General features: G+C 62.6%; 100 protein-coding genes, 1 tRNA gene and 1 pseudogene (1 of these 102 cut by a window edge). 56 read left to right on the top strand and 46 right to left on the bottom strand.

Translation table 11 applies throughout. The features are described from left to right. The 5 genes from ACTHLA_RS05200 to ACTHLA_RS05180 form a co-directional block, all read right to left on the bottom strand. Nucleotides 1-140, bottom strand: a 140-nt coding sequence (locus tag ACTHLA_RS05200) for a GTP-binding protein (protein ID WP_440186027.1), incomplete at its 3' end; no start/stop codon positions are given. Nucleotides 141-240: 100 nt separating this feature from the next. After that, entirely contained in the window at nucleotides 241-2,319 is a 2,079-nt protein-coding gene (gene fusA, locus ACTHLA_RS05195; RefSeq protein WP_440186022.1) for an elongation factor G, read from the bottom strand. A gap of 139 nt (nucleotides 2,320-2,458) precedes the next feature. Continuing rightward, nucleotides 2,459-2,932 carry a 30S ribosomal protein S7 gene (gene rpsG / locus ACTHLA_RS05190; protein ID WP_440186021.1) on the bottom strand — a complete coding sequence of 158 codons (474 nt, stop codon included), beginning with the start codon at nucleotides 2,930-2,932 and terminating at the stop codon, nucleotides 2,459-2,461. A 44-nt stretch (nucleotides 2,933-2,976) separates the two neighbouring features. Further along, the gene (rpsL, locus tag ACTHLA_RS05185; RefSeq protein ID WP_440186020.1) at nucleotides 2,977-3,348 is read right to left on the bottom strand and encodes a 30S ribosomal protein S12; all 372 of its coding nucleotides are present in this window, start codon (nucleotides 3,346-3,348) and stop codon (nucleotides 2,977-2,979) included. A 291-nt stretch (nucleotides 3,349-3,639) separates the two neighbouring features. After that, complete coding sequence (locus tag ACTHLA_RS05180) at nucleotides 3,640-3,987, bottom strand: hypothetical protein (RefSeq protein WP_440186019.1); 348 nt, start codon at nucleotides 3,985-3,987, stop codon at nucleotides 3,640-3,642. Nucleotides 3,988-4,192: 205 nt separating this feature from the next. Between ACTHLA_RS05180 and ACTHLA_RS05175 the strand changes: the two genes are divergently transcribed. Then, nucleotides 4,193-5,620, top strand: coding sequence for a sugar porter family MFS transporter (locus ACTHLA_RS05175; RefSeq protein WP_440186018.1), 1,428 nt, complete (start codon nucleotides 4,193-4,195; stop codon nucleotides 5,618-5,620). Here ACTHLA_RS05175 and ACTHLA_RS05170 read toward each other — a convergent pair. Genes ACTHLA_RS05170 through ACTHLA_RS05160 form a run of 3 tightly spaced genes read right to left on the bottom strand, consistent with a single transcriptional unit; the run spans nucleotide 5,617 to nucleotide 7,614 of the window. Continuing rightward, nucleotides 5,617-6,360: an SDR family NAD(P)-dependent oxidoreductase gene (locus ACTHLA_RS05170; RefSeq protein ID WP_440186017.1), complete on the bottom strand. Its 744-nt coding sequence runs from the start codon at nucleotides 6,358-6,360 to the stop codon at nucleotides 5,617-5,619. The genes ACTHLA_RS05175 and ACTHLA_RS05170 overlap by 4 nt on opposite strands. Continuing rightward, a complete protein-coding gene (locus ACTHLA_RS05165) occupies nucleotides 6,357-7,253 on the bottom strand; it encodes an alpha/beta hydrolase (protein WP_440186016.1) in 897 nt (298 codons plus the stop codon). The genes ACTHLA_RS05170 and ACTHLA_RS05165 overlap by 4 nt, the downstream gene beginning before the upstream one ends. Before the next feature lie 10 nt (nucleotides 7,254-7,263). Further along, complete coding sequence (locus tag ACTHLA_RS05160) at nucleotides 7,264-7,614, bottom strand: DUF3147 family protein (RefSeq protein WP_440186015.1); 351 nt, start codon at nucleotides 7,612-7,614, stop codon at nucleotides 7,264-7,266. A gap of 61 nt (nucleotides 7,615-7,675) precedes the next feature. On the opposite strand from ACTHLA_RS05160, the gene ACTHLA_RS05155 reads away from it, so the two are divergent. The 3 genes from ACTHLA_RS05155 to ACTHLA_RS05145 are packed head-to-tail and all read left to right on the top strand — an operon-like array spanning nucleotide 7,676 to nucleotide 9,024. Next, nucleotides 7,676-7,894, top strand: coding sequence for a hypothetical protein (locus tag ACTHLA_RS05155; RefSeq protein WP_440186014.1), 219 nt, complete (start codon nucleotides 7,676-7,678; stop codon nucleotides 7,892-7,894). A gap of 49 nt (nucleotides 7,895-7,943) precedes the next feature. Further along, on the top strand, nucleotides 7,944-8,462 hold the full coding sequence (locus ACTHLA_RS05150; protein ID WP_440186013.1) for a lipocalin family protein: 519 nt from the start codon (nucleotides 7,944-7,946) through the stop codon (nucleotides 8,460-8,462). Nucleotides 8,463-8,502: 40 nt separating this feature from the next. After that, nucleotides 8,503-9,024, top strand: coding sequence for a GNAT family N-acetyltransferase (locus tag ACTHLA_RS05145; protein WP_440186012.1), 522 nt, complete (start codon nucleotides 8,503-8,505; stop codon nucleotides 9,022-9,024). On the opposite strand, the gene ACTHLA_RS05140 is transcribed toward ACTHLA_RS05145, so the two are convergent. Genes ACTHLA_RS05140 through ACTHLA_RS05130 form a run of 3 tightly spaced genes read right to left on the bottom strand, consistent with a single transcriptional unit; the run spans nucleotide 9,021 to nucleotide 10,622 of the window. Continuing rightward, nucleotides 9,021-9,479, bottom strand: a complete 459-nt coding sequence (locus ACTHLA_RS05140) for a YaiI/YqxD family protein (protein WP_440186011.1) — start codon at nucleotides 9,477-9,479, stop codon at nucleotides 9,021-9,023. The genes ACTHLA_RS05145 and ACTHLA_RS05140 overlap by 4 nt on opposite strands. Nucleotide 9,480: 1 nt before the next feature. Continuing rightward, entirely contained in the window at nucleotides 9,481-10,287 is an 807-nt protein-coding gene (locus tag ACTHLA_RS05135) for an RNA methyltransferase (protein ID WP_440186010.1), read from the bottom strand. Between the two features lie 44 nt (nucleotides 10,288-10,331). Beyond that, nucleotides 10,332-10,622 carry a hypothetical protein gene (locus ACTHLA_RS05130; protein ID WP_440186009.1) on the bottom strand — a complete coding sequence of 97 codons (291 nt, stop codon included), beginning with the start codon at nucleotides 10,620-10,622 and terminating at the stop codon, nucleotides 10,332-10,334. Nucleotides 10,623-10,752: 130 nt separating this feature from the next. Here ACTHLA_RS05130 and ACTHLA_RS05125 point away from each other — a divergent pair, with 130 nt between their 5' ends. Then, complete coding sequence (locus ACTHLA_RS05125; protein WP_440186008.1) at nucleotides 10,753-11,223, top strand: SRPBCC domain-containing protein; 471 nt, start codon at nucleotides 10,753-10,755, stop codon at nucleotides 11,221-11,223. Beyond that, a complete protein-coding gene (locus ACTHLA_RS05120; RefSeq protein ID WP_440186007.1) occupies nucleotides 11,213-11,527 on the top strand; it encodes an ArsR/SmtB family transcription factor in 315 nt (104 codons plus the stop codon). Before ACTHLA_RS05125 ends, ACTHLA_RS05120 begins: the two co-directional genes overlap by 11 nt. Here ACTHLA_RS05120 and ACTHLA_RS05115 read toward each other — a convergent pair. After that, complete coding sequence (locus tag ACTHLA_RS05115; protein ID WP_440186006.1) at nucleotides 11,524-12,114, bottom strand: hypothetical protein; 591 nt, start codon at nucleotides 12,112-12,114, stop codon at nucleotides 11,524-11,526. The two genes, ACTHLA_RS05120 and ACTHLA_RS05115, sit on opposite strands and share 4 nt — an antisense overlap. A gap of 164 nt (nucleotides 12,115-12,278) precedes the next feature. On the opposite strand from ACTHLA_RS05115, the gene ACTHLA_RS05110 reads away from it, so the two are divergent. From ACTHLA_RS05110 to ACTHLA_RS05100, 3 genes are all read left to right on the top strand, one after another. Then, nucleotides 12,279-13,490, top strand: a complete 1,212-nt coding sequence (locus tag ACTHLA_RS05110) for an NADP-dependent isocitrate dehydrogenase (protein WP_440186005.1) — start codon at nucleotides 12,279-12,281, stop codon at nucleotides 13,488-13,490. 158 nt (nucleotides 13,491-13,648) lie between these two features. Beyond that, nucleotides 13,649-14,692, top strand: a complete 1,044-nt coding sequence (locus ACTHLA_RS05105) for a GDSL-type esterase/lipase family protein (protein WP_440186004.1) — start codon at nucleotides 13,649-13,651, stop codon at nucleotides 14,690-14,692. Nucleotides 14,693-14,701: 9 nt separating this feature from the next. Further along, on the top strand, nucleotides 14,702-15,745 hold the full coding sequence (locus tag ACTHLA_RS05100; RefSeq protein WP_440186003.1) for a zinc-binding metallopeptidase family protein: 1,044 nt from the start codon (nucleotides 14,702-14,704) through the stop codon (nucleotides 15,743-15,745). Nucleotides 15,746-15,748: 3 nt separating this feature from the next. Here ACTHLA_RS05100 and putA read toward each other — a convergent pair whose 3' ends face one another. Next, the gene (gene putA, locus ACTHLA_RS05095; RefSeq protein WP_440186002.1) at nucleotides 15,749-18,880 is read right to left on the bottom strand and encodes a bifunctional proline dehydrogenase/L-glutamate gamma-semialdehyde dehydrogenase PutA; all 3,132 of its coding nucleotides are present in this window, start codon (nucleotides 18,878-18,880) and stop codon (nucleotides 15,749-15,751) included. 113 nt (nucleotides 18,881-18,993) lie between these two features. Continuing rightward, the gene (locus ACTHLA_RS05090) at nucleotides 18,994-19,824 is read right to left on the bottom strand and encodes a LytR/AlgR family response regulator transcription factor (RefSeq protein WP_440186001.1); all 831 of its coding nucleotides are present in this window, start codon (nucleotides 19,822-19,824) and stop codon (nucleotides 18,994-18,996) included. Between the two features lie 114 nt (nucleotides 19,825-19,938). Here ACTHLA_RS05090 and ACTHLA_RS05085 point away from each other — a divergent pair, with 114 nt between their 5' ends. The 3 genes from ACTHLA_RS05085 to ACTHLA_RS05075 all read left to right on the top strand — a co-directional run bounded on the left by ACTHLA_RS05085 (nucleotide 19,939) and on the right by ACTHLA_RS05075 (nucleotide 24,360). Next, complete coding sequence (locus ACTHLA_RS05085; protein WP_440186000.1) at nucleotides 19,939-21,468, top strand: ArnT family glycosyltransferase; 1,530 nt, start codon at nucleotides 19,939-19,941, stop codon at nucleotides 21,466-21,468. 76 nt (nucleotides 21,469-21,544) lie between these two features. Then, the gene (locus ACTHLA_RS05080; RefSeq protein ID WP_440185999.1) at nucleotides 21,545-22,579 is read left to right on the top strand and encodes a cupin-like domain-containing protein; all 1,035 of its coding nucleotides are present in this window, start codon (nucleotides 21,545-21,547) and stop codon (nucleotides 22,577-22,579) included. A gap of 77 nt (nucleotides 22,580-22,656) precedes the next feature. Further along, nucleotides 22,657-24,360 carry a tetratricopeptide repeat-containing sulfotransferase family protein gene (locus ACTHLA_RS05075; protein WP_440185998.1) on the top strand — a complete coding sequence of 568 codons (1,704 nt, stop codon included), beginning with the start codon at nucleotides 22,657-22,659 and terminating at the stop codon, nucleotides 24,358-24,360. Nucleotides 24,361-24,602: 242 nt separating this feature from the next. Here ACTHLA_RS05075 and ACTHLA_RS05070 read toward each other — a convergent pair whose 3' ends face one another. Continuing rightward, the gene (locus tag ACTHLA_RS05070) at nucleotides 24,603-27,314 is read right to left on the bottom strand and encodes a TonB-dependent receptor (protein WP_440185997.1); all 2,712 of its coding nucleotides are present in this window, start codon (nucleotides 27,312-27,314) and stop codon (nucleotides 24,603-24,605) included. A gap of 390 nt (nucleotides 27,315-27,704) precedes the next feature. Between ACTHLA_RS05070 and ACTHLA_RS05065 the strand changes: the two genes are divergently transcribed. The 6 genes from ACTHLA_RS05065 to nagA are packed head-to-tail and all read left to right on the top strand — an operon-like array spanning nucleotide 27,705 to nucleotide 33,668. Further along, nucleotides 27,705-29,003, top strand: a complete 1,299-nt coding sequence (locus ACTHLA_RS05065) for a sugar MFS transporter (protein ID WP_440185996.1) — start codon at nucleotides 27,705-27,707, stop codon at nucleotides 29,001-29,003. 36 nt (nucleotides 29,004-29,039) lie between these two features. Then, nucleotides 29,040-29,948: a BadF/BadG/BcrA/BcrD ATPase family protein gene (locus ACTHLA_RS05060; RefSeq protein ID WP_440185995.1), complete on the top strand. Its 909-nt coding sequence runs from the start codon at nucleotides 29,040-29,042 to the stop codon at nucleotides 29,946-29,948. Next, nucleotides 29,945-30,685 carry a copper homeostasis protein CutC gene (locus ACTHLA_RS05055; protein WP_440185994.1) on the top strand — a complete coding sequence of 247 codons (741 nt, stop codon included), beginning with the start codon at nucleotides 29,945-29,947 and terminating at the stop codon, nucleotides 30,683-30,685. Before ACTHLA_RS05060 ends, ACTHLA_RS05055 begins: the two co-directional genes overlap by 4 nt. Then, complete coding sequence (locus ACTHLA_RS05050; protein ID WP_440185993.1) at nucleotides 30,682-31,449, top strand: GntR family transcriptional regulator; 768 nt, start codon at nucleotides 30,682-30,684, stop codon at nucleotides 31,447-31,449. Before ACTHLA_RS05055 ends, ACTHLA_RS05050 begins: the two co-directional genes overlap by 4 nt. A gap of 21 nt (nucleotides 31,450-31,470) precedes the next feature. Further along, nucleotides 31,471-32,529 carry an SIS domain-containing protein gene (locus ACTHLA_RS05045; RefSeq protein WP_440186026.1) on the top strand — a complete coding sequence of 353 codons (1,059 nt, stop codon included), beginning with the start codon at nucleotides 31,471-31,473 and terminating at the stop codon, nucleotides 32,527-32,529. Then, nucleotides 32,526-33,668, top strand: coding sequence for an N-acetylglucosamine-6-phosphate deacetylase (gene nagA, locus ACTHLA_RS05040; protein WP_440185992.1), 1,143 nt, complete (start codon nucleotides 32,526-32,528; stop codon nucleotides 33,666-33,668). Before ACTHLA_RS05045 ends, nagA begins: the two co-directional genes overlap by 4 nt. A 138-nt stretch (nucleotides 33,669-33,806) precedes the next feature. Here nagA and ACTHLA_RS05035 read toward each other — a convergent pair whose 3' ends face one another. From ACTHLA_RS05035 to ACTHLA_RS05025, 3 genes are all read right to left on the bottom strand, one after another. Further along, nucleotides 33,807-34,199 carry a YdcH family protein gene (locus tag ACTHLA_RS05035; protein WP_440185991.1) on the bottom strand — a complete coding sequence of 131 codons (393 nt, stop codon included), beginning with the start codon at nucleotides 34,197-34,199 and terminating at the stop codon, nucleotides 33,807-33,809. Between the two features lie 61 nt (nucleotides 34,200-34,260). Then, nucleotides 34,261-34,731 (bottom strand): TIGR02444 family protein, encoded by a 471-nt coding sequence (locus ACTHLA_RS05030; RefSeq protein WP_440185990.1) that lies wholly within the window; start codon nucleotides 34,729-34,731, stop codon nucleotides 34,261-34,263. Continuing rightward, nucleotides 34,721-35,305 carry a UbiX family flavin prenyltransferase gene (locus ACTHLA_RS05025; RefSeq protein WP_440185989.1) on the bottom strand — a complete coding sequence of 195 codons (585 nt, stop codon included), beginning with the start codon at nucleotides 35,303-35,305 and terminating at the stop codon, nucleotides 34,721-34,723. Before ACTHLA_RS05025 ends, ACTHLA_RS05030 begins: the two co-directional genes overlap by 11 nt. A gap of 156 nt (nucleotides 35,306-35,461) precedes the next feature. Between ACTHLA_RS05025 and ACTHLA_RS05020 the strand changes: the two genes are divergently transcribed. Beyond that, complete coding sequence (locus ACTHLA_RS05020; RefSeq protein WP_440185988.1) at nucleotides 35,462-35,662, top strand: DUF465 domain-containing protein; 201 nt, start codon at nucleotides 35,462-35,464, stop codon at nucleotides 35,660-35,662. A gap of 193 nt (nucleotides 35,663-35,855) precedes the next feature. Here ACTHLA_RS05020 and ACTHLA_RS05015 read toward each other — a convergent pair whose 3' ends face one another. After that, entirely contained in the window at nucleotides 35,856-37,346 is a 1,491-nt protein-coding gene (locus tag ACTHLA_RS05015; RefSeq protein ID WP_440185987.1) for a methyl-accepting chemotaxis protein, read from the bottom strand. Between the two features lie 127 nt (nucleotides 37,347-37,473). After that, complete coding sequence (locus ACTHLA_RS05010) at nucleotides 37,474-37,938, bottom strand: Lrp/AsnC family transcriptional regulator (RefSeq protein WP_440185986.1); 465 nt, start codon at nucleotides 37,936-37,938, stop codon at nucleotides 37,474-37,476. A gap of 117 nt (nucleotides 37,939-38,055) precedes the next feature. Here ACTHLA_RS05010 and ald point away from each other — a divergent pair. The 4 genes and pseudogenes from ald to ACTHLA_RS04990 all read left to right on the top strand — a co-directional run bounded on the left by ald (nucleotide 38,056) and on the right by ACTHLA_RS04990 (nucleotide 42,679). Then, nucleotides 38,056-39,153: pseudogene (gene ald / locus ACTHLA_RS05005) on the top strand (alanine dehydrogenase). A gap of 286 nt (nucleotides 39,154-39,439) precedes the next feature. Further along, nucleotides 39,440-41,344, top strand: a complete 1,905-nt coding sequence (locus ACTHLA_RS05000) for an alkaline phosphatase family protein (RefSeq protein ID WP_440185985.1) — start codon at nucleotides 39,440-39,442, stop codon at nucleotides 41,342-41,344. 99 nt (nucleotides 41,345-41,443) lie between these two features. Further along, nucleotides 41,444-41,929 carry a GNAT family N-acetyltransferase gene (locus ACTHLA_RS04995; RefSeq protein WP_440185984.1) on the top strand — a complete coding sequence of 162 codons (486 nt, stop codon included), beginning with the start codon at nucleotides 41,444-41,446 and terminating at the stop codon, nucleotides 41,927-41,929. A gap of 255 nt (nucleotides 41,930-42,184) precedes the next feature. Continuing rightward, nucleotides 42,185-42,679 (top strand): GNAT family N-acetyltransferase, encoded by a 495-nt coding sequence (locus ACTHLA_RS04990; RefSeq protein WP_440185983.1) that lies wholly within the window; start codon nucleotides 42,185-42,187, stop codon nucleotides 42,677-42,679. On the opposite strand, the gene ACTHLA_RS04985 is transcribed toward ACTHLA_RS04990, so the two are convergent. After that, nucleotides 42,676-43,689 (bottom strand): hypothetical protein, encoded by a 1,014-nt coding sequence (locus ACTHLA_RS04985; RefSeq protein WP_440185982.1) that lies wholly within the window; start codon nucleotides 43,687-43,689, stop codon nucleotides 42,676-42,678. The genes ACTHLA_RS04990 and ACTHLA_RS04985 overlap by 4 nt on opposite strands. 46 nt (nucleotides 43,690-43,735) lie before the next feature. Between ACTHLA_RS04985 and ACTHLA_RS04980 the strand changes: the two genes are divergently transcribed. The 6 genes from ACTHLA_RS04980 (at nucleotide 43,736) to ACTHLA_RS04955 (ending at nucleotide 48,408) form a co-directional block, all read left to right on the top strand. Then, the gene (locus tag ACTHLA_RS04980; protein ID WP_440185981.1) at nucleotides 43,736-44,209 is read left to right on the top strand and encodes a MarR family winged helix-turn-helix transcriptional regulator; all 474 of its coding nucleotides are present in this window, start codon (nucleotides 43,736-43,738) and stop codon (nucleotides 44,207-44,209) included. A gap of 118 nt (nucleotides 44,210-44,327) precedes the next feature. Further along, nucleotides 44,328-44,942 (top strand): LemA family protein, encoded by a 615-nt coding sequence (locus tag ACTHLA_RS04975; RefSeq protein WP_440185980.1) that lies wholly within the window; start codon nucleotides 44,328-44,330, stop codon nucleotides 44,940-44,942. A 9-nt stretch (nucleotides 44,943-44,951) separates the two neighbouring features. Further along, on the top strand, nucleotides 44,952-45,767 hold the full coding sequence (locus ACTHLA_RS04970; RefSeq protein ID WP_440185979.1) for a TPM domain-containing protein: 816 nt from the start codon (nucleotides 44,952-44,954) through the stop codon (nucleotides 45,765-45,767). Continuing rightward, the gene (locus tag ACTHLA_RS04965; protein WP_440185978.1) at nucleotides 45,768-46,469 is read left to right on the top strand and encodes a TPM domain-containing protein; all 702 of its coding nucleotides are present in this window, start codon (nucleotides 45,768-45,770) and stop codon (nucleotides 46,467-46,469) included. A 310-nt stretch (nucleotides 46,470-46,779) separates the two neighbouring features. After that, a complete protein-coding gene (locus ACTHLA_RS04960; protein WP_440185977.1) occupies nucleotides 46,780-47,097 on the top strand; it encodes a hypothetical protein in 318 nt (105 codons plus the stop codon). Between the two features lie 60 nt (nucleotides 47,098-47,157). Further along, entirely contained in the window at nucleotides 47,158-48,408 is a 1,251-nt protein-coding gene (locus ACTHLA_RS04955) for an Hsp70 family protein (RefSeq protein WP_440186025.1), read from the top strand. Nucleotides 48,409-48,494: 86 nt separating this feature from the next. On the opposite strand, the gene cckA is transcribed toward ACTHLA_RS04955, so the two are convergent. The 5 genes from cckA to ACTHLA_RS04930 form a co-directional block, all read right to left on the bottom strand. After that, the gene (gene cckA / locus ACTHLA_RS04950) at nucleotides 48,495-50,633 is read right to left on the bottom strand and encodes a cell cycle histidine kinase CckA (RefSeq protein ID WP_440185976.1); all 2,139 of its coding nucleotides are present in this window, start codon (nucleotides 50,631-50,633) and stop codon (nucleotides 48,495-48,497) included. Nucleotides 50,634-50,744: 111 nt separating this feature from the next. After that, nucleotides 50,745-51,833, bottom strand: a complete 1,089-nt coding sequence (gene flhB, locus ACTHLA_RS04945; protein WP_440185975.1) for a flagellar biosynthesis protein FlhB — start codon at nucleotides 51,831-51,833, stop codon at nucleotides 50,745-50,747. Beyond that, nucleotides 51,826-52,638: a flagellar biosynthetic protein FliR gene (fliR, locus tag ACTHLA_RS04940; protein WP_440185974.1), complete on the bottom strand. Its 813-nt coding sequence runs from the start codon at nucleotides 52,636-52,638 to the stop codon at nucleotides 51,826-51,828. The genes flhB and fliR overlap by 8 nt, the downstream gene beginning before the upstream one ends. Nucleotides 52,639-52,676: 38 nt before the next feature. Then, nucleotides 52,677-52,940, bottom strand: a complete 264-nt coding sequence (fliQ, locus tag ACTHLA_RS04935; RefSeq protein ID WP_440185973.1) for a flagellar biosynthesis protein FliQ — start codon at nucleotides 52,938-52,940, stop codon at nucleotides 52,677-52,679. 117 nt (nucleotides 52,941-53,057) lie between these two features. Next, nucleotides 53,058-55,085: a TonB-dependent receptor gene (locus tag ACTHLA_RS04930; protein ID WP_440185972.1), complete on the bottom strand. Its 2,028-nt coding sequence runs from the start codon at nucleotides 55,083-55,085 to the stop codon at nucleotides 53,058-53,060. An 83-nt stretch (nucleotides 55,086-55,168) separates the two neighbouring features. Between ACTHLA_RS04930 and ACTHLA_RS04925 the strand changes: the two genes are divergently transcribed. Continuing rightward, entirely contained in the window at nucleotides 55,169-56,164 is a 996-nt protein-coding gene (locus tag ACTHLA_RS04925) for a LacI family DNA-binding transcriptional regulator (RefSeq protein WP_440185971.1), read from the top strand. Nucleotides 56,165-56,201: 37 nt separating this feature from the next. Here the strand turns inward: ACTHLA_RS04925 and adh are convergent, their stop codons facing one another. After that, nucleotides 56,202-57,719 (bottom strand): aldehyde dehydrogenase, encoded by a 1,518-nt coding sequence (adh, locus tag ACTHLA_RS04920; RefSeq protein WP_440185970.1) that lies wholly within the window; start codon nucleotides 57,717-57,719, stop codon nucleotides 56,202-56,204. 309 nt (nucleotides 57,720-58,028) lie between these two features. Here adh and ACTHLA_RS04915 point away from each other — a divergent pair, with 309 nt between their 5' ends. After that, nucleotides 58,029-59,114, top strand: coding sequence for a GAF domain-containing protein (locus tag ACTHLA_RS04915; RefSeq protein WP_440185969.1), 1,086 nt, complete (start codon nucleotides 58,029-58,031; stop codon nucleotides 59,112-59,114). A gap of 7 nt (nucleotides 59,115-59,121) precedes the next feature. After that, nucleotides 59,122-60,672, top strand: coding sequence for a tryptophan halogenase family protein (locus tag ACTHLA_RS04910; RefSeq protein WP_440185968.1), 1,551 nt, complete (start codon nucleotides 59,122-59,124; stop codon nucleotides 60,670-60,672). Between the two features lie 45 nt (nucleotides 60,673-60,717). On the opposite strand, the gene ACTHLA_RS04905 is transcribed toward ACTHLA_RS04910, so the two are convergent. After that, nucleotides 60,718-61,995 (bottom strand): cation:proton antiporter, encoded by a 1,278-nt coding sequence (locus tag ACTHLA_RS04905; RefSeq protein ID WP_440185967.1) that lies wholly within the window; start codon nucleotides 61,993-61,995, stop codon nucleotides 60,718-60,720. Nucleotides 61,996-62,179: 184 nt separating this feature from the next. Between ACTHLA_RS04905 and ACTHLA_RS04900 the strand changes: the two genes are divergently transcribed. The 6 genes from ACTHLA_RS04900 (at nucleotide 62,180) to ACTHLA_RS04875 (ending at nucleotide 68,047) form a co-directional block, all read left to right on the top strand. Continuing rightward, nucleotides 62,180-62,431, top strand: a complete 252-nt coding sequence (locus ACTHLA_RS04900; protein ID WP_440185966.1) for a type II toxin-antitoxin system prevent-host-death family antitoxin — start codon at nucleotides 62,180-62,182, stop codon at nucleotides 62,429-62,431. Continuing rightward, nucleotides 62,431-62,931 carry a PIN domain-containing protein gene (locus ACTHLA_RS04895; protein WP_440185965.1) on the top strand — a complete coding sequence of 167 codons (501 nt, stop codon included), beginning with the start codon at nucleotides 62,431-62,433 and terminating at the stop codon, nucleotides 62,929-62,931. Before ACTHLA_RS04900 ends, ACTHLA_RS04895 begins: the two co-directional genes overlap by 1 nt. A gap of 167 nt (nucleotides 62,932-63,098) precedes the next feature. Next, a complete protein-coding gene (locus ACTHLA_RS04890; protein ID WP_440185964.1) occupies nucleotides 63,099-65,246 on the top strand; it encodes an AAA family ATPase in 2,148 nt (715 codons plus the stop codon). 323 nt (nucleotides 65,247-65,569) lie between these two features. Then, nucleotides 65,570-66,058 (top strand): hypothetical protein, encoded by a 489-nt coding sequence (locus ACTHLA_RS04885; protein WP_440185963.1) that lies wholly within the window; start codon nucleotides 65,570-65,572, stop codon nucleotides 66,056-66,058. After that, nucleotides 66,051-67,838: a phage terminase large subunit family protein gene (locus tag ACTHLA_RS04880; protein ID WP_440185962.1), complete on the top strand. Its 1,788-nt coding sequence runs from the start codon at nucleotides 66,051-66,053 to the stop codon at nucleotides 67,836-67,838. Before ACTHLA_RS04885 ends, ACTHLA_RS04880 begins: the two co-directional genes overlap by 8 nt. Nucleotides 67,839-67,840: 2 nt before the next feature. Next, nucleotides 67,841-68,047 carry a hypothetical protein gene (locus ACTHLA_RS04875; protein WP_440185961.1) on the top strand — a complete coding sequence of 69 codons (207 nt, stop codon included), beginning with the start codon at nucleotides 67,841-67,843 and terminating at the stop codon, nucleotides 68,045-68,047. Here ACTHLA_RS04875 and ACTHLA_RS04870 read toward each other — a convergent pair. From ACTHLA_RS04870 to ACTHLA_RS04860, 3 genes are all read right to left on the bottom strand, one after another. Continuing rightward, nucleotides 68,040-68,390 carry a hypothetical protein gene (locus ACTHLA_RS04870; RefSeq protein WP_440185960.1) on the bottom strand — a complete coding sequence of 117 codons (351 nt, stop codon included), beginning with the start codon at nucleotides 68,388-68,390 and terminating at the stop codon, nucleotides 68,040-68,042. The genes ACTHLA_RS04875 and ACTHLA_RS04870 overlap by 8 nt on opposite strands. A gap of 14 nt (nucleotides 68,391-68,404) precedes the next feature. Further along, the gene (locus ACTHLA_RS04865; protein ID WP_440185959.1) at nucleotides 68,405-68,641 is read right to left on the bottom strand and encodes a hypothetical protein; all 237 of its coding nucleotides are present in this window, start codon (nucleotides 68,639-68,641) and stop codon (nucleotides 68,405-68,407) included. Between the two features lie 104 nt (nucleotides 68,642-68,745). Beyond that, entirely contained in the window at nucleotides 68,746-68,958 is a 213-nt protein-coding gene (locus ACTHLA_RS04860; protein WP_440185958.1) for a hypothetical protein, read from the bottom strand. Nucleotides 68,959-69,229: 271 nt separating this feature from the next. Between ACTHLA_RS04860 and ACTHLA_RS04855 the strand changes: the two genes are divergently transcribed. From ACTHLA_RS04855 to ACTHLA_RS04825, 7 genes are read left to right on the top strand one after another with little or no spacing between them, the layout of a single operon-like run. Further along, nucleotides 69,230-69,769, top strand: a complete 540-nt coding sequence (locus ACTHLA_RS04855) for a hypothetical protein (RefSeq protein WP_440185957.1) — start codon at nucleotides 69,230-69,232, stop codon at nucleotides 69,767-69,769. A gap of 3 nt (nucleotides 69,770-69,772) precedes the next feature. Further along, entirely contained in the window at nucleotides 69,773-71,188 is a 1,416-nt protein-coding gene (locus ACTHLA_RS04850; protein ID WP_440185956.1) for a phage portal protein, read from the top strand. Further along, on the top strand, nucleotides 71,157-72,920 hold the full coding sequence (locus ACTHLA_RS04845; RefSeq protein ID WP_440185955.1) for a prohead protease/major capsid protein fusion protein: 1,764 nt from the start codon (nucleotides 71,157-71,159) through the stop codon (nucleotides 72,918-72,920). The genes ACTHLA_RS04850 and ACTHLA_RS04845 overlap by 32 nt, the downstream gene beginning before the upstream one ends. Beyond that, complete coding sequence (locus ACTHLA_RS04840; protein WP_440185954.1) at nucleotides 72,833-73,129, top strand: phage head-tail joining protein; 297 nt, start codon at nucleotides 72,833-72,835, stop codon at nucleotides 73,127-73,129. Before ACTHLA_RS04845 ends, ACTHLA_RS04840 begins: the two co-directional genes overlap by 88 nt. A 2-nt stretch (nucleotides 73,130-73,131) precedes the next feature. Continuing rightward, nucleotides 73,132-73,461 carry a DUF2190 family protein gene (locus ACTHLA_RS04835; RefSeq protein WP_440185953.1) on the top strand — a complete coding sequence of 110 codons (330 nt, stop codon included), beginning with the start codon at nucleotides 73,132-73,134 and terminating at the stop codon, nucleotides 73,459-73,461. Between the two features lie 4 nt (nucleotides 73,462-73,465). After that, complete coding sequence (locus ACTHLA_RS04830) at nucleotides 73,466-73,804, top strand: helix-turn-helix domain-containing protein (protein WP_440185952.1); 339 nt, start codon at nucleotides 73,466-73,468, stop codon at nucleotides 73,802-73,804. A 56-nt stretch (nucleotides 73,805-73,860) separates the two neighbouring features. Next, nucleotides 73,861-74,868: a tyrosine-type recombinase/integrase gene (locus tag ACTHLA_RS04825; RefSeq protein ID WP_440186024.1), complete on the top strand. Its 1,008-nt coding sequence runs from the start codon at nucleotides 73,861-73,863 to the stop codon at nucleotides 74,866-74,868. Here the strand turns inward: ACTHLA_RS04825 and ACTHLA_RS04820 are convergent. The 5 genes from ACTHLA_RS04820 to ACTHLA_RS04800 form a co-directional block, all read right to left on the bottom strand. Then, nucleotides 74,819-74,893: transfer RNA gene (locus ACTHLA_RS04820), tRNA-Val, on the bottom strand. The two genes, ACTHLA_RS04825 and ACTHLA_RS04820, sit on opposite strands and share 50 nt — an antisense overlap. A 113-nt stretch (nucleotides 74,894-75,006) precedes the next feature. Beyond that, a complete protein-coding gene (locus tag ACTHLA_RS04815; RefSeq protein WP_440185951.1) occupies nucleotides 75,007-75,930 on the bottom strand; it encodes a tetratricopeptide repeat protein in 924 nt (307 codons plus the stop codon). A gap of 146 nt (nucleotides 75,931-76,076) precedes the next feature. After that, nucleotides 76,077-77,249, bottom strand: a complete 1,173-nt coding sequence (locus tag ACTHLA_RS04810; protein WP_440185950.1) for a patatin-like phospholipase family protein — start codon at nucleotides 77,247-77,249, stop codon at nucleotides 76,077-76,079. 120 nt (nucleotides 77,250-77,369) lie between these two features. Further along, the gene (locus ACTHLA_RS04805) at nucleotides 77,370-78,236 is read right to left on the bottom strand and encodes an SIMPL domain-containing protein (RefSeq protein ID WP_440185949.1); all 867 of its coding nucleotides are present in this window, start codon (nucleotides 78,234-78,236) and stop codon (nucleotides 77,370-77,372) included. Nucleotides 78,237-78,313: 77 nt separating this feature from the next. Beyond that, nucleotides 78,314-81,601: a DUF2126 domain-containing protein gene (locus ACTHLA_RS04800; protein WP_440185948.1), complete on the bottom strand. Its 3,288-nt coding sequence runs from the start codon at nucleotides 81,599-81,601 to the stop codon at nucleotides 78,314-78,316. A 175-nt stretch (nucleotides 81,602-81,776) separates the two neighbouring features. Between ACTHLA_RS04800 and ACTHLA_RS04795 the strand changes: the two genes are divergently transcribed. The 4 genes from ACTHLA_RS04795 (at nucleotide 81,777) to ACTHLA_RS04780 (ending at nucleotide 87,674) form a co-directional block, all read left to right on the top strand. Continuing rightward, nucleotides 81,777-83,672, top strand: coding sequence for a class II glutamine amidotransferase (locus ACTHLA_RS04795; protein WP_440185947.1), 1,896 nt, complete (start codon nucleotides 81,777-81,779; stop codon nucleotides 83,670-83,672). Nucleotides 83,673-83,724: 52 nt separating this feature from the next. After that, on the top strand, nucleotides 83,725-85,203 hold the full coding sequence (locus tag ACTHLA_RS04790) for a circularly permuted type 2 ATP-grasp protein (protein WP_440185946.1): 1,479 nt from the start codon (nucleotides 83,725-83,727) through the stop codon (nucleotides 85,201-85,203). Then, entirely contained in the window at nucleotides 85,197-86,126 is a 930-nt protein-coding gene (locus ACTHLA_RS04785) for an alpha-E domain-containing protein (protein ID WP_440185945.1), read from the top strand. Before ACTHLA_RS04790 ends, ACTHLA_RS04785 begins: the two co-directional genes overlap by 7 nt. Nucleotides 86,127-86,432: 306 nt before the next feature. Continuing rightward, nucleotides 86,433-87,674, top strand: a complete 1,242-nt coding sequence (locus tag ACTHLA_RS04780) for an ROK family transcriptional regulator (protein ID WP_440185944.1) — start codon at nucleotides 86,433-86,435, stop codon at nucleotides 87,672-87,674. Between the two features lie 3 nt (nucleotides 87,675-87,677). On the opposite strand, the gene ACTHLA_RS04775 is transcribed toward ACTHLA_RS04780, so the two are convergent. The 5 genes from ACTHLA_RS04775 to ruvC form a co-directional block, all read right to left on the bottom strand. Continuing rightward, nucleotides 87,678-88,331, bottom strand: a complete 654-nt coding sequence (locus tag ACTHLA_RS04775) for an NrsF family protein (protein ID WP_440185943.1) — start codon at nucleotides 88,329-88,331, stop codon at nucleotides 87,678-87,680. Continuing rightward, entirely contained in the window at nucleotides 88,324-88,881 is a 558-nt protein-coding gene (locus tag ACTHLA_RS04770) for a sigma-70 family RNA polymerase sigma factor (RefSeq protein WP_440185942.1), read from the bottom strand. The genes ACTHLA_RS04775 and ACTHLA_RS04770 overlap by 8 nt, the downstream gene beginning before the upstream one ends. Before the next feature lie 16 nt (nucleotides 88,882-88,897). Then, nucleotides 88,898-89,932: a Holliday junction branch migration DNA helicase RuvB gene (gene ruvB, locus ACTHLA_RS04765; RefSeq protein ID WP_440185941.1), complete on the bottom strand. Its 1,035-nt coding sequence runs from the start codon at nucleotides 89,930-89,932 to the stop codon at nucleotides 88,898-88,900. A 112-nt stretch (nucleotides 89,933-90,044) separates the two neighbouring features. Continuing rightward, complete coding sequence (gene ruvA / locus ACTHLA_RS04760; RefSeq protein WP_440185940.1) at nucleotides 90,045-90,653, bottom strand: Holliday junction branch migration protein RuvA; 609 nt, start codon at nucleotides 90,651-90,653, stop codon at nucleotides 90,045-90,047. Next, nucleotides 90,650-91,174 carry a crossover junction endodeoxyribonuclease RuvC gene (ruvC, locus tag ACTHLA_RS04755; protein WP_440185939.1) on the bottom strand — a complete coding sequence of 175 codons (525 nt, stop codon included), beginning with the start codon at nucleotides 91,172-91,174 and terminating at the stop codon, nucleotides 90,650-90,652. The genes ruvA and ruvC overlap by 4 nt, the downstream gene beginning before the upstream one ends. A 144-nt stretch (nucleotides 91,175-91,318) precedes the next feature. Between ruvC and ACTHLA_RS04750 the strand changes: the two genes are divergently transcribed. The 5 genes from ACTHLA_RS04750 to ACTHLA_RS04730 all read left to right on the top strand — a co-directional run bounded on the left by ACTHLA_RS04750 (nucleotide 91,319) and on the right by ACTHLA_RS04730 (nucleotide 95,839). After that, nucleotides 91,319-93,103 (top strand): hypothetical protein, encoded by a 1,785-nt coding sequence (locus ACTHLA_RS04750; protein WP_440185938.1) that lies wholly within the window; start codon nucleotides 91,319-91,321, stop codon nucleotides 93,101-93,103. Between the two features lie 169 nt (nucleotides 93,104-93,272). After that, nucleotides 93,273-93,617, top strand: coding sequence for a PadR family transcriptional regulator (locus tag ACTHLA_RS04745; protein WP_440185937.1), 345 nt, complete (start codon nucleotides 93,273-93,275; stop codon nucleotides 93,615-93,617). A gap of 2 nt (nucleotides 93,618-93,619) precedes the next feature. After that, complete coding sequence (locus ACTHLA_RS04740) at nucleotides 93,620-94,180, top strand: DUF1700 domain-containing protein (RefSeq protein WP_440185936.1); 561 nt, start codon at nucleotides 93,620-93,622, stop codon at nucleotides 94,178-94,180. Nucleotides 94,181-94,195: 15 nt separating this feature from the next. After that, nucleotides 94,196-94,984, top strand: coding sequence for a GIN domain-containing protein (locus ACTHLA_RS04735; RefSeq protein ID WP_440185935.1), 789 nt, complete (start codon nucleotides 94,196-94,198; stop codon nucleotides 94,982-94,984). A 204-nt stretch (nucleotides 94,985-95,188) separates the two neighbouring features. Then, entirely contained in the window at nucleotides 95,189-95,839 is a 651-nt protein-coding gene (locus ACTHLA_RS04730; RefSeq protein WP_440185934.1) for a hypothetical protein, read from the top strand. Nucleotides 95,840-95,887: 48 nt separating this feature from the next. Here ACTHLA_RS04730 and ACTHLA_RS04725 read toward each other — a convergent pair whose 3' ends face one another. The 3 genes from ACTHLA_RS04725 to ACTHLA_RS04715 form a co-directional block, all read right to left on the bottom strand. Next, nucleotides 95,888-97,162: a methyl-accepting chemotaxis protein gene (locus tag ACTHLA_RS04725; RefSeq protein WP_440185933.1), complete on the bottom strand. Its 1,275-nt coding sequence runs from the start codon at nucleotides 97,160-97,162 to the stop codon at nucleotides 95,888-95,890. Between the two features lie 165 nt (nucleotides 97,163-97,327). Continuing rightward, nucleotides 97,328-98,995 carry an energy-dependent translational throttle protein EttA gene (gene ettA, locus ACTHLA_RS04720; RefSeq protein ID WP_440185932.1) on the bottom strand — a complete coding sequence of 556 codons (1,668 nt, stop codon included), beginning with the start codon at nucleotides 98,993-98,995 and terminating at the stop codon, nucleotides 97,328-97,330. A gap of 86 nt (nucleotides 98,996-99,081) precedes the next feature. Continuing rightward, entirely contained in the window at nucleotides 99,082-99,561 is a 480-nt protein-coding gene (locus ACTHLA_RS04715; RefSeq protein ID WP_440185931.1) for a GAF domain-containing protein, read from the bottom strand. Nucleotides 99,562-99,999: 438 nt separating this feature from the next. Here ACTHLA_RS04715 and ACTHLA_RS04710 point away from each other — a divergent pair, with 438 nt between their 5' ends. Next, nucleotides 100,000-101,481 carry a tetratricopeptide repeat protein gene (locus ACTHLA_RS04710; RefSeq protein ID WP_440185930.1) on the top strand — a complete coding sequence of 494 codons (1,482 nt, stop codon included), beginning with the start codon at nucleotides 100,000-100,002 and terminating at the stop codon, nucleotides 101,479-101,481. A gap of 18 nt (nucleotides 101,482-101,499) precedes the next feature. Further along, nucleotides 101,500-102,867, top strand: a complete 1,368-nt coding sequence (locus ACTHLA_RS04705) for a hypothetical protein (RefSeq protein WP_440185929.1) — start codon at nucleotides 101,500-101,502, stop codon at nucleotides 102,865-102,867. A 57-nt stretch (nucleotides 102,868-102,924) separates the two neighbouring features. Here ACTHLA_RS04705 and ACTHLA_RS04700 read toward each other — a convergent pair whose 3' ends face one another. Then, nucleotides 102,925-103,311, bottom strand: a complete 387-nt coding sequence (locus ACTHLA_RS04700; RefSeq protein ID WP_440185928.1) for a hypothetical protein — start codon at nucleotides 103,309-103,311, stop codon at nucleotides 102,925-102,927. A 146-nt stretch (nucleotides 103,312-103,457) separates the two neighbouring features. Next, nucleotides 103,458-103,928 carry the 3' portion of a YebC/PmpR family DNA-binding transcriptional regulator gene (locus ACTHLA_RS04695; RefSeq protein WP_440185927.1) on the bottom strand. Its footprint extends 288 nt past the window's final position, so 471 of the gene's 759 nt are visible here — the last part of the coding sequence; its start codon lies off the right edge, out of view — the gene reads right to left on this strand; its stop codon occupies nucleotides 103,458-103,460.

Raw genomic sequence — 103,928 nt, 5'->3', positions numbered from 1 at the left:
TAGTTCTTCGCGGTCGCGCCGCCCGTCTTCGCCAGCGTGATCGTGATCGCCGCCGTCAGCGTCGTCTTACCGTGGTCAACGTGACCAATCGTGCCGATGTTGCAGTGCGGCTTCGTGCGGTTGAATTTTTCCTTGGCCATATCTCGTCCCCGCGTGTTGCGGGCCTCAGTCGGTTAGGGGTTAATCTCAAAGGTGGAGGCCCGTAGCACACAAAGCGCCACGGGCCAAGAGGGGTTTATCTTAGGCGTACTTCTTGATCACTTCGTCGGCGACGTGTTGCGGCACCGCATCGTAGTGATCATAGACCATGGTGAACTGGGCGCGGCCTTGCGACATGCCGCGCAGGGTGTTCACATAGCCGAACATGTTGGCCAGAGGCACGAAGGCGTCCACGACGATGGCGTTGCCGCGCATGTCCTGACCCTGGATCATGCCGCGACGACCATTGAGGTCGCCGATGACCGAACCCAGATATTCTTCCGGCGTCACGACCTCGACCTTCATGATCGGTTCGAGCAGCTTCGGCCCGCCCTTTTCACGCAGTTCCTTGAAGGCCGCGCGCGAGGCGATTTCGAAGGCCAGCACCGAGGAGTCAACGTCGTGGAAGGCGCCGTCGATCAGGGTCGCCTTGAAGTCGATCAGCGGGAAGCCGGCCAGCAGGCCGTTTTCCTTGGCCGATTCCAGGCCCTTCACGACGCCGGGGACATATTCCTTCGGCACCGCGCCGCCGACAATGGCCGATTCGAACACGAAGCCCGTGCCGGGCTCGCCCGGTTCGAACACCAGCTTGACACGGGCGAACTGGCCCGTACCGCCGGTCTGCTTCTTGTGCGTGTAGTCGATTTCCGCCTTGCGGGTGATGGACTCACGATAGGCGACCTGCGGCGCGCCGATATTGGCTTCGACCTTATAGGTGCGCTTCAGGATGTCGATCTTGATATCGAGGTGCAGTTCGCCCATGCCCTTCAGGATGGTCTGACCCGACTCGTGGTCGGTCGAGACGGTGAAGGACGGATCTTCGGCGGCCAGCTTCGACAGGGCGACGCCCAGCTTTTCCTGGTCGGCCTTCGACTTGGGCTCAACGGCGATTTCGATAACCGGGGCCGGGAACTCCATACGCTCCAGAATGACCGGCGACTTCAAAGGATCGCACAGCGTATCGCCGGTGCGGGTGTCCTTCAGGCCTGCCAGGGCGACGATGTCGCCGGCATAGGCTTCCTTGATGTCTTCGCGGTTGTTGGAGTGCATGAGCAGCATGCGGCCGACGCGCTCGCGCTTATCGCGCGTCGAGTTCAAGAGGCCCATGCCGGTTTCCAGCTTGCCCGAATAAATGCGGCAGAAGGTGAGCGAACCCACGAACGGGTCGTCCATGATCTTGAACGCCAGCACCGACAGGGGCTCGTCGTCCGAGGCCTTGCGGGTGACTTCTTCTTCGGTCTTGTAGTCGATGCCCTTGGTGGCGGGGATGTCCACCGGCGACGGCAGGTAATCGACGACGGCGTCGAGCAGGGTCTGCACGCCCTTGTTCTTGAAGGCCGAACCGCACAGGATCGGGAAGAAGGCCGAGGTCAGAACGGCCTTGCGGATGCACTTCTTCAGCACCTCTTCCGAAGGCTCGGTGCCTTCCAGATAAGCTTCCATCGCCTCGTCGTCGAGTTCAACGGCGTTGTCGATCAGGTACTGGCGTGCTTCATTGGCCTTTTCGACCAGATCGGCGGGGATTTCTTCGTCGCGATAGTTCGCGCCCAGGGCGTCATTGTCCCAGACGACGGCCTTCATGCGGACGATGTCCACGAGGCCCGTCAGCGAGGATTCCGAACCGATCGGGAACTGGATAGGCACGGCTTTGGCGCCGAGACGGTCGCGGATCGACTGGACCGACTTGTCGAAATCGGCGCCCAGCTTGTCCATCTTGTTGACGAACACGATGCGCGGCACGCGATACTTGTCGGCCTGACGCCAGACGGTTTCGGTCTGCGGTTCAACGCCGGCGTTGCCGTCCAGAACGGCGACCGCGCCGTCCAGAACGCGAAGCGAGCGCTCGACTTCGATGGTGAAGTCAACGTGGCCCGGCGTGTCGATGATGTTCAGACGCTTGCCGGCCCAGAAGGCGGTCGTGGCGGCCGAGGTGATGGTGATGCCGCGTTCCTGCTCCTGCTCCATCCAGTCCATGGTGGCGGCGCCGTCGTGGACTTCGCCGATCTTATGGCTCTTGCCCGTATAGTACAGGATGCGCTCGGTCGTGGTGGTCTTGCCGGCATCGATGTGGGCCATGATGCCGAAGTTGCGGTAGTCTTCAATCTTGTGACTGCGGGGCATGGGAGAGCCTCAAACTTTCGGTCAGATCTTCAAAGAAATTTCATTTGCAAACAGCGCGGGCGGTTTAAACCAAACCGCCCGCGCCTGAAAGCCACATTTTTGCGACAGGCTGAAAACCCGCCGCCAGCCCTCGCCTCGCTTACCAGCGATAGTGCGAGAAGGCGCGGTTGGCTTCGGCCATCTTGTGCGTGTCTTCACGCTTCTTGACGGCGGTGCCGCGGTTGTTGGCGGCGTCGAGCAGCTCAGCGGCCAGCTTTTCCGTCATGGTGTTTTCGCCACGCTTGCGCGCGGCGTTGACCAGCCAGCGGATGGCCAGGGCGCGGCGGCGGTCCGGGCGGACTTCGACCGGCACCTGATAGGTGGCGCCGCCGACGCGACGCGACCGGACTTCGATGCTGGGCGAGACATTGTCGAGCGCCGAGTGGAAGGTTTCGAGCGCGCTCGCATCCTTCTTCTTGGCCTCTAAGCTGTCGAAGGCGCCGTAGATGATGTTTTCAGCAACGGCCTTCTTACCTTCGTACATGACATAGTTCATGAACTTGGTGACGACCAGATCGCCGAACTTGGGGTCGGGCAGAACTTCGCGCTTCTCTGCGCGGTGACGACGGGACATATGAAATTCCTTTTTGTGCTAACGCTTACGCTGCTTGAGCACGATTACTTCGGACGCTTGGCGCCGTAGTGCGAACGGCGCTGCTTACGGTTCTTGACGCCTTGCGTGTCGAGCACGCCGCGCAGGATGTGATAGCGGACGCCCGGAAGGTCCTTGACGCGGCCGCCGCGGATCAGCACCACCGAGTGCTCTTGCAGGTTATGGCCTTCGCCGGGGATGTAGCACACGGCTTCGATCTGCGAGGTCAGACGCACCTTGGCCACCTTACGCAGAGCCGAGTTCGGCTTCTTCGGCGTGGTGGTGTAAACGCGGGTGCAGACGCCGCGGCGCTGCGGGCAGCCCTTCAGGGCCGGAACCTTGTTGCGAACCGGCTTGGGATGACGCGGCTTGCGAAGCAGTTGGTTGATTGTGGGCATAGATGCTCAACTCTTCATAGGGGAAGCCTGTGCCGTTTGGCCGGAGGGCTTCGGTTGGGGTTGTGTCTTTCTTTGACACCTCATGTTTTTCCGAAAAGTGGCGACCACTTTTCGGCATGAGGTTATTTAAGAGACCCTCCCCGGACAAACACAAAAGCCGCAACCCGCGCTCTGGGGGTTACGGCGGGGACGCAGCCCCTTATGCATATCCGGATCGAATGGCCCCGCGAAGGACCGCCTCGAAAATGATGTGCGGCCTATATAGGACGACTCCGCCGGGGTCAAGCGAATCTAATTTCGCACGCACGTTCCGAGAGGCTTATGGATATCACACCCCCAGAGACGCAATTTTTCCATGTTATATTTTGTGCCGTAATCAATACTTCTCGAAGTAGGACTTTTTAATAGCTGAACCCCAAATTTCTGCACAACCTTGTCCGTGTATATAACGTCACCCTTAACACCCGGAATTTCGAGTCTGACGCCGTTTACAGCTAATAGCTCTTCGTGGCCGTGACTGAAATCACTTCTGGCGTCGGCAATGGGATCACCCGTCTCGCCTTCCCATCCGCGCGTTGCGCAATCCGCACAAACTAAACCGATGACTAAAATGACAAGTCCATGACGTATATAGTTCATAGCCAACCCCCTCACGATCGAGATGTTATATCAAAAGATATAAAAAAACACCACTCTTTACACATAAACGTGAAATGGCAACTTAAACGCGATACGACTAACGAGCAAAGTCGATCATTTCGACCAATAATGCGCATTTAAATATGATCTATTGACATCCATTTGTGATCAAATTTAATTGGTTTCGTACTGGGAAAGACCGGCAATGCTTATCGACGTCTCCTCACCTAAGCATGCTGCGACGGGTGCTCACCGCTTTAATCTCGCTTATATCTGGGCGATCTCGGCGACGGCGGCGCTGGGCGGACTTCTGTTCGGCTATGACTGGGTGGTGATCGGCGGGGCCAAGCCGTTTTACGAGCCTTATTTTCATCTGACATCGGAGGCGCAGATCGGCTGGGCGAACAGTTGCGCCCTGCTCGGCTGCCTGATCGGCTCGGTGCTGTCAGGGGCGCTCAGCGACCGGCTGGGGCGCAAGAAGCTGCTGATCGTGGCCGCCTTCCTGTTTGGCGCCTCGTCCCTGCTGACCGGCTGGGCGCACGGTTTCAACGCCTTTGTGCTGTGGCGCATTGCCGGCGGGGTCGCCATCGGCATCGCTTCGAATGTGTCGCCGACCTATATCGCCGAGGTCGCTCCGGCGGCGTGGCGCGGGCGGCTGGTGACGCTGAACCAGCTCACCATTGTCGTCGGCATTCTGGCGGCGCAGATCGTCAACCTCCTGATCGCCGGTCATATCGCCGATCACGCCACGCCGGAAATGATCCGCGCCTCGTGGCAGGGCCAGCTCGGCTGGCGCTGGATGTTCACCGCCGTGGCCGTGCCGTCGCTGGTCTTCTTCGTCTGCGCCTTTCTGGTGCCGGAAAGCCCGCGTTGGCTGATCAAGAGCGGGGCGCTGGATCGCGCGCGACGCATCCTGACGCGCATCGGCGGCGAGTCTTACGCCGAGCAGGAACTGAGCGAGGTCGCCGAGGGCTTGAAGCGCGAATCGTCCGAGCAAGGCTCGTGGGGCGAGCTTTTGCGGCCCGCCGTGCTGGGGCTGGTGCTGATAGGGATCGGCCTTGCCGTGCTGCAACAGTGGAGCGGCACCAATGTCATCTTCAACTATGCCGAGGACATCTATCGCGGCGCGGGCTACGACCTGAGCGGGGTGATGATGAACATCGTCATCACCGGCGCGATCAATCTGATCTTCACCCTGGTCGCCACGGGGCTGGTGGACCGGATCGGGCGGCGGACCCTGATGCTGTGGGGATCGGGCGGCATAGCGGTCCTGCACGTCGCCCTGGGCCTCGCCTTCTTTTTCGGTTTCAAGGGGCCGCTGGTGCTGGCCCTGACGCTGGGCGTGATCGCGGTCTATGCGATGTCGCTGGCGCCGGTGACCTGGGTGCTGCTGTCGGAGATTTTTCCCAATCGCATCCGCGGACTGGCCATGTCGGTGGCGGTGTCGGCCCTGTGGATCGCCTGTTTTGCGGTGACCTTCACCTTCCCGATCCTGAACCAGGGACTTGGCGCGGCGGGAACCTTCTGGTGCTACGGCGTCTTCTGCGCGCTCGGCTTCCTGTTCATCCTGCGGCGCGTGCCGGAAACCAAGGGTAAGTCGCTGGAGGATATCGAGCGGGAATTAGCCGGTTAAAGTTTCGCCAGCCGCCCGCCATCGACAGTGAGGCTGGCGCCGGTGACGAAGCTGGCCTGAGGGCTGGCCAGATACAGCACCGCGTCGGCGATCTCGGACGGCTGGCCGACATCGCCGGGCTCCAGCGTCTCCGCGCCCGATTTCAGGTTCGGGCTGGCCCACAGCATCGGGGTATCGACCGCGCCGGGCAGGACAGCGTTGACGCGGATGCCCTTGGGCTTGCCCTCGATCGAGGCGGTGCGCGTCAGCGAGCCCAGCGCCGCCTTGGCCGCCGCATAGGGTGCAACCAGCGGCGAGGTCTGGTGCGTGTGGATGCTCGACACATTGACGATGGCGCTGCCCGGTTGCATGACGCGGAAGGCTTCGCGCGTGAACATGGCCGCGCCGAAAAAGTTGACGCCCATCAGCCGCGTCCAGTCGTCGAGGCTCAGTTCGTCGATCGGCTTATAGATCATCATGCCCGCGACATTGACCAGCACATCAAGGCCGCCGAACACGTCCTTGGCGACGCGGCAGACGCGGACGACATCGGCTTCGCGGGACACGTCGCAAGCTTCGACGCGCACCTCAGATGCGCCGAGCGCCATCAGCTCGGTGATCGCCGCCGCCGCACTCTCAATGCGCAGATCGGCCAGCACCAGTTTCGCCCCCTCGCGGGCAAAGCCTTCGGCGCAGGCCCTGCCGATGCCGCCGAGGCCGCCGGTGATGAGGACGGATTTCGTTTCAAAGCGGCGGCTCATGCGATGATTCCTTGCTGGCGCAGGCAGTTGATATAAAGATCGGGCCAGATGCGATGCGGCAGGTCCGACGGCGTCAGGCCAAAGCCATGCCCGCCCTGGGCGAACAGGTGCGTCTCATCTGCGACGCCGTGCGCCTTCAGGGCCGCGCGGAAAGCAAGGGTGTTGGCGACCGGGACGACCGGATCGTCTTCGGCCTGAACCAGAAAGCACTGTGGGGTCTTAGCGCTGACGCGACGGTCAGGGGAGTAATGGGCGATCTGCTCGGGCGTGATCGGGCCGCCGAAAAGAGACGGAATCGCGCCGGAATAGGCGATGGCCGGATCAAGCGAGGCCACCGGATACATCAGTCCCGCCGCATCGGGGCGCGCGCTCAAGGCGTCCGCCGCGTCCTGCGCCGGATAGAGCGCCTCATCGAAGCGCGTCGCCAGCGAGGCCGACAGAAAGCCGCCCGCGCTGAAGCCGATAGCGGCGACGCGCTGCGGGTCGATGCTGAGTTTTGCAGCGTGCTGGCGGATCACGCGCATCGCCCGCATCGCGTCGATATTGCCAATATCGACGCGGTCGGCCCAGCCGTCATTGGCCAGCCGATAAAACAGAACGAAGGCCGTCACCCCCGCCGCGTTCAGCCGCTGCGCCAGCAGATAGCCTTCGACATCAAAGGAATTCCAGGTGAAGCCGCCGCCGGGGATGATCAGCACGGTGCCGCGATTGGGCTTTGCGGCGTGAAAGACCTCGATGCGCGGGCGGACAGTCCCCTGCGCGCGGCGGTGATGGAAGTCCGGGTCTTTCGAGGCGTCCGTCACCGTTTCGTGCAGATCAGAACGCGGCGGGACCGGCGGCGTCGGCCACAGGTCGATGCTGAAAGCCGGTTTCGGCCAGGCGCGTCCATCCATTTGAAAAACCTTACAGTTTCAGGCCCAGCCTCGGGCCGAGCGCCATCATGGCCAGATAAAGCGCCACGGTCAAACCGCAACCGGCGAGCAAAGACGGATAAAAGCCGACGCCCTTGCGCAGCAGGAGCGGAATCAGCAGAAACATCGGCAAAGACGGCAAGACATACCAGAAGGTCGCCTCGGCGTGGGCCGCCATATTGGCCGCGTCGGGACGGTCGCGCCACAGCCATAACATGCCCATGACCGAAATCAGCGGCAGCGAAGCGACCAGAGCGCCAAAGGCGGGCAGGCGCCGCGCCAGCTCCGACACGATCGCGATGATCACCCCCGATACGCCCGCCTTGATCAGCAGATACAGCATGACTTCCCTCGCCTGACGAAAAGACTTGTCCGACTCGCGCCTTGTCGTTAACAAAAGGTTAATGACGCGCGACAAGCTCAAAACCTATGCGAAATACGCCGCCTACGCCAGCCTCGGTCCGATCACCGGCCCATGCGTGGCGGGCATTGTGCGGCATCGCGAAAAGGATCCGATTCTGGCGGGCATGTATGGCGTTCTGCTGGTGTTGATCTGGGTGCAATTACCCGCCTGGACCGCGCACGCCATTGAGGCCTTGCAGCATATGCAGGCCCTGCGCTGATCCGCATAGCAGCCTGAGGCGTACCCTCCTTTAGACACGGAGGTTCCCTATGCGCCGGCTCGCCCCCCTCGCCGCCGCCCTCTTTTTGACCGGTTGCGCCACCGTCCCGGTCGGGGCCGCTAGCCACCCCCCAAGCATCGACATGACGCATTACAGCGGCACATGGCTGGAAATCGGTCGGCGTCCGATGTGGATCACCAAGGACTGCGTGGCGGGCTATACGACCTATAGGCCCGGCTCAAAGCCCTCCGAAATCGCGGTTGAGGATGGCTGCCACGACAAGACGCCGGACGGTAAGCTGAAAGTCATTCACGGGCGCGGCGAATTGCTGGATGCGGGCGCTGGTAATGCGAAACTGCGCGTGCATTATCCGTTCTTCATCACCTTCAACTACTGGGTGCTGTACGAAGCGCCCGATCATAGCTGGTTCATCAGCGCCGATCCTAAGATGCACAATCTGTGGGTCTACAGCCGCGCGGTTCCCGACGCCGCAGCGCGCGCGGTGATGGTGCAGAAGGCCAAAGACCTTGGCTATGATGTCAGCCAGCTTGAGTTTCCGGCGCAATAGGCCTCTTGACGAAAACTCCGGCTTCGCGTTTCAGGAGGGCATGAGCCTTACCCTCGCCACGCCCGCCGACCTGCCCGCCGTCGTCGCCCTCGTCAATTCCGCCTATCGCGGCGACAGCGCCAAACAGGGCTGGACGCACGAAGCGGACCTGCTGGGCGGCCAGCGCATTGATATTGAGGGATTAAGCCTCGATCTGGAAAAACCCGGCGCGCGGCTGGGCGTATGGCGCGATAGCCCCGACGGCGACATTCTGGCCTGTGTCTGGCTGGAGCCGGCGGGCGCGGCGAAACTGTATCTGGGTATGTTGACGGTGCGCCCCGACCTGCAAGGCCGCCAGCTGGGCCGCCACATGATCGCCGCCGCCGAAGACCTGGCCCGCGCCGAAGGCATGAAAACCATGCGCATGACGGTGATTGCGGCGCGCGCTGAACTGATCGCATGGTACGAACGGCGCGGCTATGCGCGCACCGGCGAAACCCAGCCCTTCCCCTATGACGACGAACGCTTCGGCCTGCCGCAGCGCGACGACCTCAGCTTTGTTGTGCTGGAAAAACCGCTTTAGCGCTGGCTGCGCAGGGCGCGGGTGATCGTCTGGTCGAGGGTTTGCAGGAATTGCGAGCGGCTGGCGGCGGAGAAAGGCGGCGGGCCGCCAGTGATCTCGCCGGTCGAGCGGATATGCTCCATCAACGCCCTTTGCGCCAAAGCCGCGCCGATGCTGTCGGAGGTAAAGGGTTTGCCGTTCGGGGCGACGGCGTGTGCGCCCTTCGCCAGCACGCGGCCCGCCAGCGGAATATCGTTGGTGACGACCACATCGGCGGGCTCGACCTGATCGGCGATCCAGTCGTCGGCGACGTCCGGCCCGGCATCGACGATCATGCGCTTTATGACCTCGGATTTCGGGATCTGGATAAAGCTGTTCGAGACGACCCAGGTGACCAGCCCGTAGCGCGCCGCGACCTTATAGGTTTCGTCCTTCACCGGGCAGGCGTCGGCGTCGATATAGACGATCACCGCCACGTCAGACTTCGTCTTTTTTCTGTTGAGCGAGCTTGGCCAGCACGCGCCCGCGCCCACGGGTGAGCGCCGTCACCACGCCGCGCCAGGTGCGCACCTCCTGCTCGGTCATCTGGGCGCGGTTAAGCGTGACGCGCAGGTTGCGCACCATCGACTCCTTCTTTTCCGGCGGATAGAAGAAACCGGCCTTTTCCAGCTCGTCCTCCAGATGGCCGTACAGGCCGTGCATATGTTCGAGCGCGGCGGGGACGTCCATATTCTGCGTAAAGGCGGGCTTGGGCGCGTCCATGACCTGCAAGCGCCATTCGTACAGCACGATATTGACCGCCTGCGCCAGGTTGAGGCTGTGGAAATGCGGATCGACCGGGATGGTGACGATGGCGTGGGACAGCGCGATGTCGGAGGTTTCCAGCCCCGCGCGCTCGGCCCCGAACAGCAGGCCGGTCTTTAAGTGCTGGTGCGCCTGCCCCCAGGCCTGCGACGCTGCTTCGCGCGGCGTGATGACCGGCAGTTGCGTCTCGCGCGGGCGCGCCGTGGTGGCATAGACATAGGTCAGGTCCGCCACCGCATCGGCCACCGTATCATAGATTTTCGCGCCTTCCAGCGGCCAGAAGGCGCCCGACGACATCGCCCAGGCCCGCTCCTGCGGCCAGCCATCGCGCGGATTGACCAGCCGTAATTCCTGCAGGCCGAAATTGGCCATGACGCGCGCGACCGAGCCGATATTATCGGCCAGTTGCGGCTTGTCGAGAATGACGCACGGCAGGGTCAGGCTGGGGTCGAGCGGCGGCGCAGGGCGGGAGTCTTTCATAGGGGCGGCTTATAAACGCAACCTGCGCCAGATGGAAACGGCCTTTATCGGCTAGCCTGCCAGACAAGCACGATTATGGCCGCCATGCACAAAAGAGCGGTCAAGTTCGCAAACCACATTTGGTGCGGCTTTTTTGTTTCAGGATGTCGCGCACGATATGCGCGAGTGACGCGAAACACACCAGAAGGCGGCCAGCGCCAGCGATAATGATCACCTTCAATATCCATACGCATTTCGGTCAGCAGACCATTCGTGATCGCCATGCTGATGATAAAGCCAAACCATAGCACCAGACCGATTCCAACCTCGGCAGCCACCTTTACATTCAGATGCATGTCGCCTCCCCCCCAAAAAATACCTGCAACCTACATCTTTGGAGACGCCCCCTCAATACTGAAGTTTGCACTTGACTATTGCGCAATCCGTGAAATACTGAAGCTACAACTTCACCATGGAGAATCCGCCGTGACCGAACCCGTTGTCCACGCCACCTTTGTTATCGAAAAGACCTATCCGCATCCGCTTGATAAGGTGTTCGCTGCCTTTTCCGACCCGGCTTTCAAAAGCCGCTGGTATGCGCGTGCGCCCGGCGCGGCGGGCGGAGACTTCGACATGGATTTCCGCACCGGCGGGCATGAGCGCATGCGCTATGTCATGGCCGATGACACACCGTTTCCGGGCGCAATTCTCGCGACCGAGGGCCTCTATCTCGACATCGTCCCGGAGGCGCGCATCGTCACCGGCTCGAACATGGCGATGAACGGGCGGGTGTTCTCCTCGTCGCTGCTGACCTTCGAGTTCGCCGCTGAGGGCGAAGCCACGCGCGTCACCGCCACGCATCAGGGCGCTTTCTTTGAACACGCCGACGGCCCGGCCATGCGCGAGGACGGCTGGCGCAAGCTGCTTGAGCGCCTGGGAGAAAGCCTTGACGCCTGAGGTCGCCAAGGTCTTTTACGCGCTCGGCGATCCGACGCGGCGGGCGCTGATCGAAGCCGTGACCGACGCGCCGCTGTCGGTGTCGAAGCTGGCCGAACGGCTTAACGTCACCCTGACCGCCGTCGGCCAGCACTTGCAGGTGCTGGAGGCGGCCGGACTGGTGCGGACCGAAAAGCTGGGCCGCACCCGCACCTGCCGGTTGGCCCGGCCCGGTCTTGACGCGCTTGAAAGCTGGATCAAGGCGCGTAAATCGCCGCTGGAGCAGGCGCTCGACCGGCTGGGCGATGTGCTGGATGAAACCTAGTTAGCGAATAGAAGCTCGCCCTTGTCTTCAGAGCCGATCAGAAGCGGACCTTCCGGTTTATAGGGCAGCTTACGGCTTTCCTGTTCGCCGGTTTTCGACTGCCGGGCGGTGTCCAGCACGTAGCCGTTTAACGGCTCGCCCCCAACATAGGTTGAACCATTAAAACGCCAGCGAAAATCATAATTGTCCCATGCACTGACGTGCACACTAATGGCCAGATCGCGGTGAGCGTGGCTCGAAGCCACAAGCAGGTGGATCGGTTCATGGCCGTGCATTTCGCCAATTATCTTAAAACCTGCCTTAGCTTGTTCGACCACGAGAATGGTGCAGTTGCCGGTCGCGCCGCACCAACCGCCACCCGTTACGAAGACCAGATAGTTGTGTCTTTTCGCGACGTCCGGCAATTGCGCTACTGTCAGGCGCGACACCCTGACGTCTGTGGCGTCCCCCATGCGATAGCGCAACTGACCCGCCACATAGGCTTTCACGGCCTTGGGCGCATGCGCCATCGCGAGCGATTTCGCCGACGCCCCCGGCGCGCCTCCGGACAGGATCAGCCCCAGGACCAGCGCAACCCATATCTTCATGACAGCCCCTCCATTGTCTTTAAGAAGCGCACAGGCGCACATCCTCCGCAACCGCCAATTTACCGTTTTGACGGCTTCCGCTTTTCGTTTATACGGCTTGGCGTTAGCGGCCCCTCGCGACCCTGTGCGTCCCTGGGGCAGGCTCCGTTGGAAAGGACATTCTCATGGCTAAAATCAAGGTCGCCAATCCGGTCGTCGATATTGACGGCGACGAAATGACCCGCATCATCTGGCAGCTTATCAAGGACAAGCTGATCCACCCGTACCTCGACATCGATCTGAAGTACTATGATCTGGGCATGGAAAACCGCGACGCGACCGACGATCAGGTGACCGTCGATGCGGCCAATGCGATCAAGCAGTACGGCGTCGGCGTCAAGTGCGCGACCATCACGCCCGACGAAGCCCGCGTGAAGGAATTCAACCTCAAGAAGATGTGGAAATCGCCCAACGGCACGATCCGCAACATCTTAGGCGGCGTCGTGTTCCGCGAGCCGATCATCTGCAAGAACGTGCCGCGTCTGGTGCCCGGCTGGACCCAGCCGATCATCATCGGCCGCCACGCCTTCGGCGACCAGTATCGCGCCACCGACTTCCTGGTCCCCGGCGCCGGCAAGCTGACCATGAAGTTCGAAGGCGACGACGGCACGGTCAAGGAATACGAAGTCTTCAAATTCCCGTCGGCGGGCGTCGCCATGGGCATGTACAATCTGGACGACTCGATCCGCGACTTCGCGCGCGCCTCGTTCGAATACGGTCTGGGCCGCAACTATCCGGTCTATCTCTCGACCAAGAACACCATCCTCAAGGCCTATGACGGCCGCTTCAAGGATCTGTTCCAGGAGGTTTTCGACGCCGAATATGCCGACAGGTTCAAGGCTGCGGGCCTGACCTACGAGCACCGCCTGATCGACGACATGGTCGCCTCGGCCCTGAAATGGTCGGGCGGCTTTGTCTGGGCCTGCAAGAATTACGACGGCGATGTCCAGTCCGACACGGTGGCGCAAGGCTATGGCTCGCTGGGCCTGATGACCTCGGCCCTGGTCACGCCCGACGGCAAGATCATGGAGGCCGAAGCCGCGCACGGCACGGTCACGCGCCACTTCCGCCAGCACCAGAAGGGCGAATCGACCTCGACCAACTCGATCGCCTCGATCTTCGCCTGGACGCAAGGCCTGGCGCACCGCGCCAAGCTGGATGGCAATGATGAACTCATGAAATTCGCCAAGACGCTGGAAAAGGTCTGCGTCGATACGGTCGAGGCCGGGTTCATGACCAAGGACCTGGCCCTGCTGGTCGGCCCGCAACAGGGCTGGCTGACCACCGAAGGCTTCCTTGACAAGATCAGCGAGAACCTGACCAAGGCGATGGCGTAATCTTCGTGGGGGAAACAATCTTTCCCCCACGTACCCCCTTTGAAAAGCCGCTCCTTTCGGGGCGGCTTTTTTGTTGCCCGCTGTGTGGCAAGCTGAAATAGTCCGCCGCAATGACAACAGGAGTTGAGACGATGCGAATTTGGACGGGAATGGCCTTGATGGCTTTGACGGCGATCATGGTGGCTGGCGCGGCGCAAGCGGAGGTCGCGCTGCCTCTGACGACAGGCGGGCGCGTTGCTCAGGACGACCACGGCTACAGCTTTCAATGGCCGGGCGCCTATTTCGAGGGCCGCTTCAAAGGCGCCTCAGCGACGGTCCATTTCGCGCCGAGCCATGACATTTTCAACATCTATCTCGACGGATTGAAGACTCAGACCGTATTGGCCTCGGCGACGCCCGAAGTGGTCATCAGCGCGGCGGACGGCGACCACAGCTTGCGCATAGAGCGCGCCACCGAGGACCAGAGTCAGATCGCTCACTTCAGCGGCGTCACCGTGCCTGACGCCAGCGATGTTCTGTCCGCGCCCGCGCCGGAAGCCCGCCAGATCGAGTTCATCGGCGATTCCTACACGGTCGGTTACGGCAATATATCGCCCGTCCAGCAATGCACGCGCGAAGAGGTCTGGGCGACCACCAACACCTCACAGGCTTTCGGACCTGTCACGGCGAAGCACTATGACGCCGATTATCAGATCAACGCCATTTCCGGCCGCGGCAGTGTGCGCAACTATAATGGCTCGCCCGGAGATCACTTGCCCGTCGCATGGCCTTATCAGACTTACGCCAAACAGGCGCTTTACGACAATCCCGACTGGAAGCCCCAAATCATCGTCATCGGTCTTGGCACCAACGACTTCACCACCCCGTTGAATGACGGCGAAAAGTGGAAGACCCGCGACGACCTGCATAAGGATTACGAAGCGACCTACGTCAAATTCGTGCAGACTTTGCGAGCCAGAAATCCGCAGGTCTTCTTCATCCTGATGGCGACCGATCAGGTGGATGGCGAAATCCAGTCCGAGGTGCAGAAGGTTATGGCCGCCTTACAAAGCGCAGGCGAGACCCGCATCGCCTTCCTGCCCATGAACCACCTATCTTTCGGCGGCTGCGATTACCATCCGACCATCGCCGACGATAAGAAGGTTGCGGATGAGCTGATCGCCTTTATCGACGGGCGCCCGGATATATGGCAGGGCAAGTAAGGGACCAAGATGCGTCTGTTCCGCTGCGACAATTGCGGCAATCCGATCCATTTTGACAACCGCGTCTGTCTCAATTGCGGCTTCCGGCTCGGGTTTGCGCCCGAAGCGCTGGGCATGTACGCCCTGACGCCGCATGAGAGCGACCCGAACCTGTGGCGGCGCGTCGATACTCCGGCGCGCGCCTATCGCTTCTGCGCCAATGCCGAACACGATATCTGCAACTGGCTGGTTCCTGAAAGCGACGCGGAGCCGTGGTGTCAGGCCTGCCGCCATAACGGTCTGGTGCCGGACCCGAACACCGAGGAGGGGCTGAAACGCTGGCGGCGCATCAATGAGGCGCAGCGCAACCTGTTTTACGCCTTTCTGCGCTGGGATCTGCCGCATCCGACGCGCAAGGAAGACCCGCAGGGCGGTCTTCTGTTCGACCTCAAGAACGACGAAATCCTGCCCGACGGGTCGTGCAAGCCCGCCCTGATCGGCCATGACGAAGGCCATATCGTCATCCGCGCCGCCGAGGCCGACGACCTGACGCGCGAGCAGCAGCGCGAGCTGATGAACGAGCCGTACCGCACCCTGCTCGGCCATTTCCGCCATGAGACCGGGCATTTCATCTGGAACAAGCTGGTGCGCGACGCCAATAAGCTGGACGGCTTTCGCGCTGTATTCGGCGACGAGCGCGCCGACTACGGCGAGGCGCTGCAACGGCATTACGATCAGGGCCCGCCGCCGGGCTGGGGCGCCAGCTATATCAGCTTTTACGCCACCACCCATCCGTGGGAGGACTTCGCCGAATGCTTCGCCCATGTGCTGCACATTGTCGATACGCTGGAGACGGCGCAGATTTACGGCATAGCCATCGAGCAGGAGGTCGGCCTCAATCCCTATGAGGCGCGCGATTTCGACTGCATCGCCGACGCCTGGATTCCGTTAAGCGTCGCGCTCAACGCCATCCATCATTCGATGGGCGAACGCGACCTCTATCCGTTTATCCTCACCCCCGCCATCCGCGCCAAGCTGGCCTATGTGCATGGGCTGATCACGCGGCAGGTTTAGAGATTAGAGATTAAGCAGGGCGGGATCGCCGCCCTGCGCGGTGATGTTGACGCTGACCGCGCGTTCGGAGGCGAAGCGCGTCAGGGCCAGCGGGCCGCCCGCCTTGGGACCGGTGCCGGACAGGCCTTCGCCGCCGAAGGGCTGCACCCCGACCACGGCGCCGATCACCGAGCGGTTGACGTAAACATTGCCGGCCGGAACGCTGCGCATGATCCGCTCTGCGAATGAGTCCAGCCGTGAATGCACGCCGAGCGTCAGGCCGTAGCCGCGAGCAGCCAGCGCCCCGGTCATCGCTTCGGGAGCCTGCGAATCGTAGCGCACAATATGCAGGATCGGGCCGAACACCTCGCGCTCAAGCTCGGACGGATCGCTGATTTCAGCCAGGGTCGGCGCGAAGAAATGCCCGTTCAGCGCTACCGAAACCGAGGCGCGGTGCAGCACCTGTCCACGCGCTTCGAGCGTGTTCAGATGCAGTTGCAGGGCCTCCTGGGCATCAAGGTCGATCACCGGCCCGACATCGGTGGTGAAGTCCGCCGGATCGCCGATCTTCAGCATATCCATCGCGCCCTTGAGCGCGGCGATATAGGAGTCCGCCAGTTCATTCGGCAGGAACAACAGGCGCAGCGCCGAGCAGCGCTGGCCTGCCGAACCGAAGGCCGAGACGATCACGTCATCGACCACCTGCTCCTTGAGCGCGGTCGTATCGACGAACATGCCGTTCAAGCCGCCGGTCTCAGCAATGAACGGGACGATCGGCCCGTCCTTGCCCGCCAGGGTGCGGTTGATGATCCGCGCCGTATCCGTGCCGCCGGTGAAGGCGACGCCGGCAATGCCCGGATGCGCGACCAGGGCGGCGCCGATCTTCGCCCCGTCGCCAGGCAAAAGGGCCAGTAGGTCGGGATGCAGGCCCGCGCCGTAGAACAGCTTGACGGCCTTGTGCGCGATCAGCGGCGTCTGCTCGGCGGGCTTGGCCAGCACGGCGTTGCCCGCCGCCAGGGCGGCGCAAATCTGGCCAGTGAAGATGGCCAGCGGGAAGTTCCACGGGCTGATGCAGACAAAGACGCCGCGTCCGTGCAGTGAAAGCAGATTGCGCTCGCCCACCGGGCCGGTCAGAACCGTCGGCGTCCCGAACTGTTCGCGCGCCAGTCTGGCGTAGTAGCGGCAGAAGTCGGCGGCTTCGCGCACCTCGGCGATGGCGTCGCCCCAGGTCTTGCCCGCCTCGCGCACCATGACGGCGCAAAGGCTGTCATGTTTTGACTCCAGCGCATCGACCATCGCCTCCAGCACGCGCGCGCGTCCGTCGCCGCCGAGATCGTTCCACGCCGGTTGCGCGGCGACGGCGCGCTCGAACGCTTCGTCGATCATGGCCGGATCGGCCTCATGCACTTCGCCGACAATGCGCGTCAGATCGGCGGGCGCGAAGACATGCGCCGCATAGGTCGAATGCGGTTTGCCGCCGATCAGCGCGTTCGACTCTTTACGTTCGCCATCGAGCTTGTGCACGGCGGCGCTCAGGCGGTCGCGCACGGCGGCGATGGAGATGTCCGGGCCGTGGCTGTTCAGCCGGTCGCCATACATGTCGCGCGGCAGAGGCAGGCGGGCATGACGGAACGGATGCGCGGCGACGACCTCGACCGGATCGGTGATCACGTCCTTCGGATCGAGCTTTTCATCGAGCAGCACGTTCACGAAGGAGGAGTTGGCGCCGTTTTCCAGCAGGCGGCGCACCAGATAGGGCAGCAGGTCTTCGTGGCCGCCGACCGGCGCGTAGGCGCGCAGGGGGAAATCGCCGAACGCCTTTTCGGCCTCGTCGTAGAGCGCTTCGCCCATGCCGTGCAGGCGCTGCGATTCCACGACGACGCCCGCCTCCTGCGCCATCAGCCGGATCGCGGCCAGCGAATGAGCGTTGTGGGTGGCGAACTGGGCATAGATATGCGGCGCGGCGTCGATCAGCATGTTCGCGCACACCAGATAGGACAGGTCGGTCGCCGCCTTGGTGGTGTGGACCGGATAGTCTTCGCGCCCCATGACCTGCGCGCGCTTGATCTCGGTGTCCCAATAGGCGCCCTTGACCAGCCGGACCATCAGCCGACGTCCGCTCGATTCCGCCAGGGCGCGCAAGGCCATGATCACTTCAGGGCAGCGCTTCTGATAGGCCTGCACGGCCAGCCCAAGCCCCTTCCAGTCGCCCAGTTCCGGCTCGCGCGCCAGCCGGTCGAGAACTTTCAGCGACAGGGCCAGCCGGTCGGTCTCCTCGGCGTCGAGGGTGAAATTGATGTCGGCCTGTGCGGCCTGAACGGCCAGGCGCTTCAGGCGCGGATAGAGGTCGGCCATCACATCGTCGATCTTTGCGGCCTCATAGCGCGAATAGAGGGCCGACAGCTTGACCGAAATGCCGTGATCGGCTTCCGGGCCTTTGGTAGCGACTTTCGACAGGGCGGTGATGGCGTCGGCATAGGCCTGGGTGTAGCGCTCGGCGTCGGCTTCCGTGCGCGCGCCTTCGCCCAGCATGTCGAAGGAGCAGAGATAGCCTTCTTTCTTGGCGCGTTTCAGCGCCGCCTCGATGGTGCGGCCCAGCACGAACTGCTCGCCCATGATGCGGATGGCCCGCGCCACCGCGCGACGGATCACCGGCTCGCCGACGCGCGCGGCCAGATTGGTGACATAGCCGCCAAGATCGGTCTTGGCCTGTTCCTCGACGTCGATGATGCGCCCGGTCAACATCAGCCCCCAGGTCGAGGCGTTGACGAACCAGTTGTCCGACTGACCCAGATGCGAGGCCCAGTCAGCGGAGGAAATCTTCTCGGCGATCAGGTCGTCGCGCGTCGCCTGATCCGGCGTGCGCAGGAGCGCCTCGGCCAGACACATCAGGGCCAGACCTTCGGCGGTGCCGAGCGAAAACTCCTTGAGGAAGCTTTCCACCACGCCCTGCTTTTTGGAGGCCTTGCGCGTGGCGGCGACGAGGTTTTCGGCGTCCGCACGCACCTTGGCGCGTTGCGCCGCGTCCAGCGGCGCGGCCTTGAGCAGCCAGGCGCAGATCGCCGCATCCGACATATATTTGTGATCGTCCAGCCGGTCCCAATCCACGGGCGCCTTGATCGGCGCGGCAACGAAATTATGAACAGTGTCGGGCATGGAACGGCGCTCCGTGAAGGGACTCATCGTTGCCTGCGATACTACCACATTTTGCGCAAAGATAGCGCCGTTTCAGCATGACCTCGGCGGCGGATCATGCCGATCGGGAAAGCCTATCCGGCCTTGAGCCGGTCGCGGTAGCGACGGCTGCCCAAAAGCGTGCGGCCATCGCTCAGGGTCAGATGCGGATCACCCGCCGCCGTCACCGAAATTTCGCGGATATGCTGGCGATGGACCAGACGCGAGCGATGCACGCGCGCGAACGCCGCGCCGAGCCTGCCCTCATACTCAGCCAGGGTTGCGCGCGCCAACAGCGGCTTGCCCGTCGTCAGATGCAGTTCGACATAATTGCCCGCCGCCTCGACGCTGACGATCTCGTCCGGCGTCAGGTATATGGTGCGGCCGTCGGCGCGGACCTCGATGCGCACGGGCGGAGACGGATGTAACGGCGCGCGCAACCGCTGATGCGTCCAGAAGATGCCGCTGATCAGCACGAAGGTCAGGAAATCCTTGCGGCCTTCATAGATCAGCTCCAGCGGCAGGCGGCCATTGGAAAAATTATAATGCTGGCCGACGAGAAGATAGCCGAGATGCCGCAACAGCACCATAACGGCGATATGGCCACCGGAAAACAGCAGAAAACTGACGATCTGCGCCGTCAGAAAGCGCGCGACGCCCGCCTGCGTCCAGTGAAAACGCCGCCACGACCACCACAGGGCCGGAACGAAGACCAGTATGCCGATATAGCTGGAAAACTCCCACAGAGTCGGCTTCCAGGCCGCCAGGTCGGGGTTTTCGATCAGATTTGAGGAGATATTGACCAGGATGACGGCCAGCAGAAAGCCCGCGATCACGCCGAACAGGGTCAGGGGCGGCCAACCGCTTGGCCCATTCTTACCGCCGTTCGTCCCAGAAGGATCGCCGCTCGCCACCGTCCGTCCCATCCGCCCCGCCTCCAATGGCATTGAGATGGCGTCCATCGCTCACGAATGTCAAGTCTGTTTCCGGGCGCTGGAGATCGAACAATGGCGATAAAGACTGAGATAACAAAACCTTACATGAAACCCTTAACAAGAGATTATACGGCGGCGGGGCTGGCCCTGCTGGCCTTCTGCCTCCATGCGCTGTTTGCAGGCCGCTATGATGTCTTTCGCGACGAGCTTTATTTCATCGTCTGCGGTCGCCACCCCGCCTTCGGTTACGCCGACCAGCCGCCGCTGATCCCGCTGCTGTCCGCCTTGTTTTACGGCATGGGCCACAGCGTCTGGCTGCTGCGCCTGCCCGCCACGCTGGCGGCGGCGGCGCTGGTCGGGCTGTCGGTGCGGTTTGCGCGTCTTCTGGGCGGCGGCGGCTTCGCGGCTGTGCTGGCCGGACTGACAACCATGATCGCACCCATGCTGATGGGCATGGCCAGCGTCTTCAGCACCACCTCCTTCGATCCGTTGGCCTGGACGCTGATCGCCTGTCTGCTGGTCAAGGCCGTCAGGGACGGAGATCGTATGGCGCTGATCGGCTGCGGCGTCGTCGCCGGGCTTGATCTGGAAGCCAAATACGCCCTGCCCTTCTGGGCGGTCAGCCTGATCATCGGCCTCGTCCTGACGCCGCAGCGGCGCGTGTTCGCGCTGAAAAGCCTGTGGCTGGGCGCAGGTCTGGCGGCGCTGATCGGCCTGCCCTCGATCATCTGGCAGGCGGCGCATGGCTGGCCGTTTCTCGAACTGGCCGCCGCCGCGCGCGGCAAGAACGTCGCCACGCCGCCGCTCAGCTTCCTGATCAATCAGCTTTTCGTCATGAACCCGCTTCTGGCCCCGGTCTGGATCGCCGGGATCGTTGCGCCGTTCGTGATCGCCGCGCTCAAACCGGTGCGCTTTCTGGCCATCGCTTTCGTCGCCTGCCTGCTGCTCACCCTGCTCACGCATGGCAAGGACTATTATATCGCCGCGACCTATCCGACGGTCTTCGTCATCGGCGCGGTCGCCTGGGGGCATTGGCTGAAAACGCCGAGCTTGCGGGCCGCCTTCGCCGTATGGCTGACGCTCGCCGCCGGTTTGTCCGCCGCCATCGCGCCCATGGCCATGCCGGTCCTGCCGATCCCCGCCCTGCGCGCCTATATGCAGCATGTCCCGCTCAAGCCGCAGAAGCAGGAGAAAAGCTTTGCGGGCACGCTCTTGCCGCAGCTTTTCGCCGACCAGCTCGGCTGGCGCGACTTCACCGTGCAGGTTGGCGCGGCCTGGCGTCAGATTCCCGCCGCCGAGCGCGCCCATACCGCCATCAAGGTCGATAATTACGGCGAAGCCGCCGCGCTCGACATCTATGGCGGCGCCGATGGCCTGCCCCCGGCCCTGAGCGGCCATAACCAGTATTATTTCTGGGGTAAAACCTACCTCGAACACGCTCGCCCGCCGGTCAATCTGCTGGTCGTGCAGCGTCACCCCGAACGCCTGCGGCCCTATTGCCAGCAGACGATCATCTACCGCACGACCCTTTCACCCGACGCCATGGCCAGCGAAAACGGCAAGATCATCGCCTTCTGTCAGGGCCTTAAGGTCAAACTGGCCGATGAATGGCCGAATATAAAGCATTTCGATTGAGGTCCGCCGCGCGCCTTGACCCTCTGTGCGCCGCGATGTTAGCTCCTCCCGGCGGTTGGGCCGCCGGGAGGTTTGCATGTGGCTGGATGAGGCGCGAAAGGTCGAAAGCTTCGAGGGTGTGGACCGCGCGCGTTTTCGATCCGAGATTCAGTCGCGCCAGCGTCCCGCCATTCTGAAAGGCGCCGTGCGCGACTGGCCCGCCGTCGCTGTCGCCGCACAGGGCCCGCACGCCCTGGCCGACTATTTCAAGGCGCGCGCCAATGATCGCAAGGTGCTGTTCCAGTCGATCCCTGCGGACATGACGGGCCGTTACAGCTTTTCCGACGATCTGCGCGGCCTGAACCATCAGCAGCGTCAGCTCGCCTTTGGCGATCTGGTCAATCTGATCCTGCGCGATATGGACGATCGGGCGGCGGCGACCCATTATGCAGGCGGCGTGCCGGTGAATGTCATCATGCCCGCCGTCGCCGAAGAAAACCGGCTGGACCTGATGGACCCCGCTATCGGGCGTCAGGTCATGCTGTGGATCGGCAACCGCACCCGCACAGCCGCGCACTGGGATCTGCCGCAGAACCTCGCCTGCGTCGTCGCTGGGCGGCGGCGTTTCACCCTGTTCCCGATCGAACAGATTGACAATCTCTACATCACGCCGCTGGACCTGACTCTGGCGGGCCAGCCGACCAGCCTCGTCGATTTTCACGCGCCCGATTTCGACCGCTTCCCGCGCTTCCGGGACGCCATGCCCCACGCCGAGGTCGCCGATCTGGAGCCGGGCGACGTCCTCTACCTGCCCAGCCTGTGGTTCCATCACGTCGAATCGCGCGACGCCTTCGGCGCCATGATCAATATCTGGTGGCGCGAAGGCCCGGCCCACCTGACGCAGACGACGCCGCTTCTGACCCTGCTGCATGGACTTCTGACCCTGCGCGACCTGCCCAGGGCCGAGCGGATGCGCTGGCGTGTCCTGTTCGATCAGTACCTGTTCCAGCCAGAGGCCGAAGGCGCCGCCGTCGCCCATATCCCCGATCACGCGCGCGGCATGTTCGGCGCCATGACGCCGGAGACGGAACGCGCGCTGAAATCCCATCTGATCAAGATGTTAAGTCGTTAGCCTCTGTGGATTTTTCACGGATTTCCGTATAGTCTGCGAGTCGCGGAGCCTTGGTCCGCGCGTATCCGGGGCAGGCTGTGTCTGTTGCTATCCACCCCCTCGTCCTCAAGGGACGGCAAGCGTTTCAGGCAGGCGACGTCACGGGCGCCCTCAGCCTGTGCAGCATGCGGCTGAACGAGGCGCCCGACGACCTGATGGCGCTTGAACTCAAGGCGGTGATCCTGCAGGCGCGCGGCGATCTTCAGGGCGCAGAAGCCATTATGCGGCAGGCGATTGCGCACGATGGAACCTGCGTCTGGGCGCTCAACGACCTGACCGAACTGCTGCGCCGCACCGGTCAGCGCGCCGCCGCCGAAACGGCTGCGCGCGAAGCGGTCATCGCCTGTCCGGACGACGCGCAGGCGCATCTGAATATGGGGGTGATTTTCGGCGATGCGGACAACCTGCCCGCCGCCGAATGGCACAACCGCCGCGCCCTCGAACTGGCCGGGCCGCACCCGCAGATTCTGACCAATCTGGGCCTGTGCCTGTACAATCAGGGCCAGATTGACGAGGCGCTCGATGCGTTGTTGCAGGCGCACAGGCTTGAGCCCAACAGCGCCATGCTGATGGCGCACGTCTCGCGCTGCTTCGAGGCGCGGCGCGACATGGCCGACGCCTTTCAATGGCTGGAAAAGGCCGAGGCCGCCGGACGGCGCACCGGCGAGGATTTCACCCTGCTGCGCGCCCTCTATCTGGCCAATGCCGACAATCCCAAGGCGGCGCTCGACCTGATCGACGCGGCGAAGGCGCCTTTGGCCGGACCGGCGATGCTTGACCGCGCGCGGCTTCTCGACCGGCTGGGCCGCCATGACGCGGCGTGGCGCGGCTTTCTCGACGCCAAGGCGCAACTGGCGCAGGAGATGCGGCTGAGCTACGACGCCGACGCCGTGCAGGACGAATTTGCGCGCATGGCGCAGCTCTTTTCGCCGTCGCGCATGCAGCGTCTGCCGCGCGCCGCCGCGCGGTCCGACATCGCGCAGCCTGTGTTCATTCTCGGTTTTCCGCGCTCCGGCACCACTCTGATCGAACAGGTGCTGAGCGCGCACCCGGACGTGGCGGCGGGCGGCGAACTGCGCTTCGCCCATGCGTGGCGCGCCTTGAGCGAACAGATCTTGCCCGGCGCAGCGGCGTTCCCGGAACGCATCGCCCAGATCGAGGCGGCGGATTATCGTCACATCCCCGGTTTGCTGCGCGACGACTATCTGAACCGCGCGCAAAGGCAAGGCCTGACGGACGGCGCGCGCCTGTTCACCGACAAGATGCCGCTCAATGACGTCTATCTGCCGCTGATCCGGCTGGCCTTCCCACAGGCGGCGGTCGTGCGCATGATCCGCCACCCGCTTGATGTGCTGATCTCCATACTGTCGCACAATCTGACGCATGGCTATAATGCCGGTTTCAGCCCGGAGACGATTGTGGAGCATATGCTGGCGCAGCATGCGCTGAACCGGGCCTATGACGCGCTCAATCCTCAGGTTTTCGCGTTGCGTTATGAGGATTTCGTCGCCGATCCGCGCGGCTGGACGCTGCGGCTGTTGTCGCATGTCGGCGTCGGTTTTCATGACGCCTGCCTGCGTTTCCACGAGAACCGCCGCCATGCCCCGACGCCATCCTATGCGCAGGTGAAAAAGCCTTTGAATGCGCGCGCCGTCGGGCGCTGGCGGGCCTATCGCGATCATCTGGCGCCCTATGCCGAACGTCTGGCGCCGGTGATCGAAGATCTTGGCTACAGCCTGTAAAGAACAAGCCCCGGCGGGCAGCCGGGGCTTATGGAACCTTCGGGGTCGCGAAGGGGGATAAACGGCGATGTGAGGAACGACCGGCTTGAAGATGTCAAAGGTCCGCCGCCAAGTTGCGGCGCAAGCACACAGGATCCTTTGACGCCGGACAACCGCCGCCTGTGACGTCCGGCGACCCGTCAGGCGGTCAGCGGCGGGAGAGGAGTCGCTTCAAGAACCGCTCCCGCCCTGACAAACGCAGCCTAGTACTTGAAGCGGAAGCCCGCATAGAAGGTCTGGCCGTAATCGTAATAGGCGCGCGGTATGCTCGGATTGCCAACGAAGTAGTAGAGCTTGCTGTTGCCGAGGTTCTGCGCTTCGACCGTGATCGCGATGTGCTGCGTCAGGTTGTAGTCGAACGAAGCGTCCAGCGTGCCGTAATTGTCCTGCCACATCGGGGTGGCGCGGTCGATGCCGGACTGGAACTTCGAGCGGTAATTATACGCCAGGCGCGTCGAGACCCTGCTGTTTTCATAGTACAGCGTGGCGTTGTAGGTGTACTTGGAATTGCCGTCGATGGCGCTGCCGTTGGCGGCTTTGCCGTTCGAATTGGTGAAGTTCAGGATATAGCCGAAACCGTCGGGCAGCGGCTGCTGCAGCGAGATTTCATAACCGGTGTCCTTCGCCTTGCCGCCATTGCCCGGTCCGGTCAGGGTGAATGCGTGACCCTGCGGATTCTGCTGGTCGACATAGAAGCCGGTAAAGGTGTTCGAGGTGATGAAGTTCGAGAAGTCGATGTCGAACAAGGTGACCGAGAACAGGGACTGTGGCGCGAAATACCACTCGACGCCCAGATTGTACTGGTTGGCCTTGTACGGATCGAGGTTCGGGTTGCCGCCCGCCGTGCCGGTATAGTTGGCGTCGTCGAGGCTGTAAGCGCCCGCCAGTTGCGCGAAACCCGGACGCGTCATGACGGTCGAGGCGGCCGCGCGGATGATCACATCGTCTGTCGGCTTGAAGTTCAGGGTCGCGCTGGGCAGAATATCCCAATACTCATGCTTGGTGTCGACCTGAGCATAGGCGCCGAACACCGAAGGCGTCGTCGTCATATTCGGCGTGACATTGGTGGTGTACTGCGTCGAGGTCTCGTTGGTATGGACGGCGCGGACGCCGATATTGCCGTTCCAGCGGTCGCCGCCCAGTTTGGCCATCACATAATAGGCGTCGGTCTTTTCATGTACGGCGAACGAGGCCGGGGCGTAGAAGCCGAAGATTCGTCCGCCATTATGGCTGTCTTCGTAATCGTAAACGGCCTGACCGTTGGCGAAGGTATAGGTCGGCAATCCGCCGATGTCCGAACCATAATTGTCCGGCGTGATCCCGCCCTTGTAGACGGTGGCCAGATTGATGCCGCCGGCGCCGTTGCCGGCCCAGCTATAGGCGATGTCGTCGAGACGGCGGGTGTGATCGGTGTAGCGGATGCCGGCATTGATCGACTTGAAGACGCCGCTGTCCACGGCGTATTCCAGATCGAGCTTGCCATAGGCCTCGCGATCCGGCGATTTGACGGCGCCGCCCCATGACCAGCTCCACTGATTGTTCAGGTAGGCCGCAGAGGTCGGATCCTTTTCGATGCCAGGGTAAGAGACCTTGGCGGTCGGATTGCCCAGCGTATAGCTGGCGCCCGTGCCAGACCAGAAGGTTTCCCACGCCGCCGAATCATCGGTGTCGCCCTCGCCCGCTGTAAAGCCGAGTTGCCCCTTGACATTCAGCTTGTCCGTCGCCTGCCAGTTCATGTCCATGTTCAGGCTGTACGAGTCCGAATGCGCCTGACGGAAGATGTCGTCCTGCACGATCGTGCCTGTCGGGTTGGACGGATCGGCCTTCCAGCTCGCCGAGGTCACGTAATCGCCGGAGACCGTATAGTCCGTCAGCAGGCTGCCCGGCACATTCTTGCCCAGCGCCTTGACCATGACGCCATTTTCCATGTGATCGGAATTCGCAGTCAGCAGGCGCGAGCCCCACATCATGAAATTGTGGTTCTCGTTATTGGCCTCCAGGTGCGTGTAAAGGCCCGAAAAATCCAGTTCGAACGTATCGGACGGCTTCCATTGCGCGACGATATTACCGCCTTTGCGCGTGCGACGCTGGGTGAAATAGGCGGCGCCGATCAGCGACGGCACGTTCAGGTTCTGACCGGTAGCCGCCCAGTCGGTGACCGTGGTGTAGCCCAGAACTTCCTGGCCGTCGCGGCGGAAATCGCGCTGCTCATAGAAGGCACCGACCAGCACGCCGAAGGTATGCGCGCCGTTCTTCCAGGAGTACATGCCCGACAGTTGCGGCGTCGTCTTGTCCGGGCGCGTCGAATAGAGCGCCTCGACCGAGAAGGCCGCCGTATTGGACGGTAGGTCCAGCGGCTTGCGCACATGCACGTCGACCGTGCCGCCCATGCCGCCTTCGGGCAGGTCGGCGGACGAGGATTTGATCACATTGATCGTGCCGACCACTTCGGAAGGCAGCATGGTGTAGTTAAAGGCGCGCCCGCCCGCCGTCTGGTCCAGCACGAACCAGTCGCCGGTCGCCATATTGTGGCCGTCCAGCAGGGTCAGGTTCAGGTTCGGATCTGTGCCGCGGATCGAGATATGCTCGTTTTCACCGAAGCCGCCGCCCGCCGAGGTACCGGTGACGACATTGACGCCGGTGGCGCGCGACAGGGAGTCGGCGACGTTCTTGTCCGGGAACTTGCCGATGTCTTCAGCGGTGATCACCTCTTCGACGCGGTCGGAGCTGCGCTTCTGACGCAGCGCGTCCTGCAGCGACTTGCGGATGCCGGTGACGACAACCGTAGTCGAATCGTCTGACGGCGCGGCGGCGGCGTCCTGCGCGTGCGCGACCGTGGCGGTCGCGCCCAGCGACAGCGCGAAGCCGAATCCGGCGACCGCGCTGGTCATGAGTATATGGCGTTTGAATGTCATCTCTGGTCTTTCCCTATTCGTGTCGCCTGCGGCGTAGGCGAGCCCCAAAACCTTGGTGTAAGCGCCGCTTCGGTGATCTGTGGATCGGTCCGGTTTCTATGCCAGAATAAGACCTGAACATACCAACCTAGTACCTAAACCGGGAAAAGAGCTAACTTTCACGTCGCCAATGTGTCAACTTTAAAACGGTTATATCTGCAATTGGTCCGCTCTTGTGTAGGATATGTGACATATATATCGCGGTTATTGTCCGATAATATCCTTAAAAATAGCGAATTTGCGCAAAATTCTCAAAAAGAGCGGGAAATTTCATCACGGAGATTGCAATTCCGCCGGAACTAAGCCATACCACTTCTATAAATTGGTATTATAACCGAGGGGAAGCCGATCATGCCCGCCGACGCCACGACCGCCGCCGACAGCTCGCCGCAAAATCCAGCCCGAAAGACGCCATGGGGCGCGGTGCTTTTGTTCTGCATGCTGTTCTTTATCTTCGGCTTTGTGACCTGGCTGAACGGGCCGCTGATCACCTTCGTCAAGCTGGCCTTCAATCTGACGGACGTTGAGGCCTTTCTGGTGCCGTCGGTCTTTTATCTCTCCTATTTCTTCCTGGCCCTGCCCTCGGCCTTCATCCTGCGCAAGACCGGCATGAAGCAGGGCATGGCGCTGGGCCTCCTGATCATGGCCATCGGCGCGGCGGGCTTCGGCCAGTTCGCGACCATGCGCATCTTCCCCGGCGCGCTGGTGTCGCTGTTCGGCATCGGCATGGGCGTGTCGTTGCTGCAAACGGCGTCCAATCCCTATATTTCGGTTCTGGGTCCGATCGAATCGGGCGCGCAGCGCATCGCGATTATGGGTCTGTTCAACAAGGGCGCGGGCTTCATCGCGCCGATCGTCGTGGGAACGCTGATCCTTTACGGCATGAAGGATTTCGCCGATCAGGTCGCCGCCGCGCCAACCCCCGCCGCGAAAGAGGTTCTGCTCAACGCCTTCGCCGCGCGCATTCATACGCCCTACCTGTTCATGGCCGGTCTGCTGGCCTGCCTGGCCGTCTTCACCTGGTTTTCGCCTCTGCCCGCGCTCGGCGACGACGCCAACCCGGATTCGGGCAAGGGCTCAGCCTTCGCCATCGTGCAGATGTTTTTCGGCTTTCTCGCCATCTTCTTCTATGTCGGCGTCGAGGTGCTGGTCGGCGACGGCATCACCACCTACGCCAACGGGTTCGGCCTGCCGCTCGATCTGACCAAGTTCTTCACGTCGGGGGCGCTGATCGGCATGATTCTGGGCTATATCGTCGGTCTGATCGCCATTCCGCGCTTTATCAGCCAAGAGAAATATCTGAGCTGGTCGGCGGTTCTCGGCATCGTTCTGGCGATCTGCGCCTTCGCCACCAAGGGCTATGTCAGCGTCGGTTTCGTCGCGGCGATGGGCTTCTCCAACGCCATGATGTGGCCCGCCATCTTCCCGCTCGGCATTCGCGGTCTGGGCAAGCTGACCGAGTTCGGCTCGGCCCTGCTGGTCATGGGGATAGCGGGCGGCGCGGTCATTCCGCAGATATTCGCTCACCTGAAGGAAACCCTCAACTTCCAGCTCGTCTATGCGGTCCTCGCCATCCTCTGTTACGCCTATGTCCTGTTCTTCAGCCTGTTCGCCGGACGCGCGGGCAAGGTCGCCAACACACAGGCTTGAACCCGCTAAAATCGCTTATCTGCTATGATCGTTTCCATGAAAAACCCGGATATTCAGGCGCGTCTGTATGCAGGCGTTGATGGCGGCGGCACCAAATGCCGCGTGCGTCTGCGCGACGCCGCCGGTCAGTTGCTGGGTCAGGCCGAAGGCGGCCCGGCCAATATCCGCCTCGGCCTCAACATGGTCTGGGCCAATATGCTCGACGCCCTGAGCCAGGCCCTGCAACAGGCCGGACGCAGCGACGCCTATGAGCATATCGCCATCGGCCTCGGCCTGGCCGGCATCGCCGATGCGGGCGATGTCGAACGTACGATCAAGGCCGGGCCGCGCTTCGCCCACTGCGATGCGGCGTCCGACGCGCACACCGCCTGCCTCGGCGCTTTTTCGGGCCGCGACGGCGCCATTCTGATCTCCGGCACCGGCAGCGCAGGCTATGCCTGGGTCGGCGGTAAGGCACATCCGGTCGGCGGCTGGGGGTTCGAGGTCTGCGATTATGGCTCCGCCGCCGATCTGGGGCGGGAGGCCATCCGAATCGCCTTGCAGGCCGTCGATGGTCTGGCGCCGAAAAGCGCCTTCACCGACGCCATGCTGCGCCAGTTCGGCGGCCATCCGGCGGACATCGTCCACTGGGTCACCACCGCCAAGCCGCGCGATTACGGCGCTCTGGCGCCGATGATCATGGGCTACGCCAATCAGAACGATATCGTCGCCGTCCCTCTAGTGGAGAAGCAGGCGCACGATATTGGCCGCTATATCGCCCGGCTGATCGAATTGGGAGCTGACAAGGTCTGTCTGGTCGGCGGCATGGCGCCGGTGTTCGCGCCGTGGCTGTCGCCCGCCGCCCGCAGCGCGCTGGCCGAGCCGGAACAGGACGCGCTGGACGGCGCCATTCTGATGGCCCACGGCGCCCCTAATGGCCTGACGCCGACGAAGGTGACCGCATGACGCCGTTGCTGGAAATCTGCGTTGATACGCTGAACGGGCTGAACGCCGCCATAACCTGCGGCGCCGACCGCATCGAGCTGTGCGCGGCCTTGAGCGAAGGCGGGCTGACGCCATCGCGCGGCTTTATGGCTTTGGCGGCGGAGGCGGGCTGCCCCGTGCGCGCCATGATCCGCCCGCGCGCCGGGGATTTCACCTATAGTGGTGGCGAACTGGCCGTCATGCGCGCCGATATCGCCGCGGTCGCCGAGGCCGGTCTGGCGGGCGTCGTCTTCGGCGCCAATCAGGCTGACGGGGCGCTCGATCTAACCGCGCTCGAAGACCTCTGCCGCCAGGCGCAGGATTTCGGGCTGGAGACCGCCCTGCACCGCAGTTTCGACCTGACGCCCGATCCGTCCGCCGCGCTGGAGGTCGCCATCGCGCTCGGTTTCGACACCGTGCTGACCTCCGGCGGCGCCCGCAGCGCGCCTGAAGGCGTCGCGACCTTGCAGGCGCTTGTCGCGCAGGCGGCGGGCCGCATCGAAATTCTGGCGGGCGGCGGCGTACGCGCCGACAGCGCCGACGGGCTGATCAGGGCAGGTGTTCTGGCCCTGCACGCCTCCTGCCGCGCGCCCTTGCCGCTCCGTCGCGACCGCGCCACAGAGCTGGGCTATGTGACGCCCGACCTGCGCGACACAGACGCGGCGCAGGTCCGCGCCTTACGCGACCGCATAACGGTCCTTACCGGGGAAATCGCATGAGCCTGGACACGCTGACGCAACGCCCGACCTTCGCGGACACGCTGGGCCGCCTGTCCAAGGACGATCCGGCGCCGCTCTATCTTCAGCTTCAGCGCGTGCTGCGCGAGGCGATCCAGAACCGCCGCCTGCATCAGGACGACGCCATTCCGCCGGAACGCGATCTGGCTGAGGATTTCGATGTCTCGCGCATCACGGTGCGCAAGGCGATCGACGGTCTGGTCAGCGAAGGCCTGCTGACCCGCCGTCGCGGCGCCGGGACGTTTGTGGCCTCGCGCGTCGAAAAGAGCTTCTCCAAACTGTCCTCCTTCTCGGAGGACATGCTGTCGCGCGGACGCAAGCCGCATTCGGAGTGGGTCTATAAGAGCGCGGGCGCGGTGACGCCGGAGGAGTCGCTGTCGCTGGGCCTGTCGCCCGGCGCGCTGGTCTATCGCTTCCACCGCATCCGCTATGCCGACGGCCAGACCATGGCGCTCGAATATTCGACCCTGCCCGGCTACTGCCTGCCCTCGCCCGAAGCGGTCACCACCTCGCTCTATGAGGCGCTGGAAAAGACCGGCCATCGGCCGGTGCGCGCCCTGCAACGCCTGCGCGCCGTCGCCTTCACCGCCGAACAGGCCGAACGTCTCGGCGTCAAGCCCGGCGATCCAGGCCTGTTCATCGAACGGCGCGGCTTTCTCAGCGACGGGCGCGCCGCCGAATTCACCCAGTCCTATTATCGCGGCGACGCCTATGACGTGGTCGCCGAACTGAACGACATCAGTTGATTTGAAAAGCAGACCATGACCATGCCCTCCCCCAGCCTCGCCACGCTTAAAGCCGACCAGACCCTGATGTTCTCAGAAGCGTCCGAAGGCGGCTATGCGGTCGAGCGTTTCTTAAACCACAACCGCGCCGCCTTGCAGGCGCTGGGCGCGCGCCTGAAGGCCAGCCCGCCGACCTCGGTGGTCACCGTGGCGCGCGGCTCGTCCGACCACGCCGCCACCTTCGGCAAATATGTCATCGAAACCCATACCGGCGTGCCGACCGCCACGGCGGCCATGTCGGTATCCTCGATCTACGCCGCCCCGGTGGCGAGCGGCGAGTCGCTGTGCATCGCCATTTCGCAGTCGGGCCGCTCGCCGGACCTTCTGGCCACGGTCGAGGCGCACCGCAAGGCGGGCGCCTATGTCGTGGCGCTGGTCAATGACGAGGACAGCCCGCTGGCGGCTCTGGCCGATGTGCTGCTGCCCTTGCGCGCCGGACCGGAAAAGTCGGTGGCGGCGACCAAGTCCTACATCGCCTCGCTGGCCGGTCTTGCGGCCATCGCCGCGCACTGGTCGGGCGACGACGCCCTGCTGGCGGCGCTTGACGACCTGCCCGGCCTGCTGAAGCGCGCCTTTGCGCTCGACTGGTCCGCCGCGCTTGATGTGCTGGAGGACGCGCGCAACCTGTTCGTCATCGGGCGCGGCTATGGCTATGCCGTGGCGCAGGAGGCGGCGCTCAAGCTGAAAGAGACCTGCGCGCTGCACGCCGAATCCTTCTCCGCCGCCGAGGTGAAGCACGGGCCGATGGCGATTGTCGGCGAAGGCTTCCCGATCCTGGCCCTGGCCACCTCCGATGCGGCGGGCGACGCGGTGCGCGAGGTCGCCGCTGAATTCGCCGGACGCGGCGCACATGTCTGTCTGGCCAATGCCGAGGGCCCGGTCGCCGGAACCCTGCACCTGCCTGCGCTCACCGCCCATCCGGCGCTGGAGCCGATCCTGCTGATCCAGAGCTTCTACCGCCTCGCCAACAGCCTGTCGCTGGCGCGCGGCCTCAATCCCGACACGCCGCCGCACCTTAACAAGGTGACGAAAACCGTATGAGCCAGATCACCTTCATCAATGGCCGCATTGTGACGCCGCAGGGCGTGGTCGAAAGCGCCCTGAGCGCCACGGGCGAGACGATTACCGCCATCGGCGACACGCGCACGGGCGAGATCATCGACCTGGAAGGCGGATGGCTGCTGCCCGGCTTTATCGACACCCAGGTCAATGGCGGCGGCGGCGTCCTGTTCAACGATGAGACCACGGTTGAAGGCATCGCCGCCATCGGCCGTGCGCATCGCGCCTATGGAACGACGGGTTTCCTGCCGACCCTGATCAGCGACGAGCTGAGCGTGATCGACAAGGCCATGCGCGCGGTCGAGGACGCCATCGCGGCGGGCGCGCCCGGCGTGCTGGGCGTGCATATCGAAGGCCCTTTCATCTCCAAGCAGCGCAAGGGCATCCATAACCCGGACCTGTTCCGCACGCTGGACGCCGAGTCCAAGGCCCTGCTCAAGAGCCTGAAGCGCGGTCGGACGCTGGTGACGCTGGCGCCGGAAAACTGCGCGCCGGAGGATATTCGCGAACTGGCCGAGGCAGGCGTGATTGTCGCGGCGGGCCACACCAATGCGACCTATGCGGAGACGAAAGACGCGCTGGCGGCGGGCGTCACCGGCTTCACCCATCTGTTTAACGCCATGTCGCCGTTACAGCACCGCGCGCCCGGTGTGGTTGGCGCGGCCCTGGAGAGCCAGACAGCCTATTGCGGCCTGATCGCCGATGGCCACCATGTCGATTGGCCTGTGCTGAGCATCGCCCTGCGCACGCGACCGCACGACCGCTTCATGCTGGTCACCGACGCCATGCCGACGGTCGGTTCAAAGACCAAGAGCTTCGTGCTGAACGGTCAGCCGATCCATGTCGAGAACGGCGTCTGCGTCGGTCCGGATGGCACGCTGGCCGGATCGGACCTCGATATGGTCACGGCGGTGCGCAATATGGTCGAGCATGTCGGCGTCAGCGTCGACGACGCCGCTGTGATGGCCGCCACGGCGCCCGCGCGCTTCTTAGGGCTGGGCTCCGCGCGCGGATCGCTGGTTCCCGGGCAGCGCGCCGATCTTGTGTGGCTGGATGACAGGCTGAACCTGAAAGCGACCTTTATTGGCGGTCATAACGGCCTGGCGCTTGCGGCGGAATAGGTAAAATTTAACCACGGAAAGCACGGAAAGCACGGACACAGAATCCTGTTCAAGGAGCGGACAGGAAGCTCGAAATAACGCGTTTTGCACGCCGCTCATGTCCGTGCTTTCCGTGCTTTCCGTGGTTCAAAAACCCGTTCAGGCGATAATATCGGGGCGGATCTTGTCTTCGATCTTAGTGATCTGGTCGCGTAAGGAGAGTTTCTTGCGCTTGAGGCGGGCGATCAGGATCTGGTCGGGCAGCGGCACGATCTCCAGCGCCGAAATCGAGTCGTCGAGATCCTTATGCTCCTGCTTCAACAGGGCCAGTTCGTTGCGCAGCTTAACCGTATCAGCGTTGATCGGCAGTTCGCGCACGCGATGTTCGTCCAAGGGCTTTACCTGCGCGGGCGGCACCAGTTCGAGCCGGGCAAATTCGGCGTCGGTGCGCTCGGCGACGCGGCGCTCGACATCCGCATCCAATTTGTCGCCCTCGACCACATGCAGACCGTCCTTGCCGCGCAGGCTGCGGATATGGGTGTCGTCGTGCATGTGAGGCCCCGGCCTTTCGTTAAAGGATTGAAGCTTTGAGACAATTCGCGTTTGCGAGGCTTTAAGTATAGCGCAGAAAATCGCCTTTGGTAAGGGCCTCGACCAGCCGGGTCAGCGCATCTTCGGGAATGGGACCGCCCCAGGCCGCTGTTGCGGCGCGTAAAGACGCGGCAACGTCCTGATTCAACATTGATTTCCTATCCGAAAGCGCCGCCAGCCGCGTCAGCAAAACTTTTTCCGCCTGCAATTCCGCCACCTTGACCTGCGCGCGCAGGGCCAGCCGTTCGGCCTCATCGCCCGCCGAAATTTCGGTCTTCAGCCGCCGCCGCGCGTCGCGCAAGGGGAGGATCACGGCCTGCCAGTCGCGCGCGATCTGCGCCGCCTCATCGGCTTGCGACGCTTCGCCGCGCCACGCCGCCCACAGCAGCAGCGGCACGCATTGCCCGTGATCGTCCTGCAAGTTGAGGCAGGCTTCGGCCACGCCCTCGCCTGCATAGGCGCGCACGGCCCAGTCCCACAGATCAGAGCTCAATATCTTCGCCCCAGCGCGTCATCGGCGCGTCGATGTCGAACAGGTCGAGCGCGCGCGCCACGCTCTGGCTGACCATGTCGTCGAGGCTTTGCGGCTTCGTGTAGAAGGCCGGGACCGGCGGGGCGACAATGGCGCCCATCTCGGTCACCGCCGCCATAGACCGGATATGGCCGAGGTGCAGCGGGCTTTCGCGCACCATCAGCACCAGCCTGCGCCGTTCTTTCAGGCAGACATCCGCCGCGCGCGACAAAAGGCTCGACGTCACGCCGGTGGCGATCTCGCTCAGGGTCTTGATCGAACAGGGCGCGACCAGCATGCCGAGCGTGCGGAACGAGCCTGACGCGATGGCCGCGCCGACATCGCCCGGCTTATGCACGACATCGGCCAGAGCCTGCACGTCATTAAGGCTCATCTCGGTTTCGGCGCTTAAAGAGAGGGCCGCCGCCTTGGAGACGACGAGGTGCGATTCCACGCCCGCCGCGCGCAGCATCTGGAGCGCGCGAATGCCGTAAACTGCTCCGGACGCGCCGCTTATGGCGACAATAAGACGCTGATTTGCTGATGTTTTGGTCATTGTTCGCAAAAAATATGTTTAACGCCGCAGCAACCGAAATTCTCGCGTTTCCGTGATCGGATGAAACGGATTGTGATTCTACATTCGCTTTGGACGGGTGTTCCCTTGAGGGGTCGGACACGGGGTCCGGCAATGAAGCCCTGAAGGATATTGCCAATGACTATCGAAGCGAGAGTTCGTGAACTCGACCATCGTCATCAATCCCTCAAATCGATCATTGCCCGTGAAGAACGCAGCCCATCCGTGGACTCTCTATACCTTAGCGAACTGAAGCGAAAGAAGCTAAAGCTCAAGGAAGAAATTGAAAGGATTAAGACCGTCATGCGACAGGAAGCCAGCGAGGCGACCCTTCAGTGAGAGGGGGTGGTTCTTTTTTTCGTTTTAGTCTCAGGCGCGCGCCGTAAGCCCATATGGCAGGCGAGCCCGAAAAATCCCCGGCGGCCAGAACCGCCGGGGATTTTTTCATTCTGACTGAGAGTTGTTTACGCTCAACTCTTATCCCCCGCATGGTCCGGGGCGAGCATAGACAGGGAATCGCCGGAGCGCCAGCTTACAGCGTCTCGATAAAGGCGTTGATCTGTTGCTCCAGTTCGGTGGCGCGGTGGGCCAGGTCCTGGGCGACGCTTAAGACGTCGCCGGCGGCGCGGCCGGTTTCTTCGGCGGCCTGGGAGACGCCGTCGATATTGGCGGCGACTTCGCGCGTGGTGGCGGCCTGTTCTTCGACCGCGCCCGCTATGGAGGCGCTGATCTCGTTGACCTGGGCGATGACGCGGGCGATGGCCTGAATCCCGGCGGCGGTCGAGCGGGTCGAGTCCTGAATGCCGCCGACCTGATGGCCGATCTCGCTGGTGGCCTTCGCCGTCTGGCTGGCCAAAGACTTGACCTCGGTGGCGACGACCGCGAAGCCGCGCCCGGCCTCGCCCGCGCGCGCCGCCTCGATGGTGGCGTTGAGCGCCAGCAGATTGGTCTGGCTGGCGATTTCGGCGACCACGCTCGATACCGCGCCGATCTTGTCCGCCGAGTCGAGCAGGCCGGTGACGCTGGCTTCGGAATCGCGCGTCTGATCGACCGCGCTGCCGACCACGCTGGTCGCGTCATTGAGCCGCCCGGCGATTTCCGCCACCGCCGCCGACAGCTCCTCGGTGGCCGCCGCGACCGCCTGTGACTGCATGCTGGTCTGTTCGGCGCCCGCCGCCAGAGACTGCGCGGTCGCCTGCATCTCGGTCGCTGACGAGGCCATGACATTGACAAGGGATTTAACGTCCTCGGACAGCTTGACCGCGCCGGTGATCACGCTCCAAGTCACCATCGGCCCGATATAGTCGCCCGATGGCGACATCAGCGCCGAGACGCGCAGGTCCAGCCTCTGATCGCCCAGGCTGATCTTGGCGCGACGCGGCAGGTTTTTGGGATCGGCCAACAGGCGACGCTGATGCTCAGGGTGCTTGTGGAAAATGTCGATATTGGCGCCCAGCACCTGATCGGCAGGGATCGGCAGCACATGCTGCACCGATTTGAGCGTGTTGAGGCTGGTCTTGTTGATATAGGTGATGTTGAAGTCGAGGTCGCACATCATGACGTTGACCGGCATGTTGTCCATCATCTGCAACAGCTTCCGCGTCTCGGCCTCGATGCGCGCCTGTTCGGTGACCAGCGACCAGGTCAGCATCGGATAGAGATAACGGCCCTGCGCGTCGGTAATGGCGGTGACCAGCAGGTCCAGCACCTCGCCGCCGACGCGGATGCGCGTCTTGTGCGGCAGGTTCTTCGGGTCGCGCAACATGCGGCGTTGGTGCTCGGGGTGTTTGTGGAAGACGTCGATCGAGGTTCCGACCAACTGATCCGCCCGGACGGGCAGCACATGCTCGATGCGGCGCATGGTCTCGCGCGTCGCGTCGTTGATATAGGTGATCCTGAAATCGTCCAGCTCGCACAGCATGACGTTGACCGGCATGTGTTCGACCATCTGACGGAAGGCGGCGTCTGGCAGATCGCGCTGCGCCCCCCTGAAAAAGGTTTGCTTTAACGCCGACTGTAACATGGTACGCCCCTCCGCGCAGAGGCCATACTCACGACTTGGGGCCCTTGCGACTTACAGGGTAGCAAACAAGGTTAACACAACCTTTAATAAAGAGGGGGTTCAGCGGCGGTCAAATTGTCGCAGGCGATTAGCTCATCTTCACCGTGCGGATCGAGAACTGGCTGACCAGTTTCGACACGCCGGGCATGGTCGATAAGACGTCGCGATGCACGTCCTCATAGGACAGGCTTTCGCGCAGCACGATCTTGAGCAGATAATCCGCTTCACCCGACATCAGGTGGCATTCTTCGATGGCGGAACAGGCGATGGCGGCCTTTTCAAAGCGCTCGAACGTCTCGCGGCGCTGGTCCTGAAGCGTGACGTGGACGAAGACCGTGCCCTGCTTGCCCTGCACGTTTTCGGCGATGACGGCGCGGTAGCCCGCGATCACGCCCTTCTGCTCCAGAATCTTGACGCGGCGATGCGCCGCCGAGGGCGACAGGCCGACCGCCTTGCCCAGGTCCGCCGAGGTGGCGCGCGCATCGTTGCGCAACACCCGGATCAGCTCCCGGTCGAAGGAATCGAGATCGGAAAATTTATCGCCGCTAACCATAGGTATGAGAATATATCCATCAGATTGCCAATTCAAGTCATAAGATTTCCAGAATTTGTCACGCGCTTCGGATCATAATCGACCGCATAACGCCATTCCGGTTGCGGAGAGACCCCCATGAAAATCAGCGTACCCAGGGAAATCAAAAATCACGAATACCGCGTCGGCCTCGTGCCGCACGCCGTCGCCGAACTGGTCCATCACGGCCATCAGGTGTTTGTCGAAACGCAGGCGGGCGCGGGCGTCGGTTTTTCGGACGACGACTATATCGCGGCAGGCGCCACGATCCTGAATACGGCTGAGGAAACCTTCGCGGCGGGCGAGATGATCGTCAAGGTCAAGGAGCCGCAACTGGTCGAATGCGCGCGGTTGAAGCCGTCGCAGACCCTGTTCACCTAGCTGCATCTGGCCGCCGATAAACCGCAGGCCGAGGCGCTGATGGCGTCGGGCGCGACCTGCATCGCCTATGAGACCGTGACCGAGCCGCAGGGCGGCCTGCCCCTGCTGCGGCCGATGTCCGAAGTCGCGGGTCGCATCTCCGTGCATGTCGGCGCCACCTATCTGCACAAGGCGTTTGGCGGACGCGGCGTGCTGCTGGGCGGCGTGCCGGGCGTTGCCCCGGCGAAGGTCGTGATCATCGGCGGCGGCGTCTCCGGCGTCAATGCGGCCCAGATGGCGGTCGGGCTGTCGGCGGACGTCACCCTGTTCGACATCAATCCGCACAGGCTGATCGAGATCGACCAGATGTTCCATGGCCGCGTCAAGACCGCCTATTCCTCCAAAGCGGCGCTGGCCGAAGCCGTGCGCGAAGCCGATCTGGTCATCGGCGCCGTGCTGATCCCCGGCGCGGCGGCGCCGAAGCTGATCAGCCGCGACATGCTGACAACCATGAAGCCCGGCGCGGTCATGGTCGATATCGCCATCGACCAGGGCGGCTGCTTCGAGACCTCGCACGCCACCACCCATCAGGAGCCGATCTTCATCGTCGATGGCATCGTGCATTACTGCGTCGCCAACATGCCGGGCGCGGTGGCGCGGACCTCGACCCTGGCGCTGAACAACGCCACCCTGCCCTTTGTGCTGAAAATGGCCAATATGGGCGTCTCCGCCGCCCTGGCCGCCGATCCGCACCTGATGAACGGGCTGAACATCGCCAATGGCAAGATCACCTATAAGGCGGTCGCCGAGGCGCTGGATCTGCCCTTCGCGGCGTAACGCTTTCTCCTTCGCCGCTTTTCTCCCCCGAGCGTAGCGTGCCTGACGCCGCCAGTTGCAGACTGGCGGCGTCTTTTTGATCCATATCCACATGCGGCGCGTATGGATGTTGGCGTCTCTTTCCGCGCCCTGCGCCCGAAGCCACCTTGTACCCCCTCCCGGCTTCGGGCGTTTTTTTATCGTCTCACATTAAACTGTCATCCGACCGTCGTAAGCAGCGACCCGGAGCGCCACAGCGTATGGAATCGCTTTAAAGCTCCTGCACAATCGCTCTGGAGACCGGATCATGACGCGCAACGCCGCCCTGCTGTTGAAAACCCTGCTCTTGTCCGGCGCCGCCGCGCTTAGCCTGACGGGCGCGCCGACGCTGGCGCAGATGACGAACGCCGCGCCGCCCGCCGCCGCAGCGCCTGCGTCGAAGCCGCACAATGTCATCATCTTCGTCGCCGACGGCCTGCGCTACGGCATCGTCAACAAGGACACGGCGCCGACCCTGGCGGCTATTCAGACCACGGGCGTCGATTTTCGCAACTCGCACGCCATGTACCCGACCGTCACCACGGTCAATGCCTCGGCCATCGCCACCGGCCACGGCATCGGCGACACCGGCGAATACGCCAACAGCCTCAAACTGCCTTCCCTGCCGGTCGCGCCGAACAAGCAGGTCCACGGCATGGAGAACGACCTCGTCCTGAAACAGACCAATGCGGCCTATGGCGGCAACTATCTCGACGAGATGAGCCTGCTGCATCTGGCGCGCGACGCCGGTTTCCAGACCGCCGCCATCGGCAAGGAAGGCCCGATCCTGATTCAGGACATCGCCGCCGCCGACGGCAAATCGACCCTGATCTTCGACGATTCGACCGGGACAAATTGGGAAAAAGGCCATCCGGTGCCGCTGCCCGACGACGTGGTCGCGGCCATGAAGGCTGCGGGCGTGGAAACCGAGGCGCGCGACCGCGGCCTCAATGAATATCCGGGCGCCTACAATATGCCGGGCGTTCAGGTGGCCAACATCTATCAGCAGCAATGGTTCGTCGATGTCGCGACCAAGGTGGTGCTGCCGCGCTTCGCCAAAGACGGACGCCCGTTCGCCATGGTGTACTGGTCGCGCGATCCGGACGGCACCCAGCACAATCAGGGCGACAGCCTGAACCAGTTCTCTCCCGGCATCAACGGCCCCACCTCGCTGGCCGCTGTGCGCAACGCCTCGGACAATCTGCAGGCCCTGATCGACGCGCTGAAGGCGCAAGGCCTGTACGACACGACCGACATCTTCGTCACCGCCGACCACGGCTTCTCGACCATCAGTCGCCAGTCGAAAACCTCCTACGCCAAGACGCTGAGCTTCCCCGACGATACGGTGAAGGGCTTCCTGCCGGACGGTTTTCTGGCCATTGACCTGGCGCATGCGCTGAACCTGCCCCTGTCCGACGCCTACGGCCTGCCGATCGACTATCACAAGGGCTTCCATCCGAAGGGCGCTGGCCTGCTCGGCGCCGACGCCAAAACGCCCGACGCCACCGTGGTTGAAAGCGGCGGCTCGGACCTGATCTATCTCGATCCGGCCAAGGCCAAAGACCTGGCGCCGCGCATCGTCAAGTTCCTGACCGAACAGGACTATACCGGCGCGATCTTCGTCGATGACGGTCTCGGTCCGATCCCCGGCGCCCTGCCGATGAGCGCGGTCGGTCTGGAGGGCAAGGCGCTGACCGAGCGCCCGGCCATCTATGTCAGCTTCGCCGATTTCGCCCTGCCGTCCTGCGTCAAAAAGTGGAAGAACCCGGAGGTCTGTTCGATCCTGGTTTCCGACACCGGCCTGCAACAGGGGCAGGGCCAGCACGGCGGCCTGACGCGCGCCAATACGCGCATCTTCATGGCGGCGACCGGCCCCGACTTCAAGGCGGACTTCGTGGACGCCTCGCCGGTCTCCAACGCCGACATCACGCCGACCCTGGCGCACGTTCTCGGCATTGCGCTCAAGCCGGTCGGCGATTTGCAAGGCCGCGTGATCGGCGAGGCGCTGACCGGCGGGCCGGAATCGACCGCCTCCACCGCCACCGTGACGCGCTCCACGCCCGCGGCCAACGGCTTCGTCACCGTGCTGGAATCGCAGCATATCGGCGCCGTTCCCTATCTCGACGCCGCCGGCATGCCGGGCCGGGTCGTCGGTCTCAAGACGCAGAAATAGCCGCGCGGCCGTCATGCGCCTGTCACAAATTTCGTTGGACAAGTTACGTTTCCGAAAACATAGTAAGAAAAATAACGCCAACGAAAACGGGGACAGGGCATGGCGCGCGCGCCGGTAATACGCCGCATCGGGGCGGAGGAACTGGAGATCGTGCGCGAACTGGCGCTGATCATCTGGCCCAAATGCTACCGCTACATCATCGGTCCCGACCGGGTCGACGCCATGCTGGCCGTGCTGTACGCCACCGACGCCCTGGAAGCGGAAATGCAGGCCGGTCAGGTCTTCTGGGTGGCGCGCGTCGGCGATATGGATGTCGGCTACGCCTCGGCCTTGCTGGACGGCGAGCGCCTGTGGCTGAAAAAACTTTATGTACGTGACGATTTTCGCGGCCACGGCCTCGGCAAGGCGCTGATCGACGCGGCGCTGGCGCAGTTTCCGGCGCGTGAGCTGGCGCTCAACGTCAATAAGGATAATGCGCCCGCCATCGCCTATTACCTGCGCACTGGCTTTACGCAGGAGGCCGAGACGCCGGTGCGGATGGGACCGTATGAATTTACCGACTATGTGATGCGCAAGACGCTTTAAGCGATAACGCTAACACCGAAAAAATTCGCTTAAACCCTTAACCTTACTCATAAATTTACCGCACTTTGCGCTTCACAAGGGCGTGATGCGGCGCGTATGCAACTGTCAGGCGAGCGTAAGTCGTGTTAAGATCTTAACGTAGCGTAAATGTACATTATGGCCGCAGGTCGCAACATTCCCGCCCTATTTTTGCGCCGATCAGAGCGTTCCCTGAAGTTTCAGCGTCCCTTGAGTCTTCGCCACGGAGCCTACGTCATGTCCTATTCTCCCCGTTGCCGTCTCATTTCCGCCGAAGACCTCGACATCGTCCACGATCTGGCCATGCAAATCTGGCCCAAATGCTATAAGCGCGCCATCGCGCCGACCCAGATCGACGAACTGGCCAGCGCCCTGTTCGACCTCGATCGCCTCGAAGACGCCATGGATGGCGGTGAAAGCTTCTGGGTCGTCCGCGTCGGCGATAACGACGTCGGCTTTATCTCGGCGCGGCTGGACGGCGCCTATATCCGCATCTCGCGGCTATATGTGCTGCCCGATTACCGCGGCTTCGGTCTTGGCAAGCTGCTGGTGCAGGCGGCGCAGGCGCATTTCGGCCCGGCGCAGCATCTGGCCGTGCTCGTCAATAAGGATCATGACGCCTCGGTCGATTTCTGCCTGCGCGCCGGTTTTGCCATCGACCGCGAAATCGCCACCCAGGTCGGCCAGTATGGATTCACCCATTATGTGATGCACAAGGATCTGGGCGCTTAACGCCGCAACACGACCACGGCCAGCCACAGCATCAGTCCGGCGGCGATAAGGTCGAGAACGATCTTGGCCTCAAGGTCGAAGCTCGCGCCAAAGCCGATGAACATGAAACCGCAATTGGCCCATACCGCGCCATAGGCGGCGGCGAGATCATGCGCTCGCCCCCATCCCGGCGACGCCTGCCAGCGCGGCACGAAGATCAGCATCAGCGCCGCCAGGACCAGAGCCGCCGCCACCGGTGCCGCTGGCGGAACCAGCGGAGCGATGCCGAAGGCCAGCACCACCAAGCCGAACAGCGCCGCGCCGACGCCTGCGCTAAAGACGAGCAGCACCAGCGGATGCGGCGGCGTCAGCGCTCTGGCGGGCGCCGCCAGCCGGCGCCGGGCCGGCCCCACGGCCAACGCCACGACGATCAGCAGCGCCGTTGCCGAAACCACAGCCAGATCGACCGGCAGGACATAGGGCGGCAGGTGGAACACCTTAGGGCGCGCGACGATGTTCCAGCCGTACCAGGCCATCATGCAGGCCGGAACAAACAGGAGGATCATCGGGATCATGCCCCAAAGATTGAGCCAGCCGCTCTCACGGCGCTGCGGATAGATCAGTTCGCATAACGCCACCGGGATCAGCACCACGAAGATCGCTTCATAAAGCGCGGCCCAGAGAAAATAGATGTAGTTGAATCCGAAAGCCCGCCCGTATTCGACGCCTTTCAATTTGATCACCAGAGGCGCGAACGAGGTCTGCTGGATCAGCAGTTCCTCGGCCATGGCCAGAGCCAGGGCCAGCAGGACCAAGTTGAGCCAGCCCAGCCGGAACCGCCGCACGGCATAACGGGCGAATACCGCGCCGGATCCCCAGATCAGCATCTCGATCGGGAAAACATAGGCTGACGAAGCGCGCGTCGCGCCCGGAAGTAGCTCGGCGATCAGCGGCGCCATAAGCATCAGGGTCAACGCAGGCAGCGCCTTATAGAACCAGGATTTTTTCACGGAATCAGCAGGCTCGGACATGACGATTTTTCTTTCATTCTGAAGATTTCTTATATATAAATATCTTATGTTTAAGATAAATTCAAGCGCGCGTCCGCCCGGCGGCGACAGGCTAGGTCGCGAGCTGGCCACCGCCGTCATCGCCTTTCATGAAAGCCTGGCGCGGCGCGTCGGCATGAGCGCCGCCGAAAGCCGCGTCCTGACCAAGCTGAATGAGCTTGGCGTCGCCACGCCGTCCAGGCTGGCGCAGGAAACCGGCCTGACCACGGGCGCGATCACCGGCATTGTCGACCGACTGGAAAAGGCCGGATATGCGCGACGCGAACCGAACCCTGACGACCGCCGCAGTCTGCTGGTGCGTCCGGACAATCAGGACCGGCTGTTTGCGCATATGGGGCCGGTCTTTGCTTCCTTGAGCGCCGCCATGTCGGACATGGCGTCACGCTATACGCCGGAGGAACTGGCGGTCGCCGCCCGCTATGTCGAGGACATGACGCGCGTGCTGCGCGCCGAAACGATGAAGCTGAAAGCGAAGCCCTGAGAACCGCATGCGACCGGTTTTGCTTTTGCCGCCCTTCAATTTGGGGTAAGAGGGTCCATATTAAGGATGTGGGGGCGGACATCTTCGGCCCCCGGTCATGAGCCAGGGAGCTGCTCACATGAAATTTTCGCGCGTTGTCGGTCTTGTCGCCATGCTCGGCATCGTTGCCGGTCTGGCCGGTTGCGGCGTCAACACCATCCCGACCAAGGAAGAAAACGCCAGGGCCAAGTGGTCCGAGGTCGAGGTGCAGTACAAGCGCCGCGCCGACCTGATCCCGCAACTGGTCGCCACGGTCAAGGGCGAGGCCGCCAATGAGCGCGGCATCCTTACCGACGTGATCAATGCCCGCGCCTCGGCCACAAAGGTGTCAGTGGACGCCTCGACCATCACCGACCCGGAAAAGTTCCAGAAGTTCCAGCAGGCGCAGGACGGCCTGTCCTCGGCCATCGGTCGCCTGATGGTGATTCAGGAGCAGTATCCGACCCTGAAGTCCAATCAGGGCTTCGAGACGCTGATGGACCAGTTGGAAGGCACGGCCAATCGGATCTCGATCGCGCAGAAGGATTATAATGACGCGGCGCAGGACTATAACACCACGCTGCGCACCTTCCCGAGCATCATCTGGGCCAAGACCATGTATTCGGGCTCCAAGCCGATGCAGTACTTCACTGCGCCCGCAGGTTCTGACGTCGCGCCGTCGGTCGATTTCTCCGACTCCGCCGCGTCGAAGTAAGCCGGGCGCATGGCCGTATTCAAACGCCTTTGTTCCGGCGTCTTGCTGGCCGCCGCCGTGCTGTTCGGCGCGGCGGTTGCCCACGCTGACCCGAAGTTTCCTGATCTGAACGGACAGCGCGTCGTCGATGACGCGCATATCCTGTCGGACGCGACCAAAACCGATCTGACGCTGAAACTGCGCGGGCTGGAGCAGGCGACGACGGACCAATTGGTCGTCGTCACCGTGCCGGACCTGCAGGGCTATCCGATCGAGGATTACGGCTATCAACTGGGCCGTCACTGGGGCATCGGCCAGTCGGGGCAGGAAAAGGCGTCCAATGGCCAGACCTATAAGGATAACGGCCTGCTGCTCATCGTCGCGCCCAATGAGCGCAAGGTGCGCATCGAGGTCGGCTATGGGCTAGAGCCGGTGATGACCGACGCCATGTCGGGCCTGATCATCCGCAACGCCATCCTGCCGCAGTTCAAGGCGGGCGATTATGACTCCGGGGTCGAGGCCGGAACCGACGCCATCATCCAGCAATTGTCGCTGGATCGCGGCGTCGCCATCCAGAAGGCGCAAGAAGCGCAGCAGCAGGCCGAGTCCGGCAAGCATGATGGCCTGCCCTTCCCGGTCATCATCTTCATTATCATACTAATCGTGATCTTTTCGCGCGGCTGGCTGCCGTGGTTCGTGCTGGGCAGCCTGTTTGGCGGCGGCGGACGCGGCGGCGGCTGGGGCGGAGGCGGTGGTTTTGGCGGCGGTGGCGGATTCGGCGGCGGCGGGGGCTTTTCCGGCGGCGGCGGATCGTTCGGCGGCGGCGGCGCGTCAGGAGGCTGGTAGATGGCGAAACTCAATATTGACCATGCGCGCGTCAACGCCGCCATCTCGCAGGCCGAGGCGACGACCTCCGGCGAAATCACCTGCGTGATCAAGGCGAAGGCGATGGATTATCCTGAAACCCCGCTGGCCTGGGGGTTCGGCGCGGCGTTGGTCTTGCCGCTGGTCGCGGCGCTGTTCGGCGTGTCGCTCAGTGAGCTTGTGTCATCGCATCTGCCCTCGGCCATCGCCGGATGGGAGGCGTCGCACGTTACGCAGCACGCCTATAATCACGTGCAGGACATCGCGCTCTACGGCCTGAGCCAGATCATCGTCTTTCTGATCGTCTATGCTTTGGTGCGCTTCACCGCGCTGAAAATCTGGCTGACGCCCAAGGCGATCAAACACCGGCGCGCGCACGAAAAGGCGACGGAGCAATTCTATGCGCGCGGCCTGCATCTGACCGCCAACAATACCGGCGTGATGATCTTCTGCGCCTTGCAGGAGCATTACGCCGCCGTGATCGCCGATTCCGGCATCCATGCGCGCGTCGATCAGGGGCTATGGAAGGACACGCTGAGCGTGCTGCTGACCCATATCAAGAAAGGCGACCTGACCGGCGGCTATGAGGCGGCCATCGCGCGCTGCGGCGAGGCCCTGACCCAGCACTTCCCGGCGGGCGATGAAAATCCCAACGAACTGCCGGACGTGCTGATCGAGATTTAAATATGTTGCGCATATTATTTGCTTTGATCTGGGCGCTCAAATGGTCAAGCCTTTTCTTCGTCGGATATGCTTATAAATGGGGACATGAATATACCCAAGAATTGATTGCTCACAGCTCTCCAATTCCGACATCGCTATACACCCATGCCATCTATATTCATAAAATCTCTCCTGCGTATCTTACGAGCCAGCAGATAACTGAATATTGGATCAGTAATTGGTGCTTCTTGTTTGCAGCGATCCCATTTCTGCTTTTGTGGCAATTGCAGGATTTCATTCGAAATAGGTTTGGGGAGGAACGAGCTTAGTCATGCTGACGCCCGACCTTGCCGAGCTGATGTCCGCCGTCGCCGGTCTGCCCGGCGTTACGCTTGGCAAGGCGTTGCATCAGCCGGGCCTGATGGCGGACGGCAAGCTGTTCGCCTTTCCATATCATGGCGATCTGGTGCTCAAACTGCCAGCCGACCGGATCGACGCTCTGATCGAAAGCCATGAGGCGCGCCGGTTCGAGCGTGGTCAGGGCAGGCCGATGCGGGAGTGGATCGTCCTGCCTGCCGCCAGCCGCTCCGACTGGCACGGCCTCGTGCGCGAAGCCTACAGCTTCGTCAGCGGTCGCGTCACAGAATAGGGGTTTCCTTCGCCGTCATATGCGCGTAAAGACGCCGCCCCTTTCCCGGCGAGACTTGTGATGCGTCCCTATTGCGGCATTGATTTCGGCACGTCCAACTCGGCTGTCTGTCTCGGCGATGCGGCGGGCCTGCGTCTGGTTCCCGTCGAGGGCGAGGCCGTCACCCTGCCGTCCGCCCTGTTTTTCAATTTTGAAACCCATGCCGTCGCCTTCGGGCGCGACGCGGTGGCGCAGTATCTCGACGGCTATGAAGGCCGCCTGATGCGGGCGCTGAAGTCGATCCTCGGCTCCAGCCTGATCGGCGAAACGACGCAGATCGGCGCTGGCCGCAAGGATTTTCGCAGCCTGATTGGCCTCTATATCGCGCACCTGAAGGCGCGCGCCGAGTCGCTGGCCGGGCAGCCGATCGAGGACGTGGTGCTGGGCCGCCCGGTGCATTTTGTCGATGGCGACGAGACGGCGGACCAGCGCGCCGAGGCCGAGCTGCGCGGCATAGCCGAGGCGCAGGGCTTCAAGAATATCGCCTTCGAGTACGAACCTCTGGCCGCGGCGCGCGATTATGCCGAGGGTTTGCGCCGCGAGGAAATCGTGCTGGTCGTCGATATCGGAGGCGGCACCTCGGATTTTTCCGTTCTGAAGCTGGGCTATGCGCGCGAGATTCTGGCCAATGCGGGCGTGCATATCGGCGGCACGGATTTCGACACGCGCCTGAGCCTTAACACCGCCATGCGCGACCTTGGCTATCGCAGCCAGCTTAAAAGCGGGCTGGACATGCCCGGCCTCTATTACCACCAGCTCGCGGCCTGGCATCTGATCAACTTCCTCTATACGCAGAAGGTGATGAGCGGCGTGCGGCAACTGCACCATCAGGCCGCCGACCGCCGACTGACCGCGCGTTTTCTGGAGGTGCTGGAGACGCAGGGCGGTCACGCGGTAGCGGCGCGCATCGAAGCCGCCAAGATCGCCCTGTCGGAGGCGCCAGCATATGTGGCCGACTTCACCGCTGTTTCGCATGGCTGGACGCGAGAGATTACGCGCGAAGCGTTGATGCATAGCGTCAAAAGCGATGTCGAGCGCGTCGTCGCCACCGCCATCGCCTGCGTGCGTGAGCGCGCAGGTCTGGCGGCGGACCGGGTGCAGACCCTGTTCATGACCGGCGGTTCGACCGCCCTGCCCGGTTTTGAAATCGCCATGCAGGCCGCCTTCCCGTCAGCGCGCCTGTACTATGGCGACCGCTTCTCATCGGTGGCCAGCGGCCTTGGCCTGGCGGCGCGGGCGAGATTCGGCGCAGATGAAAATCGTGAGATTTGAGTCCGATAGCAGGCGGCGAGCGACGGCTGTATATGAATACAGCCTAGCGACGCCAACGCACTCGCGGACCAAAGACCGCGATTTTCCTAAGCGGCCAATTGTTCCTTGACCCGCTCCGCCAGCGTCTTGATGTCGAGCGGCTTGGGCAGGAAGGAGACGTTCTTTTCCTCCTCCAGCAGGTCGGAAAACTCCGATTCCGCATAGCCGGAAATGAACATGACCGGCACGTCGCCGATCAGCGGACGCGCCTTTTTGAGCATGGACGGCCCGTCCAGTCCCGGCATGATGACGTCGGAAATCAGCAGGTCGAACTTGCCGCCCTCGGCTTCGATGATGTCGAGCGCCTCCTCGCCGTCGGCCGCCTCCAGCACCTCATAGCCGCGCTGGCGCAGCAGTTGCGCCGCAATGCCGCGCACGATCTGCTCGTCCTCGACGAACAGGATGCGCCCGACGCCGGACAGGTCTTTCGGCACGGGTTTGGCGGGTTTTTCGGGCGCAGGCGCCTCGGTGGGCTTTTCGGTCTCGATCCACACCGGCAGGAAGATGCGGAAGGTCGCGCCCTGCCCCGGCGCGGTGTCGATCAGGATATGGCCGCCCGCCTGATTGATGATGCCGTGGACAGTCGAAAGCCCCAGACCGGTGCCTTCCCCTTGCGGCTTGGTGGTGAAGAAGGGCTCGAACACCTGGGCGACGATCTCCGGTGGGATGCCGGGGCCGGTGTCGCTGACCTCGATCAGGGCCGCGCCCTGCGCCGGGGCCTCGCTCCAGCCATGCGCCTTCGCCTCGTCCTGCGACAGGGCCGCCGTGCGGATCGACACCTTGCCGCCGCCCTGCGGGCGCATGGCGTCGCGGGCATTGACGACCAGATTCATCATGACCATTTCCATCTGCCCCTTGTCGACATGGACATTGGGCAGGTTGCGGCCATAGGCGGTTTCCAGCTTGACATCCTCGCGCACCAGACGGCGCAGCAGCACCTCGGCTTCGGACACCATTTCGCCGACATTCAGGGTCACGCGCTTGACGGTCTGCTTGCGGGCGAAGGCCAAAAGGTTGCGCACCAGATCCTCGGCGCGGGCGATGATCTGGCGCGTGCCGTTGAGATCCTCATAGGACGGATCGCCGAGCGGGTGGTTGAGCAGAAGCTGGTCGTTGCGGAACTTGAAGCCGGTCAGCAGGTTGTTGAAATCGTGCGCCATGCCGCCCGCGACCTGGCCGATGGCCTGCATCTTCTGGGCCTGGACGAGGTTCTGCTCCAGCTTCTTCTGGTCGGAGACGTCGAACAGATATAGGCTGAAACCGCCCGCCACCTGGGTGACATAGACCTGAAGGGCGCGGTCGGACTTGACGCTCAAACTGATGTCGAACGGCCCGGCCTTACCCGATTTCAGCTTTTCCTTTAGATCGGCGCGCGAATTTTCCGTCACCAGGTGAGCGAAATCCATGCCGGTCAGATCGTCGGGCGTTTTTTCGGCCAGGGCGGCGAAAGCGGTATTGAAATCCTCGATCTGCGCCGAAAACAGGTCCACGCCCTTAACCACCGCCGCGCCGAACGGCGCCGCCTCGGCAAAGGCGTCGAGCCGGGCTTCGGGCAGGTCTGAAACCGTCTCAGGCGCGGCCAGAAAACCTGCGTGTTCGACCGCCTGAACCGCGCCCTCATGGCGCAGCATCAGGCCGTTGCCCAGCACGCCTTGCGAGGCGGCGCGCACCAAAGCCATGTCCTCGCCCAGCCGGGAAACCACCATCTCGTAATCGAAACCGCCAAGCCGCACGAGCGCGCGCCCTGTCCCTTGCGCCTTCGCTTCGCGCAGCGCCGTGAACAGTCCCGGCGCCGCATCGCCGCGCGGCAGACGGCGCGCATCGCCGCCCGCGTCGCGCCAGGCGGCGTTGACCGCCAGCACATGCCCGTCATAGGCCGCGACCGCCGCCGGTTCGGTCAGAGCGCTGGCGATGTCGTCGGCGCGAAAGCCTTCGTGGCTCAACACCTCATGCTCGCTGGCGAAGGCGAAGACGCCGAGCAGGATCACCGCCGCGAAGGCGACCAGCAGCGCCGCCAGGATCGCGCCCGGCGGCAGCCGTCCGGCGACCAGCCACATGGCCAGACACACGCACAGGGTTATGGCGCCCGCCATGGCGAACGAACGGGGCGTCGCCGCGCCGCGCAGGCGGGCGATGAGGTCTGCGCCCTTCAGAGGCGCGGCGGCGGCGGGCGTGGCTAAGGACAAACGAAGGCACCTCTTGGAACGGGGCGCGCGGCGGTAACCGGCGCGCCTGTCACGCGAATCACTTGAGCATCATACCCCATTTGCCCGCCATGAGTCGCATGCGGTCAAGCCTCAGAAGCCGCGCTTCTTCCTGGCCAGGATAAAGCTGATCAGCTTGGCGACGGCGGCGAAGTGCGCTTCGGGGATCACGTCATCGATCTCCATGCTGGCGTAAAGGGCGCGCGCCAGCGGCGGGTCTTCGACGATCGGCACGTCGTGCTTGCCCGCCTCGGCGCGGATGCGCAGGGCGACCGAGTCCATGCCCTTGGCGACGCAGACCGGCGCGACCGATTCGCCCAGCTCATAATGCAGCGCCACGGCGTAGTGGGTCGGGTTGGTGACCACCACGGTCGCCTTGGCGACATTGGCCATCATGCGCTGGCGCGATTTCTGGATACGCAGGGCGCGCAGCTTGGCCTTGATGTGCGGATCGCCTTCGGTCTGCTTGTATTCTTCCTTCACCTCCTGCTTGGACATCTTCATCTTTTCCATGAAGCGGAAGCGTTGCCACATATAGTCGGCCCCCGCGCCGACCATCAGGAAGACGCAGACCGCGATCGCCATCGCCCGAAAGGCTTCGCCGGTATAGGGCAGGATAAGCATGGGCGACGCGCCGGTCAGGGCCAGCAGGTCGTTCGCCCGGTTCTTCAACACCATCCAGACGATGAAGGCGGTGGCCAGCAGTTTCAGCACCGTCTTGAAAAACTGCATGAGGCCATCGAGGCCGAACAGGCGTTTAAAGCTTTCAAGCAGGTTGAACTTTTCCGCCAGTTTGCCGAAGTTGAAACCGACCTTTTCCGGCGCGAACATCAGTCCGGTTTGCAGCACATTGCCCGCCACGCCGAACACGATCGCCGTGCCGAGAATCATCAGCAGGATCGGCAGGATGTCCATGAACAGGTCGTGCGCAATGGTCATCCCGCCGTCGCCCTGCAAAGAGCCGAGCAGGGCTTCGGGATGGGCGATGAACGGGACGAGATCGCCCGCCAGGTCGCGGCAGATATTCCCGCCCTGAAAGGCCAGCAGGCCGCACACCCCGACCAGAGACAGGGCCTGCGGCAGATCCTGCGATTTGGCGACGTCACCGGAAGCCCTCGCCTGTTCGAGCTTCCGGCCGGAGGCCTGTTCTGTCTTGTCTTCGCCTTCGGAGCCCTCAGCCATGCGGCCCTCTGACGAAGATGGCCATCAGATCCTGATAATGGTTCAGGAAGGCCATGCCCATGCCGCCCAGCCCCAGAGCCAGCAGCGCCAGGCTGACGATCAGCGATAAGGGCGTGGCGGCGAAGAAGACCGGAAAGTTCGGCATGATTCTGGCCACGAAACCTGTGGCGATGTTGAAGATCAGCGAAAACACGATGATCGGCGCGGCCATCTGCATGGCCAGGGTGAAGGTCTCGCCCACCGTGCGCACCATCAGGGTCGCGCCGTCGGCGTACATGATCGGCTTCGTCGCCGGAAAGATGCTGAACGAATCGACCATGGCGCGGATGAACAGGTGGTGCATATCGGTGGACCAGACCAGCACAAGGCCCAGCATGGCCAGAAACGTGCCGATGCTCGACGAGGGCTGCGCCTCGGCGGGGTTGGCGGTCTGGGCGAAGGAGATGCCGCTGTGCAGCGAGATAATCTCGCCCGACGTGGTCAGGGTGAACAGAAGCACGCGCATCAGCGTCCCCAGCATCAGGCCGATCAGCACCTCATGAAAAATCACACCGGTCATGCCGCCCAGCGTCGCGGGCATGGGCGGCAGGGTATGTCCGACCAGCGGCGACAGGGCCAGGGCCAGCAGCAGCGCAAAGCCGAGGCGCAGGCGCGGCGGCACGGACTGATCGCCCATACCCGGCACCAGCATGACCAGACTGGCCAGACGCAGGAAGATCAGCCCGGTGATCCAGAGCTGCGACGAGGTTCCGAAGACCGATACGATCTGGCTGTTGAGGTCGCCGCTGTCCACGCCGCTAGACAAGCCTCCGGGCAAACGCAGAGGAAGCGCGGCCAGAAACATTACATGCCCGCGATCTTGTTGACGGCCTCGTGCATGAAGCCGGCCATCAGCGCGCCCATCAGCGGCAGCAGCAGCAGCAGGGCCAGAAAGACGCCGATAATCTTCGGCGCGTAGATCAGTGTGGCTTCCTGAATCTGGGTCAGGGCCTGAAACAGGCCGATGGCGACGCCGATGACCAGACCGACCAGCAGGATCGGCGTACACAATTGCAGGGTCAGCCAGATGGCGTCGCGCCCAAATGCCAGAAAATCCGCGCCGTTCATAATCCACTCATTCGCTCAACCGCTAATGGGCAGAAATTGCCGACCGAACGGTTAACGCCGGATTAAGCTGTGGGGAGATTCTGCGCCGCCGTTAAGCCCCGTCGGCATTTATCCCCATCAGCGCCAGATCAGGGCCAGACTCACGCGCCGTCCGGTATCGTAGCTGATCAGGCCGCCGCGATTGGCGATGGCGATGCGACTGTCGAACGCATTGCGCGCCAGAGCCTCAAGCGTCAGGCGGTTCGTGATTGCGTAATCCAGCGTCAGGTCGAGCCGCTGCGATGGCTTGAGCGGCTTCTGGTTCAGATCGTCGTCGAACGCCCGTCCGTCCAGCGCCGCATCGGCGGCCCAGCGCCAGCGCCCCCGCCCGCCGTCAAGGCCAAGGCTGACCGTGTAATCCGGCGCCTCGGCGGGTTGCAGCCCGTTCAGTTGCGGATTGTCATAGGCGTCCGCGATGCGCGCATGCGTCCAGACGCCGGACAGGGTCAGGTTCAGATGCGGCGCCACCGGCCAGTCTCCGCGCGCCTCCAGACCCCAGGCCCGGATGCGACCGACATTTCGCCGCTCACGCAGCGATCCGCCCGCCGGGATATAGCCCGCTGTCGGAAAGGTCGCCGGTCCCTGACCGAGGGTGACATTGCCGATTGGATCGTCCACCACATTCCAGAACAGGTCGGCGTCGAGCGTCCGGCTATGTCTGACGCCGATCTCGACGCCTTTGAGCTGCTCCGGCTTCAGGTCGGCATTGGCCTCGGTCACGTCATTGCCGACGCGGAACGGACGGTAAAGCTCGTTGAGGCTGGGCGGACGAAAACCGGTATAGGCCGCCGCGCGCGCCTGCCAACCTTTTGACAGATCGCGCGTCAAGCCCAGCCGTCCCGTCGCCACCGCATAGCGTCGCGCGGCGGGCGCCAGATCGAGGACCGCCGCGCCAGTCGTCAGATCGGTCTCATGACGATGACCGTCATAGGTCCGCCAGACATCGCCGCGCAGCGCCGCCGTCAGCCGCCATGCGCCCGCCGCCCGCGTCGCTTCACCATAAAGCCCTATATCCGAGGTCCGCCCGCCGGAGACGCGGTAGCGCGTCGCCTGTCGCGCCATATAGCGATAGAATTCACGCGACTCGCCGTCGTAAAAGCGGCCATCGCTGCCGATCTCCCATTCCAGCGCGGGCGTCTGATGGCGGATGGCGAGGTTGAAGCCGGTCCCTGTCGCGGGCGTCTTGACCTGATCATTGGCCAGGGCTGTCGCGCTGCGGTCATCGGCGACCGAGACGGAGACATTGCCGAGGTCCGAGGTCTTGCGCCAGATCTGGGCGCGAAAACCATTCGTCTGCGGCGTCGGGCTGCGCGTGAAGCTCAGACTGTAGCTGTCGCCGCGCGCCGTCGCGCTTGCGCCCGCCAGCCCGGTGTCGCGGCGGCTGTCATAGCTCCCGGCCAGAAGGTCCAGCCGCCCGCACTGGCCCAGCGGACACAGATCGCGCTGATAATTGACGCTCAGCGCCGCGTCGCGGCTGAAAGTCGCCACGTCCGCCGCCCCGCGCGCGCCACCCCGGATCGGCGCGTCGCCGTGCAGGCTCTGAGTCATGCCATAGACGGCCAGATCGCCGAGCGCGCCGCCTGCGTCGAGCCGCCCGTTCCCATGTTCGCCGCCTTCAACGCGCAGGTAAGGCTCAAGCGCCTGCGGCGGCGTCAGGTCGAGGTCGATCACCCCGGTCAGCGCGCCTGCGCCATAGGCGCCGCCGCCCGCGCCGCGCACGATATGCGCATGGCTCAACCCCATCTGCGGGATGGCGGCCCAGATCACCCAGTTGCCGAACGGATCGTTCTGCGGAACCCCGTCCAGCGTCACCAGCGCGCGCCCCGCCCCCGACGGCGCCAGAGCGCGCAGGCCGACGCCCTGCACCGTCGGATTGGCGGTGTTCGACGACGAACGCCGGAACAGTTCAGCCTGCGCGACGCGCTTCAGGGCCGTGTCGAGATCGGGCGCGGCCCGCATGTCCGCCGCGCCCGCGTCGATCGCGCTGAAGGCGGCGTCGCCGCTGTAGGCGTCGAAGCGGTTGGCGCGCACCACCACTTCGGTGGTTTGGGCGTGCGCCGCCGCCGCCCACCCCAGCCCCGCCATCATGATCGCCGTCAGCCGCATCGCATCTCCTGCTTTTCCGGTGGCAGGGCAGACCGGAACGCCGTAAACAGTCAATAGGACAAGTTGAAAAAGGAATTCCGGCCTTGGCGAGCATACAGGACGTGGCGAAACTGGCGGGCGTCTCGACGGCCACCGTCTCGCGCGTGCTGTCGGGCTATGCGCACGTCACGCCGGACACAAGGGCGCGCGTGACCAAGGCCGTGGACAGCCTCGGCTATGCGCCCAACGCCCTGGCGCGCAATCTGCGCACGCTCAAGACCTCGCGGCTCATCCTGACCGTGCCGGACATCACCAACATCTTCTTCTCCAGCATTATTCGCGGCGCCGAGGAGGCCGCCTCGGCGGCGGGCTATACGGTGCTGCTCAGCGACGCCGGTTCTGGACCCGACAGCGGCGACGCCTGTGCGGGCCTTTTGCGGCGGCGCGAGGCCGACGGCCTGATCTGCCTCGGCCATCGTCTGCCCGACGCGCTGGCGCCGCTGGCGGACACGCCGGGCGCGCCGATCGTGCAGGGCTGCGAATGCGACGAGGCCCATCCGCTGTCGGTGGTGCGTATCGACAACGCCCGCGCCGCCTCGGAGGTCATGGACTATCTCTACAGCCTGGGGCATCGTCGCATCGCTGTGATAGGCGGACACGTCAGCAGCCAGGTCAGCCGCGACCGCTTCACAGGCGTCGCCGCCAGCGCCGCGCGGCATGACGCGCAGGCCGATCTGACCTGTCTGAATGGCGATTACAGCATGGATTGCGGCGCCGAGGCCACGGCGCGTCTTATCGCCCAAACCCCGCGCCCCACCGCCATCTTCTGCTTTGGCGACGATATGGCGATGGGCGCGTTGCACGCCCTGCGGCAGGCGGGCCTGTCCTGCCCGCAGGACATTTCAGTGGTCGGTTTCGACGATATCGGCGCGGCGCGCTTCACCGCCCCGCCCCTGACCACGGTGCGCCAGCCGATGCGCGCCATCGGCCAGCGCTGCGTCGCCGCCCTGCTGGCCATACTGAACGGCCAGCGCTCAGAGCCCGTGGTCGAGACCCTGCCGCACGAACTGGTGATCCGCGACAGCACGGCGACGGTGTAAAGCCCCCTCCCCGAGAGCAGGGAGAGGGCGCCCTTCCTTAAAAGAAGCCCAGCTTCTTCGGCGAATAGCTCATCAGCACATTCTTGGTCTGCTGATAGTGGTCGAGCATCATCTTGTGCGTCTCGCGCCCGATGCCCGACTGCTTGTAGCCGCCAAAGGCTGCATGCGCCGGATAGGCGTGATAGCAGTTGGTCCACACCCGGCCCGCCTCGATGCCACGGCCCATGCGGTAGCAGCGCTGCACGTCACGGCTCCAGACGCCCGCGCCGAGGCCGAACATCGTGTCATTGGCGATGGCCAGCGCTTCGGCTTCATCCTTGAAGGTGGTCACGGACACGACCGGCCCGAAAATCTCCTCCTGGAAGATGCGCATCTTATTGTGGCCCTTGAACACGGTCGGCTTGATGTAATAGCCGCCGTCCAGCTCGCCGCCAAACTTCGCCTGCACGCCGCCGGTCAGAACTTCCGCGCCCTCGCTCTTGCCGATCTCGATATAGCGCAGGATCTTGTCAAGCTGCTCGCCGGAGGCCTGAGCGCCGATCATCGTCGCCGGATCGAGCGGATCGCCCTGAACGATGTCCTCGACGCGCTTGAGCGCCTTGTCCATGAACTTATCGTAAATCGACTCTTGGATCAGGGCGCGCGACGGACAGGTGCAGACCTCGCCCTGATTGAGCGCGAACATGACGAAGCCTTCGATCGCCTTGTCGAAGAAATCGTCATCGTGCATGGCGACGTCGTCGAAGAAGATGTTGGGCGACTTGCCGCCCAGCTCCAGCGTCACCGGGATCAGGTTTTCCGAGGCGTACTGCATGATCAGTCGCCCGGTCGAGGTCTCGCCGGTGAAAGCGATCTTCGCGATGCGTTTCGATGAAGCCAGCGGCTTGCCCGCCTCCAGGCCGAAGCCGTTGACGATGTTCAGCACGCCCGGCGGCAAAAGGTCGCCGACCAGCTCAGCCAGAACCATGATGCTGGCCGGGGTCTGTTCGGCGGGTTTCAGCACCACGCAATTGCCCGCCGCGAGCGCCGGGGCCAGCTTCCAGCACGCCATCAACAACGGGAAGTTCCACGGAATGATCTGACCGACCACGCCCAGCGGCTCATGATAGTGGTAGGCGACGGTGTCGTGGTCGATCTCGGACAGAGAGCCTTCCTGCGACCGCAGACAGCCGGCGAAATAGCGGAAATGGTCGATGGCCAGCGGCAGGTCGGCGACGGTCGTCTCACGGATCGGCTTGCCATTGTCCCAGGTCTCGGCCTCGGCCAGCAGGCCGAGATTGGCCTCCATGCGGTCGGCGATCTTCAAGAGGATATTGGCGCGCGTCGTTACATCGGTGCGGCCCCACGCCGTCTTGGCCGCATGGGCGGCGTCCAGCGCCAGCTCAATATCGGCGGCGCTGGAGCGCGCGACCTGGCACAGGGTCTTGCCGTTCACCGGCGACGTATTGTCGAACCAGCGGCCTTCGACGGGATCGCGCCATTCGCCGCCGATATAGTTGCCGTATTTTGTCTTGAAAGGCGTCGCCGCGCCGATGGCGCGTTCAAACTTGGTCATGATGGTCCTCCTGTGGTGACTGGATTTAGCCCCAGCTCATCAGGCAGGCTGCGCCCGGCCCCGGCGACTCTCAAGCGCAAGCTGACGCGGGCGCGTGGTCGATCACGCTTTTGCGATCCGAACAGCGTTACGCCTGTCGCGCGCAACGACAGGACGAGACCATGTGTCGCATCGTGCGACAGACCGTCTTACGCTAGGTAAAATAGCCGTATAATCCGTGTGATCACACTTGCAAGCCCGATATGAAACGCGGTTATGTCGAAAGATAATCAGGTGCGCACATAAGGCGCCACAAGGGAGTCATGCGCGATGCCGTCAGACGCGCTCAGAGTCGAAAAGGCCAAGATCGAACGCGCGCGCGAGGTCTTTTTCGGCGGCAAGGGATTACCTGTAGATCAGATCAGCCACGCCATTCTGCGTTCATGGATACGCTGCGCCAATATGGGTCTCGACGCGCAAACGACGCCGCATCCCGACGCCGCCAGCGCGTCGGAACTGCGGCTGTTGCAGGAAAAGCATGAAGCGCTGCGCCGTCTGGCGCGCAATGAGCTGGACATGCTGCACGCCGAGGCGCGCGACCTGTCCGGCATCGTCATCCTGACCAATGCGCGCGGCGAGGTGCTGGACGCGGTCGGCGATCCCAGCTTCGCCGACAAGGCCGCGCAGGTGGCTTTGCGGCCCGGCGCCCAGTGGAGCGAGGACGGCAACGGCACCAACGCCATCGGCACGGCCATCGCCGAGCGTCGCTCGGTGGCGGTCAACGGCGCCGAACACTATTTCAACGGCCACGGCGCCCTGAGCTGCGCGGCGACGCCGATTATCGACCCGCGCGGCGCCACGATCGGCGTGCTCGATATTTCAACCCCCGCCTATACGCAGGGCGGCTACGTCCTCGGTATGGTGCGCATGGCGGTCGAGCAGATCGAGCATCGCCTGTTTCGCGGCGGCTTCGATGGCTGTCAGACCCTGCGTTTCCAGACCGATCCGCACCTTTTGGGCGCATCGCGCGAAGGCATACTGGTCTTCCGCGACGGCGTGATCGTCGCCGCCAACCGGCGCGGCCTGTCGCTGGTCGGGCGCACCTGGGATCATCTCGATCAGGTGCAGGTCGAGGAGGTGTTCGAAACGCAGGCCGAAACCCTGGCGCAGGGCTGGAACGGCGCGGTGCGGCTGCGCGGCGCCGACGGGCGCGACTATTTCGCCCAGCTCGACGCGCGCCAGAGCCAGCCGGAAACCCTGTCAACGACGGAACTGGGGGCGCCGAGCCTCGAAGATATCGAACTGGCGGCCATGCGCCGCGCCGTCGCGCAATATGGCGGCAATATCAGCGCCGCCGCGCGCAGTCTGGGCGTGCATCGTTCGACCCTGTATCGCCGCCTCAATCCCGGCGGTTGACGCCGCCATGCGTCGCGCCGATAGTGCCGCCATGCGCACGATCCTGATCCTTGGCGGCGGAACCGCCGGCTGGCTGACCGCCGCCCTGCTGGCGCGACATTTCGAGTCCGGCCTTCTGGGGCCGACGCGCATCACCGTGATCGAATCGCCCGACATCGCCGCTATCGGGGTCGGCGAAGGCGCCTTTCCAACCCTGCGCTCGACCCTGCGCCATCTTGGCGTCGATGAAGCCGACTTCATGCGGCGGACCTCCGCCACGTTCAAACAGGGCATACGTTTCAACAACTGGGTGCGGACGCCGCGCATCGGTGAAAGCGAACACTTTTTCCATCCGTTCGAAGCGCCTTATTTCGAAGACGGCGCCGCCCTGGCCTACTGGCTGCGCCTGCCGGCCAATTCGCGTCCGCCCTTCGCCCAGGCTATGACCTTTCAGAAACGCGTCGCCGAGGCGGGTCGCGGCCCCAAACGCCCGCACGAAGGCGCCTTCACAGGCCCGCTCAACTATGCCTACCACATGGACTCAATCCGTCTGGCCGAGGTGCTGGCGCAGCGCGCGCAGGCTCTGGGCGTACGCCATATTGCGGATGCGATCAGCCATGTCGCGCTGGACGCGGACGGCGCCATCGCCAACGTGACGACCGAACGACACGGAGCGCATGCCGCCGATCTCTATATCGACTGCACCGGCTTCCGCGCCGAGCTGATCGAAAAGGCGCTTCAGACGCCGTTCCGCAATGTGCGCGACATCCTGTTCGCCGACCGCGCCGTGGTCGGCCGCGCGCCCTATCCACGTCCTGACGCGCCACTGGAAAGCTACACCCTGGCCAATGCCCACGAGGCGGGCTGGAGCTGGGACATCGGCCTTGGCCATACGCGCGGCGTCGGCCATGTCTATTCCAGCGCCCATAGCGACGACGCGCGCGCCGAGGCCGTGCTGCGCGCTCATCTGGGCGGCGCGGAAGTCGAAACGCGCGTCATCCGCTTCGAGCCGGGCTGGCGCGAGACGCCGTGGGTGAAGAACTGTGTCGCGGTCGGTCTGTCGGGCGGCTTTGTCGAGCCGCTGGAGGCCACCGGCATTGTGCTGATCGAACTGGCCGCCAGCATGATCGCCGAGATGCTGCCCGCTTCCGGTCCGGTCTGCGCGCCCGCCGAACGCTTCAACGCCCTGATGCGCGAGCGCTATGAGAACATAACGACCTTCCTGAAGCTGCACTACGTTCTCAGCCAGCGCGAAGAGCCGTTCTGGCGCGACAACCGCGATCCGGCCTCGATCCCGGAACGTCTGAGCGAACGGCTGGCCCAATGGCGGCGGCGCCCGCCCAGCCGATTTGATTTCCGGCTCGACGCCGAGACCTTCGCCTGGTTCAACTATCAGTACATCCTTTACGGCATGGGTTTTGAGACGCACATTCCCGCCGCCGAAAACGCGGAAGGCAAGGCGGCGCAACGCATGCTGAACCGCATCCGCCAGTTCGGCGAGCGCGCCACGCTCGACCTGCCACCGCATCGCGCGCTGATCGAGCAGATCTACGCGCATGGCTTTCGGGAAAGCGCCTGAACGACGCCGCTTTTGGGCGCTGTTCCCAGTGAGTGGGGAAGCGCTTTAAACCGGATCGGCCTCGGCGGCGATGGCCTTCGGCGCGTCCTGCGTCTCCGCCGCCGCCTTGTTGATCAGACTGGCGTAGCGCTTCAACTTGGGCGCGACCATCGGAATCGACAACATGGTCGAGGCCACGGCCATCAGCAGGGTGGCGGTGAAGGCGCCGCTGGTGATAATCTGCTTGTCGAGCAGGATATTGACGAAGATGATCATGATCAAAGCCTTGGTCTGCAATAGCCAGCCGATGATCGAGGCCTCGCCCTTCTCCCATTTCAGAATGTGTCCGGCGATGTGAATCCCGGCCAGCTTGCCGCCGACCGAGGCGACCAGCAGCACGCCCGCCGCGACGAAGACAGCGACGCCGCCCATCTCCCAGGTGGTCCGCAGTCCGGTTGAGAGGAAGAAGACCGGCATGATGGCCAGCAGGATGTGGTCGCGGAACAGGTCCATCTTCTTCTGGTCGAACAGGTCCGCGTCCAGAACGGCGCCGGACAGAAAGGCGCCGACCATGAAGTGCAGGCCCGACCAGTCGGCGGCGAAACCCGACGCCGCCAGCCAGATCAGTGCGATATACCAGCGGTCGCCCGGCTTGACCGCACGCATCAGCCTCCGCACCAGAAAAGCGGCGACGGCGAAGGCCAGCAGAAAGCCGAGCTGACGACCGACGCGCTCCCAGTCGAGCAGGATCAGGGCCAGCACGCCCCAGATCGCGACATCGTCGAGCGAAGCGTAACGCAGGATGCGCTGGCCCAGCGGCTGACGCAATATGCCCAGCTTGTCCATGAACAGCACCAGAATCGGCAGCGCCGTCACGGCGCAGGCCATGCCGATCCCCAGCACGAACTGCCAGCTATGACCTTTTGGTCCGATCCATTGCGACACGTCGCCCGCCTGGACAGCGAACAGTAAAATGCCAAAGGCGGCCAGCGCGCCGAACAGCAAAGGCGTGCCCAGCGCCAGTCCGGCGGTCGTCGCCGTCTCGCCCCGATGCGTCCAGGCCTTTTTCAGGTCCAGTTCGATCCCGGCGACGAAGACAAAGATCATCACCGCCCACCAGGCGATGCCGTTCAGCGCGCCGATAACCTGCGTATTAAAAACGAAGTGATAATAGCCTGGAAAAACCGCGCCCAGTACGCCCGGCCCCAGCAGAATGCCGCCGATAATCTGCACCACGACCAGGGGCGCATAATAATCGGTCTTGAACACCCGCCACACCAGGAACGGAACGCTCAGAATGATCAGCATCGCGATCAGGAAAATTTCAGTGACGCCCATGTGCATGGATACGGCTCCCCATAGTCTTTTCCGCAACCAAGTCGTAAAGCCGTATCGCCGTCAAGCGGAAATATATTAGATAAGTTATTTATTTTAATGAATATTTTTATGTTGCCAATACAACACATTGTAGTCATGTTGCTACATTAACGCGGTAGCGTTGATGCGACATAGCCACAAAGAGACGCCCATGCCCGCCATGTCCAGCCGCGACTTCAATCAGGATGTTGCAAAAGCCAAGCGCGCCGCGCGCGAGGAGCCGGTCTTCGTCACCGACCGCGGCAAACCGACCCATGTGCTGATGAGCTTCGACGCCTTCTGCCGTCTGAGCGGACAGGGCGAGTCCATTCTCGACCTCCTGGCGCTCGACGACGGCGCACAGGTCGATCTTGAGGCCTCCAGCCTTGGCGCGGGCTGGGACCGGCGCGAGGCGTTCCGCTGATGTATCTGCTGGACACGGGGATTGTCGCCGCCCTGCGCAAGGCGAAATGGGACGCGGACCTCGCGCCGCTGGCGCACTGGGCGCGGCGCGTTCCGCCCGCCCATCTGTTTATTTCGGCCCTGACCCTGCTGGAGCTGGAAAACGGCGCAGCGCAGGCGATGAAGCGCGACGCCGAAGCGGCCAAAGCCTTGCGCGCGTGGCTGGATACGCAGATCGCCCGCGCCTTCGACGGTCGCATCCTCAGCATCGACGCCGCCATCGTACGCCGCCGCGCGGGCCTCAGCTATGAGGACAGCCGCGACGGCCTGCTGGCGGCGACCGCGCTGGAGCATGGCCTGACCCTGGTGACGCGTCGCCCGTCGGCCTACCGCACCGGGCGGGTGAAGCTGCTCAATCCGTTCGACGCCGAAGTCGCGCCTGAAGTTGCAGACGAAGGCGACTGGCGCCAGAACGCGCGCGCAACGCCCGGCTGGCTGCGCAGTCTGTTCCTGCGCGCCTGATGCGAAAGCAAATCTGATCTGGAGGAAGTTTTGATGAAGATGGTGGGCGCTACAGGGATTGAACCTGTGACCCCTACCATGTCAACGCAAATGAAATCCAATAAAATCAAAGGCAAAGGTCAGTAGGAGTCCGCAAGCGCACGCATAAAACATAAGGAACTCAGCCTATGTTGCGTAGCACTAGCGTAGCACTACCGGGAAACCGCGACCCCGAACTTGCCGAACTTCTCGGCGGCGATCCACCGCCCGAAAACGAAAACGCCGCCCCCTCGGCAAAGGGGAACGGCGCTGAATTCGGAGAAGTGACTAACTTCAGCGCTGATTATAGCGACGATCTGGACGAATTGCTAGGGGGTGACCCACTTTTCGACCTGCGCCGCAAGCTTATCGAAAATGGCTATCGCCCGATTCCCTGCAATGGCAAGCGGCCCGCCCTGGCGAACTGGCAAAATGTCCATGCGACGCCCGCCGATCTGCGCACCTGGACGGCCCCGAACACCGGAATCGTTTTGGGTGAAAATCTTGTCGCTATCGACATTGACGTTCTCGACACCGGCGTGAACTTTGATCTGATAGAGATGGCCCTAAATCTTGGCGACGACATGCCGCTTGTCCGCGCCGGTCGCAAGCCTAAGACACTGTTGCTGTACAGGACGGAAACGCCGGTCAGAAAGCGCAAGACGCGCGAATTCACCGATCACAAGGGCCAGCGCCACGCGGTCGAGATCCTTGGCGATGGTCAACAATTCGTCGCCTATGGCGTACACCCTGACACCTGTAAGCCGTATCAATGGACGCCTGAAACCAAGTCACCGGTTGATGTGCCATTGTACGACTTGCCGCTGATAGACCTCGATAGGCTGGACGCCTTCATGGCGGACGCTGAAGCGCGACTCATGGCGACCGGCTGGGCTTACAGGGGCAAGGCCGAAACACCTGCGCCCGCCGATGATGACGACGACGACGACCTGGCGGACTTGCTGCGGCCCGACGCCGACCGGGTGAAAGCTGCGCTCGCCTTTATTCCGGCTGACGATTACCATGATTATCTTACGGTCATGGCGGCGCTGAATCACGCCTGGCGCGGTGACGCTGAAGGTAAGGAAATCGCCAGAGAATGGGCTAAAAAGTCTACGAAGTACGATCAGGACGAATTCAACCGAAAATGGTTGTCTTTAGGGAAACATTCTAACCCCGTCACCATTGCCAGCCTTTTCGATTTGGCGAAGGCGAACGGCTGGAATAAGGCCGATCTGCCCGCCTCTCGTCTGTCTTTCCTGTCACCCGACGATTGCGAAAATGCGCCGTCGCGCGGTTATCTGATTAAGGGCTTGATCGCCCCCGGTGACATCGGTTGCATTTTCGGCGCACCGGGCGCCGGTAAGTCCCTGATAGCGCCATATCTGGGCTATGCCGTGGCGCAGGGCCGTGAAGCCTTCGGGATGCGCTCGAAACAGGGTGGCGTCTTCTATGTCGCCGCTGAAGATGAATTCGGGATGCGCGGGCGCGTAAAAGCGCTCAAAGCCGAACATGGCGCAGCACCCGACTTCACCCTTGTCGGCGGCGTGTCCGACCTCTTGACACCCGAATCGCCCGACCTGGCGGCGTTGACCGAAGCCGTGAAGGCTCGCAAGCCGTCTCTGATCTTTCTCGATACCCTGGCGATGGCATTTCCCGGTTTAGAGGAAAACAGCGCTGAGGCGATGGGGCGCGTGGTCAAGGTGGCGCGTGATCTGACGACATGGGGCGCGGCGGTTGTGCTGATCCACCATGACACCAAAGCCGAAGGCTCGACGCCACGCGGTCACAGTCTCCTTAACGGCGCGCTCGACGTGGCCTTGCATGTGCAGCCGCGCGACGAGTCAGGCATCATCCGGGGCAAGCTGACGAAGAACCGCAACGGCACATGCGACCGCGACATAGCGTTCAAAATCGACACTGTAGCGATGGGCCATGATGAAGACGGCGACGAAATCACGATTGCGGTCGCAAATCCGCAGGTGGGACATGGGCTTTTGTCCCACCTTGTCCCACCTAAACTGTCGATGAGTGAAAGGGCGGCCTTAGACGTACTGCGTCGCCTAGAAGATTGTCTCACAACGTCTCAGAAAGTCTCAGAAGCCGCGTGGCGCGAGGCATGTATCGCCGGAAGAACTGTTTCCGTCTCAGAGGCTTACGACTCCCGCAAGAAAGCATTCAATCGGGCCTATCAAAAACTGGTGGGACATGGGCTTGTGTCCCACTTAGACGGGTGTGTCTCAACATCAAAACTACATGATTACAGTGAGTTATTCGATGACCCTTTCGATGAATAGTCAGGTGGGACATGCCGGGACATGGGTGGGACATGGGTTTTTGTCCCACCTGCGGAAGGCGGGGCGGCTGGGACACACGGCAGGGTTTCCCCCTTTAGGGGGAACCCGCCATGTCCCACCTGCACCGGGCGGTTTGTCTCGAATTGTCGATTTGAAGCGCTCATCCTATGGCACGTCAAAAACGTGCGCTGTGCCGCATGATCTGAAAACGTGCGCTGTGCTGCATCTTTTGACCGGCGAAGGTACTTCCGGCCGATCGGTCGAGCGGGGGGCGCAGACCGCGAAACTTCACCCGCTGCAAAATTTTTATAATGAGGGTTCCAATGGCATACGATGATTTGGACGAACTTCTGGGCGGTGACCCTGCACCCACAATGGCCCTAAATCGCCCTGCGGAGGCCACCGAGGCGCAACTCGCGTCCTTCTGGGGTGTCACCGCCAGACAGGTTCGGATGCTGGTCACAGAGGGCGCAATTTCAAAATCCGAATCCGGCCTTTTCGACGTGCAAAACTGCACTCGCGCTTATCTGCGATCCATGATGGCGAAAGCGAACCGTAAGACGACCTCGCCAGACCTCGCCGCCGAAAAGCTGCGCCTGACGCGAGAACAGGCCGACGCCGTGGAACTGAAGAACGCCCTTGCGCGCGGTGAACTCGTGACGGCTTCAGACGTGAAATCAACCTGGGCCTCGATTCTAACCGACCTGCGCGCCGCTATGTTGGCGATTCCTGCCCGTCTGTCGCTCACCGACCGCGATCTGGTGGATTCGGAAATCCGCGTCGCCCTGGAAAGGCTGTCCGAAAATGGTTGATCTGCTGGACATTCGCCGCGATGCGCTTAAATCGCTAAAACCGCCAGCCCGACTCGACATGGCGACATGGATCGAAAAAAGCGTCCATCTACCCGCCGCGACCTCTGCACACCCTGGCCGAATCCGGCTCTGGCCGCATCAGGTCGAAATCGCGCGATCAATCGGAGATCCGAGGGCCGAACGTGTGACCGTGCTGAAGGCCGCGCGCACCGGCTATACGCAGCTACTCACCGCCGCGCTTGGACATTACGCCGTCAACGATCCGGCGCCCGTCCTTGTCGTCCTGCCCGCCGAAGCCGATTGTCGAAACCTGATGGTGGGGTCAATCGAACCGACTTTTGCCGAGTCGCCAGCCCTGCGCGGCGCGTTATCTGCCGATCTGTCCGGGCGTGATACCATGCTAGACCGGCGCTTTCCCGGCGGCAGCTTGAAGCTTGTGGCGGCGCGCTCGCCCCGCAACCTTCGCGCTCTCACGGCCCGTTGCCTCTTTCTTGACGAAGTGGACGGATTCGAGGTGGACGCCGGCGGCGAAGGCGACCCCGTGGCGCTGGCGATCACCCGAACCCGAACCTTCAGCCCGCGCAAAATCGTAATGGGCTCGACGCCGGTTGACGAAGCGACAAGCCGAGTCTGCGCCTCCTATGATCAATCTGACCGCCGCGTTTTCGAGTGCGCTTGTCCGGCCTGCGGCGCCGCTCACGAAATCCTCTGGCGCGATATTCATTGGCAGACCGACGAAGACGGCAAACATCGACCTGAAACCTCACATTGGGCGTGCCCGGATTGCGGCGGCATAGTCGAGGAAGGGGCTGAAAAAAGTCGCTTCATCCGATCCGGTCAATGGCGCGTCACCCGGCCCGAAGTGCAAGGCCACCACGGTTACCGCATGTCAGCGCTAATCTCGCTTTTGCCGAACGCCGCTTGGCCCGTTCTTGTCTCTGAATTTTTGGAGGCCAAGCGCTCACCTGAAACACTGAAGGCATGGACAAATACAGTCCTGGGCGAACCCTGGCGCGACGCGGGCGACGATTTGGATGAAGGCGACCTCTTGAGCCGCCGTGAACAATTCGGGCTTACGGCAATCCCTGCGGACGTGCTGTTGATAACCTGCGGAGTCGATATGCAGGACGACCGGGCCGAATATGTGGTTCTTGGACATGGGCGAACGGATTTGTTTGTGCTGTCGTCCGGCGTGATTTGGGGGCGGTTCGACACTGCCGACCTTTGGCTTGAACTGGACGACCTGCTGAAATCCTCCTGGCCTCATCCACTCGGCGGAACTCTGCGCATTGACGCGGCTTTGATCGACTCCGGGGACGGCGATCATGCACCCCATGTGTACAGTTTCACAAAGCCCCGTTTCAGTCGCCGCGTCGCCGCAAGCAAAGGCATGCCGGGCTTTTCACGTCTGCCGCTGCAACGCTCGACCGTTAAGGGACAGCCACTTTTCATCGTCGGGTCTGATGCACTTAAAAACCAAATCTTCAACCGACTTCAGGCCGGGACGGGACTGCGCTTCTCCGAAGATTTGGACCCCCGATTTTTTGAGGAATTGACTTCAGAACGCCGCATCGTCCGCTATGTCCGGGGCCAGCCGATCCGCGCGTTTGAGCGCATCCCCGGCAAACGCGCGGAAGGTCTGGACGGCCTTGTCTATGCAATGGCGGCGCGCCACTTGGTAGGATTCGACCTTGACCGCCGCGAAAGCGAGTTGCAATCTCAAGCTGCGCCGGTCGCAAAGGTTAGCCCGGTAATAAGGTCGAATTGGCTGGGGAGGTAATTATGAATGAGGAATTTGAAATTAACGATCTGGTTATCTCTGTTAAAAAGGTCACTCCAAAAATATTGAGGATCGTTGGGCGAACAGGTCAAAAATACAAATGTGAGACTATAGATAAATATAAAAAAGATAGGGAGACGTTTACATTTGAATCAATTGATATCGCTAAGCACAAAAGAACAGGCCCCATTATTCCAACATTTAAATAAATCGAGTATCTAACATTTCAAAAATTCCCAAAGATTTGTATTTGAAGTGGGATACCTTTCGGAGGAGATGAGTCGTATCCGTTGAAGATTGTTCTTCAATGCCAATTGCCTCTTTAACTGAATCAACAAAGGCTTCCAATTGGCCAGGAAAGTCACTTGGCCCTAAAGGATCAGAACCTTCAGGTGCGGCATTGTATGCAGCAACGTATCTCGTCTCTAAATCATCTTGAATCAATTCAATCTCGAAGGCGATCCTCTCTTTGTCGGCAGCCGATAGAGATGTTCCAATATAATCAATCGCGTATTTTTCGATCTTGTCGAATAAGCGCCTAATACCTGACACCTTTCGTCTCCTCGCTAAATACAAAACAAGCTAATAGCTTCCGCCGCCAAAAACTTAGCTGAATTCAACGTCGCAGCCGGATTCAGAGCGAAAATTACCGCCAAGCCGCCTGATAGATAAGCGGGCAGAAAAGCCGCTCCGGCGTTAAAGACGATTGGAGCGCAGCACTCCGGCCCGACCGGTTCACCATGCCAAGCTATCGGCAATTTCACAACCGCGAGCGGTAAGGTCAATGCCTGTTCGATGTCCATATCTCGCCCTCCTTATTTGGCAGGGCAACGGTGCATCACGCATAATAATGAGTCAAGTATTTGTTTTTAATGAATATTTATCACGTTAAACGTGAGAGCCACGCTCAATGAATCGACGCAGACGCGATGAACTGCACCGGACGCCCGCGGACATAGTCAATCAACGACACCGGCGCCGGCACACCGTATTCGACAAACATTGCGGCAATCTCAGCCAGCAACGGCCGAAGGTCGCGGCCTTGCTCATTGGCCTCGACAATAAGCGAACCGACTGTGTAGCGGCGTTCGGCGTCGGTTAAATCGGCAAAATCGGTCATAGCGGAATCTCCTTCTATAAAAATGAAACCCGCCGGGTGGAGTCCCGGCGGGTCATTGCCTCAATCCAGACACCGAGAGGGAGATTTCGGTGGGCGGATGGCCGGTGACCAAAGGGATTAAGCCACCGGCGCCGGGCAGTGATTCCGCCGAAAAGCCGCCCGGTGATGTTTGATCTACACAACTTGACGCATCGTGTCAACTGCCGTGTCGATTCCGTTTGCGAAATCTAACGCGTCGTGATAGATGGTACGTCATCACATGGAGTCTATCATGCACACCTTTCTTGAAGTGACAGCCATAATTGCAGATGGTCAAAACCTTTCCGCCAAGTTTGTTCCTACCCTGCTGCGTCGCGTTCGCCTGTTTGACAAGCACGGCTTGCTCCCTGTGGCACGCGAAGACACCGGACGCCGTGAAGGTCGCCTCGATTTGAACGGTGCTGCGCAGGCGGCGATTTACAATGAACTTCTCGAAATGGGGTTCGACGTGGAGATGGCCCGCGAAGTCCAGTACCATGTCAATCATAATAACTGGACGTTCGGGCGCCCGCCTCAAACTCTCATTGATGACGCAATCGTTGCTATAGAAGCCGGTCAGCCGGTCAGCCTAGTCATCCGCTTAATGCACGAATTTTCCGGCAAAAAGCACTACGAAATCGACTTTGAAGGCGCACATGATCCGCGTGATGAGCGGGCCGCTGCCGCGCTGAAACTCGCTGACGACCTCAAAATCGTGAAAGTTCGAGCCGAAACGCGCTTTGATCTGAATCAAATCCTTTCGCCCGTCATCGCTGCTTACCGCGAGGGCTGATCCATGCTGGCGCGCGCAAAAGCGGTCTGGGCCGCTCTGATCGAAAAACGGCAATCACCGCAAAGTTATGTCCGGCGGTTCGACGGCGCGGCAGGCGGGCGCCGCGGTTCCGGTATCGGCACGTTCGGCCCGATCAACAGCGAAGTCAGCGCCGCCGGGCCGATGCTGCGTTCGCGCGCCCGCTATCTAGTCCAAAACAACCCCTGGATTAGCCACGCCGTTGCGAACTGGGTTGGCGCTCTTGTGGGGGCTGGCATCACACCGACAAGCAAGAATCCTGAGGCTATGCAATGGTTTTCAGGCTGGGCCGAAATGGCCGATTTTGACGGCCTGACGGATTTTTATGGGTTTCAAGAGGCCGTGGCGCGGTCGCTGGTCATTGACGGTGAGGCGCTGATTCACATAGTCGAAACCGACGCCGGGACGCGCCTGCGGTTGCTGCCCGTCGAGTTGCTGGACTGGGCTTATACACGCCCCCTCGAAAGCGGCGGCTACGCGGTGAATGGCGTTGAATTCGATTCGTCGGGCCGTCGCGTAGCTTATTGGATTTTTCCTGCGATTCCGACCTCGCAATTTCAGACCTATTTTGCGCCTGTCCGCATCCCGGCCGATGACATTCTTCACGTCTTCAAACCTTTGGCCCCCGGTCAGGTGCGCGGCGTTTCCTGGCTCGCGCCGGTGATCTTACCTGCGGCTGAATTTGATCAGCTTTGCGACGCGCTGCTTGTGGGTGCGAAGGTCGCCGCCATGCACAGCGCATTCCTCGTGGATCAGAACGGAACGGCGCAGTCGCCTTATGAAGGGGTGCAAACCGGATCGGTTTTGGAAGGCGGAATCGAACCGGGCGCAATCAAATATCTACCAGCCGGTTACGATATTAAGTTCAACAGTCCCGGCCAAGCGCAGGAACTTCAAGCCTTTATAAAAACTAACCTTCTCGCTCTTGCCGCCGGTCTTGGCCTTCCCGATCATTTGGTGAGCGGCGACCTGTCCGGCGCGAACTATTCCAGCTTGCGGGCTGGCCTGCTGCCTTTCCGCCAGCGCGTCGAACAAATCCAGTGGGGCGTACTGGCTCCGCAATTCCTGCGCCCCGTATGGCGGCGCGCGATTACGTCCGCCGTCTTGTCCGGTGACCTGGACGCGCCAGACTTTGAGTCCAATCCTCGCTCCTGGCTCGCGTCGGAATGGCTGCCACCGAAGCCTTTGCAGGTTGATCCGCTGAAGGACAACGAGGCCACGCTTGCCGAACTGGCGGCGGGCCTGACCTCGCGCACGAAAGCAGCCGCCGAACGCGGATGGAACGTGGACGAACTTGACAACGAAATCGCCGCCGACGCTGCCCGCGCAAAGGCGCTGGGTTTGACCTTTAATTATGGAGGCGCGGCAAATGCCGGACAGTCAACACAATCTGCAAATTGAAACGCGCAGCGCACCCGCGACCTTCGCCCCGGAGACGCTAAATGTCGAAAATGGCACGGTCGAGGCGATCATATCCACCGGCGCGCCAGTGCAGCGGCGGGGGTTTATAGAAAAGCTGGCTTTGGGCCGCGAAAACGTGACCTTGGCAGCACGTTTGCCGGTTCTGGATTCGCACCGCCAAGGCTCTGTTTCTGACATTCTGGGCCGCGTTTCGGACGTTCGGTTTGAACCGGGGCAGATTGTCGCGACGCTTCAAATTTCAAACCCCGCAACGCTTGCCGCAATTGAGCGCGGCGACGTGACGGGCGTGTCTATCGGATACTCGGTTTCATCCTGGAGCGACACCGCCGACGCTTCAGGGCGCAACCGAGTTCGCACGGCCACCGCCTGGACTCTTAAAGAGGTCAGCCTGGTGCCAATCCCCGCCGACGAGTCGGCAATCTTGAGGAGTCAAAATATGACGACTGAAACTGAATCGGCGGAAATCGAAACCACCGCCACCCCGGACGTTGCGCAAACGCGCGCCGCGATCCGCACAATCGCCCGATCTGCTGGACTCGATTCAACCTGGGCTGACGCTCAAATCGACGCCGGTGTGACGGAACTCGAAGCGCGCGCGGCGGCTTTCGACGCCATGCAAACCCGCTCGCGCCAGACGCCCCATATCCGCGTCGCCGCTTCAGCCGAAGATCCTGCCGTGCAGCGTCGCGCCCGCGAGGACGCCCTGTTCGCCCGCGCTTCGGGCACGGCCCCGACCGATGGCGCCCGCTCATTCATGGGCGACACCTTGAAAGACCATGCGCGCGCGATCCTGGAATCGAACGGAATCAGCACGCGCGGCATGGACGCCGACACGATTTTCACGCGCGCCATGCACACGACTTCCGACTTCTCGAATCTGCTGACCGCGACCGGCAACCGCGTTCTGTTGGCGGCGTATCAGAATGCGCCCTGTCCGGTTAAGTCGCTGGCCCGTCAAGCCACCATCAACGATTTTAGGCCGAAATCGCTTCTGAAGTTGTCCGATGTCGGGACGCTGCAAAAGGTCACCGAAGCCGGTGAAATCAAGGCGACGACCCGCTCCGAAGCCGTCAACAGCTATTCGCTCGACACCTACGGCGCAACCTTCAGCCTGTCGCGTAAGGCCATGATCAACGATGATCTGGGCGCCTTCAATGACTGGGGGCAAACCGCCGGCCGCATGTCCGCCGAAACGGAAAACGGGTTGCTCGTCTCGCTGCTGACCTCGAATCCGGTTCTGGGCGAAGACGGAAAAGCGATGTTCCACGATGATCACGGTAACCTCGCTGGCCACGCCCTGTCCGACTCTGGCGCAACCCTGGGCGAAGGCCGCGAAGCGCTGCGCCGCATGAAGGGCCTGGACGGTAAAACGCCGATTAACGTGTCACCCAAATTTGTCCTGGTCTCGCCCGACCTTGAGGAGGAAGCCGAAAAGATGCTGGCGGCGATCTACGCCGCGACGATCAATGACGCGAACGTCTTTGCCAACAAATACACGCTCTTGGTGGAGCCGCGTCTCGCCGATGGCAGCGCCTATATGTTCGCTGATCCGGCCGTCCTGCCGTGCCTCGAATACGCTTATCTGTCGAGCGCTCAGGGCCCGCAGATGGCCAGCCGGGAGGGATGGGACACGCTTGGAATGGAATTCCGCGTCATCCTCGATTTCGGCTGTGGCGCTATCGACTACCGGGGCGCTTACCAATGGGCGTGAGTCTAGACACCCTGACCGGCTGGCGGGATGCGCTCTTGGAGGCCCGTCTGTCGGGCCTCCGTAGCGTCCGCGATCAAAACGGCGAGGAGGTTCAGTATAAAACCGACGCCGAAATGGCGACCGCTCTTGCTGCCGCCGAGTCCGCCATTGCCGCGGCTTCTCGATCTGCACCCAAAACAATCTATCTCTCGACTTCCAAAGGAATGTAATAATGAAAAACTTTATCCAATGCGGCGAAAACCTCACAATCCCGGCCCCTGCGGCTGTCCTGTCCGGCGGTGTCGTCATTGCCGGTTCGATTATCGGCGTGGCGAACGGCGACGCTGAGTCCGGCGCGGACGTTGACGTTGCCGTCGAAGGCGTCTTCGATCTGCCGAAAGTGTCCGCCCTGGCGATCGCTGTTGGCGACCTGCTTTATTGGGACGCAACCGCGAAACTGGTCACGAAGACGGCGACCGGTAACACGAAAATCGGCGTGGCCACCACGGCGGCGGCGAACCCGTCCGCGTCCGTCAACGTGCGCCTGGTTCCGGTGATCTGATCTGATGAACTTCGCCCCGTTTGAAAAGCTGATGACGGAAAAGGAGGCTGCCGCCATACTCGGCATGTCGTCCGATACGATTCAGCGAATCCGCAAACGGGGCGAAATCGGCTTCAGAAGAATCGGAGGCCGGTTTAAATATACAATGTCGGATCTAGCTGAATACTTGGAAAACCAAAGGGTCGCGCCATGTCAAAAGACGGAAAACTCTGCGAAATCGCGGGCTTCTGGCTATCGCAGCGCCCCCGCTCGCCCTTCTGGCACGCAACTTGGTTCGATTCCGATTCCCGACAAACACGACGCGCTTCGCTTGGCACAGACGATCTTCAGCGCGCCCAAATAGAACTCGCGAAATTCGTCACTGAGCGCGCGACGTTCAAAGACGCTTCCCCTAAAGAAATGCCGCTCGCTACCGTCCTTGTGCGCTATTGGCAGGGCCATGCGTCAAAAATCGCCAGCGCCGTGCAAGCGAAGATCGCGCTCGCCCTCTGGACCGAATTCTGGGCCGATGCGACCGTTTCCGACCTTTCCCATGTGCGACAAGAGGCATTCATCGCATGGCTGAAGGGGCGCGGCTATAAGAACGCCTATGTCTCGCGCGTGCTGACCGTAGGACGCGCCGCCCTGCGCTGGGCGTGGAAGCGGCAGGAAATTACGCACGTCCCTTTTATAATCGACGAAAAGGACCGCTCTGACGAAAAGGAGCCTTACCGGCTGACGAAAACCGAAATGCGCAAGCTGCTGATGACGGCTCAAGACTGGCCCCACCTGTTCCTTTTCATGATAATCAGCTTGAACACCTTGGCGCGTCCCGGCGCTGTGCTGGACCTAGGCCCGGATCAGGTCGATTTTGACGCACGCCTTATTGATCTTAACCCGCCGGGGCGGAAGCGGACCAAAAAGGGGCGTCCTGTCGTGCCGGTCACAGAAACCCTTTTGCCGTTCTTACAGAACACCGGCGCCAGCCGTTTTGTGAATTGGCACGGCAACAAGATAGACAGCATCAAGAAGGGCTTCGCTACTGTCGTTAAGGCGGCGAAGCTGTCCGATGAAATCACACCCTACAGCCTCAGGCACACGATGGCCGCTGAATTGCGTAGCAGAAGCGTGCCACATTGGGAGGTTGAAGGCTTGCTGGGCCATAAAATGCCCGGCGTAACCGAACGATATGCGAGATTCGCGCCCGACTATCTGTCAAAGGGCCGGGAAGCGATTGACGCATATTTCGCTGAACTAGGATTGATTTATAACGAAAAAATCCAATGTTCGTATCTCAACAGCGTAGCACTTGCGTGTCACTCTGATCTAACCGATGATATGGATTTTGAAGAAAACGTAATGTTTTCAGAGATGAAGATGGTGGGCGCTACAGGGATTGAACCTGTGACCCCTACCATGTCAAGGTAGTGCTCTCCCGCTGAGCTAAGCGCCCATCTTCATCTCAAATCCCGGCGTCGCCGCCGAGGAGCGGGTGTATAGCCAAGCCCCGCCGCCGTGGCAAGCGTCCGCCGCATTTTTTCTGCGGAAAACTTACGCGCCGCCCATCTATGCGCCGCCTGTCAGGGCCTGCGCCAGTTGGTCCGCCGCCCTAGCCGCTTGAGCGTGCTGGTCGTCGTTCAACTCGTGCGCGCTGTCCATTGCCGCCAGCAGGGCCTGCGCGTCGCCATCGCCCGCATCCGCCGCCAGCAGAGCCCAGGCATAGGCCTCGACCTTATCCTGCGCCACGCCCTGCCCCTGATAATAGAGGGCGGCCATGCGGCTTTGCGCCAGCGGGAAGCCCTGTTTGGCCGAAGCCGAAATCAAAGGCAGGGCCTTGGCCGGATCGGCGGTGACGCCTTCGCCCGCCAGATACATATTGCCGAGATTGTACTGCGCCGGGGCGTAGTCCTGATCGGCGGCCTTCTGATACCAGCTCATCGCCTGCGCATAGTCCTGCGTCACGCCGTCGCCCAACTCGTACATATTGGCGACGTTGAACTGAGCGATGTCATAGCCCTGCTGCGCCGCCTTCAGATACCAGCCGAACGCCGCCGCCGAGTCGTGATCAACCGCCACGCCCGTGTCATAGGCGATGCCCAGATTGTACTGCGCGCCCGCATAGCCCTGATCGGCGGCCTTGCGCGTCCAGTTAAGCGCCTGCGCGTAATCTTTCGCGACGCCCTGGCCCTTGGCGTACATCAGGCCCAGTTCGGTCTGCGCTTCCGGGTCGCCAGTCCTGGCCGCTTTTTCGTACCAGTGGAAGGCCTGCGCATAATCCTGACCGACGCCGTTGCCGACATAGTAGTCGTCGCCAAGCCGCACCTGCGCGCGCACATCGCCGGACGCCGCCTTTTGCGTCAGGACGCCGATGTCCATCGTCTCTCTCGCGCGCTGCTGATCGGTCAGGGCGACGGCGTCCTGAACGGCGAAGGCGGGCGCGGCGCTGGCCAGCAAGGCCGCCGCCGCCAATGTCATGATGATCCGTCGCATGGCGACAGCTCCTGAAGAATAAAACCGTACTGTTCGGTTTCATTATATGTGGCGCCGGTCAGATTCCGCCAGTAGTCGCGCCCGAATTTTGTCACTTTTAGAAAAATTTGGTGATTTGGCCACAGGTGTGTGTTCGCGGCGCAACATTAATCGTCGCGCGTATCGGTGCGCATATAGTCATAGACGGCCAGACCGGTTTCCGGGTCGCTGAATTCGCGCCACGAATCCGCCTCCATAGCGGTGCGCGCGTCGCGCATACCGTCGCGCCAGTGTTCATCGAGCGACACGCGCCAGAACTCGAAATCCTTGGACTGAATCTCGCGGCGATTGGAGCGGTTGATGATATGCACCAGGCTGACGCGGCCATCATAGACATCGGCGGGCAGGCTCTGATCGCACAGGCGCTCCAGAGCGTCTTCCGGCACATATTGCGCCAGAGCGCGGATGGCGTGACGCAGCCGGTATTTCTCCAGAAAGGCGTCGGTATTCAGGCGGGTGCGGCTGGAATAGGTGATGTCCTTCATCCGCTCCTGCACCTCGTCCATGGTCTGCGGCACCGGGCCGACAGCGCTGAACAGGTCGATCTGGAAGACCAGCGTATCCTTGGCCACGCCAGCGTCCAGCACATAGGACAGGGGCGTATTGGAGACGAGGCCGCCGTCCCAGTAGGCCTCGCCATCGACATAGACGGCGGGAAAACCGGGCGGCAGGGCGGCGGAGGCCATGACGTGTTCGGGGCCGATGACGCGCTCAGGCTCATGGGTGTCGAAATAGACGAAATTGCCGGTACGCACCTGCACGGCGCCGAGGCTAAGGCGTAAGGGGCCTTTGTTGATGCGGTCGAAATCGACATGGCGCAACAGCGTTTCGCGCAAAGGCGAGGTGTCGTAGAAGCTGGTCGCTTCCGGCGTGCCGGGCGGATTGAACCACGGCAGGAGGAACCACGGGCGGAAAAAGCCCTTGGCGCCCGCGATCAGGCTCAACCAGCCGCTGAACTGACGGAAATTGAAGTCGCTATGGGCGTGCTGACCGGCCAGCAGGTCGCCGGGAATCGTGGTGGCGATCTCCTGCCAGAAGGCGCGTAGGGCGGGAACCCTGTCTTCGGGCGCATTGCCGGCGATGATGGCGGCGTTGATCGCGCCGATGGAGATGCCCGCGATCCAGTCCGGCTCGACCCCGCCTTCGTGCAAAACCTCATAGGCGCCGGCCTGATAAGCGCCCAAGGCCCCGCCGCCCTGCATGACCAGTACGGTCTGGTCATAGGGCAGTTTCAGCTTCGGACGGCGTTTGGGTTGCGGTTCAGCCTTGTCGAAGGACATGGGAGTCTCCGTTTTGCCACCGCTTTCATATTGCGCCGCAATATGGCCGTTTCAAGCCCGCGAGCCTCATGCCCAAAAGTGTTTGACACTTTTGGCATACACATGATGGCGTCAAATGTTTTATTCCAGCGCGTACACCACGCAGGCCTTGGATTCCAGACGCCGGATCGGCGGTGTCTGAATGAAAGGATTTTGCAGAGCCTTGGCTTGGAGGGCGTCGACGTCAGCGTTACGCATCTGCAGGCCTGCGGCTAAAGCGGGTGCGGGCGGTGGCGGCGGCGCGGGCGCATATTGCGCTTCGGTATTATCGCTTTCATAACTCGGCTTGCCCAGAATATCCGTCTCACAGGCGCGTCCCGTCGGGTCGATCACCTTGACCGCGCCGAGTTTGGCGCCCGCCGCAGCCGCCGCCTGAAGCGCGCGGGTATGGGCGTCCTTGATCGCTTCGGAATAGAGCCAGGTATTTGTGGCGTTGTCGGGCTGGAGATTGAAATTCACCGGCGAGGTCGAGTCCGGCGACGCGGCCAGCGCCAGCGCGTAGGCGCGCTCAAGCTTGCTGACGTCGCGGACCTCGACATTGAGATTGAGGCTGACCTGATAACCGTTGATCTTGTCGCCGCGCTGGTCCTCGATCCTGTTGCCGTTCTTATCGCGATATTGCTCGTAAAGGGTGCGCATCGAAAAGCCGGTGGTGACGCGCACCGCGTCCTTGCCCAGCCCGTCCAGCGCCTGCATCAGCGCCTTGGTCTGGGCGATGGCTTTGGATTGCGCCTTGTCCGCCGTATCGTCGGTGGTCTGGAAGCTGGCCGAGAAGCTGGCGCGGTTGGCGGGCAGTTCGGTGAAGACATAGCCGGTCTGGGTGATGACGCTCTCCTTCATCCACCACGGCGCCTTGTCGTAAGGCGAAGGCTGCGGCGCGGCGGTCTGCGCGAGCGCGGGCGTGGCGGCCAGCAGCAGAAGGCCGGTGGTCAGGATCAGTTTGCGCATGGCGTCTCCCCGTTTCGCGATCATGTCAACGACGCAACAAAATACCACATGCAATTGCGGCGCGACTATGACGCGGCTCAAGACCTCCAGCGCAGATCGAGCGTGCGCGGATAGTCGGGATTGATCTCCACCGGCGGAGTCTTCACCCGCCCCGGCGTGTGGGTCGGGGCCTCGAAGCGCGACAGGCGACGCCCTTCCGCCTCGTTTTCGTTGAGCGGCAGGCTCTCATAATTGCGGCCGCCCGGATGCATGACGTGATAGCGGCAGCCGCCGAGGCTGCGCTCCAGCCGCGCGTCCAGCACGTCGAAGACCAGCGGCGTATTGACCGGCAGATTGGGGTGCAGGCTCGACCACGGCTGCCACGCCTTATAGCGCACCCCCGCCACCTGCACATGGCCGTCGCGCGTCGGCTGCAACGGCAAACGGCGGCCATTGCAGGTCACGACATGCTGTTCCGGGATCGCGCCGGTCAGCACGACTTCCAGCCGCTCGACCGAAGAATCGACGCCGCGCGATGTGCCGCCGCCACTGGTCTCCTCGCCCATGACCGGCCACGGCTCAAGCGCCGCGCGCAGTTCCAGCGTCAGGTCGCCCACCTGCGTCTTGCCGAGCGACGGGAAGCGGAAATCGAAGAAGGGGATGAACCAGTCGGGAGAGAATTTGAACCCGGCGCGCGCCAGATGCGCCAGCACCTCGCCGAAATCCTCATGCACATAATGGCCAAGCATGAAGCGGTCTTGCAATTGCGTGCCCCACCGCACCAACGGCGCGGCATATGGCTTTTTCCAGAAGGCCGCGATCAGGGCGCGGATGACCAGCGCCTGAATCAGATTCATCTGGACATGCGGCGACATTTCAAAGCTGCGCATTTCCAGTAAGCCCAGCCGCCCGCGATCCGAATCGGGGCTGTAGAGCTTGTCGATGCAGAATTCGGCGCGGTGCGTATTGCCGCTCAAATCGACCAGCAGATTGCGCAGCAACCGGTCCACCAGCCACGGAGCGGATTCAGACTCGCCATCCGGCAGGTGTTTCAGCGCGATCTCAAGCTCATAAAGCGCCTCATGCCGCGCCTCATCGACGCGCGGCGCCTGCGAGGTCGGACCGATATAGAGGCCGGAGAACAGGTAGGAGAGCGAGGGATGGTTCTGCCAGAAGCGCAGCATCGAGCCGAGCAGGTCCGGGCGGCGCAGGAAGGGCGAATCGTCCGGCCTTTGCGCGCCCATAACGATGTGGTTGCCGCCGCCCGTGCCGACGCGCTTGCCGTCGATCATGAACTTGTCGGCGACCAGCCGCGCCAAACGCGTCTCATCATAGACGGTGGTGAGGATGGTTTTCAGTTCATCCCAATCCTTGGCGGGCTGGATATTGACCTCGATGACGCCGGGATCGGGCGTGACCGACAGGCTTTCGACGCGGTGGTCGCGCGGCGGCGGATAGCCTTCGATCACCACCGGCGTCTGCGTCGCCTGCGCCACCGCCTCAATGGCGTGGATCAGGTCAAGATAATGCTCGGCATAGGCCAGGGGCGGCAAGAACAGGAACAATGTACCGCCCCGGACCTCGGCGCAGATCGCGCTGCGGATCAGGCCATTGGGCCCAGCCGACACGGGCGCGCCTGACCTGGCCGTCCCATAGGCTGTCACCGCCTCCGCCGCGTCAGGCAAGGGCGCAACCTCGGCGAACGGCGAGCGCGGCGGGAAGATGTGTTCATCCACCAAGGCCGGATCGACATGCGGCAGGGCGCCGAGCGGCAGACGCAGGCCGACCGGTGAATTGCCGGGGATCAGCATCATCTTATCGGTGCGGAACCGCCACGCATTGCTGATCCAGCCATCGGTCTTGGCGGAAAAGGCCAGTGGCAGAACATAGCCAGTCGGCGCGCCGACGCTCTCATCAAGCTGCGCCTGCAACCGCTTGCGTTCGGTCGCCTCATAGAGGTCAGCCTTGAGCATCTCGCCCTCGAGCGGAATGCGCTGCTCCTTCCAAAGCAGATAGGGGATGTCCTCATAGGCGGGCAGCACGTGCTTGGCGCCGACGCCCAGAACCTGCGCCAGCCGCCCAAGAAAGTCGCCCGCCAGATCGGGTTTCGCCTCTCCCTTTATGTCCGGGTTGGCCAGCAAGACCGGATTGAGCCATATCTGCTGACCATCCGTGCGCCAGTAACAATTCATCGCCCAGCGCGGCAGGATCTCGCCCGGATACCATTTACCCTGGGCGTGCTGCATGAGCGCGCCGCCCCCTTTTTCTGACTCGCCGAAACGTGACGATAGCCGCTGAAACAGGTCGTAGCCGAGCCGCTTTTTCTCATCCGACAAGGCGGTGAAATGCCATTCGTCGCCCTTACGATCGTCGAGCGATACGAAGGTCGGCTCGCCCCCCATGGTCAGCCGCACCTGCTGTCGGTCGAGCGCAGCGTCCACCTTGTGGCCGAGCGCGTCGATCGCTGCCCATTCGGAGTCGGTATAGGGCTTGGTGACGCGGCGGCTCTCGTAGATGCGCGTCACGCTCATGTCGTGCGCGAAGGTCGATTCCGCCCTTTCGTGCGCGCCGCTGATCGGCTCAGCGCTGGTCGGGTTGGGCGCACAGCACAGGGGGATATGCCCCTCGCCGGTGAACATGCCGGAGGTCGCATCGAGCCCGATCCAGCCCGCACCTGGCAGGTACACCTCGTACCAGGCGTGCAGGTCGGTGACGTCTTCGGACACGCCTGAAGGCCCGTCGAGCGATTCCAGGTCCGCCTTGAGCTGGATCGAATAGCCGGAGACGAACCGCGTCGCCAAACCCTTGTGCCGCAGCGCCTGACAGGCCAGCCACGCCATGTCGCGGCACGAGCCCTGCAACAGGTTGAGCGTCTCCGCCGGGGCCTGCAGGCCCGGCGCCATGCGCAGCTTGTAGTTCATATCGTCATTGAGCTTCTGATTAAAAGCGACGAGAAAATCGACCGTACCCATCGGCTCGGTGGGCAGGGACGCGACATAGTCCATCAGGACCGGATCGTTGTCCTTGATCTCCAGATAGGGCGCCAACTCCTCGCGCAACGCCTCGTCATAGACAAAGGGAAAGCTTGTCGCCGAGTCCTCAAGGAAGAAGTCGAACGGATTGAAGACCTTGATCTCCAGCACCAGATCGACCGTGACCTTGAAATGGTTGGTCTTTTCAGGAAAGACCACACGCGCCAGCCAGTTGCCGAACGCGTCCTGCTGCCAGTTGATGAAATGGCCCGCAGGCTCGACCTTGAGCGCATAGGACTGGACGTGGGCTTTTGTATGCGGCGCGGGCCTGAGCCGGATGACCTGCGGGCCCAGGCTGATCGGACGATCATAGCGGTAATCTGAAACATGGTGCAGCGCAGCCAAAATGCTCATTCCGCGTGATCTCCCGGTTTTGCTCAGACTAGCATCAATTATCGGTGGACGCCTGTGTTTCCACGCACATTCCTGTTACGAAACCTAAAAAAAAGTGTCATGCTGCCGGTTCACGGAGGCTGGACAACCTCGTTTTTAGAAAGTGTAGTTGCGTCGCAGCATGAGGAAAACCTTTTTGAGCGCGATCTCAAGCGACATTCTTGCGTTCAGCTTCGACGGCCTGAGTTCGCCGTCGATTGATCTCAAGTTTCGTCAGGGGCCGCAAAAGGGCGACCACACCCTGGGCTGGGGCCTTGGCTGGTATCCGGGCGACACCAAGGCCGCCATCGTCGCCAAAGACCCGTCGGCGCGCGATACGAAGTCGCTCAAGGGCGCGATGCACGACTGGGATTCGTTCCGCTCGACCGTCTTCTTCTGCAAGGTGCGCGGCGCCGCCACCGGCTACACCCATCTGGAAACCCAACCCTTTTCGCGCAGCTTCGCCGGTCAGGACTGGCTGTTCATGCACAATGGCGATCTCGACAAGACCGCCATGAGCAAGCTGCATTTCAACAAGTCGATCTTTCTGGAGCCGATGGGCCGCACGGATTCGGAGCTGGCCTTCTGTTTTCTGCTCGGCAAGGTGCAGGATTACGGCGCGCGCGCCCTGGCCGATATCGACCATCAGGTCTTGTTGAGCTGGTTCCTGCAACTGGACGATCTCGGCTCGGCGGATATGGTGATCTCGGACGGGATCACGGTGGCGGCCTTTTACGGCTCCAACTCCGACACCCATCTTTATTATGCGCGCATCAAGCCGCCGCATCTGCCGCACGGCTATCATGCCGACTCGGCGACGTTTGCGCTCAACAATCCGCGCGACACCTTCCGCACCGCCCTCGTCTTCTCCTCGACCGAGTTCGAGCAGGGCGACTGGAAGCCGATGCAGAAGGGACAGTTGATCATCGTCCGGCGCGGGAGCGTGATCTGGACCAACAAGAAAGACACCAAGACCACCCCGCCGCAGCAGGCGGCGCACGAGATGGAAGGCCATCTGCAAGGCGTGACCCCGCAACAGGGCGTTTTGGCCTTCGCTGACCAGCAGGCGCAGGCCCAGCAGCTCTCCATTCTGGAAACCCTGCAACAGGCGCCGCATGTCCAGCACAATGTGCTGAATCTGCGCTCGCAGACCCATGCGCCGGACGGTTCGCCCCTGACCTATCGCCTGTACGACGTCATCCATTCGACCGAATACAGCTATGAGCGCGAGGTCGAACATTCGACCCACGTTTTCCGTCTCGCGCCGGTCGAGGACGCCTTGCAGGAGGTGGTCAACTGCACACTCAGCATCTCCGCCGAAGGCGAGGAGATGCGCGTCGAGGACGTGTTCGGCAACCAGATGCTGCATTACAGCATCAACAAGCCCTATAAGAAACTCACCGTCTCCTGCCGCTCGCGCGTCAGAATCTACGGTACGCCGCCCGACGACCTGTCGCCGGACCGCCGCCAGCTTTCCGCGCCCCTGACCATGATGCCGTGGCAGCGCAAGATGATGGACCCGTATCTGCTGCCGCCGGAACTGCCGGAGACGCAGCTCACTGAGTTGATGACCTATGCGATGAGCTTCGCCGAGCGCAATGGCCGCCATCTGCTCGACACGCTGAACGACATCAACCAGACAATTTACCGCGATTTCCGCTATGTGCCGGGCGCAACCTCCCTGCGCACCACGGCCTTTGAGGTCTACGCCTCGCGCGAGGGCGTATGCCAGGACTTCGCCAATCTGTTCATCTGTCTGGCCCGCCTGCTCGGTGTGCCCGCGCGCTACCGCATGGGCTATGTCTTCACCGGCGCGAACTACGAAAACAAGCTGCAATCCGACGCCAGCCACGCCTGGGTGGAAATCTACATCCCCTATATCGGCTGGCGCGGCTTCGATCCGACCAATGGCTGCCTGACGGCGCAGGACCATGTCCGCGTCGCCTGCGGCCGCAACTATCTCGACGCCACCCCCACGTCGGGAACCATATACAGAGGGGGCGGCAAGGAAACGCTGCGGGTTCAGGTGACGATGAACGAGGTCTTCAACTAATTCAAAAAGGCCCCCGTCCCATACGGAGCGGAGGCGGTCAGGGACTAAAGATTTGACGCTCGAAACTTACGCGACCAACGGATTTTACGACGAGCTTTTCGCGGAGGACGGCAAGGCCCACGCCGCCGCCCGCCCCCTGATCGAGCGTCTGGAGGCGCTCAGCCGCACCGAGCTGAAACGGCGGCAGAAACACGCCGAGGAGATTCTCTATCAGTCCGGCAACACCTTCAACGTCTATGGCGACAAGAAGGGAACGGAAAAGATCCTGCCCTTCGACATCATTCCGCGCATGGTGTCGGCCCGGGACTGGGCCCGGCTGGAGCGCGGCATCGAACAGCGTCTGCGCGCGCTCAACCTGTTTATCCAGGACATCTATAACGACCAGAAGATCATCCGGGACGGCGTCATTCCCGCCGAGCTGATCTTTTCTTCGGCCTGCTATCTCAAACCCTGCGAGGGGTTGAAACCACCCAAAGGCGTGTGGACGCATATTTCCGGCACCGATTTCGTGCGCGACGGCGACGGCGAATTCTATGTGCTGGAGGACAATCTGCGCTGCCCGTCCGGCATTTCCTACGTGCTGGAAAACCGCGCCGTGCTGAAACGGATTCTGCCTGACGCCTTTCACACCATGAAGGTGCGTCCCGTCTCCGACTATGGCGACCACCTGTACCGGACGCTGAAATACATCGCGCCCGATGGCCGTGACGAGCCGAACATCATCGTGCTGACGCCCGGCATCTACAATTCAGCCTATTTTGAACACGCCTATCTGGCGCAGCAGATGGGCGTATCGCTGGCGCAGGGCTCGGACCTCGTGGTCGAGGACGATGTGGTCTATATGCGCACGACCGAGGGGCTGCAGCGCGTCGATGTCATCTATCGCCGCATCGACGACGAATATCTCGATCCTGAGATTTTCAAGCCGGACTCCGTTCTGGGCGTGCCGGGCGTCATGAACGCCTATCGCAAGGGCAATGTCGCCCTGGCCAATGCGCCGGGAACCGGCATAGCCGACGACAAGGCGATCTATGCCTATGTGCCGCGCATCATCAAATATTATCTCGATGAGGACGCCATCGCCAACAATGTGCCGACCTATATCTGCGAAGAAGCGTCCGACCGCGCCTATGTGCTTGAGAACCTCGACAAATTGGTGGTCAAGGCGGTCAATCTCTCCGGCGGCTATGGCATGCTGATCGGACCGAAATCGACCAAGGCCGAGCAAAAGGAATTCGCGGAGCGCATCAAGGCCAAACCCCGCGACTATATCGCCCAGCCGACCCTGTCCCTGTCCCGCTGCCCGACCCTGATCGGCAACGCCATCGAAGGCCGCCATGTCGATTTTCGCCCCTACTCGCTGTTCGGCGAGAACATCTTCACCCTGCCCGGCGGCCTGACCCGCGTGGCGCTCAAAAAGGGCTCGCTGGTGGTCAATTCCAGCCAGGGCGGCGGCTCCAAGGACACATGGGTTCTGGAAGATACCGGGGTATTAGAAGACACGTCTGAGAACGGAGGCGCGTCATGCTGAGCCGCGTCGCCAATTCGATCTACTGGATGTCGCGCTATCTGGAGCGCGCCGACAACGTCGCCCGCTTCATCGACGTCAATACGCACCTGACGCTCGATCAGGCGCTGACACCCGAAGCGACACAGTGGTATCCGCTGGTCGCCACCTCAGGCGATGACGAGGATTTCAACAAGCGCTACCGCACGGCGGACGAGCGTTCGGTGGTGCGCTTTCTGACCTTTGATGCGCAAAATCCCAACTCGATCATGGCCTCGGTCTATCGCGCGCGTGAAAACGCCCGCACGGTGCGCGAGATCATCCCAGTCGAGATGTGGGAGGTGATCAATGAACTCTATCACCTGACCCAGACGCACAGCCGTAAACGCGCCTTGGCCGATCTGCACGACTATTACAAGCAGGTGCGCCAGTGCGGCCACCTGTTCACCGGCCTGATGCACAATACGATGAGCCGCGAACAGGGTTGGCAGTTCGCGCATCTGGGCCAGATGCTGGAGCGCGCCGACAAGACCGCCCGCCTTTTGGATGTCAAATACTTCCTGCTGTTGCCGCGCCACAGAACCGTCGATAGCGCCTATGACGCCGTACAGTGGGGCGCGGTGCTGAAATCGGTCAATGCGCTGGAAATGTACCGCCAGCAATATCATTCGATCAATTACAGCGACGTGACGGGTTTCCTCCTGTTCGCACGCGGCTTTCCGCGCTCGGTGCTGTTCTGCCTGCATCAGGCGGCGCAGGCCATGCGCGCCCTGCCCTCGGATGGCGGGGCGCTCGCTTTCGAGGAGGTGACGCGGCTCAACCGCACCATGGAGACGACCAGCGCCGCCAGCGTCATTTCCGGCGGCCTGCATGAATTCATCGACCTGTTGCAGGCCAATCTCAACCTCGTCGATGAGAGCGTCTATAAGAGCTATTTCGATGTGTAACGGACGCGCGCCTCTTTACATCGGCTTTTGAGACATGACGATTGTAATCGATTACACATCACTTGAAGATCATCTGCGAATATTTAAGCGGCGAATAAATTAATTCATTTTACAATTCGCAACGACAGCGCCTATATAAGCCTGATACGCGGATGGAAAGAGGTGTGCCTGTCGTCAGGTGACGCTTCATCTACGTTATAACAACAAAAAATGCCTGAAAGCCTTGAGTGCTGAAAGTCCTGAGTGCTGGAAGCCCTGTGGCGACAGGACTGGACACGACGGCCAACTGCCCCGGAGGGGGTCTATATGCGCGTTGAAGATAAGGGCGAGCGCCGCGCGGAATTGCGGTCGCACGTTACCAGCGATTCCCAATCCGGCGGAGCCCATCTGGCTGGCACCAATCTTGAGCGCGCCGGCGACCATAATCAGCGGGTCACCTTGCAGGCTGTACGCGCGGCGGGGGCGCCGATCACCCGCGCCGAGATCGCCGAACTGACCGGCCTGACCGCGCCCGCCATCGCCAATATCACCAAGCGCCTGCTTAATGACGGCATGATCATGAAGGCCGGACGTCTGACCGGCGGACGCGGCCAGCCGGCGACCAAGCTGGTGGTCAATCCCGACGGCGCCTTCTCCATCGGTCTGAATATCGACCGCGACCACATCGCCATTGTCGCGCTCGACTTTGTCGGCAATGTCCGCTTCCGCGAATGCCGCGAGGTCCATTTCGCCATGCCGCAGGAGGTCATCACCTTCTTTCGTGAGCAGGTCGACAAGCTCATCGCGCAAAAGGCCATCCAGATCGACCGATTGATCGGCATCGGCATCGGCATTCCCGACGATCTGGGCCGCGTGCCGGTCGCCAACCGTCCCGACGCCTATCAGATCTGGTCCGAAATCGACGTGGCCGCCCTGTTCTCCGAAATCCTGCCCGTGCCCGTCCATGTCGAAAACGACGCGGCGGCGGCCTCGATTGGCGAAATGCAGTTCGGCCACGGCCTGAAAAGCCGCAGCTTCATCTACACGATTATCAGCGCCGGACTGGGCGGCGGGCTGGTGATCGACGGCCACTATTATCGCGGCGTCGGCGGCCAGTCAGGCGAGATCGGCTTCCTGCCCGTACGCGACGAGCAGGGCCAGGAACGCTCGCTGGAAGACATGGTGTCGCTCTATGCGCTCTATGACGACCTGCGCAAGGGCGGCTTCGACGTTTCGACGCCGGATGATCTGGAAAATCTCGACGCCAAAGGTCTGGCGCGCGTTGACGCCTGGCTGGACCGCGCCGCCGAACATCTGGCCATGCCGTTTCTGGTCATGAACTGCGCCATCGACCCGGAGGCGCACTATATTGGCGGACGCCTGCCCGCCGCCTTTATCGAGAAGCTGTGCGCACGGCTGAACGCCCGGCTGAACGTCTATGCCCGGCGCATCAAGCGTCTGGCGCCGATCCGGCGCGCCGAACTGGCCGTGGACGCCGCCGCGCGCGGCGCGGGCATATTGCCGTTCAACGACCGCTTCCTGCCAATCCGTGAAGCCCTGATGAAATAAGGCTCACCAGCGCAGGAAACGCCCGCCGAGCCAGGTCGCGATCCCGGTGAAGATCGCCACCGCGCCGCCATAGACCACCAGCAGATAGATGGGCGCGTCGCCGTCGCAATGCAGCGCATAGGCCGCCGCCATCAGCGAGGCCGCCGCCAGACCGCTCATGGCGCCCAACAATCTTGGCTGAGTCGGCGCCGCGCGCCGCAACCAGAAACGCCACATGACCAGAAGCCCCGCCATGCCGCCGCAAAGTATCGTGGTGTAGCAGACGACGACCCCGCCGCTCAGCCAGGCGGCGAAATCGCGTCCGCCAAAACGCAGCCATTCAAGGCCCAGCCCGATCAGCACCGCCGCCGCGACGCCGATCAGCACGATCAGGCGATCAGGCCTCAGCCGCCCCTCAGGCCGCGACAGGTCGATCATCGCCCGTACGGCGCTCAGGCCCAGAATCAGGAACATCAGCGGCTTGATCACCGCCATCGGGTTGCCGCTCCACTGCCCGTGCATCAGCATACGGACATCGTTGCGCGGGTGGTAGAAGATCAGAATATAGGCCACGGCGACGGCAAGACCCGCCAGCGCGCCCAGCCACAAACGGCTGTTGCGCAGCGGCGCAACCGGACGCAGATTTTTCGTCAGCCGGTCGAGCAGGTCGTCAGTCATCGGCGGCCTCCCCGGCGGCGCCGACCAGGGCGCGCAGGCGCTTCAGTCCGCGATGCACGATCACCTTGACCGACGAGGCCGACCGGCCTGTCTGCGTCGCGATTTCTTCAACGCTCAGACCGTCGATCTTTTGCAGAGCGATGATGCGCGCCTGTTCCTTCGGCAACTGGCTGAGCAGAACCTGCACGTCACGCGCCGCCAGATCCGGCTGCATGCCGTCATCCAGACCCAGAGCCTCGTTCAGTTCGACATGCACATGCCGACCATGTTTGCGCACATAGTCAATCAGCTTATGCCGCGCCACCGCCGCGATCCACGGCAGGAACGGCGCCTCCGCGTCATAGGTATGTCGTTTTTCATGTACGCTCAGAAGGGTCATCTGCACCAGATCGTCACTGTCGCCGCCACGCATGTCCCCTCTCAGGCGGCGACGAAAATAGGCGGACAGCCAGGGTTGCAGCGCGGCCAGCAAACGGCGGTAGGCCGCTGCGTCGCCGCCCTGCGCCGCGCGCATCCATGTCCGCCAGTCATCAGGATTATACGTGACCATGCGCGCTCAGGTTACATCAGCCTTCAAACAGATCGCCCGAAGCCGGTGGCTGCGCGGGCGGATTGAGCCCAAGATGCAGCCAGGCGCGCGTACAGGCCATGCGGCCACGAGGGGTACGCTGGATAAAGCCCTGTTGCAACAGATAAGGCTCAATCATGTCCTCGACCGCGTCCTTGGCTTCGGCGATCGCCGCCGCCAGCGTCTCCAGTCCCACCGGCCCGCCGCCATAGTTTTCCATCAGCGCCCTGAGATAGCGGCGGTCGGAATGGTCGAGGCCGGACGGATCAACCTCCAGCCGCGCCAACGCCTTTGAGGCCGCCGCGCGGTTGATTGTGTTTGATCCATCAGCAGCCGCAAAGTCGCGCACCCGGCGCAGTAGCCGCCCGGCCACGCGCGGCGTGCCGCGCGAGCGCGAGGCGATCTCCAGCGCGCCGTCCTCGGACAGGTCGGCGCCCATCTTGCGCGCCGCCCCCATGACCACGCGCACCAGCTCTTCGGGCGTGTAGAACTCCAGCCGCAACGGTATGCCGAAGCGGTCGCGCAAGGGCGTGGACAAAAGCCCCGCCCGCGTCGTCGCCCCGACCAGGGTGAACGGCGCCAGGTCGATGCGCACCGTGCGCGCCGCCGGACCGTCGCCGATGATCAGGTCCAGCACATAGTCCTCCATCGCCGGATAGAGGATCTCCTCGACCGCCGGATTGAGACGGTGAATCTCGTCGATGAACAGGACGTCGTTCGGTTCGAGATTGGACAGGATGGCGGCCAGATCGCCTGCCTTGGCCAGCACCGGACCGGAGGTGGCGCGAAAGCCCACGCCCAGTTCGCGCGCTACGATCTGCGCCAAAGTGGTCTTGCCCAGCCCCGGCGGGCCATAGAAGAGCACATGATCCAGAGCCTCGCGCCGCTGCGCCGCCGCCTGCACGAAGACCTTGAGATTGGCCTTGAGCGGCGCCTGACCGACGAAATCGTCAAACACCTGCGGTCGCAGCGCACGGTCCTGCGCCCGTTCCTCATAATCCTCGCTGGCGTCGCCAGAAATCAGTCGCGCCATTTTAGTATCTCACGCGAATTTGGGCTTCGCCCATCGCTCCGATGGGGCGCGCCAACGGGCGCGGCGCCCGGTCGGGTGCTGTGACGATTGAGATCGACAAAACCTGTCCGCATCATCGTCCCAATGCCTTCAGCGACGCCCGGATCAGGGCGGGCAGTTCAACGCCCTCGCCCGCCGCCTTCAGCGCGCTATCGACCGCGACGCGCGCCTGCTGTTCAGCCACGCCCAGCCCGATCAGAGCCGCCACCGCGTCGCCGCTGATCGAGGGCGCAGCGGCCTTGGCCGCGACAGGCGCGGCGGACGGGAGAAAGTCGCCGCTGAACAGAACCTTGCCCTTGAGTTCGATAGCGATGCGCTGCGCCAGCTTCGGCCCGACGCCATTGGCGCGCCCGATGCTGGTCTTGTCCTCATGCGCCACCGCCTGCGCCAGTTGCGACGGCGTCAGCACGTCCAGCACGGCCAGAGCCGCCTTGGGGCCGACCCCCTGCACGCCCAGCAAGGCTATGAAGGTCTGGCGCTCATCCTTGTCGAGAAAGCCGTAAAGCCGCGTGCCGTCCTCGCGCGTCTGGCTGTCGATATGCAGGATCACCTCGCTTCCGAGGTCCGGCAGATCGGCCAGGGTGCGCACGCCACAGCGCACGATATAGCCGACGCCCGCGCACTCGACCAGCGCCTCCTCCTCGCCGCGCTCCAACAGCAGCCCCCTGAGCCGCCCGATCATGCGAGACTCCTTTTCAAGGTCTGCATCTTCCGCTTATGCGCATGGGTGATCGCGCAGGCCAGGGCGTCGGCGGCGTCGGCCTTCATGTCCGGCGCCTTGGGCAGCAGGCGTTTGACCATGAACAGGACCTGCTCCTTCTCGGCGCGCCCGGCGCCGACCACGGATTTCTTGATGTCGAGCGCCGCGTATTCGGCGACCATGATCCCCGCCTTGGCGGGCGCCAGCATGGCGGCGGCGCGCGCATGGCCCAGTTTCAGCGTCGAGGATGGGTTCATATTGACGAAGGTTTCCTCAATCGCCGCCTCGTCCGGCGTCCATTGCGCGATCACCGCGCTCAACTCTTCAAACAGATGCAGCAGACGCACCGACAGGGCCTCGTCCTGCGGCGGCTCGATGACGCCGTGCGCGACCCAGGACAGGCGCGCGCCCTCGACATCGACAAGCCCCCAGCCGAGCCTGCGCAGGCCGGGATCAAGACCGAGAATCCGAGTCATGTTCTTCATATGTTCGGTTCTATCCATAAGCCGCGCGTCACGCAAGCGCGATTGGCCGGAAAGTTGCACGCCTGCATCAAGATACGGGCGAACAGGCCCATTCTGGCGCATCGGCTTGCCATAAGGCCGAAGCTGGGGTTAATGTTTCCTGAACGGCATGCGGGGGCCATAATGAACGCCAAGAGTGCGAACCGGACACAGACTGCGGAGCGGGCGCATCCGGCGGGCTTCGCCGCCCTGGCGCTGCTGGCCCTGGCGGTGTGCGCGGTCGGTCTTTATCTGGGCCGCGCGCCGATTTTAAGCCCTTACCCGGAAGACTGGATCGGTTGGGCGCGCTCGGCCTTGACCTGGTCCGGCGTGTTCGCCATCGGCGTCGTGCTTCTGCTGGTCGGCGTGATCGGCGCTGTGCGCAGCCTGCTGCCTGCGCCGAAGCCGCATGCGGTCGTGGCCGCTCCCGCCGTTGCGTCCGCCGCCGGGACGGAGGAGGCGATGGCCGCGCCCGCCGAGGTCGTCACGCTTGACGAAGCCCGTCCGACGCGCGGCGCGCTGAAATTCGACGCCGATCGCGTCGCCGCCATCGCGGCGGAAACAAACGCAACGATTCCGACGCCGCCCGCCGCGCATCTGGGCGTGGAGTCGCTTGAACCGGCCATCTTCCACGACAACGCCTCTGACAGCTTTATGAGCCAGGCCTTTGACGCCTCAGCGGCGCTTGACGACAAGCATGGCCTGAAGCTGCCGACGCCATCCGCCGAGATCATTCCGATCCGCCCCGACATCAGCGTCGCCCCCGCCGATCCGCTGGAGGCCGCCCTGCTGGCCGAAACGCCGGAGCCAATCGTGCATCGCGACATGCCGACCGATCTCAACGCCGTCATCACCTCGACCCTGCGCTTTGCGCCGGAACACCCGGTGGAGCCTGCTGAGGAGACGGCGACGGCGCCCAATCCGGCGCCCAGCTATGTCGTTGTCGCAACGCCGGAAGCAGAAGCCGCCCCAGAAGCCGCCCCAGAATTCACCCCGACAGTCGCCACAGAAACGCCGATCGTCGCCATAGCTGAAGCCCCCGCCTCTGAAGGCTCCACTCTGGAAGCGTCGATATTGGCAGCCCCGATGTCGGAAATCCCGGCGGCGGACGCGCCTGCCCCTGAAACGCCCACACCTGAAACCCCCGCCGCCGATCCCGAAGCCGATATCCGTCAGGCCGTGCAGATGGCCTTGTCGGTCTGGCCGGACTCGACACGCGCCATCGCCGCCGACGAGCTGAGCGTGCGCATCGCCCACCTCTATTACGATCCGGCGCCGGACAGCGCGCGCGCCTTTCATCTGATCGCGTCCGGCGATCTGAGCGGCGCCTCAAGCGCCCTGCAACAGCAGGCGAACGCCCTGGCCGAAGCGGGCCAGACCAATCGCGCGGCTGAAATCTGGCGCGTGGTCGGCGCACTGCACATGGGCCGCGACGACAGCCGCGCCATGAACGCTTACGAGCATGTCTCGGCGCTCGACGCCGCCGACGCCAATATTCACCTCTATCTGGCGCGCCGCTATCAGATGTCCGGCGAGGTCGCCAAGCAACCCGAAGTGCTGCGCCGCGCCCTCTATGTCATCAGCGACCCGGACACGCGCGCCGAGCTTCTGGCGCCCTATGCCGACCTGATGCTCAAGGCGGGCGAGGTCAAGGCGGGCGGCGACGCGCTCGAAGAACTGAGCCGCCTCAATGAAACCGCCAGCTATCTGAAGCCCGACGACCTTGGCGCGCGCTCGACCTATGCGATCAGCGTGGCGCGACTGGCGCAGGTGCGTGAAATGCAGGGCGCCTATGATCAGGCCGCGCCCCTGTACCAGAAGGCGCACCGCGTCTTCGCCGACCTGTCCGCGCTCAAACCGGAGCATCCCGGCCTGCGCGCGATGGCCGACAAGGCCCGCCAGGACGCGCAGCGTTTCCAGACCGCCTAAATCTTTCTTTCAGAGACCTGCGATTTTTTTCGTGCTTATTGCGATGGCGTCTGTGTGCGCCAACCTTACTATCATTTAATGATATATACCTTGCATAGAAAGGTAGCTTGTCATATTCAATGAACATCGCCGTTATGTGAAACGGTTCATCGGCTCAAGGAAGGGTAAAATGCCTGAAGCCATTGATGTTCAATTGAAAAAAGGCGTTCTCGGCCTGTGCGTTCTGGCCTTGCTGGCGCGCTCTGAGAACTACGCCTACGAAATCGCCAGCCAGATGGCCCAGGCCATCGGCATGGGCGAAGGTACCATCTATCCGCTGATGCGGCGTATGCAGTCCGACGGCCTGGTTTCGACCTATCTGGTCGAAAGCACCTCCGGGCCGTCGCGCAAATATTACCGCCTGACCGAGGCGGGCCGCAGCGCCTTGACGGCGCAGGCCGCCGAATGGCGCGGTTTCGCCGGGGCGGTGGACGCCCTGCTCGACGCGGTTCCCACCCCATCCAACGAGGCTTGATCATGACTCGCACCGAATTTCTGGATCGTCTGCGCAAGGGTTTGAGCGGTCTGCCCACCCTGACCATCGACGATTTTGTCGCCGACTACGCCGCCCATTTCGATGACGCCGCCGCCGCAGGGCGCCCGGAGGCCGAGGTCGCCGCCGCGCTGGGCGATCCCGACCGTCTGGCGCGCGAACTGCGCGCTGAGGCCGGCGCCAAGTCGTGGGAGAGCGCCAAGACGCCGTCGTCCGCGGTCGCCGCCATCCTGTCGGTCATCGGCCTGGGCGCCATCGACATCTTCGTGCTGTTGCCCATAGCGGGCGGGGTGGCGGGGACGCTGATCGGCATATTGGCTGCATCGCTCGGGGTGTTTATCGCTGGCGGCGTCATCTTCGCCATCGCGCCGTTCGCCATGCTGCCCGGCGGCTGGGTCGCCGCGCTGTTAGCGGGCGCTGGCCTGATGGCGTTGGCCGCCGCCGCCGGAGCGATCACCCTGGCCCTGTGCGTCTGGCTGGTCAACGGCCTCGTCTGGTACGCCCGCCTGCATTACCGCGCGCTCAAGCCCGCGCTCGACGCCTGATCAGGAGACAAGATCATGATCCGCAATCTGTTCATCTTTTCCGGCGTCAGCCTCGCCGTATCCCTGTTCGCCCTGGCCGGCGCCGCCGGTCTGGTGCGGCATGATCTGGCCGCACACGACTGGACCTGGACCATCGAGCAGGGCCAGCACACGATTCACTTCGCAAAGGGCGCCCCGGCCAAACCCTATACGCCCGCCACGCGCTCCCTGACCTGGACCGACACGGATAGCCTGATCAGCGACGTCCCCGGCGACGTGGTCTATGGGCAGGGCAAACCTGCAGGGATCACGGTCAGCGGCCCGGCGGCCCTGGTGAGCCGCGTGCGTTTCGAAGGCGGGCGCCTGTTCCTGATCGACGGCGATTCGCACGAAGACTCGGAGATCATCACCTTCCACCTCGGTCCGCACGGCGTCGAGGCGCACGCCAACGATCATGACCGCCTGAAGATTGAGGTCACGGCGCCCGCTGTTACGCATTTCAGCGTCGCCAGCGACGGCGATCTCAGCATCCGCGACTATGACCAGCCCGCGCTCGATCTCAGCCTGTCCGGCAAAGGCGACGCTCATGTCGAAGGCGCGACCAAGGCGCTCACCCTGTCCGTGTCCGGCGACGGCAATGCGCACCTCGACGACCTGCGCGCCGGTGACGCCAGCCTCAATCTGAGCGGCGACGGCGATGCGATCATCGCCGCCACGGGTAAGGTCGCGATCAACAGCTCCGGCAATGGCGACGTGACTCTCAAGGCCAGCCCTGCCAGCCTGATCAGCCATCTGTCCGGCGACGGCAGCGTCAATCAGGAATAGCTTATCCGCCTGAGAGATTCATAATGACGTCAAGGCATGGGGTGTCGCCTCATGCCTTGACATGCCGGTAAGCGGCTGACAATTTCGTCTCCCGGCAACACTCATTTATAGCACCACAGACCTTCGCCGCACTGTGGCCGGCCTCCCTGATACCGAGTTGTCGACTGCTGACCGCCATGAACCTGGACAGAGTGGAACGGTGATATGAGAAAACACTCCGGTCTGCTGGCATTCACAGGCCTTACCTTCGCTGTCCTGTTCGCTGGCTATATGCTCTACCTGCGTTACACGGCCTCTCCATTGATTTTAACTGGCGCGCCCATTGCCAATCTCCTGCTCGTCTTAGCTATCTCTGTGGGCAGCCTGCTTGTTTATGCCGAATACCGGGATAGCCGGATACCCGCCATTCCTCCCGTCAAAGATATGTCCGCCCCGGCATCGGAAACAATTGCCCCCAAACCGAAAATATCCTCAAGAATTACAGGTTTTATCGGACTGATCGTCCTGTCCTTCCTGGTCTATCTCAGACACGCTAACAATAGTCAGGATAGCACAACATGGCTTGACGCCTACTGGCCGATCTTTCTGCCCATCCTGCTTGCAGTTACCTTGGGCTTTTGGGGCTATGACGCCTTGTTCGGTCGCATAATCAACGGTACGCATAGCGGTCGGTCGGCATTTGCCCTGCGCACAGCCCTTATTGCAAAGCGCACGGCCATGCTCTTGCTCGCATTTACGGCAGGCGTGCTGTTCATGGGTAACAATATGCAGGCGGCCTACAATAACGAAACGGCTCAACTTCTGATCGTCGCCATCTATGCCAGCCTGCTAAGCACCATTGTGATTGCACGTTAAGGCACGTTTCGGAACCTCATACCGAGGCGAGGTTTTTGTCCCTTATAACTACGCCGCACGGACATTGCCGAGGAAGCGCTGCATCTCGACACGCAGCTTTTCCGCCTGTTCAGCCAGTTGCGACGAGGCGCCCAGCACCTGTGTCGCCGCCGAGCCGGTCTGTTCGGCGGAATAGGCCATGCTGGCGATATTGGACGACACCTCGCCCGCGCCCGCCGAGGCCTGAGCGACCGCGTGGACGATTTCCTGCGTCGCGCCGTTCTGCTGCTCGATAGTGTTGGCGATGTGGTTGCTGGCCGTGTTGATCTCGGCGATCGTGCCGGTGATACTTTCGATGGCCGAGACGGCGCGCGCCGTGGTCTGCTGGATCTGGGCGATCTTGTCGGAGATTTCGGTGGTCGCCTTGGCGGTCTGACCGGCCAGCGACTTGACCTCGGAGGCGACGACCGCGAAGCCCTTGCCCGCCTCGCCCGCCCGCGCCGATTCGATGGTGGCGTTGAGCGCCAGCAGGTTGGTCTGGGCGGCCAGGCCGGAGATCAGCTCGACCACCCCGCCGATCGAGGCGGCGACCGCGTTCAGCTCCTGCACGACCTGCGCGGCCTTTTCGGCGTCGCGCACCGCTTCGCTGGAGATGGTGGCGGAGTTTTCCACCTGACGACTGATTTCCGAGATCGAAGCGCCCAGTTCTTCGGCGGCGCCAGCGACCGAGGTGACATTGGCGCCGGTCTGTTCGGCGGCGGCGGCCACGGCCTGCGACTGCATCGAGGTTTCGTTGGCGGTGGCGGTCAGTTGCGTCGCCGCCTGCTGCATGTCGGCGGCGGCGGTCGAGACGTGGCTGACAATGCCGCCGATGGAGGTTTCAAACGTGTCGGCCAGATCGGCCATGACGCGGCGCTGCTCGGCCTCGCGCTCGGCGGATTTGACGTCCTGCATGATCGAGATGGTGTGGGCGGCGCCGTCCAGAGTCGCGCCCGATACGGTGAAGCTGACCTCATAGCTTGAGCCGTCGTCGCGGCTTAAGGTTACCGCGCCCGACCACTGGCCGTCGCGGCGCACCGCTTCACGCACCTTCTGCACGACCTGAACGGCGTCCATTCCGTCTTTCTGTTGCGCAGCGAACAGATCGGAGGATTTGCGCCCGATAAAGGCGGCGGCGCTCACGGCGCCCATATTGCGCACAAAGGCGCGGTTGGCGAAGACAATGCCTTCGCGACCCGGCTCAACGCAGGTCAGGAACATGGCGACCGGCATCAGGTCCAGCACTTCGCGCCACACCTCCTGCGCCGCGTTTTTCGTCGTCCGTCCCGCAAACAAGCCCAGCATGGTTCACCCCGTCATCTATGGTCGGCGTGACGCTAGCGGCGTCATGCTTAAGGAGGGGTAAATAGCGGCGCGCTGGGGTCGCAGATGTCGCCTCATGTCGCGCGCGCCACATGAAAAAAGCGCCGGAGTGGAACTCCGGCGCTGGCAAGTTCAAAACTGCAACCGTTACCGGCTGAACTTCTGGAACTTGATCCGGTGCGGGATCAGGCTGTCGGTGCCGAGGCGGCGCTTCTTGTCTTCCTCATACATTTCGAAATTGCCTTCGAACCATTCGACGTGGCTGTCGCCTTCGAAGGCCAGGATGTGCGTGGCCAGACGGTCGAGGAACCAGCGGTCGTGGCTGATGACCACGGCGCAGCCCGCGAACTCTTCCAGCGCCTCCTCCAGCGCCTGAAGCGTCTCGATGTCGAGATCGTTGGTCGGTTCGTCGAGCAGGATGACATTGCCGCCCGCCGCCAGGGTCTTGGCCAGGTGGACGCGGTTGCGCTCACCGCCGGACAGGAGGCCGACCTTTTTCTGCTGGTCGCCGCCTTTGAAGTTGAAGCCGCCGACATAGGCGCGCGAATTGATCTCCTTCTTGCCGACCAGCATGATGTCGGTGCCGCCGGAAATGGCTTCCCAGACAGTGTGGTTCGGATTGAGATCGTCGCGCGACTGATCGACATAGGCCAGCTTGACCGTCTCGCCGAGACGGATCGTGCCCTTGTCCGGCGTTTCCTGACCGGTGATCAGCTTGAACAGGGTCGATTTACCCGCGCCGTTCGGACCGATCACGCCGACAATGCCGTTGGGCGGCAGGCGGAAGGTGAGATCCTTGAACAGAAGCTTGTCGCCATATTCCTTCTCCAGCCCTTCAACCTCCAGCACGACATTGCCGAGGCGGGGTCCGGGCGGGATCTGGATGGTGGCGAAGGTCTGGGCGGCGCGGGCGTTTTCCTGTTCGCGCACCATGTCCTCATAGGCGGCCAGGCGGGCCTTCGACTTGGCCTGACGCGCTTTGGCGCCGGAACGCACCCATTCCAGTTCCTTGGTCAGGGCGCGTTGACGCGCTTCGGATTCGGACTGCTCCTGCACCACGCGCTTCTGCTTCTGCTCCAGCCAGCCGGAATAGTTGCCCTCATAGGGCACGCCCTTGCCGCGATCCAGCTCCAGCGTCCACTTGGTCACCTGATCGAGGAAGTAACGGTCGTGGGTGACCAGGATCACGCAGCCGGGGAAATTTTCGAGGTGATGCTGCAACCACGCCACCGATTCCGCATCAGGGTGGTTGGTCGGTTCGTCGAGCAGCAGCATGTCGGGCTTGGAAAGCAGCAGACGCGCCAGGGCGACGCGACGCTTTTCACCGCCCGACAGCTTGGTCACGCCCGAATCGTTCGGCGGGCAGCGCAGCGCGTCCATCGCCATTTCGATGCGGCTATCGATATCCCACAGATCGCCCGCATCGATCTTTTCCTGGAGGGCGTTCATCTCCTCCATCAGCTCTTCGGAATATTCCTCGCCCATCAGGGTGGCGACTTCGTTGAAGCGATCGAAGGTCTTTTTCTCATCGCACCAGTCGATGACGTTCTCCCAGACGGTCTTGGACTCGTCCAGATGCGGCTCCTGCTCCAGATAGCCCATCTTGGTGCCTTCGGCGGCCTTGGCCTCGCCGGAAAATTCCTTGTCGAGACCGGCCATGATCTTGAGCAGGGTCGATTTACCCGAGCCGTTGACCCCAACCACACCAATCTTGGCGTCGGAATAGAAGGAGAGCCAGATGTTTTCAAAGACCTTCTTGCCGCCGGGGTAGGACTTGGTCAGCCCCTGCATCTGGAAGATATATTGTTGCGCCATGAGGAGGATGCGCCCTTTTGCTGGAATGTCGGGAATTGGCGTTGCGTTTAAACGCCCCGCCGTAAAATCTCAAGGCCAATCGGGCGTCAGCGGCTGAATACCGCCGCCATCAGCGCTTCGAGATGCGCCCGGTCCTCGTCGTCATAGGCGCCGAACCGCTCGGAGTCGGAATCGAACACGGCGATCAGCTCGCCCGCCGCATCGAAAACAGGCACGACGATCTCTGAATTGGAGCGCGCATCGCAGGCGATATGATCGGCGAAGGCGTGGACGTCCGCCACCACCTGCGTGGTCCGGGTCTGCGCCGCCGCGCCGCAGACGCCGCGTCCGAAACGAATGCGCAGGCAGCCCAGGGTGCCGATATAAGGACCGACCACCAATTCGTCGATCCCGTCCGCCTTCTTCGCCTGATCGACAATGTAAAAACCCGTCCAGAACCACGAATCGAAGGCCTGTGACAGTAAGGACACACAGGTCGCCATACGCGCAATGCGGTCCGGCTCGCCGTCCAGAACGGCCAGCACATCCCTTATGACATCCTGATATTTTTCAGCCTTGCTTTGCATTGCATGGGGTGTTTGCACGCTGTAGCTCAACGGGTAGGTCTCCGGAAATTCGCCCGTCAGGGGTAAGAATTGGCCGGAGCGCGCGTCTTGCGCGAATGTCCGGCGGCCGGGAGGTGTTAACACTTTTCACTGGCCAAGGCACGGCTTTTAACGCATGATGCCGGTATGTAACAATGTTGTCGCAAGCGCTGCGTACAAGGCGGATGGCGGCAGATCGTTGATGGCTGGGTGTATTTCAGGGCTGAGCTGGGGGCCATGCCGCGCGGGGCTGCGCGGTAATCCGGCGACGCCCGACGACATTCATATCCGCATGTCGGCAGACCCGCATGTCGGACACCGGGGGGCAAGACTTGACAGTCGTCATATTCCTTAACAACAGTGGCCCGCTACGGTGTTGCGTTAACCATAATTTTGCCGACCTGGTCGGAGCGAAGCGTGATGTTCAGGCGTGACATAGGCAAGGGCGAAACGCCCCAGGGAGCGACCGGCGCGCGTCCGCGCGTTGCGTCCGCGCGCCTGCGTCCGATGATCGCCTTGGCCCTGGGTCTGTTCGCCGCGGTGAGCCTGAGCGGCTGCGACCGCATCGTCGACATCATCCACCATCTGTTTGGCCCCTCCGATCCGCGCGCCGCCGGCCAGTACGCCTGCCCGCGCCCGCCCGATCCGTTCCAGACGCAAGGCTTCAACGGTCAGGAGCGGGAAATCCGCTATTACCGCCACCTCGCCTTCGCCAACGACTTCTTCGCGCAGCTTGAGCTGGCCAACCGCTACGCCGCCATCAACGCCGAGGACAAGAATCTCGAAGATCCGATCGAATCAGCGACCTGGCTGGTCATGGCGCTCAGCAATGCTCAGGGCTATCTGCCGATGAACCGCGCCATCGGGCCGGACGGCGCCACCATGGCGTCGCGCTATGACAAGTGCCGCGCCTATGAGCGCGAGCGCGCCTACCATATGCTCGATCAGGAACTGTCGATGATGGATTCCACCGAACGCGACAAGGTGCGCGACCGGGTGATCTACATTCAGTCCACGCTCGGCGCCGACGGCTTCCGCACCCTGGCGCGACTCTATGACGATCAGTACGGCCCGATGGGCGAGCCCGCCAACGATCCGCAGGCGGTGCGCGCCATGATGCGCGGCGCCAATTACGGCATGTCGAACGTGCGCACCCTGTTCGAGCGCTCGGACGTCGACGCCTATCTCTATAATTATAAGGCGTCCGAAACCGGCGACGTCAGCGCCTATGTGCTGCTCAAGGATTTTGAGAAGTCGGCGCCCGACCGCGCGCAATACGCCGCCTTTGTCGAGACCAAGGCGCGGCGCTGGGTGGCGCCCTACGAATTCTACCCACCCGACGCGCCGGGCGGCGGCGTGCCGCATTCTGACGAAAGCCGCCTGAGCGACGCGCAAAGCTACGCCCTGACGCGGATGGACGAACTGCCCTTTATCCATGTCGTGCGCGCGCTCGACTATCTGAACCTCCTGCACGTCGCCTGTTTCGATCCCAAGGACGTGCCTGAGCAGACCGTCACCGGCCTGCGCGCCATGATCGGCATGCCCAGCCAGCCCGGTTACCTGACGCCGTTAGACCGGGTGCGCGCCATCGAACTGGCCGCCGTCAACGGCGATTCGCGTTCGCAGCTCGTGCTGGCGGTCATGTATTCCGAAGGCGTCGGGGTCGGGGTCGATTACGCCCGCGCCTTCTACTGGTATCAGCAGGCCGAGAAGCAGGGCTCGCCCGAAGCGCGCTACGCCATGTCCACCTATTTCGATCTCGGTCTCAAGGGCGTCGCCGATCAGGACAAGGCGCAGGCCGTGGTCATGCAGCTCGACGCCGCTCTGGAAGGCTTCAAGCCCTCGGTCAACCGCCTGCAGGACGTGCTGGCCCAGGTCTCACAGACCGCGCAGCAGCAATAGTGAAGGATGAGACGCATCATGATGGCCGCTGACCGCACCCTGAAACTGGCCCCCTGGGCTATGCTGGCGCTGGCGGCGTTCGTATGGCTCGCCCTTGCGCGCCCCGCCACCGCCGACGAATGGCGCGGCAACAACGCCGCGCGCGTCGACGCCACCATCCGTCCGTGCTTCGGCATGCTGCTCGACGCGCAGTTACGCACCTGCGGACCGACGCGCCATTATCGCAATGACGGCCGCCGCTATGGCTGGTACGGCAGCCGCGCCGACGCCACCATCGACTGCGACCGCGCCTCGCCCGGCTATGTCGAGGAGGTGGCGCGCCATATCCGTCCCTATGGCGTGCTGTACCTCAAGGCGCGCAACCGCTCTTGCATAGCCAGCCTCGATATCGACCGCTCGATCACCATTGTCGGTCAAGGCTACGGGCCGAACACCATACCTGTGCTGGTGGCGCCCGACGGCCAGAACTGCATCCGCATCTCGCCCAATGCCGACAAGGTGATCCTGAAAAACGTCTATTTCTCCAGCCCGCGCGGCGCCAATACGCCGTGCATCGAAGCGACGGGTAAGGAATTGACCCTGCAGAATTCACTGATCCGGTATCAGGGCGACAACGCCGCCGTGCATGTGGCGGGCGGGCGCTTCAATATGACCGAATCCTCGCACATCATCGCCAAGACGCGCGGCGTCGCCCTGGCGGTGCAGCAAGGCGAAATCTACGCCGAAAACTCCGAAATCGCCTCCACGGCGGGCGGGATTTACGCCACCCTGAGCGGCGATTCGCAGCTTCTGGGCCTGAGCGTGCAGCAACTGGCGGACTGGCATGGCTTTGAGCGCGGCGAAAACGCCGTCGGCCTCGACATCAAGCTGGACAGCGCCGACTCCATCCTGTCGATGAACGATCTGAAGGTCGCCTATTTCGCGCAAGGCATCAATCTCGACGGCGCGGGCGAGGCCCTGCTCTCGCACAGCCTGATCTCGCGCAGCGAGCATGCGCTGACCGTCTCGGTCGGTCGCGTGCGCATTATCGAGAACACTATCATCGCCAATGAGATCGGCGTCGATGTCGAAAGCGGCACGGCCTATATCGGACGCAACCAGATCGCCAATGTGCGCACCGCCGGGATTCTGGCGCAGTCCAATGGCGAGATCCGCGCCGTGGACAACGCCATCGACCCGAACGGCGAAGGCTGTCCGACCCTGCGCTGGGGCAACATCGACCCGTCACAGCGCGTCTGCACCCCGTGGTTCAAGGGCTCCGCCTTCGACGTGCCGGGCGACGCGGCGGATCAGTATCTGTTCGACCAGTTCTGGCCCAAGATGAGCGCCGTCGCCTACAACGCTTCGCCCGACGACCTGGCCAAGCCTGACGCGACCCGGCCCTGAAACGACGACGCCAACGGATGCCATAAAAAAGCCCCGGAAAACCGGGGCTTTTTGTCATCAGTGATAGCCGTTATAGCTGTCCTTGTGATGCGGCGGCGGCGCAGCGGGACCGGCGCCGGGATCGTAGTCGGTGCAGGCGCTTGGTATGCCGCCGCCGACCTTGCCGCCCATGCCGAGCGCGGTGTTATCCTGCGCGTTCTGAGCGGTGACCGCGACATTGCGGCCTTCGGTGTTCATATGGGTTTCGGTGCCGGTGGCGCTGTCATAGGTCATGACCTGCGGCGCCTTGTGCTCCGGGTCGTATTGCGCGACGCAGGCCTCGGCGCGTTGCTTCTGCGTGCTGTTATCGACCGGATAGGGATAATAGTGCGCGCAACCGCCCAGCGCCAACGCGCCCAATCCGGCGAACATCAGGCCAGCTTTCATAAGGATATGCGCTTTCATTCACTCCCCCGGCGAAATGGTTAACGCCGCATAATTGCACATTTCCCGAAGCAAACAAAGCCCCGAAATCGGCGTTACGCACCTGACAATGATAAAGGCCCGGCCTTGACGGGACCGGGCCTTGTCGCCTTATCGCCAGCGCCGCATCAGGCGCCCAGCGCTTCCAGCTCCTCGTCGGAAACATCGAAATTGGCGAAGACGTTCTGCACGTCGTCATCGTCATTAATGGCGTCGATCAGCTTCATCAGGGTGCGCACCGGATCGCCGCTTACCGGGGTCAGGGCCTGCGGCTTCCAGACAAAGCCGGTCGATTTCGGATCGCCCAGCGATTTGGACAGGGCTTCGGTGACCTCGTTGAGGTCTTCAAACGCCGTGTAGATGACGTGGCCGCCCTCCTCTTCGTCCTCGTCCGTCTCGACATCGGCGGCGCCCGCCTCGATGGCGGCCTCCATGACCGTGTCGGCGTCGCCGACCGACAGCGGATAACGGATTTCGCCCAGCCGGTCGAACATGAAGCTGACCGAGCCGGTGTCGGCCATCTGGCCGCCGAACTTGGTGAAGTAGGAGCGCACATTGCCCGCCGTGCGGTTGCGGTTGTCGGTCAGGGCCTCGACGAT

Origin of the sequence: Asticcacaulis sp., assembly GCF_051956075.1 — a bacterium.
In the GTDB taxonomy this organism is placed as follows: domain Bacteria; phylum Pseudomonadota; class Alphaproteobacteria; order Caulobacterales; family Caulobacteraceae; genus Asticcacaulis.
Note: the sequence above shows the minus strand (reverse complement) of the source record. Positions and strands in the feature narration are given on the sequence as shown.

Coding starts and splice junctions, on each gene's coding strand:
- ACTHLA_RS05010 (WP_440185986.1), bottom strand. CDS start 37,938: ATGGTTAGCGGCGATAAATTTTCCGATCTCGATTCCTTCGACCGGGAG.
- ACTHLA_RS05175 (WP_440186018.1), top strand. CDS start 4,193: ATGCTTATCGACGTCTCCTCACCTAAGCATGCTGCGACGGGTGCTCAC.
- ACTHLA_RS04745 (WP_440185937.1), top strand. CDS start 93,273: ATGCCTGAAGCCATTGATGTTCAATTGAAAAAAGGCGTTCTCGGCCTG.
- rpsG (WP_440186021.1), bottom strand. CDS start 2,932: ATGTCCCGTCGTCACCGCGCAGAGAAGCGCGAAGTTCTGCCCGACCCC.
- adh (WP_440185970.1), bottom strand. CDS start 57,719: ATGACCAAGTTTGAACGCGCCATCGGCGCGGCGACGCCTTTCAAGACA.
- ACTHLA_RS04885 (WP_440185963.1), top strand. CDS start 65,570: ATGGCATACGATGATTTGGACGAACTTCTGGGCGGTGACCCTGCACCC.
- ACTHLA_RS04960 (WP_440185977.1), top strand. CDS start 46,780: ATGCTGACGCCCGACCTTGCCGAGCTGATGTCCGCCGTCGCCGGTCTG.
- ACTHLA_RS04775 (WP_440185943.1), bottom strand. CDS start 88,331: ATGACTGACGACCTGCTCGACCGGCTGACGAAAAATCTGCGTCCGGTT.
- ACTHLA_RS05165 (WP_440186016.1), bottom strand. CDS start 7,253: ATGGATGGACGCGCCTGGCCGAAACCGGCTTTCAGCATCGACCTGTGG.
- ACTHLA_RS05065 (WP_440185996.1), top strand. CDS start 27,705: ATGCCCGCCGACGCCACGACCGCCGCCGACAGCTCGCCGCAAAATCCA.
- ACTHLA_RS04880 (WP_440185962.1), top strand. CDS start 66,051: ATGGTTGATCTGCTGGACATTCGCCGCGATGCGCTTAAATCGCTAAAA.
- ACTHLA_RS04905 (WP_440185967.1), bottom strand. CDS start 61,995: ATGCACATGGGCGTCACTGAAATTTTCCTGATCGCGATGCTGATCATT.
- ACTHLA_RS04900 (WP_440185966.1), top strand. CDS start 62,180: ATGCCCGCCATGTCCAGCCGCGACTTCAATCAGGATGTTGCAAAAGCC.
- ACTHLA_RS04830 (WP_440185952.1), top strand. CDS start 73,466: ATGAACTTCGCCCCGTTTGAAAAGCTGATGACGGAAAAGGAGGCTGCC.
- ACTHLA_RS05035 (WP_440185991.1), bottom strand. CDS start 34,199: ATGCACGACGACACCCATATCCGCAGCCTGCGCGGCAAGGACGGTCTG.
- ACTHLA_RS04975 (WP_440185980.1), top strand. CDS start 44,328: ATGAAATTTTCGCGCGTTGTCGGTCTTGTCGCCATGCTCGGCATCGTT.
- ACTHLA_RS04825 (WP_440186024.1), top strand. CDS start 73,861: ATGCCGCTCGCTACCGTCCTTGTGCGCTATTGGCAGGGCCATGCGTCA.
- ACTHLA_RS04985 (WP_440185982.1), bottom strand. CDS start 43,689: ATGTCCGAGCCTGCTGATTCCGTGAAAAAATCCTGGTTCTATAAGGCG.
- ACTHLA_RS05055 (WP_440185994.1), top strand. CDS start 29,945: ATGACGCCGTTGCTGGAAATCTGCGTTGATACGCTGAACGGGCTGAAC.
- ACTHLA_RS04730 (WP_440185934.1), top strand. CDS start 95,189: ATGAGAAAACACTCCGGTCTGCTGGCATTCACAGGCCTTACCTTCGCT.
- fliQ (WP_440185973.1), bottom strand. CDS start 52,940: ATGAACGGCGCGGATTTTCTGGCATTTGGGCGCGACGCCATCTGGCTG.
- ACTHLA_RS04810 (WP_440185950.1), bottom strand. CDS start 77,249: ATGTCCTTCGACAAGGCTGAACCGCAACCCAAACGCCGTCCGAAGCTG.
- rpsL (WP_440186020.1), bottom strand. CDS start 3,348: ATGCCCACAATCAACCAACTGCTTCGCAAGCCGCGTCATCCCAAGCCG.
- ACTHLA_RS04725 (WP_440185933.1), bottom strand. CDS start 97,162: ATGCTGGGCTTGTTTGCGGGACGGACGACGAAAAACGCGGCGCAGGAG.
- ACTHLA_RS04715 (WP_440185931.1), bottom strand. CDS start 99,561: ATGCAAAGCAAGGCTGAAAAATATCAGGATGTCATAAGGGATGTGCTG.
- ruvB (WP_440185941.1), bottom strand. CDS start 89,932: ATGGCGCGACTGATTTCTGGCGACGCCAGCGAGGATTATGAGGAACGG.
- ACTHLA_RS05085 (WP_440186000.1), top strand. CDS start 19,939: ATGAAACCCTTAACAAGAGATTATACGGCGGCGGGGCTGGCCCTGCTG.
- putA (WP_440186002.1), bottom strand. CDS start 18,880: ATGCCCGACACTGTTCATAATTTCGTTGCCGCGCCGATCAAGGCGCCC.
- fusA (WP_440186022.1), bottom strand. CDS start 2,319: ATGCCCCGCAGTCACAAGATTGAAGACTACCGCAACTTCGGCATCATG.
- ACTHLA_RS05000 (WP_440185985.1), top strand. CDS start 39,440: ATGACGCGCAACGCCGCCCTGCTGTTGAAAACCCTGCTCTTGTCCGGC.
- ACTHLA_RS04840 (WP_440185954.1), top strand. CDS start 72,833: ATGGGACACGCTTGGAATGGAATTCCGCGTCATCCTCGATTTCGGCTG.
- ACTHLA_RS05070 (WP_440185997.1), bottom strand. CDS start 27,314: ATGACATTCAAACGCCATATACTCATGACCAGCGCGGTCGCCGGATTC.
- ACTHLA_RS05020 (WP_440185988.1), top strand. CDS start 35,462: ATGACTATCGAAGCGAGAGTTCGTGAACTCGACCATCGTCATCAATCC.
- ACTHLA_RS05090 (WP_440186001.1), bottom strand. CDS start 19,824: ATGGGACGGACGGTGGCGAGCGGCGATCCTTCTGGGACGAACGGCGGT.
- ACTHLA_RS05060 (WP_440185995.1), top strand. CDS start 29,040: ATGAAAAACCCGGATATTCAGGCGCGTCTGTATGCAGGCGTTGATGGC.
- ACTHLA_RS05115 (WP_440186006.1), bottom strand. CDS start 12,114: ATGAAGATATGGGTTGCGCTGGTCCTGGGGCTGATCCTGTCCGGAGGC.
- ACTHLA_RS05160 (WP_440186015.1), bottom strand. CDS start 7,614: ATGCTGTATCTGCTGATCAAGGCGGGCGTATCGGGGGTGATCATCGCG.
- ACTHLA_RS05080 (WP_440185999.1), top strand. CDS start 21,545: ATGTGGCTGGATGAGGCGCGAAAGGTCGAAAGCTTCGAGGGTGTGGAC.
- ACTHLA_RS05105 (WP_440186004.1), top strand. CDS start 13,649: ATGGCTTTGACGGCGATCATGGTGGCTGGCGCGGCGCAAGCGGAGGTC.
- ettA (WP_440185932.1), bottom strand. CDS start 98,995: ATGGCGCAACAATATATCTTCCAGATGCAGGGGCTGACCAAGTCCTAC.
- ACTHLA_RS05155 (WP_440186014.1), top strand. CDS start 7,676: ATGACGCGCGACAAGCTCAAAACCTATGCGAAATACGCCGCCTACGCC.
- ACTHLA_RS05025 (WP_440185989.1), bottom strand. CDS start 35,305: ATGACCAAAACATCAGCAAATCAGCGTCTTATTGTCGCCATAAGCGGC.
- ACTHLA_RS04955 (WP_440186025.1), top strand. CDS start 47,158: ATGCGTCCCTATTGCGGCATTGATTTCGGCACGTCCAACTCGGCTGTC.
- ACTHLA_RS05180 (WP_440186019.1), bottom strand. CDS start 3,987: ATGAACTATATACGTCATGGACTTGTCATTTTAGTCATCGGTTTAGTT.
- flhB (WP_440185975.1), bottom strand. CDS start 51,833: ATGGCTGAGGGCTCCGAAGGCGAAGACAAGACAGAACAGGCCTCCGGC.
- ACTHLA_RS04845 (WP_440185955.1), top strand. CDS start 71,157: ATGCCGGACAGTCAACACAATCTGCAAATTGAAACGCGCAGCGCACCC.
- ACTHLA_RS04835 (WP_440185953.1), top strand. CDS start 73,132: ATGAAAAACTTTATCCAATGCGGCGAAAACCTCACAATCCCGGCCCCT.
- ruvA (WP_440185940.1), bottom strand. CDS start 90,653: ATGATCGGGCGGCTCAGGGGGCTGCTGTTGGAGCGCGGCGAGGAGGAG.
- ruvC (WP_440185939.1), bottom strand. CDS start 91,174: ATGGATAGAACCGAACATATGAAGAACATGACTCGGATTCTCGGTCTT.
- ACTHLA_RS04990 (WP_440185983.1), top strand. CDS start 42,185: ATGTCCTATTCTCCCCGTTGCCGTCTCATTTCCGCCGAAGACCTCGAC.
- ACTHLA_RS04895 (WP_440185965.1), top strand. CDS start 62,431: ATGTATCTGCTGGACACGGGGATTGTCGCCGCCCTGCGCAAGGCGAAA.
- ACTHLA_RS04805 (WP_440185949.1), bottom strand. CDS start 78,236: ATGCGCAAACTGATCCTGACCACCGGCCTTCTGCTGCTGGCCGCCACG.
- ACTHLA_RS04855 (WP_440185957.1), top strand. CDS start 69,230: ATGCACACCTTTCTTGAAGTGACAGCCATAATTGCAGATGGTCAAAAC.
- ACTHLA_RS04780 (WP_440185944.1), top strand. CDS start 86,433: ATGCGCGTTGAAGATAAGGGCGAGCGCCGCGCGGAATTGCGGTCGCAC.
- ACTHLA_RS04980 (WP_440185981.1), top strand. CDS start 43,736: ATGTTTAAGATAAATTCAAGCGCGCGTCCGCCCGGCGGCGACAGGCTA.
- ACTHLA_RS04800 (WP_440185948.1), bottom strand. CDS start 81,601: ATGAGCATTTTGGCTGCGCTGCACCATGTTTCAGATTACCGCTATGAT.
- ACTHLA_RS04865 (WP_440185959.1), bottom strand. CDS start 68,641: ATGGACATCGAACAGGCATTGACCTTACCGCTCGCGGTTGTGAAATTG.
- ACTHLA_RS04750 (WP_440185938.1), top strand. CDS start 91,319: ATGAACGCCAAGAGTGCGAACCGGACACAGACTGCGGAGCGGGCGCAT.
- ACTHLA_RS05145 (WP_440186012.1), top strand. CDS start 8,503: ATGAGCCTTACCCTCGCCACGCCCGCCGACCTGCCCGCCGTCGTCGCC.
- ACTHLA_RS04740 (WP_440185936.1), top strand. CDS start 93,620: ATGACTCGCACCGAATTTCTGGATCGTCTGCGCAAGGGTTTGAGCGGT.
- ACTHLA_RS04930 (WP_440185972.1), bottom strand. CDS start 55,085: ATGCGGCTGACGGCGATCATGATGGCGGGGCTGGGGTGGGCGGCGGCG.
- ACTHLA_RS05100 (WP_440186003.1), top strand. CDS start 14,702: ATGCGTCTGTTCCGCTGCGACAATTGCGGCAATCCGATCCATTTTGAC.
- ACTHLA_RS05050 (WP_440185993.1), top strand. CDS start 30,682: ATGAGCCTGGACACGCTGACGCAACGCCCGACCTTCGCGGACACGCTG.
- ACTHLA_RS04710 (WP_440185930.1), top strand. CDS start 100,000: ATGTTCAGGCGTGACATAGGCAAGGGCGAAACGCCCCAGGGAGCGACC.
- ACTHLA_RS05045 (WP_440186026.1), top strand. CDS start 31,471: ATGCCCTCCCCCAGCCTCGCCACGCTTAAAGCCGACCAGACCCTGATG.
- ACTHLA_RS05150 (WP_440186013.1), top strand. CDS start 7,944: ATGCGCCGGCTCGCCCCCCTCGCCGCCGCCCTCTTTTTGACCGGTTGC.
- ACTHLA_RS04910 (WP_440185968.1), top strand. CDS start 59,122: ATGCGTCGCGCCGATAGTGCCGCCATGCGCACGATCCTGATCCTTGGC.
- ACTHLA_RS05130 (WP_440186009.1), bottom strand. CDS start 10,622: ATGCATCTGAATGTAAAGGTGGCTGCCGAGGTTGGAATCGGTCTGGTG.
- ACTHLA_RS05015 (WP_440185987.1), bottom strand. CDS start 37,346: ATGTTACAGTCGGCGTTAAAGCAAACCTTTTTCAGGGGGGCGCAGCGC.
- ACTHLA_RS04860 (WP_440185958.1), bottom strand. CDS start 68,958: ATGACCGATTTTGCCGATTTAACCGACGCCGAACGCCGCTACACAGTC.
- ACTHLA_RS04815 (WP_440185951.1), bottom strand. CDS start 75,930: ATGCGACGGATCATCATGACATTGGCGGCGGCGGCCTTGCTGGCCAGC.
- ACTHLA_RS04890 (WP_440185964.1), top strand. CDS start 63,099: ATGTTGCGTAGCACTAGCGTAGCACTACCGGGAAACCGCGACCCCGAA.
- ACTHLA_RS04965 (WP_440185978.1), top strand. CDS start 45,768: ATGGCGAAACTCAATATTGACCATGCGCGCGTCAACGCCGCCATCTCG.
- ACTHLA_RS04735 (WP_440185935.1), top strand. CDS start 94,196: ATGATCCGCAATCTGTTCATCTTTTCCGGCGTCAGCCTCGCCGTATCC.
- ACTHLA_RS04785 (WP_440185945.1), top strand. CDS start 85,197: ATGCTGAGCCGCGTCGCCAATTCGATCTACTGGATGTCGCGCTATCTG.
- ACTHLA_RS04875 (WP_440185961.1), top strand. CDS start 67,841: ATGAATGAGGAATTTGAAATTAACGATCTGGTTATCTCTGTTAAAAAG.
- ACTHLA_RS04770 (WP_440185942.1), bottom strand. CDS start 88,881: ATGGTCACGTATAATCCTGATGACTGGCGGACATGGATGCGCGCGGCG.
- nagA (WP_440185992.1), top strand. CDS start 32,526: ATGAGCCAGATCACCTTCATCAATGGCCGCATTGTGACGCCGCAGGGC.
- ACTHLA_RS04995 (WP_440185984.1), top strand. CDS start 41,444: ATGGCGCGCGCGCCGGTAATACGCCGCATCGGGGCGGAGGAACTGGAG.
- ACTHLA_RS05170 (WP_440186017.1), bottom strand. CDS start 6,360: ATGAGCCGCCGCTTTGAAACGAAATCCGTCCTCATCACCGGCGGCCTC.
- ACTHLA_RS05135 (WP_440186010.1), bottom strand. CDS start 10,287: ATGAAAGACTCCCGCCCTGCGCCGCCGCTCGACCCCAGCCTGACCCTG.
- ACTHLA_RS04970 (WP_440185979.1), top strand. CDS start 44,952: ATGGCCGTATTCAAACGCCTTTGTTCCGGCGTCTTGCTGGCCGCCGCC.
- ACTHLA_RS04705 (WP_440185929.1), top strand. CDS start 101,500: ATGATGGCCGCTGACCGCACCCTGAAACTGGCCCCCTGGGCTATGCTG.
- ACTHLA_RS04850 (WP_440185956.1), top strand. CDS start 69,773: ATGCTGGCGCGCGCAAAAGCGGTCTGGGCCGCTCTGATCGAAAAACGG.
- ACTHLA_RS05110 (WP_440186005.1), top strand. CDS start 12,279: ATGGCTAAAATCAAGGTCGCCAATCCGGTCGTCGATATTGACGGCGAC.
- ACTHLA_RS04700 (WP_440185928.1), bottom strand. CDS start 103,311: ATGAAAGCGCATATCCTTATGAAAGCTGGCCTGATGTTCGCCGGATTG.
- ACTHLA_RS04915 (WP_440185969.1), top strand. CDS start 58,029: ATGCCGTCAGACGCGCTCAGAGTCGAAAAGGCCAAGATCGAACGCGCG.